This window comes from Amycolatopsis sp. NPDC098790, assembly GCF_044759945.1.
Classification (GTDB): domain Bacteria; phylum Actinomycetota; class Actinomycetes; order Mycobacteriales; family Pseudonocardiaceae; genus Amycolatopsis.
This window is the reverse complement of sequence record NZ_JBIWAI010000002.1, coordinates 2,151,165-2,263,957: the sequence shown is the minus strand read 5'-3', so window position 1 is coordinate 2,263,957 and position 112,793 is coordinate 2,151,165. Positions and strand designations below refer to the sequence as shown.

Annotated in this window: 104 protein-coding genes and 2 pseudogenes (2 of these 106 cut by a window edge); 56 read left to right on the top strand and 50 right to left on the bottom strand. The window is 71.5% G+C overall.

Annotation, left to right across the window (positions count from 1 at the left end; all coding sequences use genetic code 11):
* A protein-coding gene (locus ACIQWX_RS24135) for an ROK family protein (protein WP_400875891.1) crosses the window boundary here: on the bottom strand, positions 1-220 show its start. Its footprint begins 992 nt before the window's first position; the window shows 220 of its 1,212 coding nt (coding positions 1-220); its start codon is at positions 218-220; the stop codon falls past the left edge of the window.
* Positions 221-371: 151 nt separating this feature from the next.
* Here ACIQWX_RS24135 and ACIQWX_RS24130 point away from each other — a divergent pair, with 151 nt between their 5' ends.
* Positions 372-707 carry an ArsR/SmtB family transcription factor gene (locus ACIQWX_RS24130; protein ID WP_400875019.1) on the top strand — a complete coding sequence of 112 codons (336 nt, stop codon included), beginning with the start codon at positions 372-374 and terminating at the stop codon, positions 705-707.
* A 1-nt stretch (position 708) separates the two neighbouring features.
* Entirely contained in the window at positions 709-1,188 is a 480-nt protein-coding gene (locus tag ACIQWX_RS24125; RefSeq protein WP_400875016.1) for an SRPBCC family protein, read from the top strand.
* Here the strand turns inward: ACIQWX_RS24125 and ACIQWX_RS24120 are convergent.
* Positions 1,157-2,122: a helix-turn-helix transcriptional regulator gene (locus ACIQWX_RS24120; protein ID WP_400875013.1), complete on the bottom strand. Its 966-nt coding sequence runs from the start codon at positions 2,120-2,122 to the stop codon at positions 1,157-1,159. The genes ACIQWX_RS24125 and ACIQWX_RS24120 overlap by 32 nt on opposite strands.
* A 53-nt stretch (positions 2,123-2,175) precedes the next feature.
* On the opposite strand from ACIQWX_RS24120, the gene ACIQWX_RS24115 reads away from it, so the two are divergent.
* From ACIQWX_RS24115 to ACIQWX_RS24100, 4 genes and pseudogenes are all read left to right on the top strand, one after another.
* Complete coding sequence (locus ACIQWX_RS24115) at positions 2,176-3,300, top strand: epoxide hydrolase family protein (protein ID WP_400875889.1); 1,125 nt, start codon at positions 2,176-2,178, stop codon at positions 3,298-3,300.
* A 74-nt stretch (positions 3,301-3,374) separates the two neighbouring features.
* Positions 3,375-4,259, top strand: a pseudogene (locus tag ACIQWX_RS24110) (winged helix DNA-binding domain-containing protein); the annotation flags it as partial.
* An 86-nt stretch (positions 4,260-4,345) separates the two neighbouring features.
* Positions 4,346-7,342, top strand: coding sequence for an ATP-binding protein (locus ACIQWX_RS24105; RefSeq protein WP_400875010.1), 2,997 nt, complete (start codon positions 4,346-4,348; stop codon positions 7,340-7,342).
* Between the two features lie 31 nt (positions 7,343-7,373).
* Positions 7,374-8,600: an FAD-dependent monooxygenase gene (locus ACIQWX_RS24100; RefSeq protein ID WP_400875007.1), complete on the top strand. Its 1,227-nt coding sequence runs from the start codon at positions 7,374-7,376 to the stop codon at positions 8,598-8,600.
* Here the strand turns inward: ACIQWX_RS24100 and ACIQWX_RS24095 are convergent.
* The gene (locus ACIQWX_RS24095) at positions 8,566-8,892 is read right to left on the bottom strand and encodes a DUF3140 domain-containing protein (protein WP_400875004.1); all 327 of its coding nucleotides are present in this window, start codon (positions 8,890-8,892) and stop codon (positions 8,566-8,568) included. The genes ACIQWX_RS24100 and ACIQWX_RS24095 overlap by 35 nt on opposite strands.
* 55 nt (positions 8,893-8,947) lie before the next feature.
* On the opposite strand from ACIQWX_RS24095, the gene ACIQWX_RS24090 reads away from it, so the two are divergent.
* On the top strand, positions 8,948-9,157 hold the full coding sequence (locus ACIQWX_RS24090) for a DUF2945 domain-containing protein (protein WP_364526028.1): 210 nt from the start codon (positions 8,948-8,950) through the stop codon (positions 9,155-9,157).
* Here the strand turns inward: ACIQWX_RS24090 and ACIQWX_RS24085 are convergent.
* Positions 9,154-10,038 (bottom strand): NmrA/HSCARG family protein, encoded by an 885-nt coding sequence (locus ACIQWX_RS24085; protein ID WP_400875001.1) that lies wholly within the window; start codon positions 10,036-10,038, stop codon positions 9,154-9,156. The genes ACIQWX_RS24090 and ACIQWX_RS24085 overlap by 4 nt on opposite strands.
* Before the next feature lie 101 nt (positions 10,039-10,139).
* Here ACIQWX_RS24085 and ACIQWX_RS24080 point away from each other — a divergent pair, with 101 nt between their 5' ends.
* Positions 10,140-10,685, top strand: a complete 546-nt coding sequence (locus ACIQWX_RS24080; protein ID WP_400874998.1) for a TetR/AcrR family transcriptional regulator — start codon at positions 10,140-10,142, stop codon at positions 10,683-10,685.
* Positions 10,686-10,974: 289 nt separating this feature from the next.
* Here the strand turns inward: ACIQWX_RS24080 and ACIQWX_RS24075 are convergent, their stop codons facing one another.
* Entirely contained in the window at positions 10,975-12,099 is a 1,125-nt protein-coding gene (locus ACIQWX_RS24075) for a helix-turn-helix domain-containing protein (RefSeq protein ID WP_400874997.1), read from the bottom strand.
* A gap of 172 nt (positions 12,100-12,271) precedes the next feature.
* On the opposite strand from ACIQWX_RS24075, the gene ACIQWX_RS24070 reads away from it, so the two are divergent.
* On the top strand, positions 12,272-13,537 hold the full coding sequence (locus tag ACIQWX_RS24070) for a YncE family protein (RefSeq protein ID WP_400874994.1): 1,266 nt from the start codon (positions 12,272-12,274) through the stop codon (positions 13,535-13,537).
* 6 nt (positions 13,538-13,543) lie between these two features.
* On the opposite strand, the gene ACIQWX_RS24065 is transcribed toward ACIQWX_RS24070, so the two are convergent.
* Complete coding sequence (locus ACIQWX_RS24065; protein WP_400874991.1) at positions 13,544-13,957, bottom strand: DUF5655 domain-containing protein; 414 nt, start codon at positions 13,955-13,957, stop codon at positions 13,544-13,546.
* A 17-nt stretch (positions 13,958-13,974) separates the two neighbouring features.
* Positions 13,975-14,451, bottom strand: coding sequence for a MarR family transcriptional regulator (locus ACIQWX_RS24060; protein ID WP_400874988.1), 477 nt, complete (start codon positions 14,449-14,451; stop codon positions 13,975-13,977).
* A 186-nt stretch (positions 14,452-14,637) separates the two neighbouring features.
* Here ACIQWX_RS24060 and ACIQWX_RS24055 point away from each other — a divergent pair, with 186 nt between their 5' ends.
* Complete coding sequence (locus ACIQWX_RS24055) at positions 14,638-15,342, top strand: DUF4142 domain-containing protein (protein WP_400874985.1); 705 nt, start codon at positions 14,638-14,640, stop codon at positions 15,340-15,342.
* A 1-nt stretch (position 15,343) separates the two neighbouring features.
* Here the strand turns inward: ACIQWX_RS24055 and ACIQWX_RS24050 are convergent, their stop codons facing one another.
* Positions 15,344-16,264, bottom strand: a complete 921-nt coding sequence (locus ACIQWX_RS24050; protein WP_400874982.1) for a helix-turn-helix domain-containing protein — start codon at positions 16,262-16,264, stop codon at positions 15,344-15,346.
* Between the two features lie 71 nt (positions 16,265-16,335).
* Here ACIQWX_RS24050 and ACIQWX_RS24045 point away from each other — a divergent pair, with 71 nt between their 5' ends.
* A complete protein-coding gene (locus ACIQWX_RS24045) occupies positions 16,336-16,734 on the top strand; it encodes an ectoine synthase (RefSeq protein WP_400874979.1) in 399 nt (132 codons plus the stop codon).
* On the opposite strand, the gene ACIQWX_RS24040 is transcribed toward ACIQWX_RS24045, so the two are convergent.
* Positions 16,716-17,279, bottom strand: coding sequence for a TetR family transcriptional regulator (locus tag ACIQWX_RS24040; protein WP_400874977.1), 564 nt, complete (start codon positions 17,277-17,279; stop codon positions 16,716-16,718). The two genes, ACIQWX_RS24045 and ACIQWX_RS24040, sit on opposite strands and share 19 nt — an antisense overlap.
* A gap of 92 nt (positions 17,280-17,371) precedes the next feature.
* Between ACIQWX_RS24040 and ACIQWX_RS24035 the strand changes: the two genes are divergently transcribed.
* A complete protein-coding gene (locus ACIQWX_RS24035; RefSeq protein ID WP_400874975.1) occupies positions 17,372-18,526 on the top strand; it encodes an FAD-dependent monooxygenase in 1,155 nt (384 codons plus the stop codon).
* On the opposite strand, the gene ACIQWX_RS24030 is transcribed toward ACIQWX_RS24035, so the two are convergent.
* Both ACIQWX_RS24030 and ACIQWX_RS24025 read right to left on the bottom strand, forming a co-directional pair.
* Complete coding sequence (locus ACIQWX_RS24030; RefSeq protein ID WP_400874972.1) at positions 18,496-19,008, bottom strand: GNAT family N-acetyltransferase; 513 nt, start codon at positions 19,006-19,008, stop codon at positions 18,496-18,498. The genes ACIQWX_RS24035 and ACIQWX_RS24030 overlap by 31 nt on opposite strands.
* A 10-nt stretch (positions 19,009-19,018) precedes the next feature.
* Positions 19,019-20,815, bottom strand: coding sequence for a sigma-54-dependent Fis family transcriptional regulator (locus ACIQWX_RS24025; RefSeq protein WP_400874969.1), 1,797 nt, complete (start codon positions 20,813-20,815; stop codon positions 19,019-19,021).
* A gap of 167 nt (positions 20,816-20,982) precedes the next feature.
* Between ACIQWX_RS24025 and ACIQWX_RS24020 the strand changes: the two genes are divergently transcribed.
* The 9 genes from ACIQWX_RS24020 (at position 20,983) to groL (ending at position 30,082) form a co-directional block, all read left to right on the top strand.
* On the top strand, positions 20,983-21,231 hold the full coding sequence (locus ACIQWX_RS24020; protein WP_400874966.1) for a hypothetical protein: 249 nt from the start codon (positions 20,983-20,985) through the stop codon (positions 21,229-21,231).
* Positions 21,232-21,338: 107 nt separating this feature from the next.
* Positions 21,339-22,991: a methane monooxygenase gene (locus ACIQWX_RS24015; RefSeq protein ID WP_400874963.1), complete on the top strand. Its 1,653-nt coding sequence runs from the start codon at positions 21,339-21,341 to the stop codon at positions 22,989-22,991.
* A 20-nt stretch (positions 22,992-23,011) separates the two neighbouring features.
* Positions 23,012-24,040, top strand: a complete 1,029-nt coding sequence (locus tag ACIQWX_RS24010) for an NADH:ubiquinone reductase (Na(+)-transporting) subunit F (protein WP_400874960.1) — start codon at positions 23,012-23,014, stop codon at positions 24,038-24,040.
* A 6-nt stretch (positions 24,041-24,046) separates the two neighbouring features.
* Positions 24,047-25,216, top strand: a complete 1,170-nt coding sequence (locus ACIQWX_RS24005) for a toluene hydroxylase (protein WP_400874957.1) — start codon at positions 24,047-24,049, stop codon at positions 25,214-25,216.
* Positions 25,213-25,584, top strand: coding sequence for a propane 2-monooxygenase effector subunit MimD (gene mimD / locus ACIQWX_RS24000; RefSeq protein ID WP_400874954.1), 372 nt, complete (start codon positions 25,213-25,215; stop codon positions 25,582-25,584). The genes ACIQWX_RS24005 and mimD overlap by 4 nt, the downstream gene beginning before the upstream one ends.
* 40 nt (positions 25,585-25,624) lie before the next feature.
* A complete protein-coding gene (locus ACIQWX_RS23995) occupies positions 25,625-26,662 on the top strand; it encodes an amidohydrolase family protein (RefSeq protein ID WP_400874951.1) in 1,038 nt (345 codons plus the stop codon).
* The gene (locus ACIQWX_RS23990; protein ID WP_400874948.1) at positions 26,659-27,357 is read left to right on the top strand and encodes an iron-sulfur cluster assembly protein; all 699 of its coding nucleotides are present in this window, start codon (positions 26,659-26,661) and stop codon (positions 27,355-27,357) included. The genes ACIQWX_RS23995 and ACIQWX_RS23990 overlap by 4 nt, the downstream gene beginning before the upstream one ends.
* Positions 27,354-28,379, top strand: coding sequence for an NAD(P)-dependent alcohol dehydrogenase (locus ACIQWX_RS23985; protein ID WP_400874945.1), 1,026 nt, complete (start codon positions 27,354-27,356; stop codon positions 28,377-28,379). The genes ACIQWX_RS23990 and ACIQWX_RS23985 overlap by 4 nt, the downstream gene beginning before the upstream one ends.
* An 11-nt stretch (positions 28,380-28,390) precedes the next feature.
* Positions 28,391-30,082 (top strand): chaperonin GroEL, encoded by a 1,692-nt coding sequence (groL, locus tag ACIQWX_RS23980; protein ID WP_400874942.1) that lies wholly within the window; start codon positions 28,391-28,393, stop codon positions 30,080-30,082.
* A 146-nt stretch (positions 30,083-30,228) separates the two neighbouring features.
* On the opposite strand, the gene ACIQWX_RS23975 is transcribed toward groL, so the two are convergent.
* The 3 genes from ACIQWX_RS23975 to rox form a co-directional block, all read right to left on the bottom strand.
* Positions 30,229-30,828 (bottom strand): hypothetical protein, encoded by a 600-nt coding sequence (locus tag ACIQWX_RS23975; protein ID WP_400874939.1) that lies wholly within the window; start codon positions 30,826-30,828, stop codon positions 30,229-30,231.
* 71 nt (positions 30,829-30,899) lie between these two features.
* Entirely contained in the window at positions 30,900-33,056 is a 2,157-nt protein-coding gene (gene helR, locus ACIQWX_RS23970) for an RNA polymerase recycling motor ATPase HelR (RefSeq protein ID WP_400874936.1), read from the bottom strand.
* A gap of 29 nt (positions 33,057-33,085) precedes the next feature.
* Entirely contained in the window at positions 33,086-34,513 is a 1,428-nt protein-coding gene (gene rox, locus ACIQWX_RS23965) for a rifampin monooxygenase (RefSeq protein WP_400874933.1), read from the bottom strand.
* A gap of 255 nt (positions 34,514-34,768) precedes the next feature.
* On the opposite strand from rox, the gene ACIQWX_RS23960 reads away from it, so the two are divergent.
* Together ACIQWX_RS23960 and ACIQWX_RS23955 are read left to right on the top strand one after the other, a co-directional pair.
* On the top strand, positions 34,769-35,422 hold the full coding sequence (locus ACIQWX_RS23960; protein WP_400874931.1) for a GNAT family N-acetyltransferase: 654 nt from the start codon (positions 34,769-34,771) through the stop codon (positions 35,420-35,422).
* The gene (locus ACIQWX_RS23955) at positions 35,364-35,855 is read left to right on the top strand and encodes a TetR family transcriptional regulator C-terminal domain-containing protein (RefSeq protein WP_400875886.1); all 492 of its coding nucleotides are present in this window, start codon (positions 35,364-35,366) and stop codon (positions 35,853-35,855) included. The genes ACIQWX_RS23960 and ACIQWX_RS23955 overlap by 59 nt, the downstream gene beginning before the upstream one ends.
* Here ACIQWX_RS23955 and ACIQWX_RS23950 read toward each other — a convergent pair.
* Positions 35,852-36,982, bottom strand: coding sequence for an epoxide hydrolase family protein (locus tag ACIQWX_RS23950; RefSeq protein WP_400874927.1), 1,131 nt, complete (start codon positions 36,980-36,982; stop codon positions 35,852-35,854). The genes ACIQWX_RS23955 and ACIQWX_RS23950 overlap by 4 nt on opposite strands.
* A 63-nt stretch (positions 36,983-37,045) precedes the next feature.
* Between ACIQWX_RS23950 and ACIQWX_RS23945 the strand changes: the two genes are divergently transcribed.
* Positions 37,046-37,978, top strand: coding sequence for a helix-turn-helix transcriptional regulator (locus ACIQWX_RS23945; protein WP_400874924.1), 933 nt, complete (start codon positions 37,046-37,048; stop codon positions 37,976-37,978).
* On the opposite strand, the gene ACIQWX_RS23940 is transcribed toward ACIQWX_RS23945, so the two are convergent.
* From ACIQWX_RS23940 to ACIQWX_RS23925, 4 genes are all read right to left on the bottom strand, one after another.
* Positions 37,962-39,785: a DUF262 domain-containing protein gene (locus ACIQWX_RS23940; protein ID WP_400874921.1), complete on the bottom strand. Its 1,824-nt coding sequence runs from the start codon at positions 39,783-39,785 to the stop codon at positions 37,962-37,964. The two genes, ACIQWX_RS23945 and ACIQWX_RS23940, sit on opposite strands and share 17 nt — an antisense overlap.
* Before the next feature lie 96 nt (positions 39,786-39,881).
* Entirely contained in the window at positions 39,882-40,664 is a 783-nt protein-coding gene (locus ACIQWX_RS23935) for an SDR family NAD(P)-dependent oxidoreductase (protein WP_400874919.1), read from the bottom strand.
* 36 nt (positions 40,665-40,700) lie between these two features.
* Positions 40,701-41,684: a glutathione S-transferase family protein gene (locus tag ACIQWX_RS23930; protein ID WP_400874916.1), complete on the bottom strand. Its 984-nt coding sequence runs from the start codon at positions 41,682-41,684 to the stop codon at positions 40,701-40,703.
* An 8-nt stretch (positions 41,685-41,692) separates the two neighbouring features.
* Positions 41,693-42,169: a MarR family winged helix-turn-helix transcriptional regulator gene (locus ACIQWX_RS23925; RefSeq protein WP_400874913.1), complete on the bottom strand. Its 477-nt coding sequence runs from the start codon at positions 42,167-42,169 to the stop codon at positions 41,693-41,695.
* Positions 42,170-42,277: 108 nt separating this feature from the next.
* On the opposite strand from ACIQWX_RS23925, the gene ACIQWX_RS23920 reads away from it, so the two are divergent.
* The gene (locus tag ACIQWX_RS23920; protein WP_400874910.1) at positions 42,278-42,835 is read left to right on the top strand and encodes a YceI family protein; all 558 of its coding nucleotides are present in this window, start codon (positions 42,278-42,280) and stop codon (positions 42,833-42,835) included.
* Here the strand turns inward: ACIQWX_RS23920 and ACIQWX_RS23915 are convergent.
* Positions 42,822-43,463 (bottom strand): TetR/AcrR family transcriptional regulator, encoded by a 642-nt coding sequence (locus ACIQWX_RS23915; RefSeq protein WP_400874908.1) that lies wholly within the window; start codon positions 43,461-43,463, stop codon positions 42,822-42,824. The genes ACIQWX_RS23920 and ACIQWX_RS23915 overlap by 14 nt on opposite strands.
* Positions 43,464-43,517: 54 nt before the next feature.
* On the opposite strand from ACIQWX_RS23915, the gene ACIQWX_RS23910 reads away from it, so the two are divergent.
* Entirely contained in the window at positions 43,518-44,459 is a 942-nt protein-coding gene (locus ACIQWX_RS23910) for a pentapeptide repeat-containing protein (protein WP_400874905.1), read from the top strand.
* A 39-nt stretch (positions 44,460-44,498) separates the two neighbouring features.
* On the opposite strand, the gene ACIQWX_RS23905 is transcribed toward ACIQWX_RS23910, so the two are convergent.
* The 5 genes from ACIQWX_RS23905 to ACIQWX_RS23885 are packed head-to-tail and all read right to left on the bottom strand — an operon-like array spanning position 44,499 to position 50,536.
* Positions 44,499-46,502 carry a TIM-barrel domain-containing protein gene (locus ACIQWX_RS23905; RefSeq protein WP_400874902.1) on the bottom strand — a complete coding sequence of 668 codons (2,004 nt, stop codon included), beginning with the start codon at positions 46,500-46,502 and terminating at the stop codon, positions 44,499-44,501.
* A 9-nt stretch (positions 46,503-46,511) separates the two neighbouring features.
* Positions 46,512-47,327 carry a carbohydrate ABC transporter permease gene (locus ACIQWX_RS23900; RefSeq protein ID WP_400874899.1) on the bottom strand — a complete coding sequence of 272 codons (816 nt, stop codon included), beginning with the start codon at positions 47,325-47,327 and terminating at the stop codon, positions 46,512-46,514.
* A complete protein-coding gene (locus ACIQWX_RS23895; RefSeq protein ID WP_400875883.1) occupies positions 47,324-48,259 on the bottom strand; it encodes a carbohydrate ABC transporter permease in 936 nt (311 codons plus the stop codon). The genes ACIQWX_RS23900 and ACIQWX_RS23895 overlap by 4 nt, the downstream gene beginning before the upstream one ends.
* Positions 48,260-48,261: 2 nt before the next feature.
* On the bottom strand, positions 48,262-49,494 hold the full coding sequence (locus ACIQWX_RS23890) for an extracellular solute-binding protein (RefSeq protein WP_400874897.1): 1,233 nt from the start codon (positions 49,492-49,494) through the stop codon (positions 48,262-48,264).
* A 34-nt stretch (positions 49,495-49,528) separates the two neighbouring features.
* Positions 49,529-50,536 carry a LacI family DNA-binding transcriptional regulator gene (locus ACIQWX_RS23885; protein ID WP_400874894.1) on the bottom strand — a complete coding sequence of 336 codons (1,008 nt, stop codon included), beginning with the start codon at positions 50,534-50,536 and terminating at the stop codon, positions 49,529-49,531.
* 347 nt (positions 50,537-50,883) lie between these two features.
* Between ACIQWX_RS23885 and ACIQWX_RS23880 the strand changes: the two genes are divergently transcribed.
* Positions 50,884-53,802 carry a glycoside hydrolase family 3 C-terminal domain-containing protein gene (locus ACIQWX_RS23880; protein ID WP_400874891.1) on the top strand — a complete coding sequence of 973 codons (2,919 nt, stop codon included), beginning with the start codon at positions 50,884-50,886 and terminating at the stop codon, positions 53,800-53,802.
* Here ACIQWX_RS23880 and ACIQWX_RS23875 read toward each other — a convergent pair whose 3' ends face one another.
* The gene (locus ACIQWX_RS23875) at positions 53,803-54,618 is read right to left on the bottom strand and encodes an SAM-dependent methyltransferase (RefSeq protein ID WP_400874888.1); all 816 of its coding nucleotides are present in this window, start codon (positions 54,616-54,618) and stop codon (positions 53,803-53,805) included.
* 107 nt (positions 54,619-54,725) lie between these two features.
* On the opposite strand from ACIQWX_RS23875, the gene ACIQWX_RS23870 reads away from it, so the two are divergent.
* The 3 genes from ACIQWX_RS23870 (at position 54,726) to ACIQWX_RS23860 (ending at position 59,404) form a co-directional block, all read left to right on the top strand.
* A complete protein-coding gene (locus ACIQWX_RS23870) occupies positions 54,726-56,057 on the top strand; it encodes a cytochrome P450 (protein WP_400874885.1) in 1,332 nt (443 codons plus the stop codon).
* 67 nt (positions 56,058-56,124) lie between these two features.
* Entirely contained in the window at positions 56,125-57,216 is a 1,092-nt protein-coding gene (locus ACIQWX_RS23865; RefSeq protein ID WP_400874882.1) for an alpha/beta hydrolase, read from the top strand.
* Between the two features lie 88 nt (positions 57,217-57,304).
* Positions 57,305-59,404 carry a putative bifunctional diguanylate cyclase/phosphodiesterase gene (locus ACIQWX_RS23860; RefSeq protein WP_400874879.1) on the top strand — a complete coding sequence of 700 codons (2,100 nt, stop codon included), beginning with the start codon at positions 57,305-57,307 and terminating at the stop codon, positions 59,402-59,404.
* Between the two features lies 1 nt (position 59,405).
* Here the strand turns inward: ACIQWX_RS23860 and ACIQWX_RS23855 are convergent, their stop codons facing one another.
* Complete coding sequence (locus ACIQWX_RS23855) at positions 59,406-60,068, bottom strand: nitroreductase family protein (RefSeq protein WP_400874877.1); 663 nt, start codon at positions 60,066-60,068, stop codon at positions 59,406-59,408.
* Positions 60,069-60,290: 222 nt separating this feature from the next.
* On the opposite strand from ACIQWX_RS23855, the gene ACIQWX_RS23850 reads away from it, so the two are divergent.
* The 7 genes from ACIQWX_RS23850 (at position 60,291) to ACIQWX_RS23820 (ending at position 68,734) form a co-directional block, all read left to right on the top strand.
* A complete protein-coding gene (locus ACIQWX_RS23850; protein ID WP_400874874.1) occupies positions 60,291-60,710 on the top strand; it encodes a hypothetical protein in 420 nt (139 codons plus the stop codon).
* A gap of 31 nt (positions 60,711-60,741) precedes the next feature.
* Positions 60,742-62,841, top strand: coding sequence for a (Fe-S)-binding protein (locus tag ACIQWX_RS23845; RefSeq protein ID WP_400874871.1), 2,100 nt, complete (start codon positions 60,742-60,744; stop codon positions 62,839-62,841).
* Between the two features lie 425 nt (positions 62,842-63,266).
* Positions 63,267-64,571: a sugar ABC transporter substrate-binding protein gene (locus ACIQWX_RS23840; protein WP_400874867.1), complete on the top strand. Its 1,305-nt coding sequence runs from the start codon at positions 63,267-63,269 to the stop codon at positions 64,569-64,571.
* Positions 64,568-65,554: a carbohydrate ABC transporter permease gene (locus ACIQWX_RS23835; RefSeq protein WP_400874864.1), complete on the top strand. Its 987-nt coding sequence runs from the start codon at positions 64,568-64,570 to the stop codon at positions 65,552-65,554. The genes ACIQWX_RS23840 and ACIQWX_RS23835 overlap by 4 nt, the downstream gene beginning before the upstream one ends.
* Positions 65,551-66,381: a carbohydrate ABC transporter permease gene (locus ACIQWX_RS23830; protein ID WP_400874861.1), complete on the top strand. Its 831-nt coding sequence runs from the start codon at positions 65,551-65,553 to the stop codon at positions 66,379-66,381. Before ACIQWX_RS23835 ends, ACIQWX_RS23830 begins: the two co-directional genes overlap by 4 nt.
* A 3-nt stretch (positions 66,382-66,384) precedes the next feature.
* Positions 66,385-67,824, top strand: a complete 1,440-nt coding sequence (locus tag ACIQWX_RS23825; RefSeq protein ID WP_400874858.1) for a glycoside hydrolase family 3 protein — start codon at positions 66,385-66,387, stop codon at positions 67,822-67,824.
* Positions 67,825-67,963: 139 nt separating this feature from the next.
* Positions 67,964-68,734, top strand: a complete 771-nt coding sequence (locus ACIQWX_RS23820) for an SH3 domain-containing protein (protein ID WP_400874855.1) — start codon at positions 67,964-67,966, stop codon at positions 68,732-68,734.
* 132 nt (positions 68,735-68,866) lie between these two features.
* Here the strand turns inward: ACIQWX_RS23820 and ACIQWX_RS23815 are convergent, their stop codons facing one another.
* From ACIQWX_RS23815 to ACIQWX_RS23805, 3 genes are all read right to left on the bottom strand, one after another.
* Positions 68,867-69,532 carry a hypothetical protein gene (locus ACIQWX_RS23815; protein ID WP_400874852.1) on the bottom strand — a complete coding sequence of 222 codons (666 nt, stop codon included), beginning with the start codon at positions 69,530-69,532 and terminating at the stop codon, positions 68,867-68,869.
* Complete coding sequence (locus ACIQWX_RS23810; protein ID WP_400874848.1) at positions 69,529-70,788, bottom strand: hypothetical protein; 1,260 nt, start codon at positions 70,786-70,788, stop codon at positions 69,529-69,531. Before ACIQWX_RS23810 ends, ACIQWX_RS23815 begins: the two co-directional genes overlap by 4 nt.
* A gap of 110 nt (positions 70,789-70,898) precedes the next feature.
* On the bottom strand, positions 70,899-71,435 hold the full coding sequence (locus ACIQWX_RS23805; protein WP_400874845.1) for an ArsR/SmtB family transcription factor: 537 nt from the start codon (positions 71,433-71,435) through the stop codon (positions 70,899-70,901).
* A 75-nt stretch (positions 71,436-71,510) separates the two neighbouring features.
* On the opposite strand from ACIQWX_RS23805, the gene ACIQWX_RS23800 reads away from it, so the two are divergent.
* Positions 71,511-72,719, top strand: a complete 1,209-nt coding sequence (locus ACIQWX_RS23800; RefSeq protein WP_400874842.1) for an MFS transporter — start codon at positions 71,511-71,513, stop codon at positions 72,717-72,719.
* On the opposite strand, the gene ACIQWX_RS23795 is transcribed toward ACIQWX_RS23800, so the two are convergent.
* From ACIQWX_RS23795 to ACIQWX_RS23760, 8 genes are all read right to left on the bottom strand, one after another.
* Complete coding sequence (locus ACIQWX_RS23795) at positions 72,695-73,045, bottom strand: MmcQ/YjbR family DNA-binding protein (RefSeq protein WP_400874839.1); 351 nt, start codon at positions 73,043-73,045, stop codon at positions 72,695-72,697. The genes ACIQWX_RS23800 and ACIQWX_RS23795 overlap by 25 nt on opposite strands.
* Positions 73,046-73,063: 18 nt before the next feature.
* On the bottom strand, positions 73,064-73,570 hold the full coding sequence (locus ACIQWX_RS23790) for a GNAT family N-acetyltransferase (RefSeq protein WP_400874837.1): 507 nt from the start codon (positions 73,568-73,570) through the stop codon (positions 73,064-73,066).
* Positions 73,563-74,807: an MFS transporter gene (locus ACIQWX_RS23785; protein ID WP_400874834.1), complete on the bottom strand. Its 1,245-nt coding sequence runs from the start codon at positions 74,805-74,807 to the stop codon at positions 73,563-73,565. The genes ACIQWX_RS23790 and ACIQWX_RS23785 overlap by 8 nt, the downstream gene beginning before the upstream one ends.
* An 8-nt stretch (positions 74,808-74,815) precedes the next feature.
* Positions 74,816-76,993, bottom strand: a complete 2,178-nt coding sequence (locus ACIQWX_RS23780) for a YcaO-like family protein (protein WP_400874832.1) — start codon at positions 76,991-76,993, stop codon at positions 74,816-74,818.
* Between the two features lie 82 nt (positions 76,994-77,075).
* A complete protein-coding gene (locus ACIQWX_RS23775) occupies positions 77,076-77,210 on the bottom strand; it encodes a hypothetical protein (protein WP_400874830.1) in 135 nt (44 codons plus the stop codon).
* A 262-nt stretch (positions 77,211-77,472) separates the two neighbouring features.
* Positions 77,473-78,903, bottom strand: a complete 1,431-nt coding sequence (locus ACIQWX_RS23770; RefSeq protein ID WP_400874828.1) for a DUF1996 domain-containing protein — start codon at positions 78,901-78,903, stop codon at positions 77,473-77,475.
* Between the two features lie 541 nt (positions 78,904-79,444).
* A complete protein-coding gene (locus tag ACIQWX_RS23765; protein WP_400874826.1) occupies positions 79,445-80,344 on the bottom strand; it encodes a hydroxymethylglutaryl-CoA lyase in 900 nt (299 codons plus the stop codon).
* On the bottom strand, positions 80,344-81,552 hold the full coding sequence (locus ACIQWX_RS23760) for a CaiB/BaiF CoA transferase family protein (protein WP_400874825.1): 1,209 nt from the start codon (positions 81,550-81,552) through the stop codon (positions 80,344-80,346). The genes ACIQWX_RS23765 and ACIQWX_RS23760 overlap by 1 nt, the downstream gene beginning before the upstream one ends.
* Positions 81,553-81,667: 115 nt before the next feature.
* Between ACIQWX_RS23760 and ACIQWX_RS23755 the strand changes: the two genes are divergently transcribed.
* Positions 81,668-82,462, top strand: coding sequence for an IclR family transcriptional regulator (locus tag ACIQWX_RS23755; RefSeq protein WP_400874823.1), 795 nt, complete (start codon positions 81,668-81,670; stop codon positions 82,460-82,462).
* 148 nt (positions 82,463-82,610) lie between these two features.
* Complete coding sequence (locus ACIQWX_RS23750; RefSeq protein ID WP_400874821.1) at positions 82,611-84,005, top strand: MFS transporter; 1,395 nt, start codon at positions 82,611-82,613, stop codon at positions 84,003-84,005.
* Here the strand turns inward: ACIQWX_RS23750 and ACIQWX_RS23745 are convergent.
* Together ACIQWX_RS23745 and ACIQWX_RS23740 are read right to left on the bottom strand one after the other, a co-directional pair.
* Positions 83,974-84,489, bottom strand: coding sequence for an AAA family ATPase (locus ACIQWX_RS23745; protein ID WP_400874819.1), 516 nt, complete (start codon positions 84,487-84,489; stop codon positions 83,974-83,976). The genes ACIQWX_RS23750 and ACIQWX_RS23745 overlap by 32 nt on opposite strands.
* Before the next feature lie 88 nt (positions 84,490-84,577).
* A complete protein-coding gene (locus ACIQWX_RS23740) occupies positions 84,578-85,186 on the bottom strand; it encodes a sigma-70 family RNA polymerase sigma factor (RefSeq protein WP_400874817.1) in 609 nt (202 codons plus the stop codon).
* Positions 85,187-85,421: 235 nt separating this feature from the next.
* Here ACIQWX_RS23740 and ACIQWX_RS23735 point away from each other — a divergent pair, with 235 nt between their 5' ends.
* From ACIQWX_RS23735 to ACIQWX_RS23720, 4 genes are all read left to right on the top strand, one after another.
* On the top strand, positions 85,422-85,826 hold the full coding sequence (locus ACIQWX_RS23735) for a pyridoxamine 5'-phosphate oxidase family protein (RefSeq protein ID WP_400874814.1): 405 nt from the start codon (positions 85,422-85,424) through the stop codon (positions 85,824-85,826).
* A gap of 146 nt (positions 85,827-85,972) precedes the next feature.
* Complete coding sequence (locus ACIQWX_RS23730) at positions 85,973-87,481, top strand: GAF domain-containing sensor histidine kinase (RefSeq protein ID WP_400875880.1); 1,509 nt, start codon at positions 85,973-85,975, stop codon at positions 87,479-87,481.
* A complete protein-coding gene (locus tag ACIQWX_RS23725) occupies positions 87,478-88,137 on the top strand; it encodes a response regulator (RefSeq protein WP_400874811.1) in 660 nt (219 codons plus the stop codon). The genes ACIQWX_RS23730 and ACIQWX_RS23725 overlap by 4 nt, the downstream gene beginning before the upstream one ends.
* Positions 88,138-88,255: 118 nt before the next feature.
* Entirely contained in the window at positions 88,256-88,681 is a 426-nt protein-coding gene (locus ACIQWX_RS23720; RefSeq protein WP_400874808.1) for a hypothetical protein, read from the top strand.
* A gap of 64 nt (positions 88,682-88,745) precedes the next feature.
* On the opposite strand, the gene ACIQWX_RS23715 is transcribed toward ACIQWX_RS23720, so the two are convergent.
* Together ACIQWX_RS23715 and folE are read right to left on the bottom strand one after the other, a co-directional pair.
* Positions 88,746-89,951, bottom strand: a complete 1,206-nt coding sequence (locus ACIQWX_RS23715) for an NAD(P)/FAD-dependent oxidoreductase (protein ID WP_400874805.1) — start codon at positions 89,949-89,951, stop codon at positions 88,746-88,748.
* Complete coding sequence (folE, locus tag ACIQWX_RS23710; protein ID WP_400874802.1) at positions 89,951-90,571, bottom strand: GTP cyclohydrolase I FolE; 621 nt, start codon at positions 90,569-90,571, stop codon at positions 89,951-89,953. Before folE ends, ACIQWX_RS23715 begins: the two co-directional genes overlap by 1 nt.
* 87 nt (positions 90,572-90,658) lie before the next feature.
* Between folE and ACIQWX_RS23705 the strand changes: the two genes are divergently transcribed.
* Positions 90,659-91,309, top strand: a complete 651-nt coding sequence (locus ACIQWX_RS23705; RefSeq protein WP_400874799.1) for a helix-turn-helix transcriptional regulator — start codon at positions 90,659-90,661, stop codon at positions 91,307-91,309.
* Between the two features lie 2 nt (positions 91,310-91,311).
* On the opposite strand, the gene ACIQWX_RS23700 is transcribed toward ACIQWX_RS23705, so the two are convergent.
* From ACIQWX_RS23700 to ACIQWX_RS23690, 3 genes are read right to left on the bottom strand one after another with little or no spacing between them, the layout of a single operon-like run.
* The gene (locus ACIQWX_RS23700) at positions 91,312-92,037 is read right to left on the bottom strand and encodes a sulfite exporter TauE/SafE family protein (RefSeq protein WP_400874796.1); all 726 of its coding nucleotides are present in this window, start codon (positions 92,035-92,037) and stop codon (positions 91,312-91,314) included.
* Between the two features lie 22 nt (positions 92,038-92,059).
* A complete protein-coding gene (locus tag ACIQWX_RS23695) occupies positions 92,060-93,175 on the bottom strand; it encodes a CU044_5270 family protein (RefSeq protein WP_400874793.1) in 1,116 nt (371 codons plus the stop codon).
* Positions 93,168-93,740 carry an RNA polymerase sigma factor gene (locus tag ACIQWX_RS23690; protein ID WP_400874790.1) on the bottom strand — a complete coding sequence of 191 codons (573 nt, stop codon included), beginning with the start codon at positions 93,738-93,740 and terminating at the stop codon, positions 93,168-93,170. The genes ACIQWX_RS23695 and ACIQWX_RS23690 overlap by 8 nt, the downstream gene beginning before the upstream one ends.
* A 115-nt stretch (positions 93,741-93,855) precedes the next feature.
* Between ACIQWX_RS23690 and ACIQWX_RS23685 the strand changes: the two genes are divergently transcribed.
* Entirely contained in the window at positions 93,856-94,092 is a 237-nt protein-coding gene (locus ACIQWX_RS23685; protein WP_400874787.1) for a hypothetical protein, read from the top strand.
* A 203-nt stretch (positions 94,093-94,295) separates the two neighbouring features.
* Complete coding sequence (locus ACIQWX_RS23680) at positions 94,296-95,339, top strand: LacI family DNA-binding transcriptional regulator (protein WP_400875877.1); 1,044 nt, start codon at positions 94,296-94,298, stop codon at positions 95,337-95,339.
* 46 nt (positions 95,340-95,385) lie between these two features.
* On the opposite strand, the gene ACIQWX_RS23675 is transcribed toward ACIQWX_RS23680, so the two are convergent.
* Positions 95,386-96,384 carry a hypothetical protein gene (locus ACIQWX_RS23675; protein WP_400874784.1) on the bottom strand — a complete coding sequence of 333 codons (999 nt, stop codon included), beginning with the start codon at positions 96,382-96,384 and terminating at the stop codon, positions 95,386-95,388.
* A 337-nt stretch (positions 96,385-96,721) separates the two neighbouring features.
* Here ACIQWX_RS23675 and ACIQWX_RS23670 point away from each other — a divergent pair, with 337 nt between their 5' ends.
* Entirely contained in the window at positions 96,722-100,810 is a 4,089-nt protein-coding gene (locus ACIQWX_RS23670) for a beta-galactosidase (protein WP_400874782.1), read from the top strand.
* Here ACIQWX_RS23670 and ACIQWX_RS23665 read toward each other — a convergent pair.
* Positions 100,791-101,495: a DUF6008 family protein gene (locus ACIQWX_RS23665; protein ID WP_400874779.1), complete on the bottom strand. Its 705-nt coding sequence runs from the start codon at positions 101,493-101,495 to the stop codon at positions 100,791-100,793. The two genes, ACIQWX_RS23670 and ACIQWX_RS23665, sit on opposite strands and share 20 nt — an antisense overlap.
* Positions 101,496-101,606: 111 nt before the next feature.
* Entirely contained in the window at positions 101,607-102,224 is a 618-nt protein-coding gene (locus ACIQWX_RS23660; protein WP_400874776.1) for a LysE/ArgO family amino acid transporter, read from the bottom strand.
* 217 nt (positions 102,225-102,441) lie between these two features.
* Between ACIQWX_RS23660 and ACIQWX_RS23655 the strand changes: the two genes are divergently transcribed.
* Complete coding sequence (locus ACIQWX_RS23655) at positions 102,442-103,236, top strand: SDR family NAD(P)-dependent oxidoreductase (protein WP_086682798.1); 795 nt, start codon at positions 102,442-102,444, stop codon at positions 103,234-103,236.
* 302 nt (positions 103,237-103,538) lie between these two features.
* Entirely contained in the window at positions 103,539-103,664 is a 126-nt protein-coding gene (locus ACIQWX_RS23650; RefSeq protein ID WP_400874772.1) for a hypothetical protein, read from the top strand.
* A 1-nt stretch (position 103,665) separates the two neighbouring features.
* On the opposite strand, the gene ACIQWX_RS23645 is transcribed toward ACIQWX_RS23650, so the two are convergent.
* Together ACIQWX_RS23645 and ACIQWX_RS23640 are read right to left on the bottom strand one after the other, a co-directional pair.
* Positions 103,666-105,120: a cellulose binding domain-containing protein gene (locus tag ACIQWX_RS23645; protein ID WP_400874770.1), complete on the bottom strand. Its 1,455-nt coding sequence runs from the start codon at positions 105,118-105,120 to the stop codon at positions 103,666-103,668.
* A gap of 118 nt (positions 105,121-105,238) precedes the next feature.
* Entirely contained in the window at positions 105,239-107,278 is a 2,040-nt protein-coding gene (locus ACIQWX_RS23640; RefSeq protein ID WP_400874767.1) for a phosphocholine-specific phospholipase C, read from the bottom strand.
* Between the two features lie 231 nt (positions 107,279-107,509).
* Here ACIQWX_RS23640 and ACIQWX_RS23635 point away from each other — a divergent pair, with 231 nt between their 5' ends.
* The 6 genes and pseudogenes from ACIQWX_RS23635 to ACIQWX_RS23610 form a co-directional block, all read left to right on the top strand.
* Positions 107,510-107,764 carry a hypothetical protein gene (locus ACIQWX_RS23635; RefSeq protein WP_400874765.1) on the top strand — a complete coding sequence of 85 codons (255 nt, stop codon included), beginning with the start codon at positions 107,510-107,512 and terminating at the stop codon, positions 107,762-107,764.
* Between the two features lie 170 nt (positions 107,765-107,934).
* Positions 107,935-108,762, top strand: a pseudogene (locus ACIQWX_RS23630) (family 16 glycosylhydrolase); the annotation flags it as partial.
* 195 nt (positions 108,763-108,957) lie between these two features.
* Positions 108,958-109,878: a D-alanyl-D-alanine carboxypeptidase family protein gene (locus ACIQWX_RS23625; RefSeq protein ID WP_400874762.1), complete on the top strand. Its 921-nt coding sequence runs from the start codon at positions 108,958-108,960 to the stop codon at positions 109,876-109,878.
* Entirely contained in the window at positions 109,875-110,816 is a 942-nt protein-coding gene (locus ACIQWX_RS23620; protein WP_400874760.1) for an endonuclease/exonuclease/phosphatase family protein, read from the top strand. Before ACIQWX_RS23625 ends, ACIQWX_RS23620 begins: the two co-directional genes overlap by 4 nt.
* Before the next feature lie 293 nt (positions 110,817-111,109).
* On the top strand, positions 111,110-112,153 hold the full coding sequence (locus ACIQWX_RS23615) for a LacI family DNA-binding transcriptional regulator (RefSeq protein WP_400874756.1): 1,044 nt from the start codon (positions 111,110-111,112) through the stop codon (positions 112,151-112,153).
* Positions 112,154-112,191: 38 nt separating this feature from the next.
* Positions 112,192-112,793, top strand: the 5' portion of a protein-coding gene (locus ACIQWX_RS23610) for an ABC transporter substrate-binding protein (RefSeq protein ID WP_400874753.1). The gene runs 418 nt beyond the window's last position; the window shows 602 of its 1,020 coding nt (coding positions 1-602); it begins with the start codon at positions 112,192-112,194; the stop codon falls past the right edge of the window.

Sequence of the window (112,793 nt, the reverse complement as noted above, 5' to 3'; positions counted from 1 at the left end):
CGCGCTTTTCGGTTTCCGGGAGTTCGCGCAGCAGCCCGCGCCGGAGCAGTTCGGCGGTGTGCCCGGTGACGGCCGCGGCGGACAGGCCGGTCCGCCGCGCAATGGTGCTGCGCGCGACCGGCCCCCCATCGAGGACGGCACGCAGGACGGCACTCGCGCTGGCGCCACGCCGGGCGCCGCGCGCATCCGTCCTCTGTGGACCGTCGGCCGCCGCCGTCATGGCCCGATGGTGGCAGACGCCGGCGCGAGAGCCCAGGGTGCCCAGGATGCGGGCGCTGCCGCCGAGTGCACGCGCCGCCGCGGAGCGCATCTCGCGCAAGCTCTCGGCAGCGGCTCTTGACGCATACCCATATCGGCATATGATGGCTCCCGTGGCACGAGCAGCGACGACCGCCGACACCTTCAACGCCGTAGCCGAACCCCGGCGGCGCGAAATCCTCGACGTCCTGATGGGCGGCGAACGGTCCGTCGGCGACCTCGTCGACCTGCTCGGCCTCGCCCAGCCGCAGGTGTCGAAGCACCTGCGCGTCCTGCGGGAGGTGGGTGCCGTGGACGTGCGCGGCGACGGCAGGCAGCGGCTCTACCGGCTCAACGGCCCGGCGCTCAAACCCATCCACGACTGGGTCAAGCGCTACGAGCGGACGTGGTCGGAGCGGTTCGAGCTGATGGACGAAGTCCTCGAAGAACTCAAGGAACAGGAGAAGTGACGTGGAGATCACCACCCCCGCCGACGACCGGATCCTCATCACGCGCGAGTTCGACGCGCCCCGGCACCTCGTCTACCGCGTGTGGACCACGCCGGAGCTGGTGCGGCGCTGGTGGAGCGGGCACCGCGGGACCACCACCGAAGTCGAGCTGGACCTGCGGCCCGGCGGCCGCTGGCGGTACGTGCTCAAGACGAACGACGGCGCCGAGGTCGGCTTCCACGGCGAGTACCGCGAGATCGTGCCGGACGAGCGGATCGTCTACACCGAAGTGTTCGAGATGCCCGGCGTGGACCTCGACTCCGTGGACGGGCCGCTCAACACCGTCACCTTCACCGCGCTCGACGGCGACCGGACGCGGCTCGAGCTGCTGACCGTCACCGGCAGCCAAGAACTGCGCGACACGATCCTGCAGTCCGGCATGGAGGTCGGCGTCCGCGAGCAGATGGCGATCATCCAGGAGCTGGCGGACTCCCTGCGCTAGCCCGCAGGAACCGCGAACCCACCTTCGCCAGCTCGGCGGCCAGCTCCGGCGCGTCTAGCACCTCGAAGTCGACCTCGAGGAGCCCGAGGTACAGGCCGAGCATCGGCGCGTTGTCGGAGCCCACTTCCGCGACGCAGCGGTCCGGCCCCTCGGGCGTCACGTCGACCGCGAGCGGCAGCCGGGCCCGGACGTACGCCTCGGACGCGTGCAGGCGCACCTTCGCGTGGAACCGCCAGGTCGCCGCGCCGACGCTGCGCTGGACGAACTGCGCGACGTCGCCCTCGGGCGCCTCACGCGGGGTGAAGCGGGGCCCGTTCGGCACCTTCGGCGTCATCCGGTCGACGCGGAACGTGCGCCAGTCGTCCCGGGCGGTGTCCCACGCGACGAGGTACCAGCGCCGGCCCCAGCTGACCAGCCGGTGCGGCTCGACGTCGCGGCGGCTCGGCGCGCGCGCGTGGCTCGTGTAGTCGAACCGCAGCCGCTCGGCGGCCCGGATCGCTGCCGCGATCGCCGTCAGCACGTCCGCGTCGACGGCCGGGCCGCCGCCCGGCACCGCGACCGTCGCGGCCTGCAGCGCGTGCACCCGGTGCCGCAGCCGCGACGGCAGCACCTGCTCCAGCTTCGCCAGCGCCCGCACCGAGGTCTCGGCGATCCCGGCGACGCCGGTGGCCGTCCGCAGCCCGACCGCGACGGCCACCGCTTCGTCGTCGTCCAGCAGCAGCGGCGGCAGCTGCGCGCCCGCGCCGAGCCGGTAGCCGCCCTGGACGCCGGGGGAGGCCTCGACCGGGTAGCCGAGGTCGCGCAGCTTCCCGACGTCGCTGCGGACGGTGCGCGCGGTGACGCCCAGCCGCTCGGCGAGGTCGGCGCCGGTCCAGTCGCGCCGCGTCTCGAGCAGCGACAGCAACCGGAGCAGGCGGGCGGAGGTCTGCAGCATTTTCCAAGGATCGCACGAATCGCGGAAGGAAGTCTTCCGCAATGGTTCGTAGCGTGCTGCTCATGACGAACTCCTTCCGCATCGAGATCCCGCAGACCGAGCTGGACGACCTGCACCGCCGCCTCGCCGGCGCGAGGTTCGCCGACCCCGTGCCCGGCGACGAGCCGGACTGGTCGCGCGGCATCCCCACCGCCGCCGTGCGCGAGCTGGCCGAGTACTGGCGCGACGGCTTCGACTGGCGTGCGCAGGAGGCGGCGATCAACGCGTTCCCGCAGTTCACGACCGAGATCGACGGCCAGGTCGTCCACTACCTGCACGTCCGGTCGCCGCGGGCCGACGCGCTGCCGCTGCTGCTCACGCACGGCTACCCCAGCTCCTTCGCCGAGTTTCTCGACGTGCTCGGCCCGCTCACCGAGGACGGGCCGGACGCGTTCCACGTCGTCGTCCCGTCCGTGCCGGGGTTCGGCTTCTCGACGCCGCTGAGCGGGCCCGGCTGGGAGCTCGCCCGGACCACGGACGCGTTCGCCGAGCTGATGACGCGTCTCGGCTACGACCGCTTCGCCGCGCAGGGCGGCGACATCGGCGCCGGCGTCACCGGCCGGCTCGCCGCGCTGTACCCGGACCGCGTCATCGGCACGCACGTCACCAGCGACCGCGGGACGATCGCGCTGGCGGGGGAGCAGCTACCGCTGCCGGAGAACCTGTCCGCGGCCGAGCAGTCCGAACTGGACGCCGCCCGCGAGGCGTGGAAAGCCGGCCGCGGGTACCTGGACCTCCAGTCCCACAAGCCCGAGACGATCGCGGCCGCGCTCACCGACTCCCCGGTCGGCCAGCTGGCCTGGATCGCGGAGAAGTTCGAGGCGTGGACCGGCGCCGGCGTCGACCGCGACCGGCTGCTGACCACCGTCAGCCTCTACTGGTTCACCCGCAGCGGCGCGAGCGCGGCCCGGTTCCTGTACGAAGCCGCGCACGCGGCCCACGGCTGGCTGGCGCCCTCGGACGTCCCGGCCGGCTGGGCGGTCTTCAACAGCTCGCCCGTGGTGCGCCGGATCATGGACCCCGACGAGAAGATCGCGCACTGGTCGGACTTCGCCGAGGGCGGCCACTTCGCGGCGATGGAGGAGCCGGAGCTGCTCGTCGAAGACATCCGCGCGTTCTTCCGCGGGCTGCGGCCGTGAACGTCCGCGCGCTCAACCGGGCGCTCCTGGCCCGGCAGCACCTCCTGGCCCGCACGGCGCTGCCCGCGTCGGCGATGATCGAGCACTTGGTCGGGATGCAGGCGCAGGCGCCGCTCGCGCCGTACGTCGGGCTGTGGACGCGGCTTTCCGCGTTCCGGCCGGACGAACTGGCCACGCTGCTCACCCGCCGGGACGTCGTGCGCGGGCTGCTGATGCGCGGGACGGTCCACCTCGTCACCGCCGAGGACGCGCGGACGCTGCGGCCGCTCGTCCAGCGCGTCGTGGCGAACGGCTACACCGGGCACTTCGGCCGGCGGGTCGGTGGCGCGGACCTCGACGCCGTGGCGCGCTTCGGTCGTGAGCTGCTGGAGGAGTGCCCGCGCACCCGCCGGCAACTGCAGGACGCGCTGGCCGCTCGGTGGCCTCAGCACGACGCTGAAGCACTTTCTTACGCTGTAAGTTACCTGGTGCCGACCGCGCAGGTCACGCCCCGCGGCGTCTGGGGCTCGACCGGCCCGGCCGTCCTGACCACCTTGGACGGCTGGCTCGGCCGTCCACCGGCCTGCAATCCGTCGCTCGAAGCCGTGATCCGCCGGTACCTTACGGCGTATGGCCCGGCCTCGGTCGCCGACATCCAGGCGTGGTCGGGGCTGACGAAGCTGCGCGAAGTCGTGGAGCCGATGGGACTGCGCACGTTCCGCGCGGAGTCCGGCGCGCTGCTGTACGACGTCGAGGACGGCCTGCTGCCGGACCCGGACACGCCGGCACCGGTGCGGTTCCTGCCGGAGTACGACAACGTCCTGCTCTCGCACGCCGACCGCGCCCGGGTCCTCCCGCCCGGGCGGCGGGTCCCGTTGCCGCCGGGCAACGGCGCTTCGCGCGGGACGGTACTGGTGGACGGCTTCTACCGCGCGGACTGGCGGCTGCGCTCCGGCGTCCTGGAGTTCACCCCGCACGACCGCCTGGGGAAGGGCGAACTCGCGGAGATCACGGAAGAGGGGGAGCGGCTGCTGGAGTTCCTCGGCGCTGGGGCCAGAATCACCGCGTGCAGTTCGCCATCCTCGGGCCGGTCGAAGCCCGCCGTCCCGACGGGACCGCCGTCGCCCTCGGCGGGCCCCAGCTGCGGGGGTTGCTCGCGCTCCTCGCCCTCGACGCCGGCCGGGTCGTCGGTGCCGAGCGGCTGATCGACGGCCTGCACGGCGAGCACCCGCCCGAGGGCGCCGCCGAAGCGCTCCAGTCCCAGGTCTCGCGGCTGCGGCGGCGGCTGCGGGACGGCGGTGCGCCCGACGGGCTCGTCGAGTTCACGCCCGCCGGGTACCGGCTGGCCGTCGACCCCGAGGACGTCGACGTTCACCGCTTCGAACGCCTCACCGCGGAGGCGCGCGAAACGCCCGACCCGGCCGCGAAACGCAAGCTGTTCGCCGAAGCCCTCGCGCTGTGGCGAGGGCCGGCGCTCGACGGTCTCGCCGATCCGCCGCGCGCGGCCCGGCTGGCCGAACTGCGCCTGGCGGCGACCGAGGACCGCGTCGAGGCCGATCTGGTGCTCGGTCACCACGACCACGTCGTCGCCGAACTCCGCGAGCTGACCCGAGAACACCCGCTGCGCGAACGGCTCGCCGCCCAGCTCGTGCGCGCGTTGCACGGCAGTGGGCGCTCGACCGAGGCCCTCACCGTCTTCGCCGAGACGCGGGAGCGGCTCGCCGACGAGCTGGGCGCGGACCCGTCGCCGGAGCTGGCGGACGCGCACGCCGCCGTTCTGCGCGCCGCCGCGCCGACCTCGGCCCGGCGGGTTCCGGTGCCGCTCACCGGGTTCGTCGGCCGGACCGAACTCGACCGGCTGACGACGGCCCTGGGCACCGCCCGGCTCGTCACGCTCACCGGGCCCGGCGGCGCGGGCAAGACCCGCCTCGCCGTCGAAGCCGCGACCGGCGACGCCTGCTTCGTCGAGCTGGCGACGACGACCGACGTGCCGCGGGCCGTGCTCACCGCGCTCGGCCTGCGCGAACAGGGCGTGCTGGCCCCGGGCGCGGCCGAGGACCCCGCCGACCGCCTGGCCACCGCCCTCGCCGACCGGCCGCTGCTGCTCGTGCTCGACAACTGCGAACACGTCGTCGCGGCGGCCGCGCGGCTCGTCCGGCGGCTGCTCGCCGGCTGTCCCGGCCTGCGCGTGCTCGCCACCAGCCGTGAGCCCCTCGGCCTGACCGGCGAGACACTGGTGCCGGTCGGCGCCCTGCCCGCCGTCGCCGCGGCGCGGCTGTTCACCGACCGGGCGGCGGCCGTCGCACCCGGCGAACCCCTCGACCCGGCCGCGGTGACACGGATCTGCGCCGCCCTCGACGGCCTCCCGCTCGCGATCGAGCTCGCGGCCGCGCGCCTGCGGTCGTTGTCCGCGGACGACGTCGCCGCCCGGCTCGGCGACCGCTTCCGGCTGCTCTCGCGCGGCGACCGGACCGCCGAGCCGCGGCACCGGACGCTGCGTGGCGTCGTCGAGTGGAGCTGGGACCTCCTGGAGCCGGACGAGCGGCGGCTCGCGGGCCGGTTCGCGGTGTTCGCCGGCGGCGCGCGGCTCGACGCGGCCGAGCGCGTCTGCGCCGAACCCGACGCCGACGTCGTGTTGAGTGGTCTGGTCGAGAAGTCCTTCGTCGAGTTCGACGGCGGCCGGTACCGGATGCTGGAGACGATCCGGGCGTTCTGCGCCGAGCACGGCGACGACCGGCGCGCGGAGCACGCGAAGTACTTCCTCGACCTGGCTCGCGCGGCCGAGCCGAAGCTGCGTGGCGCGGACCAGCTGAGCGCCCTGGACGAACTGACCGCGGAGCACGCCGACCTGACCGCGGCACTGCGCTGGAGCACCGCCGAAGACCCGGAAACCGCGGTCCGGCTCATCGCCGCCCTGACCTGGTACTGGTGGCTGCGAGGCCGGCGCGGCGAGGCGACGCCGTTCGCGGACGCCGTCGTCGCCGCGTTCGGCGCCGAGCCACCACCCGGGCTGGCCGAGGAGTACGTCGTCTGCCTGATCCAGGCGTCCCGCACCGACGTCGAGCCCGAGCCGATCCTGCAGGGGCTCGACGGGCCGCTGCGCCACCCGTACCTCTTCCTGCTGTGGGCGTTTTCCCCGCGCACCAAGCTGCGGGACGGCGAACGGCTGGCCGCGCTGGTCGGCGACGACTCGTGGTCGCGGGCGTTCACGCGCATCGGCGACGGCCTCGGCGCTCAGTACCGCGGCCGGATCGAGGAAGCCGAGACGCACTTTTCGGCGGCGCTGCACGGGTTCCGCGCTCTCGGTGACCGCTGGGGTGAAGCGAGCGCGCTGGAGAAGCTGGCCGAGTTCGCGGACTGGCGCGGCGACCACGCGCGGTTCCGCGAGCTGATGGACGAGTCCGTCCGGCTGGCCGGCGAGCTGGGCTCCTTCGAAGACGCCGCCGAGCTGCTGTGCCGCCGCGCCGACGGCGTGCTCCGCGCCGGCGACGCCGAAACCGCCCGCGCCGGCTACGAAGCCGCCGCCGAGCAGGCCCGCGCGGCCGGCACGCCGGTGACGCTCGCGCGAGCCCGCGGCGGCCTCGGCGAGATCGCGCGGCGCGCGGGTGACCTGGCCGCGGCCCGGCGCTGGTACACCGCGGCCGTCGGCCTCGCCGCCGGCCCGGTGACCGGCGGCGAGACGCGGATCCGGCTCTACACGGGCTTCGGCTGGACCGCCGCCGCCGAGGGCAACCTCGACGAGGCGACCGAGCTGCACCAGGAGGCGCTGGCCACCGCCCTCGAACACGCGAACCTGCCGGGCGCGGCCCAGGCGGTCGAAGGCCTGGCCGGCGTCCTCGCCGCGCGGGAGGAGGACGAGCGGGCCGCGTTCCTGCTCGGCGTGGCGGTCGGGCTGCGCGGCGCGCCCGTCACCGGGGACGCGGATGTCGAGGGGGTCGCCGACCGGGTGCGCTCGCGCATCGGTGCCGACGCCTACTCACAAGCCTTCGACCGCGGTCGCGAAATGCCCCCTGAGCAGGCGTTGAGCGAGTTCGGTCAGCGGCGGTTCGCGCTCGGTTCGTGAGCGGTCAGCGGCCGCGCCCACAGTCCGGGGCATGACGAAGACGATCCTGATCTCCGGCGCGAGCGTCGCCGGCCCCGCCCTCGCCTGGTGGCTGCACCACCACGGCTTCCGCCCCACCGTCGTCGAGCGCGCCCCGAGCCTGCGCGAAGGCGGCTACAAGGTCGACATCCGCGGTGTCGCCGTCGACGTCGTCCGCCGGATGGGCCTGCTCGACGAGGTGCACGCGGCGAGCACCGACATGCGCGGCGCGGCGTTCGTCAACAAGCGCGGCAAGGAGATCGCCACGCTGGACGCCGACACGTTCGGCTTCCGCCACGGCGACGACACCGAGATCCTGCGCGGCGACCTCGCGAAGATCCTCTACGACGCGACCCGCGAGCACACCGAGTACGTCTTCGGCGACTGGATCACCGGCCTCGACGAGCGCGCCGACGGCGTCCACGTGACGTTCGCCAACGGTCAGCCGCGCCGGTTCGACCTGGTCGTGGGCGCCGACGGCCTGCACTCCGGCGTCCGCGCGCTGGCGTTCGGCCCGGAGGAGGAGTACCTGCGCCGGTTCGACGCCTACATCTCGATCTCGACCGTGCCCAACACGTTCGAGCTGGACCGCTGGGAGCTGCTGCACTCGGCGGCCGCGGGCAAGATGGTGAACGTCTACAGCACCGCCCGCGCCGACGACGCGAAGGCCGCGTTCTGGTTCAGCGCCCCGCCGCTGAGCTACGACCGCCGGGACGTCGACGGCCAGAAGGACCTGGTCGCCGGCCAGTTCGCCGGGCTCGGCTGGGAAACCGCCGCGTTGCTCGAGGCGATGCGCGAAGCCGGCGACTTCTACTTCGACCCGGTGTGCCAGATCGTCATGGACCGCCTGTCGGCCGGCCGCGTGACCCTGCTGGGCGACGCGGGGTACTGCCCTTCGCCGGCCTCGGGGCAGGGCACGAGCCTGGCCCTGGCCGGCGCGTACGTCCTGGCGGGCGAACTGGCGACGGCCGGCGACCACACGTCGGCGTTCGCCGCCTACGAGCGGGAGATGCGGCCGTACATCGAGAAGAACCAGGCCCTGGCGAAGACGGCGTTGCGCGGGATCATCCCGCAGTCGCGCGCGTTCGCGTGGTTCAACACCCGGATGATCAAGCTGATGCCGTACCTGCCGGGCCGCAACCGCGTCCTGGAGCAGATGGCCCGCCCGATCCGGGAGGCCGCGAACGCATTGGTGCTCAAGGACTTCACTTCTTCAGCGGATCGTGCCCCCAGTTCATGAGCGAGTACCGCCAGGTCGTCTCCTTCACGTCCCCGGACGGCCGCTGCGCGAGGTGGCGGTGGACGTAGCCGACGACCTTGCGCATGTGGGCGAGGTCGTCGGCGGAGACGTCGTCCTTCTTCTTGTTCAGGATGCCGATGATCCGCCGGCCGGACTCGTGCCCGACGGACTCCCCGCCACCTCTGTGCTGCCCGGAGTCCTTGGACTCGTCGGTCTTCAGCCAGTCTTCGAGCTGCTTGGCGGTCATGTTGACGTTCTTGCCGAACTCGCGGCGGGTCTCTTCGTCGTCCATTCGGGACGCATACCCGCTCCGATCACGGGTATGCGCACTTCAGGAGGTGGTTCTCATGAGCAAGGACTTCAAGAAGGGCGACCGCGTCCGGTGGGACGCGGGCAACCAGAGTTCCGTCGGGACGGTCGAGGAGAAGATCACCAAGGACACCCACGCGGGCAAGCGGGACGTCAAGGCGTCGCCGGAGGAGCCGCAGTACCTCGTGAAGAGCGAGAAGTCCGGGAAGACCGCGGTGCACCACCCGGACAAGCTGCACAAGGCCTAGCTTCGCGCGAGGTGCTTTTCCGTCCACTCGGCGAACGTCGTCAGCGGGATGCCGAGCGCCCGGGCGAATTCGGGGCGGGCGGGGTGGCCGACCTCGTTCTGCCACTCGTGCCGGACCGCGTACGACGGCGCCCCGGCGGCGATCGCCTCTTCGGCGGTCATGTCGGGCGCCGTCAGCTCGACGCCGAGCGCGCGCGAGAGGATCTCGGCGACCTGCGTCATCGTCATCAGCTCGCTCGCCAGTTCCAGCTCGACGCCGTCGAAGCGCGCCGGGTCCTGGAACGCGGCGGCGGCCGCGGCGCCGATGTCGTCCACCGCGACCAGGGCGAGTTCGGTGGCGGGCTTGATGGTCGTGACCAGCCGGCCGTGGGGCAGCAGGAACGACGGCGGCAGGAAGTTCTCCATGAAGAAGCCGGGCTTGAGCAGCGTCCAGTGCGCAAAACCGGCGTCGCGGACGCGGTCCTGGATCGCGGTCTTGGTCTCCATGTAGTGCTCCATCGACGTCCAGCGGCCCTCGGCCCAGCCGGGCACGGACCGGTGCTGCCCGGCGCCGGAGACCGAGGTGTGCACGAACTGCGGCACGCCTGCGTCGCGGGCCGCGTCGACCAGGTTGCGGCCCTGGACCCACTCGGAGTCGCCTTCGAGGTTCGTCAGGTCGGGCATCTGGACGGAGAACACGCCGCGGACGTCCTTCATGGCGGGGGCGAGGGAGGCCGGGTCGTAGAGGTCGCCTGGCACGACTTCCGCGCCTGCCGCACGGAGGTCCTGCGCTTTCTCGGGGTTCCGCACCAGCGCGCGGACGGGCACGCCGGCCTTCAGGAGCGCGCGGGCGGTGGCGCCGCCTTGCTTGCCGGTGGCGCCGGTGACCAGGACGGGGGACATGGGGACTCCTCGGGCCGTAAGTGGCGGGGCCCGCCACTTCGTGCTCGCTACACTAGCGACTAAGTGGCGGCCCCCGCCACTTCCTGTCCCGGAGGTGGTCCGTGCCGCGGTCCGACGCCCGCCGCAACTACGCGCGCATCCTCGCCGTCGCCGAGGAGGAGGTCGCGGCGCGCGGCGCCGACGCGTCCCTGGAACAGATCGCCCGGACGGCCGGCGTCGGCTCGGCGACTGTGCGCCGCCACTTCCCGAGCCGCCCGGCGCTGCTGGAGGCGGTGTTCCGGCGGCAGGTGGAGGCGCTGGCCTCGCAGGCCCGTTCGCTGGCGGCGGAGCCGGACGCCCGCACGGCGCTGCTGGACTGGCTGCGCGCGGTGACGACGTACGCGGCGACGGCCCGCGGCTTGGCGACGGCGCTGGTCCGCGACGAGCAGTCGATGGCCCACGCGTGCTCGACGACGATGACCGAAGCGGGCGAACCATTGGTACGCCGGGCGGCCGAGGCGGGCGCGGTCGGCCCGGACGTCACGGCGGCGGATTTGATTGCGGTGGTGACGGGGATCGTGCTGGCGACGGAGCACCACCGCGACCCGGCCGCCGAGGCGCGGCGGTTGCTGGAGCTGGCGGTGCGGGGGATCAGTCCGAGGTCGTGAGTCGGCGGTGCGGTGCCTGCCACGATCGCGCGGCGTCGAGCGCTTCGGTCGGTGGGGCGCGGTGGTTGTTGGGGCTAGCGTGTGGGGGATCAGCTTGAGGCGGTGAGCTAGTGGTGTAGTGCCCGCCGCGAGCGCGCGCGTCGGCGGGGCGCGGTGGTTGCTGGAGTTGGCGGTGTGGGGGATCAGTCCGAGGTTGTGAGCCAGTGGTGCGGTGCCTGCCACGATCGCGCGGCGTCGAGCGCTTCGGTCGGCGGGGCGCGGTGGTTGCTGGAGCTGGCGGTGCGGGGGATCAGTCCGAGGCCGTAAGCCACTCGTGCAGTGCCCACCACGACCGGACCGCGTCGAGCACCCGGCCGCCCGTGTTCTCCGCCAGTGGCAACGGTGTCAGCTCCGCCAGCCTGTCCAGGCGGTACCGGACCGTGTTCGGGTGCAGGTGCAGGGCCTCCGCCGTCGGGCGCAGGCGCTGGCCGTGGTCCAGGTACGCCAGCGCCGTCGCCGCCAGCTCGTGGTGGAACGGGTTCGCCGGGTCCAGTGCGCCGAGCAGGGCCGTCGTCAGCAGGCTCGCCAGCAGGGGCTGGGCCGTCAACGCGATCTCGCCCGCCAGCGCCGTCACGTCGTGGTAGCCGGGGCCGGCGATGCGCGCCGCCTCCGTGCAGAGCCGGTGCACCTCGCGCAACGCCGGCAAAGCGGCCGGGGGCGCCACCACCAGTGAAACACCTTCGAAGAGCGCGACCCCGGCCGGTGACCGCACGGCCAAGCCGGTCAGCCGGCCCTCGACCAGGCCGTACACCCCGCCGAACTCCAGCAGTGCCTGCTCCAGCGTTCGCGCCTGGGCCGGGTCGCTCACGTCCGACACCACGCAGAAGTACCGGACGTCCGGGTGCAACCCCGCCCGCCGCAACTCCTCGGGCGTCGGCGGGTGTCCCGACAGCAGCAGCGTCCGCAGCAGCTGCGTCCGGGCGTCGCGCACCGTGCGGGACAGCTGGAGCTCGGCCGCGTGGTAGCCCTTGACGATGTGGTGCTCCAGCGCGCCGGTGTAGCGGTCGGCGTCGAGGACCGTTTCGAGGATGAGGTCGTCGGGGACGCCGGCCGCCCGGGCGCGCTCGACGGCGACGCGCGCCGCGTGCGTGCGGCCTGCCTGGACCCCGCTCAGCAGTTCGGTGAGCGGGACACCCTGCGCCGCGCGGTCCGCGCCCAGTGCCTCGGCGGTGGTGTAGTCCTCGCGCGCGGGGCCGTCGGGGCTCGCCGTCGCGCGCAGCGCGGCCGAGAGCAACACCTGGATGTGCCGCCGGTTCTCGGCTTCCGGCAGCCGCGCGACCTCGGGCGACTCGCTGCGCGCCACCTTCACCAGCTCGTCCAGCACGGCTTCGTCCGCGGCCAGGTCGTCGAGGATCCGGCGGAGCAGCGGCGTCACCGGGCACCTCCCGAAACCGTTGTGGCACCGCCACAACCGGCACCGGCGACGTTGGGCGGCCGACCCTACCGGACGGGCTCCGGTGCCCGGTTATCGTGGCGGTACCGGACAGTAACCCCTGCCCGGGGCAAAACCACCGCCGCACCTCTTCAACGTCGAAAGGTGTCTTGTCGTGCGCACTTCCCCGGGAATCCGCCGACGGCGGTCCTACCTCTCGCGCCTGGCGTACCTCACCTCCGCCGTCGCCCTGCTGGCGACCGGCGCGGCGGTGCCCGCGACCGGCGCCCCCGCGGCGCTGCGGGAGGTGATGTTCGTCGGCAACAACTGGGAGGGGACGGCCGACGTCATCGCCTCGCGCGGTTCCTTCGCGAAGATCGGGCGCGTGAACATCATCCCGGACAAGGACGACCGGCTGCGCGAGATCTACCTGAACCCGATCAAGCTGGCGTTCTTCCTCGGCATCCGCAACGGGCCGGGGGAGGGGCACGACCAGTTCGTGGACGACATGTACACGACCCCGGACGGGGCCTCGGTGGTGGCGTCCCGGCCGAGCTTCGCCGACGTCGTCTCGATCAGCCTCAGCACCGGCCGGATCAACTGGCGCTTCCCGGTTTCCGGGTTCCGCGCCGACCACATGGCGGTCTCGCCGGACGGCCGCCGCGTCGCCGTCTCGGCTTCGACGTCGAACACCGTGCACGTGCTGGACATCGTGACCGGGCAGCAGGCCGGCTCGTTCGCGACCGGCGACAAGCCGCACGAGAACGTCTTCACCGGCGGCGGCCGGTACCTGTGGAACATGTCGATCGGCAACGTCGACACGAACCTCGACGACCCCGGCTGGGACTTCACCAAGGGGGACCGGCACATCACGGTCGTCGACGCCACGACCTTCCGGCAGGTCAAGGTGATCGACATGCGCGACCGGCTCGACGCCTTCGGGCGCCGCGATCTCTCGGACGCCGTGCGGCCGGTCGCGTTCACACCCGACGAGTCCAAACTGTACTTCCAGGTGTCGTTCTTCAACGGTTTCCTGGAGTACGACGTCGCGACGGACAAGATCACCCGGCTGAAGGAGCTGCCGAAGAACCCGGCCACGAGCGACGACCGCACGACGTTCGTCAACGACTCCCGCCACCACGGCATGTCGATGAACCCGGCGGGCACCAAGCTGTGCGTCGCCGGGACGATGGACGACTACGCGACGGTCGTCGACCGCGCGACCCTGCAGCAGGGCACGCTGGTGCCGGCGGTGAAGCCGTACTGGGCCACGGTGAGCGGCGACGGCAGCGCGTGCGTCATCTCCGAGGCGGGCGCGGACCAGGTGACGGCGATCGACTTCGCGAGCGGGCAGAAGCTGGTCTCGGTGCCGGTGGGCGACCACCCGCAGCGGGTGCGGATCGGTCACGTCCCCGAGGGGTGGACCGGACCCGCGAGCTGAACCGGCTCAGGCGAAGTCGTAGGCGATCGTGAACCAGCCGCGGACCTCATCGTCCACATCGGATACTTCGCGCAGCTTCAGCTGGTGGCCCACCCGCGGCCCCGACGCCCAGCGCGCCGGGGCGATGCGGGCCGTCTCGATCGGGCGCGGCAGGAACAGGTACACCAGGACGTCCCGCGAGCGGGGCCGGAGCTCGGCGAGCTTCCGGTCCCGCTTGAGGAACACCCCGACCTTGACGGCGTCCTCGTGGACGTCGCCCAGTGTTCGCAGGTGCTCGACGACGGCGTCGTAGATCGCGCGGAACTTCGGGTCGCGGCCGGCGAAAGTCTGCTCGACCGTGCAGCCCGGGACGCACGTGTGGCCCTGTCCGGTGCGCGCGAACTCGCGGTCGCAGCGCGGGCACGTCCAGCGGGTCGCCATGCCGTCCAGGATGGCACTCACAGCGGCGCCGGGCCGAGCGCGGGGACCGTCGCGGCCGCGTTGACCAGCCGGCGGGCCGCCGCGGCCGCGGACTTGCGCTGCGACGGCGGCAGCCGGTCCAGCAGCGCGCCCAGCGCCGCGTGGCGCTGTTCCAGGATCCGCGCCACCAGCTCGTGGCCCGGATCGGTGACCTCGAGGGTCACCACGCTCCGGTTGCGCGCGTCGCGCCCGCGCGCCACGTAGCCGAGGGACTCCAGCCGGTCGGCCAGCCGCGTCACCGACGACGCGTTCACGCCCATCGCCGCCGCCAGCCGCGAGCTCGGGACCCGGCCGAGGCGATCGAGGATGAGCAGCAGCCGCGTCTGCGGGAACGAGACCTCGGGCGGCGCCGCGTGCGCGCACTCCCACGCGATCCCGACCAGCACCAGGGTGAGGCCGTCCAGGGCCACCACGTCCGGGTCGGCGCCCGGGGCCGCGTCTTCGAGGGTTTGCATGGAGCAATACTTGCCAATCGCAAGAGCATCGGTCAAGATAGGTGCTCCGGCACTCGCCCGGCACTTCTTGGCGCGTCCACATGAGACGCCCGAAACTCCTTGCGGCACAAGCGAAATCGGTTTGAACCCCTTCGTGGCGGGAGCCGTAGTACCCCGTGCAGGCACTTGTCGCCAGAAGGAGGAACGATGCCGGATCACCGTGGCATGACGGCCAAGGCCAGGGCTCGGACCGTGCTGGTCGTCGTGGCCACGCTCGCCGTGGTCGCCGTGGGCTCGGTCCTGGTGCTGAAAGCGAGCGCCCAGACCGCACCCGGGTCGACGCAGGCGCAGGTCCCGGCGTACGGGCACGACATGGCGGGCATGCAGCTGGGCTCGGCCGCCCAGGCCGCGGCCGACATCGCCGGTGCCGGGCCGGTCACCGAGCTGGACAAGACGTTCCTGGTGAAGGTCCGCCAGGCCGGGCTGTGGGAGATGCCCGCGGGCACGCTCGCGCAGACGCACGCCAGCAGCGACGCCGTGAAGCGCGCCGGGCTGCACCTGCTGGACGGGCACTCGCACCTGGACCAGCTCGTCCGCGAGGACGCGAAGATGCTCGGCGTGACGCTGCCCGACCAGGCGAGCGCCGAGCAGCAGGGCTGGGTCCGCCAGCTGACCGCCGCGCAGGGGCTCGAGTTCGACAAGCTGTTCGTCAACCTGTTGCGCGCCTCGCACGGCAAGATCTTCGCGACCATCGCCGAAGTCCGCGCGGGCACGCAGAACGACGTCATCCGGCGGCACGCGACGCAGGCGAACCAGACGGTGCTCGACCACATGAACGTCCTGGAGGACACCGGTTTGGTGGATCCGGAGACGATCGCCGAGGTGGCCGCGGCGGTCAACCCGCCGAAGTGACTCAGGCGGTCGTGCGGAACGCGCGGCGGTACGCCGAGGGCGACGTTCCCACGACCCGGGTGAAGTGGTGCCGGAAGGTTGCGGGGCGGTCCAGGCCGACGGCCGCGCCGACCTGCTCGACCGACAGCGCGCCGCGCTCGAGCAGCGGCAGGCTGGCGGTGATCCGCTGCGCGACGACCCAGCGCAGCGGGCTGGTGCCGGTCCGCCGGTGGAAGTGCCGCAGGAAGGTGCGCGGCGCCAGGTGGGCCCGGGCCGCCAGTGCGGCGACGGTGATCGGCTCGGCGAGGTGCTCCAGAGCCCAGGCCATCGCGTGGGACACGCCGTCGCCGCCGGCCGGCTCGGCCACGGCGGCGGCCACGACCTGGGTCTGGTCGCCCTCCCGGTGCGGCGGGCCGACGAGGTGCCGGGCGACCGCGCCGGCGACCCGTGCGCCGTGGTCCCGGCGCACCAGGTGCAGGCACAGGTCGAGCGCGGCGGCGTTGCCCGCGCCGGTGAGGACGTCGCCGCCGTCGACGTACAGCACGCCGGGCCGGACGCGGATCCGCGGATGCCGCTCCCGCAAAAGGTCCGTGTACTGCCAGTGGGTCGTCGCTTCGCGGCCGTCGAGCAGCCCGGCCGCGGCGAGCGCGAAGACGCCCGAGCAGATCGACACGATCCGGGCGCCCCGCGCGTGCGCGTCCCGCAGCGCGGCCACGAGTCCGGGAGGCACCGCGGCCCGGACGTCCGGCACGGCGACGACGACCACGGTGCCGGCGGCCGCCAGGACGTCCACGTCCGTCGGCGAGCAGACCCGCAGGTCGTACCGGGGTGCGGCGGCCGGCGACTCGAACACTTCGACCACCGCGCCGAGCTCGAAGGAAGCGATCCCGTCGAACGCCGGCGCCGCGACGGTGTGGCGGCTGCCGGGGGACGCGGACGGCATGGCGCGATCTTAGCGGTCCGGGGCGGTCACGCCGCTTCCGCGGGCGCAGGCCGGCGGCGAGGATCGGATCCATGATCATCCATGCGCTGAACGACGTCATCGGCACCGGACGCGAGGTGACGGGACCGGAGTGGTCCAGCCGCCGCCTGGTGCTCGCGGCGGACCGGGCCGGCTTTTCGGTGACCGACACCGTCGTGCGGGCGGGTGCCGAGCTCGAGATGTGGTACGCCCACCACGTCGAAGCCGTCTACGTCCTCGAAGGCCGGGGCGAAGTGACCGACCACGAGACCGGCGAGGTGCACCGCCTCGAACCCGGCGTGCTGTACCTCGTCGACGCCCACCAGCGGCACACCCTGCGTACCCACACGGAGTTCCGCGCGGTCTGCGTGTTCGACCCGCCCCTCACCGGCCGGGAGGTGCACGACGAGCGCGGCGCCTTCCCACCGCCCGCTCAGGACCGCGCGAGGTAGCGCTGGACGGTTGGGCCGACCTCCTCGACGACCTCCGCCGGGGTCAGCGCGACCACCGGGGGCAGGCGCAGGACGTACCGCGTCAGCGCCAGTCCCAGCAGCTGGCTCACCACCAGCCCGGCGCGCCGGGGGGCGTCGGCCGGGTCGCCGAACCGCAGCACCGCGGGGGTGACCTGGCCGGCGAACACCTCGCGCATCTTCTCGACCACGGCGTCGTCGGCGACGGCCGTGCGCAGCAGCGTCAGCAGGATCTCGTCGGTCGGCGGGTGCTCCCACAGCGCGAGGAACTGCCTGGTCAGCAGCGCGCCGACGGTGCCGGGGTCGGCCGCGGCGAGGTCCGGCAGGTCCAGCTCGACGTCGACCGCCGCCGCGAACAGGCCGTCCTTGCTGCCGTAGTAGCGCATCACCATCGACGGGTCGATGTCCGCGTCGGCGGCGATCGAGCGGATCGTCGCGCGGCGGAAGCCGTCGGCGGCGAACCGGCGGCGCGCCGCGTCGAGGATGGCCGCCCGGGTGGCATCGGACCGGCGGGGTGGTTCAGTCATGCCAACAAGTGTAGGCCAACACTTGTTGACAAGCCAGTGCGGGCGTGCCTACCGTGAATGCCAACAGTTGTTGGCAAAACTCGGAGGTCGTCGTGAACCTGCCTGCCCGTACCGATGTCCTGATCGCCGGCGCCGGCCCCGCCGGCCTGGCCGCGGCGATCGTCCTCGCCGAAGCCGGCGTCGATTTCCTGCTGCTCGACCGCCAGGCCGAGGGCGCGAACACCTCCCGGGCCTGCGTGGTGCACGCCCGCACGCTGGAGGTGCTGGCCGAGCTCGGCGTCACCGAGCGGCTGAAGGAGCTGGGCGTCGTCGTCCCGACGTTCACCGTCCGCGACGGCGCCGCGGTGCTGGCCAAGGTGCCCTTCGGCGGGCTGCCGACCGCCTACCCGTACACGCTGATGGTGCCGCAGGACCGGACCGAAGCCGTGCTGCTGGCGCGGCTGCGCGAAGCCGGCGGCGACGTGCACCGGCCGTACGAGGTCACGTCGGTCGCCGGCGACGACACCGGCGTCACGGTCGAGACGACCGGCGGCACCGTGCGCGCGAAGTACGTGGTCGGTGCCGACGGCATGCACAGCACCGTGCGGGAGCAGGCGGGCATCGGCTTCACCGGCGCCACCTACGCCGAGTCGTTCGTGCTGGCCGACGTCCGGATGAGCTGGCCGCTGGCGCGCGAAGAGGTCAGCCTCCACCTGTCGCCGGAGGGTGTGACGGTCGTGGCGCCGCTGCCCGACGGCGACGACCACTACCGCGTCGTCGCGACGGTCGCCGAGGCACCCGAGCACCCGGGCGTCGCGGACATCCAGTCCATTGTGGACGCGCGGGGTCCGGAGGGTGCGCGGTCGCGGGTCACCGAAGTGGTGTGGAGCTCACGGTTCCGCGTCCACCACCGGGTGGCCGACCACTACCGGGCGGGCCGGGTGCTCATCGCCGGCGACGCGGCGCACGTGCACAGCCCGGCCGGCGGGCAGGGCATGAACACGGGCATCCAGGACGCGGTCGCGCTCGGCAGGCTGCTGGTCCGCGTGGCCGCGGGCGAGCCGGACGCGCTGCTGGACACGTACGAGACGACGCGGCGCCCGGTGGCGACGGAGGTGGTGGCGTTCACCGACCGGATGACCCGGATGGCCACGCTGCGGCCCCGCCCGGCGCGGCTGCTGCGCAACACGGTGCTGAAGACGGTCTTTTCGCTCCCGCCGATGCGGGCGAAGCTGGCTTACCAGCTGGCGGAGCTGGCGGCGCGCTGATCCCCGGGGTACCACCGGCCGAGCCACTGCTCGGCGCCGTAGTCCTCGTACCGCTTGACCTCCACGAACCCCAGCTTCGCCGCGAGCCGCATCGAAGCGGCGTTCGCCGTCTGGGTGCGCAGCGCCACCGGCTCACCCGGCCGCGCCGAAGCGAACCACTCCAGCGCCGCCGCACACGCCTCCGCCGCGTACCCGTGCCCCCACGCCGACGGCAGGAACAGGTAACCGATCTCCGTCTCGCCGTCCTCGCGCGAGTCGAGAGTGACCATGCCGATCATCGTGCCGTGGAGGTCCACCACGAACGACCCGAACCGGCGTCCCGGCAGCTCGGGCACCGCGCTCTCGACCTCGGCGCGCGGCCGGGACCCGCCGATGTACCTGCCCACCTCCGGCGAAGCGAACAATTCGACGTACGCCGGCCGGTCGCGGGCCTCGGACTCCCGGAGCACGAGCCGCTCGGTCCGCAAAGGTGGTTCACTCACGCCCGCCAACCTAGCGGGCCGGCGGCACGATCCCGTACTCGTGGATCTTGCGGTAGATCGTCGCCCGGGAGATGCCCAGCAGCTTCGCCGCCCGTACCTTGTTGCCGTCCGCGTCTTCCAGGCACTTCACGATCGCGTCACGCTCGATCGACTCGAACCGGTTCAGCGGCCGCCGCCCCACCGTGTGGAACTCCGCCGGGAGGTCGCCCGGGCGGATGGTGCCCGCGCGGCGGCGCTGGGCCACCGCCCGCAGCACCTGGTAGAGCTGCCCGGTGTTGCCCGGCCACTCCGCCCGCATCAGCAGGTGCAGCGCCGCGGCCGAACACGTCAGCCGCCCGCCGTAGCCGAGCTTGCTCAGCACCAGCGGGACCAGCTCCGCCAGGTCCTCGACGTGGTGGCGCAGCGGTGGCACCCGCACCGTCCGCGGGAACGACTTCAGCAGCTCGGCCAGCGCCGGTTTCGTCTCCGCCTCCGGCACGAGCGTGAGCACCACCCACGGCGCGTCGGCCAGCTCACGCAGCTCGCGCAACGCCGTGGCGAGCGCGTTCGCCGCCGGTGCCGGCAGCCGGTCGGCGTGGCGGACGACCAGCGTCCGGATCGGGGCCTCGGCGTGCTCGCGCAGCAGCGCGGCCCAATCCGTGCCCGCCGCCGCGTCCACGGTCAGCAGCCGCGCCGCCGGGTGGTGGCGCTGGTGCAGGCCCTTCGCCAAGGTCAGCTTGCCCGTCCCGGCCTCACCTTCCAGCGCGACCCACTCGCCGCGCTGGTGGCCCGTGTCGAGGTCGTGCCCGCAGCGCAGCCACAGCGGCGCCGAGCCGACCACGCCCGGCAGGTACATCGGCAGCATCGGCGTCGACGGCACCGCGAGGGTTTCTTCGGCCTCGATCAGCTTCACCGAAAGGACGCCGCCCGCGGTGTCGGTCTCCCGCTGGCCCGGGACGCGGCGGCAGAACACGCGCACGCGCAGGCCGCTGGACAGCGCCAGCGTCGCCGACGTCCGGCGGCCGTCGGTGAGCGCCGCGGTGCCGTGACCCAGCAGCACCGACTGGTCGGCCGGGTCGAGCAGCTGCCGCGCCCGGTCGTTCATCATCACGATGTCCTCGTTGAACGCCAGCACGATGCCCGTCCACCGGCGGCAGGTCTGCAGGTAGGCCTGGAAGAGGATCATCTCCCGCAGGTCGCTGTGGCGCAGCAGCGCCTGCCGGATCTGCTCGGCCGTCGAGCGGGCGAGCGCGATCAGCAGGCCGCCGGCGTCCTTGTACCAGCAGGTGAGGTCGACGGCGCCGATCTTCTTGCCGGAGATCGGGTGGTGGATCGGCACGCCCGCGCAGGCCAGGTTCTCCAGGTGCTCGGCGTAGTGCTCGTGCCCGAACACCGTGGTCGCGCGGCCGTCCTCGAGCGCCGTGCCGATGCCGTTGGTCCCGACGGACTGCTCGCCGTAGCTGAACCCGGGCACCAGCTCGACGCGTTCGAGGTGCCGCTTCAGGTCGGCGTCGCCGGTCCGCTGGGTGAGCACGACGCCGCTGGCGTCGGTGAGGATCAGGCTGATCGGCTGGCCGTCGAACTGCTCGCTCAGCTTGTGCAGCACCGGTTCGGCGCCGCGCATGAGCGGGATGTCGAGGTTCTGGTCGCCGAAGTAGCGGGGATCGATCCGGTCGGCCTCCACCCGGAACTCCTGCGAACGCCGCCAGGAGGCCAGGATCGTCTGCCGGACCGTGCCCGGCGGCACCGGTTCGGCCGTCAGGAAACGCACCCGGGTGCGGGCGAGCTCGTCGTCGGCGAGCAGGGTTCCGGGCGCCATCTCGTCCACGTGACCTCCAGCTTCCCGCGGCCCACGTGGGTGCGGGCACACCCGTTGTGCCGCCCGTTCAGCCTAGATCCGGCGTGCGGCGCGCGGTGTCTCAAATTGAGACGCCCGGGTCCCGCGCCCGGCGGTCCGATGGAGGGCCAACCCACCGCTGACCAGGAGGAGTGCCCATGCCCGCCGAGGCCGCGGAGACGTACAACCCGTGGACGATCGTCAACCTGGTTTTCACGCATCTGGCCGAACAGGGTCTGCACCCGACGTTCGGCGGAGAGGGCCATCCCGGCGAACCGGCGGCCGCGCTGCTGCGCGCGCTCGGGATCACCCCGACCGTCGAGGGCGACGCGCGGGTGCGCACCGGCGTCCACAGCGAGCTCGCCGAGCTGCGCGCCCGGATGCTCGGCGCGGACGAAACGCCCTGAGCAGCGGTTCTGTCTCAGATTGAGACCCGCGTCACCCGGCTACGCCCCTTCAATGGTCAACGCAGGACGTCCGCCCCGACGGCGAGCGACCGACAAGGAGTTGATCCATGAGTCGCCAGAGTGTGGCGAAAGCCCACCAGAAGATCCAGGAACTGTCGTGGGAGCCGGCGTACCACACCCCGGTTTCGCACTACGGGACCGACTACACGTTCCAGAAGGCCAAGAAGAAGGACCCGTTGAAGCAGGTCCTCCGCTCGTACTTCCCGATGCAGGAGGAGAAGGACCACCGGGTCTACGGCGCCGAGGACGGCGCGATCCGCGGCAACATGTTCCGCCAGGTGCAGGAACGCTGGCTGGAGTGGCAGAAGCTGTTCCTCTCGATCATCCCGCTGCCCGAGATCTCCGCGGCGCGGGCGATGCCGCTGCTGTTCCGCACGGTCCCGAACCCGGAACTGCACAACGGCCAGGCGATCCAGATGATCGACGAGGTCCGCCACTCGACGATCCAGCAGAACCTCAAGCGCCTGTACATGCAGAACTACATCGACCCGGCGGGCTTCAACTCGAGCCTGCGCAACTTCCAGAACGACTACTGCGGCACCATCGGCCGCCAGTTCGCCGAAGGCTTCATCACCGGTGACGCCATCACCGCGGCGAGCATCTACCTCACGATCGTCGCCGAAACGGCGTTCACGAACACGCTGTTCGTCGCCATGCCGGCCGAAGCCGCCGCGAACGGCGACTACCTGCTGCCCACGGTGTTCCACTCGGTGCAGTCCGACGAGTCACGCCACATCAGCAACGGCTACGCGACGCTGCTGATGGCGCTGTCGGACGAAAGCAACCACCAGCTGCTCGAACGCGACCTGCGGTACGCGTGGTGGAACAACCACGCCGTCGTCGACGCCGCGATCGGCACGTTCATCGAGTACGGCACCAAGGACCGCCGCAAGGACCGCGAGAGCTACGCGGAGATGTGGCGCCGCTGGATCTACGACGACTACTACCGCTCGTACCTGGTCCCGCTCGAGAAGTACGGGCTCGTCATCCCGCACGACCTCATCGAGGAAGCCTGGAACCGGATCTGGAACAAGGGGTACGTCCACGAGGTCGCGCAGTTCTTCGCCACCGGGTGGCTCGCCAACTACTGGCGCATCGACCCGATGACCGACGAAGACTTCGAGTGGTTCGAGTACAAGTACCCGGGCTGGTACGACAAGTACGGCAAGTGGTGGGAGAACTACGCCCGCCTCGCGACGCCGAACGGGCACCACCCGATCGTCGCCGAAGACGTCGACTACGTGTACCCGCACCGCTGCTGGACCTGCATGGTGCCGTGCCTCATCCGCGAGGACATGGTGGTCGACGAGGTCGACGGCCAGCACCGGACGTACTGCTCGGAGACGTGCCGCTGGACCGACGCCGAGGCGTTCCGGCCCACCTACCAGGGCCGCAACACCCCGAACATGGGCCAGCTGGTCGGCGCCCGCGAGTGGGAGACGCTCTACCACGGCTGGAACTGGGCCGACGTCGTCTCCGACATGGGCTTCGTCCGCGACGACGGCAAGACCATGGTCGCGCAGCCGCACCTGAACCTGGACCCGAAGAAGATGTGGACGCTCGACCACCTGCGCCGGATGCCCGAGGTGCAGTCGCCGAACGTGCTGCTGAACCAGATGACCGACGAGCAGCGCGCCACCTTCGTGGCCGACTACAACCGCCAGGGCCCGGCCGGGCGCCCGGCGCCGCAGACGGCCTGACGAGACGGGAAGGGCCTGGCATGGCGGAAAAGCACCGCGTCCGGTTCGAGCCGGTCGGGATCGAAATCGACGTCGACGAGGACACCACGATCCTGCGCGCCGCCGCCGAGCAGGGCGTCATGCTCATGCACGGCTGCAAGGAAGGGCAGTGCGCGGCGTGCAAGTCGTTCATCCTCGACGGCGACGACGTCGAACACGACCGGTACTCGACCTTCGCGCTCCCCGACTACGAAAAGGAGGAAGGCTTCACGCTGCTGTGCCGGGCCCACGCCTACGAAGACCTGACCATCGAGCTGCTCAACTACGACGAGGAGATGATCCAGTCCGGGCTGCCGATCCAGGAGGCGACCGTCGAGGTCGTCTCGAACGAGAACGTCACGCACGATCTGCGGCACCTGGTGGTGCGCCTCGACGAGGAACTGAAGTTCTTCCCCGGGCAGTACCTGGACTTCGCGATCCCGGGCACCGAGGAGACGCGCTCGTTCTCGATGGCCAACACCTCCGCGCGCGACGGGCTGCTCGAGTTCGTCATCAAGATCTACCCCGACGGGTTGTTCTCCCGGTTCCTCGACGCCGAAGTCGCGGTCGGCGACCGGCTCCGGGTGACCGGCCCGTTCGGGGTGTTCACCCTCCGGGACAACCCGGGGGCCGACCTGGTCTTCGTCGGCGGCGGGGCCGGGATGGCGCCCATCCTGGCGCTGCTGCGGGCCATGGCCGAGCGCGGCCTCGACCGGAAGGCGGTCTTCTACTACGGCGCCCGCCGCCGGCAGGATCTCTGCTTCGAGGACGAGCTGCGGGCGCTCGAGGAGAAGCTGCCGGGCTTCCGTTATGTACCAGCGCTTTCCGAGCCGGGTGACGACGGCTGGGACGGCGAGACCGGCCTGATCACCGACGTCCTGCGCCGGGCCGGTCTCGATCTCAAAGGCGCCGACGCCTACGTCTGCGGGCCGCCGCCGATGGTGGAAGCCGCGCTGGAACTGCTGCCCGCGCTCGGCGTCGCCGACAAGCGCGTCTTCTACGACAAGTTCACCACCACGGGCGAAGGGTAAAAACCCATGACAGCCACTTCCGAACGCAGCGTGCCGAAGCCGGCGTTCACCGACGCCGAAGCGGGCGCGAAGGTCTTCCCGGACTCGAATGCCCGCCAGTACAACTACTTCACCCCGGCCAAGCGCAAGCAGAGCCACTACGAAGACGTCACCGTCGAGGTCCAGCCCGACCCGCGCCACTACCTGTCCCAGGGCTGGCTCTACGCCTTCGCCGACGGCAAGGGCGGCTACCCGCTGGAGTGGACCGCGCTGAAAGCGTGGGGCTCGGACCGGCCGCTGCCCGAGCGCGGCCCGGGCTCCGGCGGCAAGGGCTACGACTGGCCGGCCCACGGCTGGCACGAGTTCCGCGACCCCAACGAGGAGTGGGAGCTCACCCTCTACCGGTACAACGCGAACGTCGTGCGCCAGCTCAACCAGAACATCGACGCCGCGCGCCAGGCCAAGGCGTTCGAGCAGTGGAACCGCAACTGGGTCGACTTCGTCGCCAAGCACGTCGGCGCCTGGATGCACGTCGACCACGGTCTCGGCCTGTACTTGTTCGCCAACGCCAACCGCCGCGCGCCGACGAACATGCACAACAACGCGATTTCGGTGAACAGCATGCACCGGATCCGCGCGGCACAGGACCTGGCGCTGTACAACCTCACGCTGACCGAGGAGATCGAGGGCTTCGACGGCACGGCCCACCTGTCCACCTGGAACGAGGACCCGGCCTGGCAGGGCGTGCGGGAGACCGCCGAGCAGCTGACCGGGATCTGGGACTGGGGCGAGGCGATCTTCGCCGCGAACATCGTCTTCGAGCCCCTCGTCGGCGAGCTGTTCCGCAGCAACCTGGTGCAGCAGGCCGCGCCGGCCAACGGCGACTTCGTCACCCCGACGCTGATCGGGGCCGAGGAGTTCGACTTCTCCGAACGCGACCTGCGCTACACGAAGCCGTTGTTCGACCTGCTGGTCAACGACAAGGAGTTCGCCGACCACAACCGCGCGCTGCTGCAGAAGTGGCTCGAGGACTGGGTGCCGAAGAGCATCGCCGCCGCCCGGGCGCTGCAGCCGCTGTGGTCGCAGCCCGACGCCAAGCCGATCCGGTTCGAGGACGGACTCGACCGCGTGAAGAGCCGGTTCGCCGGAATCCTGTCCGAATTGGGCCTCAAGGCACCCGAGGAGCTGGGCCAGTGACTGTCTTCAAGACCGCGGAAAGCCCGTACAAGGTCAACAACACCGCGTCCAACATGTGCGGTTTCACCCTGATGAACAACCAGGTCGGCGCGATCATCGCGGAAGTGATGGGGACGAAGGACAACGTCACCATCACGCCGCTGCCGTCGATGATCCGGGTCGACGCGGTCGGCCGCATGGACGTCGTCTACGCCGAGGTCGACGAGGCCGCCGGCGAGGAGGAGGGCTGGTTCAACGCGGCCGAGTTCGAGGAAAGCATGTCCACCCACTACGGGCGGATGATCCACGAAGACGACCGCACGATCATGTTCGCCAACCCGGAGGACGCGGCCGAGTACCTCGACTTCGACCTCAAGCCCCTCAAGTAATCCCTTAGGAAGCACTCGATCCCGCTCAGGAGGATCAACCATGTACGAAAAAGACGGCGAAAAGTATTTCGTGGTGGACGCCCACACCCACTTCTGGGACGCCAGCCCGGACAACTGGGTCAAGGGCCAGGAGGAATACGCCAAGGGCTGGATCGAGTGCTTCCACGCCTACCAGGGGCTCGGCCCGCAGGAGACCCACTGGCCGATCGACCGGTTCCAGAAGTACTCCGAGGAACTGATGATGCACGACCTGTTCGAGGTCGGGCACGTCGACACGGCCATCTTCCAGCCGACCAACCTGCGGCAGTGGTACAAGAACGGGTTCAACACGACCGAGGCCGACGCGGCGCTCGCCGAGAAGCACCCCGGCAAGTTCCTCGTCAACACGACCTTCGATCCGCGTGAAGGCGACGAAGGCCTGAAGGCACTGGAAGAACGCGTCAAGCGGTACGGCTGCAAGGGCGTCAAGCTCTACACGGCCGAGTGGCGCGGGGACTCCCGCGGCTGGAGCCTCAAGGACGCGGAAGCGGCGCGCTTCTTCGAGAAGTGCGAGGAGCTCGGCGTCAAGAACATCCACGTCCACAAGGGACCGACGATCTGGCCGCTCGACAAGGACGCCTTCGACGTGTCCGATGTGGACCACGTGGCGACGAACTTCCAGGGTCTCAACTTCATCGTCGAGCACGTCGGCCTGCCGCGCATCGAGGACTTCTGCTTCATGGCCACCCAGGAGCGCAACGTCTACGCGGGATTGGCCGTCGTCGTCGGCGGCCTGATGCACGCCCGGCCGAAGTTCTTCGCGAAGGTGATGGGCGAGCTGATGTTCTGGCTCGGCGAAGACAAGCTGATCTTCGGTGCGGACTACGCCATCTGGGAACCCAAGTGGCAGGTCGAGGGCTTCGTCGACTGGAACATGCCGGGTGACGAGGAGCTGTCGGACTTCGCGCCGCTGACGGTCGACCAGAAGAAGAAGATCCTCGGGCTGAACGCCGCGCGCCTGTACGACATCGACGTCCCCGAGGAGCTGAAGCTCGCGAACCCGGAGAACGTCGAGCCCGTCGGCGTGCCGAACTCATGACGACCCTGGTGCTCGGGGCCCGCGCCGCCGTGTGGGCGGCGCTGGGCACCGTCCGCGACCCCGAGCTGGACGAGCCCCTCACCGACCTCGGGTTCGTCGCCCGCTGCGAGGTGAGCGACGCGGGCGACGCCGTCGTCCGGCTGCGGCTGCCGACGTACTTCTGCGCGCCCAACTTCGCGTTCCTGATGGTGGCGGACGCCTACGACGCCGTGGCCGGCGTGCCGGGCCTGACCTCGCTCGACATCCGGCTCGACGACCACTTCGCCTCCGACGTCATCAACCGCGGCGTGGCGGCGCGGCAGGGGTTCGTCGCGTCGTTCGAGGGCGAGGCCGCCGACGAGCTGGACACGCTGCGGTACGACTTCGTCCGCAAAGCCGTGCTCGCCGGCACCGACCGCGTCTGCCGGTCCCTGGCCGGGCGTGATCCGACGTCGTTGACCCTCGGCGAAGTCCCGCCGAGCCCGGACCTCGACCGGCTGCGCGCCCGGCGCCGTGAGCTGGGCCTGCCCGCCGAAGACGGCGACCCGCTGCTGCTCGACCCGGCCACCGGGGCGGCGGTGGCTCCCGCCGACGCGAAGCGGCACCTGGCCTTCGCGCGGCTGACCCGCACGAGCATGGAGGCCAACTCCGGTGTGTGCCGCGGCATGCTGCGCGCGCGGTACTCGCTGACCGAAGACGAGGAGGGCACGGGATGAAGGCCGTGCGGCTGCAGAAGTACCACCAACACCCGGTGATCGAAGACGTCCCGGAGCCGCGCGCGACCGGACCCTTCGACGTCGTGGTCAAGATCGGCGGCGCCGGCGTGTGCCGCACCGACCTGCACATCATCGAAGAGCAGTGGGCCGAGAAGTCCGGCGTCGCGCTGCCGTACACGATCGGCCACGAGAACGCGGGCTGGGTGCACGAGGTCGGCCCGGCGGTGTCCAATGTGGAGGTCGGCGACACGGTCATCCTGCACCCGACGCCGACGTGCGGGCTGTGCCACGCCTGCCGCGCGGGCGACGACATGCACTGCCCGAACGGGAGCTTCCCGGGCATCGACAGCGACGGCGGCATGGCGGAGTACCTGCTGACGTCGGCGCGGGCGTGCATCAAGCTCGACCCGTCGACCCAGCCGGAAGACGTCGCCGCGCTGGCGGACGCGGGCATCACCGCCTACCACGCGGTGCGCAAGGCGGTCCCGCTGCTGTACCCGGGCACCACCTGCGTCGTCAACGGCGCCGGCGGTCTCGGGCACATCGGCATCCAGTCGCTTCGCGCGTTGACGGCCGCCCGCGTGATCGTGGTGGACCGCAACGCCGACGCGCTGAAGCTGGCGGCCGAGCTGGGCGCGGACGAAACCGTGCTGGGCGACGGCAAGCAGGTCGACGCGGTGCTCGACCTGACCGGCGGCAACGGCGCCGAAGTCGTCCTCGACTTCGTCGCCGAGCAGGGCGCCCAGCAGGACGCGTTCGCGATGACCCGGCGCGCCGGCTCGCACTTCGTGATCGGCTACGGCAGCAACATCGACATCCCGACCATCGACATCATCTCCACCGAGCGCAACGTCATCGGCAACCTGGTCGGCACGTACAACGACCTGGTGGAGCTGATGGTGCTCGCCCAGGCCGGGAAGGTCACGCTCCACACGAAGAAGTACCCGCTGGACGCGGCTCTCGACGCACTGGCCGACCTCGACGCCGGTCGCGTGCGCGGTCGGGCCATCCTCACCCCCTAGGAGCAGGAAACATGGCGAAGGAACTGCGGTTCGGCTCGGACGCCCGCGACCTGCTGCTGGCGGGCGTGGACAAGCTGGCCGAAGCGGTCAAGTCCACGTTGGGGCCCAAGGGCCGCAACGTGATCATCGAGAAGATCACCGGCTCGCCGGTGGTCACCAACGACGGCGTCACCATCGCGCGCGAGATCCACCTGAAGAACCAGTTCGAGAACATGGGCGCGCAGCTGGTCAAGGAAGCGGCGATCAAGACCAACGACGTCGTCGGCGACGGCACCACCACGGCCACGGTGCTCGCCCAGGCGATCGTCCACGAAGGGATGCGGGCGATCGCGGGCGGCGGCAACCCGGTGCTCGTCAAGCGCGGGATCGACCACGCCGTCGGGCTGCTGGTGGCACACCTGGAAAAGCAGGCGCACCCGGTGGTGTCCGAACAGGACTACGCGCGGGTCGCGGCGATCTCGGCCAACGACGACGACACGGTCGGCGCCGTCATCGCCAAGGCCCTGCACACCGTCGGCGACGGCGGCGTCGTGACGGTCGAGGAGTCGCCGTCGATCGGGATGAGCGTCGACTTCGTGGAGGGCTTCGAGTTCGACAACGGCTACCTCTCGCCGTACCTGGTCACCGACCCGGGGCGGCTGGAGGCGGTGCTCGACGACCCGTACATCCTGATGTGCGCGGAGAAGATCACCAAGGTGCAGCAGCTGATGCCGTTGCTGGACAAGGTGATGCGGGCACCGCGGCCGCTGGTGGTGATCGGCGAGACGGTCGAGGGCACGGCGCTGTCCATGCTGGTGCACAACCACATGAACGGCACGTTCCAGTCGGTCGCGATCCGCGCGCCCGGCTTCGGCGACCGGCGGCTGCACAAGCTGGAGGACCTCGCCGCGATCGTCGGCGGCGCGGTGCTGTCGCGGCAGTCCGGGTTCACGATGGAGACGATGACGCTGGAGCACCTCGGCCGGGCCAAGCAGGTCCGGGTGACCGAGAACCGCACGACGATCGTCGGCGGCGCCGGGTCGTCCGACGCGGTCGAGTTCCGGGTCGGGCAGCTGCGCGCGGAGCTGGAGCGCGCGCAGTTCGGCGTCGACGAGGACGTCCTGACCGAGCGGATCGGCGCGCTGACCGGCAAGGTCGCGGTGGTGCGCGTCGGCGCGGCGACGCCGGCCGAGCTGAAGGAACTGCAGCACCGGGTCGAAGACGCGTTGTCGGCGACCCGGGCGGCGATGGCCGAGGGGATCGTGGCCGGCGGGGGAGCGGCGCTCCTGCACGCGGAGAAGGCCCTGGAAGGCCTGGGGCTGGAAGGCGACCAGGCGATCGGCGTCGAGATCGTCCGGCGCGCGCTGGCCGAACCGGCGTTCCTGATCGCGCACAACGCGGGCCACCCGGCGCACGAGATCGTCGCGCGCACCCGGGAGCTGGGCGACGACGAGGGCTTCGACGCCCTGCACGACCGCTACGGCGACATGATCGCGCTCGGCGTGGTCGACCCGCTGCGGGTGTGCCGGTCGGCGGTGCAGAACGGGGCATCGGTGGCGGGCCTGCTGCTGACGACGAACTCGCTGATCGCCGAGGAGCAGACCCCGTGGGGCGGCAGCGCGGCGCTGATGACGGAGTTCGGGCCGCTGGACGAAGGGCTGCACCAGCCTTCGCCCGACGCGAGCACGCCGCAGTCCCTCGGGATGGGCCCCTCCGTGGGCTGAGCCTTCGTCCGTGGCTCACGGGGATCGGAGGTCCCCTCACCGGTGTCCTGAGCTCCGGTGGGGGGACCTTCGCCGTGGCCCATGACGTGAATGACTCATTCCTGTCGCCAGGCGACGTGAATGAGTCATTCACGTCGTTTCGGCGGTCAGGGCACCAGGCCGTGGCGGGCCAGCTCCCGCCCCGCCAGCTCCTCGATGACGTCCCGGTCCCGCTCCCGCCACCCGGTCGCGACCTCGCCGGCCGACGTCAGTCGCCGCAAGGGCTGGGTCGTCAACGCCCGCAGTGCCAGCACGTCCATGCCCTCGTCGCCGAGCGCGCGCAACCCCGCGGCCGCCGACGCGCGGCGCGTGAACCGCCAGCGCAGCGGCAGCCACGTCGCCACCAGCGTCACCACCGGCAGCGCGATGATGATCGCCGCCATCCACCAAGCGAGGCTCTGCACCGCCTCGATCTGCCAGTGGCCCGCGTCGGCCAGCTTGGTGCCGGCGTCCGAACCGCCGTGCAGGGCCTTCGCCAGCGCGTCGCCGACGAGCGGGATCCCGTCCGCCGAGTTCGCCGCCGAGTCGAACGTCCCCCGCAGCCCCGTGCCCGCGTCGACGAGCCCGTCGCCCGGCGCGCGCAGCTTCATCACCTCGTCGTACACCGAGGTCCCCAGCCAGACCGCGAAGATCACGAGCAGCAGGGCGAGCAGATCGCTGACGAGCTGGGCGGTGCGGCGGATCGGCCGTTCGGCGTAGAACTGCATCGGAACGCCTTTCGCGGTGGGGGAGCGCGGGCGCCGGCAACGTACCCGCGCTCCCCGCCGGCGAACCGCGGTCAGGTCCGGACGACCTCCGCGAGCCCGCCCAACGCGGCGGGCAGCGGACCTTCGTGCAGCACCCCCAGCCGCTGCGTCGCGCGAGTGAGCGCGACGTAGAGGTCCGCCGCGCTGTCGGCGAGGATCGCCGCCGGGTCCACCACCAGCACCGCGTCGAACTCCAGCCCCTTCGTCTCCGACGCGAGCACCGCGCCCGGCACCCCCGGCGGCCCGATCACCACGCTCGTCCCGGGCCGCCCGGCCTCCTCGCGGACGAACTCCTCGATCGCCGACGCCAGTTCGTCCCCGGTCACCTGCCGGGACCACGGCGGGACCCCGCACGCCCGCACGGACTCCGGCGGCACGACGTCCGGCGCGAAGTCCGCCAGCACCGCCGCCGCGACCGCCATGATCTCCGCCGGCGTGCGGTAGTTGACCGTCAGCGACCGGTAGACCCAGCGCTCGGCCACGTACGGCGCCAGCATCGCACCCCACGACCGCGCGCCGGCCGCCGAGCGGCGCTGGGCCAGGTCGCCCACCACCGTGAACGACCGGCCCGGGCAGCGCCGCATCAGCACCCGCCAGTCCATTTCGGACAGTTCCTGCGCTTCGTCGACGACGACGTGCCGGTAGGTCCAGTCGCGGTCCGCCGACGCCCGCTCGACCAGCGTGCGCGTGTCGGCCTCGACGAACCGGTCGGCCAGGTCCTCGGCGTAGAGCAGGTTCTCCGCCGAGAGCATGACGTCCTCGTCCATCTCCTCCCGGTCCAGCTTCATCGTCTGGAAGACGCCCTCGGCGTACTCGGCCTCGGCCTTGCGCGCCCGCTCGGCCGCCGCGTCGGCCGCCTTCTCCGCGGTCTTGTCGTGACCCAGCAGGTCGACCAGCTCGTCGAGCAGCGGCACGTCCGGCACCGTCCACGAGGAACCCTCGGCCCGGAACAGCGGTGAGTCCGCGGGAACCGAGGTGTACAACGAGGACAGCAGCTCCTCCGGCGTCAGGATCGGCCACAGCGCGTCGATCGCCGCGACGAACTTCGCGTCGCCGGCGAGGTCGGCCAGCAGCCCCTTCCGCATGCTCTCCCACTCGTCCTTGTCGTCGCGGCTGAGCCAGCCGCGGCCGATCCGGCCGATCGCGCGTTCGGTGAGCACGTACGTGACGATGTCGGTGAACACCGCCCGGGCCTCGTTGTGCGGCAGGCCGCTGTCGCGCGCCTCCTGCCGCGCCCACTCCGCGGTCTCGGCGTCGATCCGCACGGTGACGTCCTTGAGCACGATCGGCACCGGTTCCGCGGGCAGCCGCTGCCGGTCGGCGACCGCCGCCTGCAGCACGTCGAGGATCTTCAGCGACCCCTTGAGCCGAGCGGCTTCCGGGGTGTCCTCGGCCGTGACGTGCAGGCCGGGGACGAGGTCGCCGGTGGTCGTGAACACGACGTCGGTCTCGCCCAGCGACGGCAGGACGCGGCCGATGTGGTTCAGGAACGCCGGGTTCGGCCCGACGACCAGCGCGCCGTGGCGTTCCATCCGCTCCCGCTGCGTGTACAGCAGGTAGGCGACGCGGTGCAGCGCCACGACCGTCTTGCCGGTGCCCGGCCCGCCCTCGATCACCAGCACGCCCGGGTGGTCGAGCCGGATGATCTCGTCCTGCTCGGCCTGGATCGTCGCGACGATGTCGCGCATGCCCTCGCCGCGCGGCGCGTTGACCGCCGCGAGCAAGGCCGCGTCGCCCTGCGCGTCCCCGCCGGGCCGCCCGAGGTCCTCGTCGGTGAACCCGAGGACGCGCCGCCCACGCGTGTGGAACTGGCGGCGCCGGCGCATGTCCTCCGGGCTCGCGCCGGTGGCCGTGTAGAACGGCCGCGCCGCGGGTGCCCGCCAGTCGAGCAGCACCGGCCGGTACTCGTCGTCCTCGTCGAACAGGCCGACGCGCCCGATGTAGGTCCGCTCGCCCGAGACGGCGTCCAGCCGCCCGAAGCACAGCCCGTTGTCGACGACGTCCAGCCGCTTCACCTGCCGGCCGAGCGCGCGCACGCTGACGTCGCGTTCCATGGCGCCGACGCCGGTGCCGCCCAGCGCGGCCTCGTACTCGGCCTTGACCCGCGCGCGCTCGGCGTCGAGCCGCGCGTACAGCCCGGCGACGTGGTCGCGTTCGGACCGCAGTTCTTCTTCGTACCCCTGTGTCACATTCCCTCTTCGTTGTCCCGCAACAGCTTTCAGGCGGTGGGCGTGCCGAACCACTTCCGCAGTGCGGCGGGCAGCCCGTCCTCGTCCTCGCCGGCCCACACGACGTGGCCGTCGGGCCGCAGCAGCACCGCCGGCACGTCCAGTTCTTCGCTGACGTCGACGACGTGGTCGACCCGGTCTTCCCAGCCAGCCGCCGAAAGCCGGCCGGTCTGGTCGAGCAGCAGTCCGCGGCCCGCGTGCAGCAGCCCGTAGAGCCGGCCCTGCTTCAGCTCGACGTCCCGCAGCCGCCGGCCCAGCAGCGCCGGTCCTTCGCCGAAGTCGTAGCGGATGCCGATCGCGATGATCTTCTCGGTGAGGTACCGGTTGACCTCGTCGAAGTCCATCAGCTCGGCCAGCAGCCGCCGCGCGGCCTGCGGGCCGGGCTCGAGCAGCATCAGCTCCATCTGCGCCCGGGTGTTGTTCAGCACCTCCTCGGCCACCGGGTGCCGCTCGGCTTCGTAGCTGTCCAGCAGGCCCTCCGGCGCCCAGCCGTCGACCTCGGCGGCCAGCTTCCAGCCCAGGTTGAACGCGTCCTGGACGCCGAGGTTGAGCCCCTGCCCGCCGACCGGCGGGTGGACGTGCGCCGCGTCGCCCGCCAGCAGCACCCGGCCGACGCGGTAGCGCTCGGCCTGGCGGGTCGCGTCGCCGAAGCGCGAGAGCCAGCGCGGCGAGTGGACCCCGAAGTCGGTTCCGGCCGTCTTGACCAGCTGCTCCTTCAGCTCGTCCAGCGTCGGCGGGGTCCGGCGGTCCTCGGCGACGCCCTCGGCGGGGACGCCGACCCGGTACGTGCCGCCTTCCACCGGCATGAACCCGAACCGCTTCTGGGTCTTGCGGACCTCGACGTTCGCGGTGTCGATCTTCTCCCGTGAGACGCCCACCTCCACCTCGCCCAGCAGCGTCTCGACCCGGCTGGGCTCGCCGGGGAAGCCGACGCCGAGCAGCTTGCGCACGGTGCTGCGCCCGCCGTCGCAGCCGACCAGGAACCGCGCGCGTTCCCGGGTGCCGCCGGCCAGCTCGACCGTCACGCCGTCGTCGTCCTGGCTCAGCCCGGTCACCTCGTGGCCGCGCCGGATCTCGGCGCCGAGCTCGAGCGCGTGCTCGGTCAGCAGGCGGTCGATGACCGGCTGGTGGATGCCGAGCGTGTACCCGTGCGCGGTGTCCAGCTTCTCCGGCGACGGCTTCGGGATGCCGGCGAAGAAACCCCCGACCGGGTACTTCGTGCCCAGCTCCAGGAACCGCTCCAGCAGCCCCCGCTGGTCCATCACCTCGATGCTGCGCGCGTGCAGGCCGAGCGAGCGGACGACCTTCGTCGGCTCGGCGTCCCGCTCGAGCACCAGCACGCCGACGCCGTGCAGCCGCAGCTCCGCCGCCAGCATGACGCCGGTCGGACCGCCGCCGGCGATGATCACGTCGAACAAGAAAACCCCCTTGGATCACCCGCGTTTCCGCAGGTTGTGGCTACGGCCGAGAATTGTGCGGCACAACGGGGGTCTTGCCGCAAGCCCGGGGGTGCGCTATACGTTAGACATGGAGGGGAGTGGTTTTCCTCCCTCCGGTCTCCGGGACGTCGTCCCAGCTCCCGCTCTTCGTACCACTTTCCGGCTGCTGCCGCGCCGGTGATCTATGACGGCGGTCATAGTGTGCTTCCGGTCGCATCGTGGTGTCATGGAGTCATGACGGCTGTCATAGAAGTCCGGGAGCTGGGTGACTGCCCGGCGGACCGGGACCGCGTCGCCGCGCTCGTGGCGGCCTGCTCGCCGGAGAGCCTCCGGCGGCGGTTCCTGATGGGCGGCCCGGCGGTGCCGGCCGAGGTCTTCCGGCGCTACCGGCGCTTCCTCTTCGCCGGGACGCCCGCACTGCTGGCCCTGCGCGACGGCGTGCCCGTGGGGCTGCTCAACTTCGTCGCGGAGACCCCGGGCGAGGCCGAAATCGGGATCCTCGTCGCCGACGCGTGGCAGCGGCGGGGGATCGGCAGCGCACTCGCCCGGTGGCTGTGGACGTCCGGGAGGTGGCCGGGCTGGACCGTGCGGGCGACCGCGCGCGCCGGCAACACCGGCGCCGAGGCTTTGCTGCTGCGGCAAGGGTTCCGCCCGGTGCCGTCCTACGAACGCGGCGAACGGGACTTCGCGCTCGTCGTCCCGGACTGGGCTACCATGACGGACGTCATGAAGGAGGCGGCGGATGACGCGGACACCCCGCGAACGGATGGTGCTGAGCGCCGCTCAGCTGGTGCGGATCCACGGGGTCGGGGCGACCGGCATGCGGGACGTGGTCGCGCACGCCGAGGCGCCGCGGGGGTCCCTGCAGCACTACTTCCCGGGCGGTAAGGACCAGCTGATCGCCGAAGCGGTCGCGTGGGCGGGGGACTACGCGGCCCGGCGCGTCGCGCGCGTCGCGTCGAAGATCGCGGACCCGACGCCGGGCAAGCTCTTCGAGGCGATGGCCGCGCAGTGGCGCGACGAGTTCACGGCGCAGGGGTTCGACGCGGGCTGCCCGCTGGTCGCGACGGTCGCCGACACGGTGGCCACCAGCGACAACCTGCGCGAAGCGGTCGGCAAGGCGTTCGAGGGCTGGCAGCGCCCCGTGGCGGCGACGCTTTCGGAGCTGGGCGTGCCCGCGGCGCGCAGTGCGTCGCTGGCGGTGCTGATGCTTTCGGCTTTGGAGGGCGCGATCGTCCTGGCCCGGGCACACCAGGACGTCGCGCCGCTCGACACGGTGGTCGCCGAGCTGCGGCCGCTGCTCGACGGCGCTGTCGCCTAAAGGCTGCGGAAGAACTCCCGGATGTCCTCGACCAGGACTTCGGGTGCCTGCAGGGACGCGAAGTGGCCGCCGGTGTCGTACTCGGTCCAGCGCGTGATCGTGTTCGACAGCGCGGCGAGCCCGCGGATCGCGTGGTCACCGCGGAAGTTCGCCACCGCCGTCGGCACGCCGGACGGGGCCGGCCGCTCCCCCCAGCCGTCCTGGCCGGCCTCCAAGTAGAGGCGCGCGGCCGAGCCCGCGGTGCCGGTCAGCCAGAAGATCGTGACGTTCGTGAGGAGGGCGTCGCGGTCCACCGGCGTCTGGGTGGTCGTCGTGGGGTCCCAGTCGACGAACCACTCGAGGTTCCAGGCGAGCTGGCCGGCGGGGGAGTCGTTGAGGGCGTAGGCGAGCGTCTGCGGCCGGGTGGCCATCTGGGTGGCGTAGCCGGAATGGCCGTACCACCAGACCTGGTTCTCCCCGGCTCGCTTCCGGTCCTCTTCGGACAGTTGCTCGAGGTCATCGGGCGCGGTCGGCACGCCGGCGTTGGCGACGGCGTTGACGTGCACGCCGAGCACCGCCTCCGGCGCGGTCCGGCCCAGCTCGGGCGAGACGATGCTGCCGAAGTCGCCGCCTTGGGCGCCGTAGCGCTCGTAGCCGAGCCGCCGCATCAGCTCGGCCCACGCCCGGGCCGTCCGGCGGGTGTTCCAGCCGCGGTCGTTCGTCGGGCCGGAGAAGGCGAAACCGGGCACGGACGGCGCGACGACGTGGAAGGCGTCGGCGGGGTCGCCGCCGTGGGCGCGCGGGTCGGTGAGCGGGCCGAGGACGTCGAGGAAGTCGGCGACGGTGCTCGGCCAGCCGTGGGTGAGGATCAGCGGCGTGGCGTCCGGTTCGGGGGAGCGGACGTGCAGGAAGTGCACGCGCTGGCCGTCGATGGTGGTGGTGGACTGCGGGAAGGCGTTGAGCCGGGCTTCGTGGGCGCGCCAGTCGTAGCCGGTCTGCCAGTACTCGACGAGTTCGGCGAGGTAGGGCTCGCTGACGCCGTAGTCCCAGCCGGCGCCGGGGAGTTCGCCCGGCCAGCGGGTGCGGGCGAGCCGGTGGTGCAGTTCGTCGAGGTCGGCTTGGGGGATGTCGATGCGGAAGGGATCCATGGGGTTCACCGTTCCGCCCGTGTAGGACAGGTTCGGTCCTAGACGTCTGGCAAGCTTTGGTTCATGCGCGAAACCTCCGGCCGGCTGCTGCGGCTGCTGGCGCTTCTGCAGTTGCCGCGCGAGTGGTCCGGGACGGAGCTGGCCTCGCGGCTGGACGTGACGACGCGGACCGTCCGCCGCGACGTCGATCGCCTGCGAGAGCTGGGCTACCCGGTGGAGGCGGCGATGGGCCCGGTCGGCGGCTACCGCCTCGGCGCGGGCGCGGAGCTGCCGCCGCTGCTGCTGGACGACGAGGAAGCGGTCGCGGTCACGCTCAGCTTGCGCACGGCGGGCTCGGAGGCGGCGCAACGGGCGTTGAGCAAGCTTTCGCGAGTGCTGCCGTCGCGGCTGCGCCACCGGGTGGCGGCGTTGGAGGCGAGCACCCTGGCGCTCCCGGTGCGGGGGTCCTCGGCGGACCCGTCGGTGCTGACGGCGGTGTCGGCGGCGATCCGGGACGCTTCGACGGTGCGTTTCGACTACGTGGACCACTTCGGCGGTTCGTCCCGCCGCTCGGTGGAGCCCCACCGGCTGGTTTCGTGGGGGCGCCGCTGGTACGTGGTCGGCTGGGACGTGTCGCGCGAGGACTGGCGGACGTTCCGCGCGGACCGGGTGTCGTTGCGGACCCCGAACGGACCGCGGTTCACGCACCGCCCGCCTCCGGACGGCGACTTGACCGCGTACCTGACCCGCACGATGGGCCGGGAGATGTGGCCGTTGCGGGCGGTGCTGAGGGTTTCCGCGCCGGCGTCGTCTGTCGAAGGACGGGTGGAGGGGGAGGTGACGCCGATCGACTCCGCTACCTGCCGGCTGGAGCTGGCGTCGGATTCGTGGGACGTCGTGGCGTTCGTGGTGGGGATGTTGGATGTGGGGTTCGAGGTGGAGTCTCCGCCGGAACTGGCCGAGCGGCTGCGGATCCTCTCCGCCCGGTACGCCGCCGCTGTCACAGACCGCCGCTGAACACCCCTCGCAGATCGTTGTCCACCGGCGCGTCGGTCTGCACCGCCTTGCCCATGACCCGGCTGATCAGCGACACCAGCGCACGCTCCCGCCCGCTCATGAAGGCTTCGAAGTCGTCGTTCCGCAGATCGGCCGCGGAGACCTGGTGGGAATGCACGTTCTGGTCGATGGTTTCCGGCGTCGTTTCGGCGCTCTTCGCGAGCCCGCGCAGGTAGACGGACGGCGGCCGGCCACCGATGATCCGGTTGGTGCGCGCGGTCAGCGGGGTCTTGTTGATGATGGAGTTGTAGCGGTTGGCGTCGATGCCGGCTTTCTCGCACCACACCTTCGGGAAGATGTGGTGGATGTCCACGGCGTTGTCGAAGTAGTTCTCGTCGGACATGTCCGAGCCGGTGCACCAGTCACGCGGGCCTTCGCGCAGGAGCAGGGCGTAGAGCCCCTTGTAGGCGGCGGATCCGCGAGTCCGGAGGGACCACAGCCGGCTGGAGACGAACTGGGCTTCCTGCACGGTCCGCGGTTCGGTGTCCGCCCCGCGGACCCAGTCGACGAGATCCGGGACGTCGCGGGCGAACCGCGTTTCCGTCGTGCCGCCGTAGAGCTCGCCGAAGACCCCGCACCAGTACCAGCGGGAGATCTTCTGCCGCGCACCGACGGTCTCGGCCTGCTGCTGCAGCAGCGCGAACACGGCGGCCATCGGGATCAGCTGGCTGCCGTAGGGGAGGAACCGGGTGTCGAAGATGCGCTGCGCGTGGAGGAACTGCGCCGTGGCCTTGAGACCCTCGGTCACGTCCGGAGCCCACTTGAGGTACTCGGGCAGGGTCAGGTTGAGCATGTCCGCCCGGCGGCAGCCGATCCGGGGAGCACTGGCTTCGTCACGCCCGGCTTCGATGGCGGCCTGCCGCCGCTCGATGGTGGCCAGCAGCGCCACAGCCTGGAGGAAGTCGGTGTTGGCGACGTTGGCCAGGATGTCGTACTTCCCGGTGTTCCACGCCGCCCTGCGGTCGTCCCAATCCTGGCGCAGATCGAAGTCGTCGGCCGCGAACGTGGCGGTGAGCAGCTCGAAGACCGTGAGCGTGACGCCGCCGGTGTTGACCTTCTCGAAGACCTGGCAGACGGCTTGGCGCGGCGTGCTGCGGCCCAGCTCGATGACGGGCAGCTGGTACTGGAGGAAACGCTGGACGACCGCTTCCTGGAACTTGCCCCACAGCTTGAAGTTTTCGCTCTGCAGCTCGGGGGAGTACTGGCAGAAGCCCATCATCCACGGCATGGAATCGAACAACGCGGTGCAGGGGAACATCCTCGCCGCGTATTCCTTCTCCGGCGTGGAGAGGTCGAGGACCGTGCGGCCGCGGAAGTCGAGGCGGGTCTTGGTTTCCGGCACGAACACGATGGCTTCCTCGCGGTCACCGTCGTCGAGGACAGCCCGTTCCATGTCGAGGTAGAACCAGCCCTTGACGTCCTTGCCCCGGACGTCCTGGGTCTCGACGGGGGCGTTGCGGAAGATCGACTGGTAGAGGGAGGTCAGCCGTTGCTGACCGTCGAGGATCAGCCGGTCGGGCGTGGTTCTCGGCGACGGCCGGGCGCCTTCGACGGCGCGGGTCTTGAAGCGGGTTTCCCCACCCTGCCTCAGCATCATGACCGTGCCCGCCGGGTAGCCGAGCGAGATGGAGGCGATCAGGCTCGCGATGTTCCGGTCGGGCCAGACCCACCCGCGCTGGAACTCGGGCAACTGCGTCTCGCCCTGATCGACCTGCGAAAGCAGGTCCTTGAGGAACTCCTTCTCGATACCGAAGGCCTCAACACCCACATCTGCTCCTGTCCTCTGCGCCGTCCGCCCTATGTCGCTGCGGGACGGCGAAAGGTTTCAGCGTGAAGGTCAAGGTGCGATATCGATCGGGCTGTCTCAGGTGTGCGTGCCGCCGTCGATGCGGATTTCCGTTCCCGTGATGAACTTTCCGTCCTCCGACACCAGCATCGCCACCACCCCCGCCACCGTCTCCGGGCCCGCCACCGCGTTGCCCACCTCCGTCGTGTGGTCCGTGGGCAAGATCGGCAACAACCGCCCGAACAGCGAGAAATCGACGTCCGACGGCAGCCAGGATGCCGCCGAGTCCGTGATGCCGCTCTTCACGCTCCCCGGCGCGATGCTGACCGCCCGCAGCCCCTGCTTCCCGTACTCCAGCGCCAGCGAGTGCGTGAATGCCTGGATCCCGCCCTTGCTCGCGCAGTACGCCGCCATGTACGGGTGTGCGAACGTCGCCGATGTCGAGCTGAAGTTCACCACCACGCCCGCGTTCGACGAAAGCAGCGCCGGCAGTGCCGCGCGCGTCACCAGGAACGTGCCCGTCAGGTTCACCGCCAGCACTCGGTTCCACAGGTCGAGGGACGTCTCGTGCGTGTGGGACGCGAGCAGGATTCCCGCCGCGTTGACCACCACGTCGAGCCCGCCGAGCGCGTTCACGGCTGACGTCACGCCGAACTCCACCGATGCCTCGTCGGCCACGTCCATGACGTACGTCGTCAGGCCGCCGAGGGGCGCGGCCTCCTGCGTCCCGATGAGGCCCTCTTCGGAGACGTCGGTGCCGATGACCCGGGCGCCCTCCTCCATCAGGCGGAACGTGGTGGCCCGGCCGATGCCGGAGCCGGCACCGGTGACGAGGATTCGGCGATCGCGCAGGCGTTCCATGGCGATCACCGTAGCCAAGGAACCGCAGCCGAGGAACTACAGCGCGGGCACCCTTTCGGACGCGGGAGGCGGCCCCGGCGGGGTCCCGTCGCCGAACGGGCGGCCGCCCAGCTCCTCGCGGCCGTGCGGGGTCAGCCAGCCCGACACGTCCGGTCCGAGCGGCACGATCCCCGTCGGGTTCACGTTCTTGTGCACCACGTAGTAGTGCTCCTTGATCTGGGGGAAGTCGATCGTGTCGCCGAAGCCGGGCGTCTGGAACAGGTCGCGCGTGTACGCCCACAGCACCGGCAGCTCGGTCAGCTTCTGGCGGTTGCACTTGAAGTGGCCGTGGTAGACCGCGTCGAACCGGACGAGCGTCGTGAACAGCCGGACGTCGGCCTCGGTGATCGTGTCGCCGACCAGGTACCGCTGGTCCGCGAGCCGCTCGGACAGCCAGTCCAGCCGGGCGAACAGCTTGCGGTAGGAGTGCTCGTACGCCTCCTGGGACCGCGCGAAGCCGCACTGGTAGACCGCGTTGTTGACGTCGGTGAACACCTTCTGGGCGACGTCGTCGATCTCGTCGCGCAGCTTTTCCGGGTACAGCTCGGGTGCGCCGGGCCGGTGGTGCGCGGTCCACTCGGTGGACATGTCCAAGGTCATCTGCGCGAAGTCGTTGGTGACGACCTTCCCGCTGGGGACGTCGACGAACGCGGGCACCGTGATGCCGCGCGGGTAGTCCGGGTCGCGCTTGAAGAACGCCTCCTGCAGGCGCTCGATGCCGAGGACCGGGTCGCGGCCGTCCGGGTCCAGGTCGAAGCTCCAGCTCCGCTCGTCGTGGACCGGCCCGGCGATGCCCATCGACAGCACCGGCTCCAGGCCGAGCAGCCGCCGCACGATCACCGCGCGGTTGGCCCACGGGCAGGCGCGGGCGACGACCAGCCGGTAGCGGCCGGGTTCGACCGGCCAGCCGTCGCGGCCGTCTGCGGTGATGCGGTCCGGGAGGTAGTTCAGGTCCCGCTTGTACTCGCCCTGGTCGGTCATCGGCGTCCTCAGCAGTCGTCGGTCGGGGGAGCGGTGTCCAGTGCCGCGGCCAGCCGGGCCAGCACCGGCCCGGCGGTACGGATGTCCTCGGCGCTCAGGTGGTCGAACACCGACGTCCGCACGCGGGCGAGGTGGCTCGGGTAGGCCGCCTCCAGTTTGGCCAATCCCGCGCCGGTCAGCACGGCGTTGGACGCGCGGCCGTCCTCGGCGCACTTGCGCTTCTCGACCAGGCCGCGGCGGGTGAGGTCGTCGACGACCCGGCTGATCCGGCTCAGCGACAGCCCGGTGGTCGTCGCCAGCGCCGAGATGCGAAGCAGGTGGTCCGGCGCCTCCGAGAGCGCGACGAGCACCCCGTAGTCGGTGATCGCGAGGCCGGTCTCGGGCAGGAACTGGTCTTCGAGCGCTCGCGGCAGCGCGGTCGTGATGCGCATCAAGGCTCGCCAGAACGGGGCTTCGTCGAGGTCGAGCGCGGACTGTTCACCCATACCGGCGAGTCTAGCCAATGCTTGCTTGCGCAACCAGTAAAAGTGAGTACAGTGTCGTTGAACCCTCAATCACCTGGGGGCGCCACCACGAGGAGATGACGTAGAGCCATGACCAGCGCGACCACCTACCCCCAGCTGACCGGCGAGTACACCCTGGACGCCGCCCACTCGCGGATCGGGTTCGTCGCCCGGCACGCCATGGTGACCAAGGTCCGCGGCAGCTTCAACGAGTTCACCGGCGCGGCCACGGTCGACGGGGACGCCCCGGAGAAGTCGTCGGTCCAGGTGACGATCCAGGCCCACAGCATCGACACGCGCAACGCCGACCGCGACGGTCACCTGAAGAGCAACGACTTCCTGTCGATGGACGAGTACCCGCAGATCACCTTCACCTCGACCGAGGTCAAGCAGACCGGCGAGACCAGCTTCGACGTGACCGGCGACCTGACCATCAAGGACGTCACCCGTTCGGTCACCGTCCCCTTCGAGTTCGAGGGCTCGGCCAAGGACCCGTTCGGCAACGACCGGATCGGCTTCGAGGGCTCGACCACGATCAGCCGCAAGGACTACGGCATCACCTGGAACGCCGCCCTCGAGACCGGCGGTGTCCTGGTGAGCGACAAGGTCACCCTCGAGTTCGAGATCTCCGCGATCAAGAACGCCTGACTTCTGGAGCGGGAACCGGTGTCGGGGGCCGGTTCCCGCTCGCCCGCAGGTTTTCGATCCCGACGTCGAGCGCCGCTTCCAGGTGGTCGATGCGGCCGGTCGACAGCATCACCACCACGCCGCCCTGCAGGCCCGCCAGCAGGGCGGCCGCGGTGCGTTCGGCGTCCAGGTCCGGGCTGACCTCGCCGGCGTCCCGCAGCCTGCGGATGCCCGCTTCGAGCTCGTTCTGCCAGCTGCGCAGCAGCTCGGTCACCACGGCCTGCGCGCCCGGCGTCGCGCGGCCCAGCTGGGAGATCAGCACGTTGAGCGGGCAGTACTGCCCGCGTTCCCGGTAGTGCGAGACGACCGTGTCCCGCCAGCGCCGCCAGGCCGCCCACGAGTCCAGCTCGCCCAGCTGCGGCTGCTGGGCCGCCATCACCTGGGTCGCCTCGAACCGCGCGACCGCCAGCAGCAGCTCTTCCTTGCCCTCGGGGAAGTAGTGGAAGAGCTGGCTCTTGCTGGTGGCCGTCCGCGCGCGGATGTCGTCGAGCGTCGTGACGGCGACCCCGCGTTCGCGGATCTCCGCCGCGGCGCCCTCGACGATCCGCTGCCGCGTCGCGGCGCCCTTCCGGGTCAGCGTTGGACTCACGGGTCCACTTTAAACCGGTGTCGCCGGGGCCTGCCACCACGCGACAATCCGGGCATGTCCACGGTCACGCCGTTCGCGGTCCTGGCGCTCATCGGTGCCGGGTCCGGCGCGGTCACGGCGTGGGCGCTCCTCCTCCGCGACCGGCCCGCGCAGGTGCTCACCCCGACGGCCCCGCCGGAGCGCCTCGACCCCGCGACCGAGCGGAAGATCTTCGCCGACGAACGCGAGGTCCGCCTGGCCGGCGTCCACGAGTTCGCCGAGCTGGCGGACCGCGACCCCGCACTGCGGCAGGACTTCGTCGACCACTTCGTGGCCCAGCTCGGCTACGGGTGGCACGAGCGCGCCGCCTGGCAAGCCCGGCTGTGGCCGGTGCTGCTGGCGCGCCTGCGTCGCGGTTCGCGGCTGTTCTGGCCGGGGATGGACCTGCACGTGCCGCCGATGGTGCTCCACGACGTGGACCTGCGGGGCTGCCAACTCCGGGACGCGACCTTTCGCGAAGTCCGGTTCGCGGGCACCGCCCGGTTCGGCGGCGCGGTCTTCGCCCGCTTGGTCAGCTTCGAAGGGGCGTGCTTCGCGCGGCACGCGTTGTTCCGTGGTACCGCCTTCAAGGCGGGCGCCGACTTCGAGAACGTGACCTTCACCGGCACGGCCTTGTTCGCTGACGTCACCGCCGGCGGCGAGGTGTGGTTCGACAGGTCCCGGTTCTCGGCGCACACCGACTTTGCCGAGAGTGCCTTCGCGGACACGTCGTTCGCGGACGTGGGCTTCGCGGGCCGGACGTCCTTTCGCGACGCCCGGTTCGGCGACGCCTTCTTCGGCGGAGCGCGGTTCAGCGGGCACGTCGACTTCACCGGGGCGACGGCCGAGCGGTTCCGCTTCCCGCGGGCGCGCGCCCGCACGGATGTGTACGCGCGCCGCAGCTGGCCGCCGGGCTGGGTGCTCGGCACGCCGTCTCCGCGCAAGCCGGGCCACTGGGCCGAGGTCCACGTGACGTGAATGACTCATTCCTGTCGCCTGACGACAGTAATGAGTCATTCACGTCGTTTCACGGACCGGCACGTCCGCGCCGTCGCGCAGGAACACCGGGATGCGGTCCGCCGGTGCCGCCGCCTCGACCCAGCCGCCGCCGTCGTGGCGGGAGCCGGTGACCGCGTCCGTCCACGACGCTCCGGCGGGCAGGTACACCCGGCGGGACGTGACTCCCGGCCCGAGGACCGGCGCCACCAGCACGTCCGGTCCGAACAGGAACTCGTCGGAAACGTCCCACGCGGCCGGGTCCGCCGGGAAGTCGACGAACAGCGGCCGCATCGGGGGGATGCCCTGCTCGTGCGCCACCCGCATCTGCTCCATCAGGTACGGCCGCAGCCGCTCCCGCAGCCGCAGCGACGTCACGATCGACGAGTAGGCCGAGTCGCCGTAGGACCACACCTCGTTGGGGCCGCCGGTCATCGCCGGCCCGAACGGCGGCCGCGGGTCGCGGAAGCCGTGCAGGCGGAACAGCGGGCAGAACACGCCGTACTGGAACCACCGGACCAGCAGCTCCCGATAGGACTCCGACGCCGGGTCGCCGCCGTGGAAGCCGCCGATGTCCGTGGTCCACCAGGGGATCCCGGCCAGAGCCACGTTCAGCCCCGCGCGCACCTGCGCCCGCAGCGACTCCCACGTCGCCCCGACGTCGCCCGACCACAGCGCCGCCCCGAACCGCTGGCTGCCCGCCCACGCCGACCGGGACAGCAGCACGACCTCGTCGTCGCCCTCGGCGCGGATGCCGTCGTGGAACGCCTGCGCGTTCGCCTGCGGGTAGAGGTTGAACACCTCCGACCCGGGGCCGGCGTGGAAGCCGAGGTTGTGCGGGTGGCCGGGCTGGATCTCGGGCTCGTCGCCGTCCAGCCACCACGCGCGCACGCCCAGGTCATAGTAGTTCTCCTTGACCTTGGTCCAGACGAACTGCCGGGCCGCCGGGTTGGTCGCGTCGTAGAACGCCACCGGCATCTCGACGTCGAACCCCTTGTCCTTCCACGGCGCGTGCGCCGGGACGCCGTTCTCGGCGGCGACCAGGAGACCCTGTTCGTGCAGGGCGCGGTAGTTCGAAGACAAGGGGCTCACCGACGGCCAGACCGACACCATCAGCTTGGTGCCGAAGGAGGACAGCTCCCGCACCATCCCGGCCGGGTCCGGCCACTCGGCCGGGTCGAACCGCCAGTCGCCGAGGTGCGTCCAGTGGAAGAAGTCCGCGACGATCACCGACAGCGGCAGCCCGCGCGCGTGGTACTCGCGGGCGACCGAAAGCAGTTCCTCCTGCGTGCGGTAGCGCAGTTTCGACTGCCAGAACCCGGCCGCCCACTCGGGCAGCATCGGCGCGTACCCGGTCGCGTCGGCGTAGTGGCCGAGGATCTCGCGCGGGCCGTCGCCGGTCGTGACCCAGTAGTCGAGCTGGCGGGCGTCGTCGGCGACCCAGCGGGTGCCGTTGGCGGCCAGCTCGACCCGCCCGACCGCCGGGTTGTTCCACAGGAACCCGTAGCCGCGGCTGGAGAGCAGGAACGGCACCGACACCTCGGCGTTGCGCTGCACCAGGTCGAGGACCAGGCCCTTCTGGTCGAGCCGGCCGTGCGTGTGCTGGCCGAGGCCGTAGAGCCGCTCGTCGTCGTAAGCGGTGAAGCGCTGCTCGAGACGGCCGTACCCGTTGCGCGACGGCATGAACAGCCGCGCGCCGGGCCACCAGAAGTGCGCGCGCTGCTCGGCCAGCAGCTCCTCGCCGGTGTCGGTGCGGACGAACTTCAGCTGCGCGTCGATCCCGGTGTCGGTGTCGGCGATCTCGACGATCGCGGTGAGCCCGCCGTTGACGACCCGGCCGCAGCGCTCCTCCGCCGTCGCGGTCGCGGCGGACGGCTTCGCGGGCAGCAGCGCGCCCGGGACGTCGTCGACGATGCGGTGCCGCCCGGCGCGCACGCGCAGGCTGCCGTCGCCCCACGGTTCGATCCGCAGGACCTCGTGCCGCACGGTGACTTCGAGCGAGCGGCCGTCTTCGGACGTGATCACGCGGTCTCCTTAGTCTTTGACGGCGCCGCTGGTCAGCCCGGCGACGACGTACCGCTGGGCGACGACGAGCAGGACGGCCGCGGGGACCGCGGCGAGGACGGCGGTGGCCATGATCCCGTTCCAGTCGGCGGACTGGTTGCCGACGAACCGGTAGATGCCCACGGTGATCGGCTCGAACGACTGGCCGGTGGTGAGCGTGACGGCGAAGAGGAAGTCCGCCCACGCGAACAGAAACGAGAACAACCCGGCGGTGACCAGCGCGTTGCGGCTGACCGGCAGGATGATCGAGACGAACGTCCGCCAGTACCCCGCACCGTCCACTCGGGACGCTTCGGTGAGCTCCCTCGGCACGGAGATCATGAACGCCCGCAACAGGAGCACGGCGAACGGGATGGTCGCGGTCGAGTCCGCGAGCACCAGCCCGAGGTAGTCGTCGATCAGCCCGAGGTTGCTGAACACGGTGTACAGCGCGTTCGCCATCACGATGCCGGGGATCATCTGCACGATGAGCAGCACGAACACCAGCACCGGCCCGCCGCGGACCTTGAGCTGCGCGAGCGCGTACGACGCGGGCGCGGCGATCGCGAGCGAGACGAGCACCGTGCCGAGCGCGACGACGACGCTGGAGAGCAGGTGCGGTCCCTGGGAGGACAACGCCTTGCGATACCCGTCCAAGGTGCCGCCGACCGGGAAGAACGCGGGGTCCGGGCGCAGCAGCGCGCCGCTGGGCTGGAAGGAGGCGTTGACCATCCAGTACAGCGGGAACAGCAGTACCGCGACGACCAGGACGCCGAACACCGTGCGCGGCCACGACGAGGTCTTCATGCCGCCGCCTCGGCCAGGGTCGCCTTCGCCGAGCGCAGGTACAGCAGCCCGAACACCGTCGCCACCAGAATGAGGACGTTGCCGACCGCGGCGCCCTGCCCGAACGCGAAGTCCTGGAACGACAGCCGGTAGGACCACGTCGTGAGCGTCTGGGTCGCGTTGGCCGGGCCGCCGCCGGTGACGACCATGATCACGTCGAACACCTTGATCGTGTAGACCAGCCCGAGCATGAGCACGATCCCGGTGACCGGCCGCAGCAGCGGCCAGGTGACGTGCCGGAAGCGCTGCCACGCACCGGCGCCGTCCAGCGCGGCGGCTTCGTAGAGCGACGCCGGGATCGCGCGCAGGCCGCCGTGCAGGATCACCAGGTTGAACGGGATGCCGATCCAGATGTTGGTCAGGATGACCGCCGGCAGCGCCCAGCCCGTGCTGCTCAGCCACGGCACGGAGTCGAGGCCCACGAACCGCAGTGCGGCGTTGAGCACGCCGTGGTCCTGGTCGAACATCCACCGCCAGACCGCGCCGCTGACGACCAGCGGCAGCAGCCACGGCAGCAGGAGCAGCGACCGCAGCAGCGCGCTGCCGAGGAAGCGGCCGGTGAAGAACACCGCGAGCGCGAGGCCGATCCCGAACTGGAAGACGAGCGAGCCGGCGGTGAACAGGACCGTGTTGAGCGCCGCCGTGCCGAACAGCGGGTTGTCGAACACGGCCGCGTAGTTGCCGAAGCCGACGAACGGTGCTTCGCCGGTGTAGAAGGACTTCACCGTGTAGTTCTGCGTGCTCATCACGACGTTCGCGGCCAGGGGGTAGCCGAAGAACACCACGATGTAGGCCAGCGCGGGCAGCAGGAACGCCCACGCGGCGAACCGGTTAGCGCGCCGGGGTTTCCGGTCGGTGCCGGGGTTTCCGGCCGCGACGGCCGGGGCGACCAGCGTCACGAACCGCTCGCCTGCTGGGCGGCCTTCAGGGCCTGGTCGGCGGGCTGTTTGCCGGTGAGCGCCGCCTGGATCGCGTCGGCGAGCGCCTGCGAGACCTTCGGGTACTTCTCGCCGAGTTCGGCGGTGCGGGAGCGCGCGGTGCCGACCTCGTCGACGAACGCCTGCATCGCCGGCTGGTCCGCGCCGAACTTCGCGGCGGTGGCCGTCTTCGACGGGATGTAGGCGTGGGCCTTGCTCCACTCGAGCATGGTGGGCTCGGCGAGGATGCAGGACAGGACCTTGCCCGCGGCCTGCTGGGCCGGCCCGCTGGTGACCGGCACGGTGCCGACCTCGCCGCCGAGCGCGACGACGGGCTTCGCGCCCGCCTGCGGCACCGGGATCGGCACGACGCCGTAGTGCAGCGACTTCTCCTCGTCGAGCCGGGCCAGGTTCCACGACCCGTTGACCATCATCGCCGCGTTGCCCGCGACGAACTGGTCGGCGACGTCGTTCTGGTTCCACGTCACCACGGACTTCGACGCCGAGCCGGAGGTCACAAGGTCCGTCACGAACTGAAGCGCCTTGACCGACTGCGGCGAGTCCAATTGGGACAGTTCCGCCCCGTTGCTCCAGAAGAACGGGAGGAACTGCCAGGTGCCTTCTTCGGACGGGATCGCGGAGAAGGCGAGGCCGTACTTGCCGTCCTTGGTGAGCTTGGCCGCGGCGGCCTTCAGCTCGTCCCAGGTCTTCGGCGGTTCGACGCCGGCCGCGGTGAGGAGGTCCTTGTTGTAGATCAGCGCGAGGCCGTTGACGCCGGGGGCGACGCCGTAGACCTTGCCCTGGTACGTCCCGGCCTTGATGATGCTGTCGTAGTAGCCGTCGGTCGTGATGCCGTAGCCGTCCAGCGGCGTCAACGCGCCGGTCGCGGCGACCTGCTGCAGCGTCGGGTTGTCGGTGAAGAGCAGGTTCGGCAGCGTCTTCGAGCTCGCGCCCTGCAGCACCTTCGGCAGCATCTGGTCGGTCGGCACCTTCTGCCGCTCGATCTTGATCCCGGTCTGCGTCGCGCAGGCGTCGAGGATCTTCTGCCACGCCGCGGAACCCTGCTCGTCGGCGTAGTAGTCGAGCTCGGTGATGGAGGTGGCGGCCGGGGCGTTCGCGTCGCTCGAGGCCGGGGGAGTGGGGCTGGGGCTGCAGGCGGCCAGCAAAGCGGCGCTCGCGGCCAGGACGAGGGCGCGACGGGGTAGGGACATGGTGATCCTCCTACGACGCTGGAGCAGAATCTTGCTAGGCGCGGGGCGCGGCGGTGCTGTCGCGCCGGGTGAGCCGGGGCCCGAGCAGCCGGACCTCGGGAGTGGTGTGGCCGGCGAGCCGGCGCATGGTCATCTCGACGGCCTGGGCCCCGACCTCCTCGGCCGGGATGGCGACCGTGGTCAGCGCGACCGCGTGGTGCTCGGCCATGCTGTCCGGGCAGACCGCGACGACGGAGATGTCTTCGGGCACCCGCAGCCCGCGGTGGCGCAGGTCCGAAAGCAGCCCCGGCAGCACGGCCTCGTTGTGCACGACCAGGCCGGTCAGGTCCGGGTCGGCGGCGAGCAGCTCGTCGAGGCAGGCGCTCACCGCTTCGTAGGAGTGGGCGCACGGCCGGTTCGTCGCGCGCACGTCGCGGCTCTTCGCGGCGTCGTCGAACCCGCGCAGGAACCGCGTCGCGTAGCTCGTGCCGCGCCGGTAGACGGCGGGGGAGGGGCCGATCAGCGCGACCGAGCGGTGGCCGAGGTCGGCCAGGTGCGCGACGCACGCCGAACCGGCGGCGGTGAAGTCCAGGTCCACGCAGCTCAGCCCGGCCGGGTGGTCGGGCACGCCGATGAGCACCACCGGCAGGTCGAGTGCGATGAGCATCGGCACCCGCGGGTCCGCGGCTTCGACGTCCATCACCATCAGCGCGTCGGCGATCGCCGAAGACGCCACCCGCTGCAGCGCCGCGGGACCTTCGTCTTTTGTGAGCAGCAACAGGTCGTGGTCGTGCGCGCGGGCCGCGGTGACCGCCGAGGCGACGAACTCCATCACCACGGCGACGTTGAGGTCCGTGCGCAGCGGGACGACCAGGGCGAGCACGTTCGTCTTGCTGCTGGCGAGCGCGCGGGCCCCGGCGTGCGGGTGGTAGCCGAGCTTGCGGATACTCTCCTCGACCAGACGCCGGGTCTTCGGCGAGATCGACCGCTTGCCGCTGATCACGTACGACACCGTGCTGGGTGCCACGCCCGCCGCCGTGGCGACGTCGTTGATCGTGACCACGGGCGGCCTCCTGGGGACGGGCGGGGCGGGGGAGCGTCGAAGCGCATCGACGATGGCACGAAGGTAGAAGAAGCCGGTCCGAAACACAAGGAGCATTTGCCGTCCGCCGATATTCGATTCGCATTCGACGGTCACAGCGTCCGTCGAATTCGTCGAACGCCCCTGATGGCGGATTTTCTCGCAGCTCGAAGGCCGGTTTCGACCACCGGCCCGGCTTCCTGGGAGCGTACCCAGAAAGTCTTGACCCCGTGCTCACACGACTGCAATAGTCGTCCCCATCCTCACCTTCGGCGCGAATGTTCCGCGCCGCACTGTCGAAACGATTCGACGATTCGGGAGGCCCGTCCGTGCGCCAGTCCCCGCTCCGCCGCGTCCTCGTCCCCGTGGTGGCCGCCATCCTGCTGCTGGCCCCCGCGCCGGCGCTCGCGGCACCGCCACCGCCGTTCCGCGACCCCGCGCTGCCCCTCGCGACGCGGATCGACGACCTGCTGTCCCGGCTGACCGCGGACGAGAAGATCTCGCTGCTGCACCAGTACGAGCCGGCCATCCCGCGGCTGGGCATCGGGGTGTTCAAGACCGGCACCGAAGCCCTGCACGGCGTTGCCTGGTCCACCGACTACGACGACAACGGTGCGGTCGTCAAAGCCGACGGCACCGTGTTCCCCCAGGCCATCGGGCTGGCCTCGACGTGGGATCCCGCGCTGGTGAAACAGGTCGGCGCGGCCGTCGGGCAGGAAGCGCGCGGCTTCAACGCGCGCAACCCGACGCTGTGGGGCCTCAACCTGTGGGCGCCGGTGGTCAACCTGCTGCGAGACCCGCGGTGGGGCCGCAACGAGGAGGGCTACTCCGAGGACCCTTACCTCACCGGTGAGCTCGCGACCGCCTACGGCCACGGCATCCAGGGCGACGACCCGCGCTACCTGCAGGCGGCCCCGACGCTGAAGCACTACCTCGCCTACAACAACGAAGTCAGCCGCGACACCAGCAACTCCTCGGTACCGCCGAAGATCCTGCACGACTACGACGAACAGGCGTTCAAGATCCCGCTGCGGGCCGGCGCGGCCAACGCCGTCATGCCGTCGTACAACCTGGTCAACGGGCGGCCCAACACCGTGAGCCCCGACCTCGGCGGCCTGCTGCGGAAGTGGGCGCCGCAGGACATCGCCGTCGTCAGTGACGCCGGCGCGCCGTCCAACCTGGTCAACTCCGAGAAGTACTACGCCACCAAGGCGGAAGCCGACGCGGCGGCGATCAAGGCCGGGCTCGACAGCTTCACCGACAACGACACCAACGGCTCGATCACCGTCGAGGCGGTCAAGGAAGCGCTGTCCCGCGGGTTGCTGACCATGGCCGACGTCGAGAAGGCCGACCGGCACCTGCTGTCGCTGCGGTTCCGGCTCGGCGAGTTCGACCCGCCGGGGCGCAACCCGTACGCGAAGATCACGCCCGCGGTCATCAATTCGCCCGAGCACCAGGCACTCGCCCGCAAGACGGCGGACGAGCAGGTCGTGCTGCTGCGCAACAACGCGAACGCGCTTCCCCTCGACGCGGCGAAGAAGAAGGTCGCCGTCGTCGGTCCGTTGTCCGACACGCTGTACGAAGACTGGTACAGCGGCGCGATGCAGTACCGCGTCACGCCGAAGCAGGGCATCGCGGAACGGCTCGGCGCCCCGGTTGCCTCGTCCGAAGGCGTCGACCGGATCGCGTTGAAGGACCTCGCCACCGGTCGTTACCTGACGGCGCCGGCGACACCGGGCAAGGTCACCGCGAGCGGGACCAGCGCGGGGACGGCGGAGTCCTTCGACGTCTTCGACTGGGGCGCGGGCAAGAACACGTTGCGCGCGGCCGCGAACGGCAAGTTCCTCAGCTACTCCGGCGGCGCTTTTGTGAACGACGTCGACCAGCCGGCCGGCTGGTTCGTGCAGCAGCAGCTCAAGCTGGACGCGCAGCCCGACGGCAGCTACGTGCTCGAGTACGCGGGCAACGAGGTCACCGAGCCGTGGTTCGGCCCGAACCGCTTCGCCGTCGTCGGCGCCGACGGGGTCCTGACGATCTCGTCGCCGGACGCGGCGCACGCGACGAAGTTCGGCCGCGAGGTGCTCACCAGCGGCGTCGCATCGGCGGTCGCGGCCGCTCAGGGTGCCGACACGGCGGTCGTCGTGGTCGGCAGCATGCCGTTCATCAACGGCCGCGAAGCGAACGACCGGACGAGCACCGCGTTGGCGCCGGCGCAACGCGCGTTGATCGAGGCCGTGCAGAAGGCGAACCCGCACACGGTGGTCGTGGTGGAGAACAGCTACCCGACGACCGGCTGGGACACGCTGTCCGTGCCGGGGATCGTCTGGACGAGCCACGCGGGCCAGGAGACCGGCCACGCGGTCGCGGACGTGCTGTTCGGCGACGTGAACCCGAGCGGACGGCTGACCCAGACCTGGTACGCCTCCGACGCGGGGCTGCCGAGCATCCTCGACTACGACATCGCGAAGACCGGGATGACGTACCAGTACTACCGGGGCAAGCCGTTGTACCCCTTCGGGTACGGGCTCAGCTACACGAGCTTCCGGTACGGCTCGGTGCACGCGGCGCGGTCCGGTTCGTCCGTGCGGGTCAGCGTCGACGTGACGAACACCGGCAGCCGCGCCGGGACCGACGTCGTCCAGCTGTACTCGAAGGCGTCCGGGGTGCAGCGGTTGCGCGACTTCTCCCGCGTGACGCTGTCGCCGCACGAGACCCGGACGGTCCGGTTCGACGTGCCGGTGTCCGACCTGGCTGCCTGGGACGTCGCGCGTGACCGATCGGTGGTGGCGCAGGGGGTCTACGAGTTCTCCGTGGGCCGCAACGCATCGGAGGTGTCGGCGGCACAGCCGGTCTTCGTGCCGGGGGAGCGGGCCGAGCCCCGCGACCTGCGCCGGCCGACGCAGGCGCAGAACTTCGACGACTACTCCGGGACGACGTTGACGGACACGTCGAAGACGTCCGGCACTTCGGTGGCGGCGTCGTCCGGCAGCTGGCTGGTGTACCGCGACGTCGCGTTGAACGGCCCCGCGCGGTTCACGGCGTCGGTGTCCACAGTGGAGTCGTCCCGGGTGACGGTGCGGTCGGACTCGCCGACCGGCCGCGTCCTGGGTACGGCGGCGGTGCCGTCCACCGGGGACCGGTACGCGTACACGACGGTGACGGCCGCGCTGGCGAAGGCGACCGGCCGCCACGACGTCTACCTCACGTTCGACGGACCGGTGAACCTGGCGACGTTCTCGCTGCGGTGACTAGGGTTTCCGGCCGACCCCGGCGTACGGCAGGGAGTTGATGGCGGGGTCGTCGGACATGTCGCCGGCGCCCTCGGGCTTCCACATCGCGCAGCCGACCACGCCGGGGTCGACCACCTCGAAGCCGTCGAAGAAGGCCAGCACCTCGTCGTGCGTGCGGGGGACCGGCTGGTTCTGCTGGTCCTGGTTGTTCTTGTAGACCTCGACGGCTTCGTCGAGCCGCTTCGACTCCGAGTCCGCCGCGACGTGCGTGACCGCCAGGAAGCTGCCCGGCGCCAGGCGGTCGCGGTAGCGGGCCACGATGCCCACCGGGTCCCACGAGTCCGGGACGAAGTGCAGCAGCAGCAACATGAACACGCCGACCGGCTGGTCGAGGTCGAGCAGCTCGGCCGCGCCCTCGAAGACGTCGTTGGCGTCGCGCAGGTCGGCCTGCAGCACCGTGCAGCGGTCGTTGTCCTGCAGCAGCAGCCTGCTGTGCGCGACGGCCACCGACTCGCGGTCGACGTACACCACCCGGCACGCCGGGTCGGCCTGCTGGACGATCTCGTGCAGGTTGCCCGCGGTCGGGATGCCGGAGCCGATGTCGAGGAACTGGCGGACACCGTTGTCGACCATGAACTTCGCCGCGCGGCGAAGGAACGCGCGGTTGAGGCGGGCCGCGTCGCGCACGCCCGGCATGATCTTGAGGATCTGCTCCCCGAGCGCGCGGTCGGCGGCGAAGTTGTGGTCGCCGTCGAGCCAGAAGTCGTACACCCGCGCCGGGTTCGGCACCGTGGTGTCGATCTCCGGCGGTACCCAGCTCGGTTCCCCGGTCACGGGACCTCCCACCCTCGCGCTCCCTTGGAGTGCCGGAGTGTAGCGCCATCCCCCGTTCGTGTGGACTCGCGCACGGCGCGCACACCACCCCGTTAGGGTGACGCGACATGACCGACGCGCGTCCCGTGCCCGGCCGCCTGCCCGTGCTCGGGCACACGGTGTCCCTCCTGCGTGACCCGCTGAAGCTCTTCACTTCCCTTCCGGCGCACGGAGATGTCGTCGAACTCCGCCTCGGTCCGCTGCCGGTGCACGTGGTCACGACCCCCGAGCTGGCCTGGCGGGTGCTGGCCACCGACGCCGACAAGTTCGACAAGGGCCTGGTCTTCGACAAGATGCGCCCGCTCTTCGGCGACGGGCTGGCCACCTCGAACGGCGAGCTCAACCGCCGTCAGCGCCGCCTGGTGATGCCCGCGTTCGGCCGGACGCGCATCGCCGGCTACGCCGAGAACACGATCACGAAACTGGCGGACGAGCTGACGAACTCCTGGCAGCCCGGCGAAGTCGTCCAGTTCGACAAGCGGATGCAGGACCTCGTGCTCACCATCGCCGGCCAGACGCTCTTCTCGACCGCGCTCGGCGAAGAAGCTCTGGCGGAAATTCAGCGATCGATCCCGATCATGCTGAAATACGTGCTGATCCGCGCGTTTTCTCCGAAATTCGTGGAAAAGCTGCCGATCCCCGCGAATCGGCAGTTCGACGCGGCGGCCGCGCGCCTGCGCGAGGTGATCGGCGAAACCGTGATCACCGCCCGGGAAGACGGCGCCAACCACGGCGACCTGCTCTCGATGCTGCTGCTGGCCCGCGACGAGGACACCGGCGAAGGCATGTCCGACCGGCAGGTCCACGACGAAGTCATCACCATCCTCACCACCGGCGCCGAGACCACCGCCGTCGCGCTGGCCTGGTTCTTCCACGAACTGGGGCAGCACCCGGACGTCGAACGGCGCTTCCACGCCGAGGTCGACGACGTCCTCGGCGGGCGGCCCGCACGGTTCGAGGACCTCCCGGATCTGGTGTACACGCACCAGATCGTCAACGAGATCGTCCGCCGCACACCGCCGCTGATCCTGATGCGCCGTGCCCGCGAGGACGTCGAGCTGGGCGGTGTCACCATCCGCGCCGGCAGTGAGGTCGCCGTCAGCCAGCACACGCTGCACCGGGACCCGCGCTGGTTCCCGGACCCGGACCGGTTCGACCCGGACCGCTGGGCCCCCGGAGAGACCGCGGAACTGCCGAAAGGCGCGTACATCCCGTTCGGCGCGGGCGCACGGCTGTGCCCGGGCCACGTGTTCGCGCCGACGGAGATCGGCATCGTCGCCGCCACGATCGGGGCGCGCTGGCGGCTGGTCCCGGTGCCGGGCAAGAAGGTCCGCGCCCAGCTCAAGGCGACCATGCAGCCGAACCGGCTGCCGATGACCGTGGTGCCGCGCGGGACCTGACGGTACGCGTTCGGCTACCGGGTGTAGTGTTCTCGAGTTCCTTCACCTGTCCGAGAGGGAGAACAGCGTGAAGCTGCCCGTCAAAGTGACGTCGGCCTTGTTCGCTTGTGGTGTCCTGCTCGCCTCGCTGACCGCCGCGATGCCGGCCGAAGCCGCCGCGATCTCCTGCACCGACACGGATCTGCCGGTCACCGGCCCCGGCCTGCCCCCGCTGGTGCCGGGTGCGCCGGCGACCGTGCACGGCCGGCTGTGCCTGCCGGCGGGCGACGCCCCGGACGCCGTCCAGCTGCTCGTGCACGGCGGGACGTACAACAGCGCGTACTGGGACCTGCCGTACGAGCCCGCGCGGTACTCCTACCAGCGCGACATGGCCACGCACGGCTACGCGACCTTCGCCGCCGACCAGCTCGGCGCCGGCGGCAGCAGCCACCCGCTCAGCCTGCCGCTGTCGGTCTGGGCGGCGGCCGAGTCGATGCACGAAGTCGTCGGCCACCTGCGTGCCGGGCGCGTCGGCGGGGTGCCGTTCGCGAAGGTCGTCATCGTCGGGCACTCGGTCGGGTCCGGGGTGGTCGCGGTCGAGGCGTCGACCTACCACGACGTCGACGGCGTCGTCCTCACCGGCATCACGCACCTGCCCGCGCTGCCGGTGCTGGCGCTCGGCGCGGCCCTCGGCCTGCAGCCGGCGCTGCTCGACGGTCAGCTCGGCCGGCTGGGCAGCGACCCGCTGTACTTCACGACGAGGCCGGGCGCGCGGGCCGGGTTGTTCTACGCGGCGGGCGACGCCGACCCGGCCGTGATCGCCGCCGACGAGGCGACCAAGGACCAGGTCTCGGTGCCCGGGATGGGCACGGTCGCGCTGTTCGGGATCGTCCTCCCGGCGACGAAGGGAATTACCGCACCGGTTTTCCAGGTGGTGGGAGAAAAGGACGTCCTTTTCTGCGGCCTGCTCGCCCTGCGTGACTGTTCGAACGCCGGCGTGCTGCGCGCGCAGGAGGCGCCGTATTACGCCGATCCGTCGAAACTGTCGACGTTCGTCCTCCCGGGTGCCGGTCATTCCGTTGCGTTGCACGAAAACGCGGCGGACTACCGCGACGCCACCCGGTCGTGGCTGAGGGACCGCCTCGCGATCGCTCCGCAGGGTTATCACTCGATTGGATGAATGCTGTTTCGTGCGTCGGACACCATTTCGCGCCAAGATATATCGGCTACCCGAACCGGAGTTTCACTGAACCCCAGGACAGGCTGAGGTGACTGCTCCTCATCCCCGCGGTGACACCCCGCGGAAGAAGCCGTCCGCCGAACGCGCGGCGAGACGGCTCGGCACGCTCGCGCGCAAGTGGGGCTACTTGATCAGCACCACCGCGTACCTGCCGCACACCCCCGAGGAGATCGAGCGCGATCTCGCGGTACTGGTCGGCAGGCTGTTCGAAGCGGTCGCGAGCGAGCCGCCGGACCTCGGCGAAGCCGCCGCCGCGGGCGCGCGGCTCGTCGAACTGCGCTGCGTGGGCGCGGACAGCCTGCGCCGCACCCTCGAGGTGCTCGGCAAGGCGCTGCTGCGCGAGCCGGAGCTGCGCCACGTCGACGGGCTGGCCGAGCGGGTGGTGCTGGTGCTCGGCGCGCTCAGCTCGGGCTACGGCGAGATGCTGCGCGAGGACATCCAGAAGCGCCAGGAAGGCCTGAGCCGGGCGCTGCTGAAGGTCGAGCAGGAGACGCGGCAGAAGCAGGTCATCACGCGGGCGCAGTTCGAGGAGGTGTTCGCCGGCTCCGCCAGCGGCGTCGCGCTGACCGAGCTGGACGGCCGGGTGCTGCGGGCCAACGCGGCGCTCGCCAGGACGCTCAACCGCACCCCGGCCGAGATCGCGTCGATGACGCTGTTCGACCTCGTGCACCCGGACGAGGTCGAGCAGCTGCGGGAGTCCTACGGCGAGCTGGTGGCCGGCCGGCTGCACCGGCTGCGCGTCGGACGCCGGCTCGTCGGCAAGGACGGCGAGCCGATGTGGGCGACCTTCGCCGCGTCGGTCGTCCGCGACGCGGTCGGCGCGCCCCGGCAGCTGATCACGATCGTCGACGACGACACCGAGGTGTCGCTGCTGCAGCGGCGGCTGTCCCACCAGGCCCTGCACGACGTGCTGACCGGGCTGCCGAACCGCCAGTTCTTCAGCACCCGCCTGGAAACCCTGCTGCGCGACGCCGACGCGTCCCGCGGGGTCACGCTGTTCCACCTCGACCTCGACGGCTTCTCGCAGATCACCGGCGGGCTCGGCCAGGACCTCGGCGACCGGGTGCTGCGCGGCGTCGCGGCGAAGCTCAAGGCGGTGTTCGACGGCGAAAAGGCGCTCGTGGCGCGCCTCGGCGGCGACGAGTTCGCCGTGCTGGTGCAGAACGCGGCCGAGACGCCCGGCGTGGTCACGCTCGTCCGGAAGATCACCCACGAGCTCGCGGAGCCGGAGTACGTGGACGGGCACCGCGGGGTCGCGGTGTCGGCCAGCATCGGCGTCGTCCACCGGCCGCCGCGCGACGTCACGCCGGCCGAGCTGCTGCGCGCGTCGGACCTGACGCTGCGCCGGGTCCAGCGGACCGGCAACCAGTGGGGCCTGTTCGACCGCGAGCTGGACCGCCGCGACCGCCACGACTTCGGCCTCGCCGCGGCGATGGCGGGCGCGTGGGAGAACGGTGAGATCGAGGTCGCCTACCGCCCGCTGGTGGACGCGCGCGACGGCGAAGTCCGTGGTGTCGAGGCGCGCCTGCGCTGGAACCACCCGGCCGAAGGCGTCCTGTCGCACGAGACGTGCGTGCGGCTCGCGGCGGAGACGGGACTGGCGTTGCCGCTGAGCACGTGGCTCCTGCGCGCGGCGGCCGAGCGCGTCGTCGCGGCCGGCGTCACCGTGCCGCTCACCGTCGGACTGGCCGCGCACCAGGCGGCCGATCCCGAGCTGGTCGGCGAGATCCGCGGAGTGCTCGAGTCCACCGGCCTCGAACCCGACCGCCTGCGGCCCGGCTTCCCGATGACGTCCCTGTCGGCGGCCACCGGCGACGCGGCCGACAACCTCAAGGTGCTGGCCGAAATCGGCGTGGGCGCGGAAATCCACGAGTTCGGCGACGTGACGTGCCTGACGGAGTTCCCGGCCCGGGCGGTCCGCGTGGCGGCGCACGTCGTGGAGCGGCGCGAGCACCCGCTGGTGGAGCACGCGCTGACGGCGTTGATCGAGGCAGCCCACCTGGCCGGTGCCGAAGTCGCCGTGACCGGGATCGCGACCGAGGACCAGGCCGAGTGGTGGCGTGACCGCGGTGCGGACCGGCTGTCCGGGCCCTTGTTCGCCGATCTGCCGGACGGGCTGCCGTCCTGACTCAGATCCGGACCAGCACCTCGTCGAGGGATTTGCGGTGCAGGTCGGGGACGACGCAGTCGTCGGCCGGGTAGCCGACGGGGATGACCGCGAACGCTTTTTCGTTGCGGGGCCTGCCGAGCAGGTCGCCGAGGAACCGCATCGGTGACGGCGTGTGCGTCAACGCCGCCAGGCCGGCCACCTGCAACGCCGTCAGCAGCATGCCGACCGCGATGCCGACCGACTCGTCGACGTAGTAGTGCTTGCGGACGCCGCCGTCGCGGTCGAAGGCGAACCGTTGCTGGAACACGACGATCAGGTACGGCGCGTCCGTCAGGTGCGGTTTGACCGCATCGGTTCCCAACGGCCGCAGCGCGTCGAGCCACGCCTCGCCGAGCCGGCCGTCGTAGGAGATCCGTTCCTCCGCTTCGGCGGCCTCGCGCAGGCGCCGGCGGACGTCGGGGTCGGTGACGAGGACGAACGTCCACGGCTGCTGGTGCGCGCCGCTGGGGGCCGTCGACGCCACCGCGATCGCGTCGAGCACCGCGCGTTCGGGGACCGGGTCGGACGAGAACATCCGGACCGACCGCCGCGCCTCCATCCGCTGCCGCAGGGCGGCGACTTGGGAGAGGGCTTCGTCGTCGGGCAGCCGGGCGGGGCGGTACGGCACCGGGTGGAAGGTCATGGTCGGATTGTGGCGGGGAACACGGCCGGGCCCCAGACGCCGAACGTACGATCCGCGTACACCGGACGTCCGGTATACGGACAGTAAGGTCTGCCTTGCCTCGGTTTTTGAGCCGAACGGCGCAAGGCAACTAGGCCGTACGGTCCTGTCGCGTGAAGTGACCTCCTCATTACCCTCCAGTAGCAGACAGTGGTGCCGATCACAGTCGTTCCGGGAGGCTCTATGGCGTCGCGCGTCCGAGGACCCGGCTCCGAAGACCGGCGCGAACTGCGGCTCAGGCACATCGCCGGCTGCCTGTCCTGCACCCTCAAGTGCGGGTACTGCGGGCTGCCGGTGCGGCTCACCGGCCCGGGTGCGCACCCGGGTTACGGCGTCGTCGAAGAAGTCGGGGCGGAGCTGGTGCTGCTGCACCGCTTCTGCCGCGGCGCGCTCGGCCGGTGCGGGACGCGGGGGTGCGTGCTGCGGCGCGCCCACCTCGGCCGCGCGACCGAGCAGTACGAAACCGGCCGCCGCCGTCCCGGGCGCTACCAGCGCCTCGGCGTCCGCCGGTCGGCCGACCTCGATCTGTACCGGAAACACTGGCGGGTCGCGAAGATGCGGTACGCGTGCAAGGCGTGCCGGTACTACACCGGCTCGCACTGAGCCGTTCCGTCCAGCACGTCACGGAGGACTCGTGCTCGTTCGTCTCATCCTCGGCCTGCTCATGACCGTCGTCGGCCTCGCCGTCGCCGGCAAGCGGGTGGCGTTCCTGCACCGGCTGATCAAGGCAGGCCAGCCCGACACCAAACGGTCCGACGACCTGGGCGCGCGCGTGTTCGCCCAGGTGCGCGAGGTGTTCGGCCAGCGCAAGCTGCTGAAGTGGTCGGTACCCGGCCTGGCGCACTTCTTCACGTTCTGGGGCTTCGTGATCCTCGCTTCGGTGTACCTCGAGGCGTACGGCGCGCTGTTCGACGAGAAGTTCGCCATCCCGTGGATCGGCCACTGGGCGGTGCTCGGCTTCCTGCAGGACTTCATCGCCGTGATGGTGGCCGTGTCGCTGGGCGTGTTCGCGGTGATCCGGATCCGCCAGGCGCCGGAGCGCCGCGACCGCGCGTCCCGCTTCTACGGCTCGCACACCGGCGGCGCTTGGCTGATCCTGGTCATGATCTTCAACGTCGTCTGGACGATGTTCTTCTTCCGCGGCGCGTCTTCGGCGTCCGGCAACTTCCCGTACGACTCGGGCGCGTACGTCTCGCTCGGCGTCGGGAACCTCCTGGAACCGCTCGGGCACTCGACGACCGAGGTGCTCGAGACGGTCGGCCTGCTGCTGCACATCGGCGTCATGCTGGTGTTCCTGTCGATCGTGCTGTACTCCAAGCACCTGCACATCTTCGTCGCGCCGATCAACGTCTCGGCGAAGCGGCTGCCGGACGCGCTCGGCCCGCTGCTGCCGATGGAGTCCGGCGGCAAGCCGATCGACTTCGAGGACCCGGGCGAGGACGACACGTTCGGCCGCGGCAAGATCGGCGACTTCACGTGGAAGGGCATGCTCGACTTCGCGACGTGCACCGAGTGCGGCCGCTGCCAGTCGCAGTGCCCGGCGTGGAACACCGGGAAGCCGTTGTCGCCCAAGCTCGTCATCATGAACCTGCGTGACAACCTCTTCGAGGAGGCGCCCTACATCCTCGCGGGCACCGAGCACGAGGGCGCGCGCCCGCTGGTCGGCCCGGAGGACGACGGCGGCGTCATCGACCCGGACGTGCTGTGGTCGTGCACCACGTGCGGGGCGTGCGTGGAGCAGTGCCCGGTGGACATCGAGCACGTCGACCACATCGTCGACATGCGCCGCTACCAGGTGATGATCGAGTCGGCGTTCCCGACCGAGCTGGGCGGGCTGTTCAAGAACCTGGAGACCAAGGGCAACCCGTGGGGCCAGAACAACTCCGAGCGGCTGGCCTGGACGAAGGACCTCGGCTTCGACGTCCCGGTGTTCGACGGCGAGCTCGCGGAGGACGTGGAGTACGTCTACTGGGTCGGCTGCGCGGGAGCGTTCGACGACCAGGCCCGCAAGACGGTCCGCGCGACGGCGGAGCTGCTGCACATAGCCGGCGTCAAGTACACGGTGCTGGGCAAGGAGGAGTCCTGCACCGGCGACCCGGCGCGCCGGGCGGGCAACGAGTTCCTCTTCCAGATGATGGCCCAGCAGACGGCGGAGACGTTGAACGCGGTGTTCGAGGGCCGTGAGCCGCGGCTGCGCAAGATCGTCACGACGTGCCCGCACTGCCTCAACACGCTGAGCCGCGAGTACCCGGACCTGGACGGGCACTACGAGGTGGTGCACCACACGCAGCTGCTGAACCGCCTGGTCCGCGGCGGTCAGCTGACCCCGGTGGCGCCGGTGGACGCCGGCCCGCGCGTGACCTACCACGACCCGTGCTACCTGGGCCGCCACAACAAGGTGTACACCCCGCCCCGCGAGCTGGTGGGCGCGACGGGGGCGACGTTGGAGGAGATGCCCCGCCACGCGGACCGCGCGCTGTGCTGCGGCGCCGGGGGCGCGCGCATGTGGATGGAGGAGCAGATCGGCAAGCGCATCAACCTGGAGCGCGTGGACGAGGCGATCGCGACGGACGCTTCGACCATCGTGACGGGGTGCCCGTTCTGCCGGGTGATGCTGACGGACGGGCTGGTGCAGCGCCAGAGCGAGCAGAAGGCGGAGAACGTCGACGTCCGCGATGTGGCGCAGTTGCTGCTGGAGCGGGTGAAGGCCCCGGAGGCGGCTCCCAAGCCGTAGGAGTCCTCCTGTCCACCCCGGGCCGGCTCCGCACGGAGCCGGCCCGGGTGTGTCCGGGGCCCCCGTCAATCCGTCCTGTCACCAGCGAAAACCCGGACGTTGTCGACCTGTGCCAGGCCTCAACGCGGGCAAGAATCCTTTCCGGGCACGGTTTTCACCGGACCGGCGCGCAACAGGGAACCGGATTTCGCGGCCCTGTCGTGAAAAAAGTCCCGGACACCTTCCTATCAGGACGACTTCCGTCGCTCGCTCGTCAATCCCCGGTAACCGCCCGGCTACGCGGCGTACAACTCCCCGGTGGGTTTACAACGTTCCGGCAACCGCCTTGACACCGCCTGTGGTACGTACCACTCTAACCCCAACATTGGTCTACACCATTTGGGGCGCTCGGCCGCGGTGGCCGGGCATGGAAAGGACGGCATCGAGTGAAACGCTGGCTCAAGCTGGCGGCGGGCGCCGCCGCACTCACCCTCGCGACCGCGGGCTGCGCGGGCTCCAGCGGCACGGACACCGCCGCTTCGCCGAGCGGTGCTCCCGCGCAGATCACCGGCGACGTCACGGTCTGGCTGATGACGGGCTCGGCGCCCACCACGCTGACCGACGCGCTCAACAAGGAGTTCGAGGCCGCGCACCCCGGTGCCAAGGTCAAGTACGAGATCCAGCAGTGGGACGGCATCCAGCAGAAGCTGACCACCGCGCTGGCCAGCGGCGCGCCGCCGGACGTCATCGAGATCGGCAACACGCAGACCGCGGCGTTCGCCGCGCAGGAAGGCGTGCTGACCGACCTGACCGGGGACAAGGACAGCTTCAACGGCGCGCAGTGGCTCAAGGGCCTCGCCGACTCGGGCACCTACGACGGCAAGGTCTACGGCGTCCCGTTCTACGCGGCCAACCGCGAGGTCATCTACCGCAAGGACATGTTCGAGCAGGCCGGCATCGCCAAGCCGCCGACGTCGAACGACGAGTGGGTCGACGCGATCACCAAGCTGAAGACGAAGTTCGGCTCGGACCCCGACTTCCAGGCGCTGTACATGCCGGGCCAGAACTGGTACGCGCTGCTGTCGTTCATCTGGGACAACGGCGGTGACATCGCCCAGGCCGACGGCAAGAACTACAAGGCGACGCTGGACGGCGCGGGCGCCAAGGCGGGTCTCGACTTCTACAAGAAGCTCGTCGACACCTCCGGCACCAAGGCCCCGAAGGACGCCGACGAGGCCAAGCCGCAGCAGGCGACCGTCTACGGCGCCGGCAAGGTGGCCATGATGATCGGTCTCCCGTGGGAGCTGGCGACGGCGGCGAAGACCGACCCGAGCCTGACCGCCAAGACCGGCGCCTTCGCCATCCCCAGCAAGAACGCCGGCCAGAGCGCCCCGGTCTTCCTGGGCGGCTCCAACCTGGCGATCCCGGCCAACAGCAAGAACGTGGCCGCGGCGAAGGAGTACATCAAGCTGCTCTCCAGCCCGAAGTACCAGAGCCAGCTCGCCGCCGCCGGCGTCGTGCCCGGCACGTCGACCGACCTCACCGGCCTGGACAAGGACCCGCTGGGCGGCGTGATGGCGAAGGCTTCGGCCAACGGCAAGGCCGTGCCGGCCAGCCCCAAGTGGGGTGACGTGGAGTCCGGCCAGAACCCGGTCAAGGACATGCTGACCGCGTACCTGACCGGCAAGAAGACGCTCGACCAGGCGACCGCCGACGCCAACGCAGCGCTGAACAAGCTCATCGGCGGATGACGGCGACCGCGAATGTGACGATGCCGGCGGGGGCGACCCCGCCGGCATCGCCGCGCGACGCGGGGACCAGGAAGCGCAGGCGGGGCCGGTTCGGCGACCGGGTGCTCCCGTACCTGCTGCTCCTCCCCGCCCTCGCGGCGATCCTCGTGCTGCTCGCCTGGCCTCTGGTCCAGGTGCTCGCGATCAGTTTCCGCAAGCTCGACATCGGCCAGCTGATCTCCGGCAAGACGGTCTGGATCGGCTTCGACAACTACACGAACACCCTGTCGGACCCGGAGTTCTGGACGATCACCGTCCGGACCCTGGTCTTCACCGCCGCCGTCGTGGCCGCCACCATCCTCGGCGGCCTGCTGCTGGCGGTGCTCATGCGCCACCTCGACCCGGTCGTGCGGATCATCGTGCAGGTCACGCTGGTACTCGCGTGGGCGACGCCGGTGATCGCGACGACCACGGTGTTCCAGTGGATCTTCGACGAGCAGTACGGCATCCTCAACAAGACCCTGGACCGGCTGGGCTTCCACGGCTTCATCGGCTTCTCGTGGTTCTCCAGCGGCGCCAGCACGCTGTCGGTGATCGGGCTGCTCATCGTGTGGCAGGCCGTGCCGTTCGTGACGTTCTCGCTGTACGCGGGCATCATCGGCGTCCCGCGTGAGCAGTACGAGGCCGCCGGCATCGACGGCGCCGGGCCGTGGCAGACGTTCCGCGCGGTCACCTGGCCCGCCATCCGGCCGATCACCACGATGGTGACCTTCCTGTCGGTCCTCTGGGACTTCAACGCGTTCGCCCAGATCTGGGCGATCCGCGAAGGCGGCCCGGACGGCGGGAGCACCACGCTGGCCGTGGTCCTGTACCTCAAGGGCATCGCGGGCAACCACTTCGGCGCGGCGGGCGCGATCGCGACCCTCATGCTGATCGTGCTCGCGCTCATCACCGGGCGGTACATCCAGCTGCTGGTCCGGACCCCGGAAGGTGATCTCAAGTGAGGAAATCGCTGCCGCAGCGGGTCGCGCTGTCGGTCGTCGGGGTGGTCGTCGCGCTGCTGATCGTCTTCCCGACGTACTGGATGTTCGTCACGTCGCTGCGCACGCCGGGTGAGATCCTGTCGCCGAAGTACGACCTGATCCCGACGTCGTTCTCGTTCGGCAACTTCGCCACGGCGCTGGGCAAGGACAACTTCCCGGTCTACCTGATGAACAGCCTGATCGTCACGGTCGGGTCGGTGCTGTGCGCGCTGGTCGCCGGGACCCTGGCCGCGATCCCGCTGTCGCGGCTGCGGTTCACCGGCCGCCGGGGCTTCCTGGTGCTGGTCATGGTGGCGCAGCTGGCCCCGGTGTCGGCGCTGTTCATCCCGCTGTTCCTGCTGATGCGGGACGCCGGGCTGCTCAACACGCTGCCGTCGCTGCTGCTGATCTACTTCGCGACCACGCTGCCGTTCACGGTCTGGATGCTCTACGGGTTCGTCAACGGGATCCCGTACGAGCTGGAGGAGGCCGCGATGATCGACGGCTGCAGCCAGACCGGCGCGTTCCGCCGGGTGACGCTGCCGCTGCTCGGGCCGGGCCTGGTCACGACGTCGGTGTTCAGCTTCATCACGGCGTGGAACGAGTACCTGTTCGCGCTGGTGTTCATCCGGGACAAGCCGAAGGAGACGCTGCCGGTGTGGCTGGCGTCGTTCCGCACGGCGTTCGCCACCGACTGGGGCGGGGTGATGGCCGCGTCGGTCATCTACGCGATCCCGGCGCTGGTCTTCTTCCTGCTCGTGCAACGCAAGCTGGTGTCCGGCGCGACCGCCGGCGCGGTGAAGGGGTAGCCGGTGTCGTCTCCCGAGAAGCTCGCCGAGGCCGTCCTCCTGCCGGGGTTCGCCGGGACCACGGCGCCGGACTGGCTCCGCCGCCGGGTCGCCGAGGGGCTGGGCGGGGTGGTGCTGTTCGGCCGCAACGTCGTCGACGACGAGCAGGTCGCGGCGCTCACCGCGCAGCTGCGGGGTGAACGCGACGGCGTCGTCGTCGGCATCGACGAAGAGGGCGGCGACGTCACCCGCCTCGACGTGAACACCGGCTCGTTCGTGCCGGGCCCGCTGGCGCTCGGCGCGGCCGACGACCCGGAGCTGACCACGGCGGTCGCCGCCGCGCTCGGCGAACGGCTCGCGGCCTGCGGCGTCACGGTGAACCTGGCGCCGTGCGCGGACCTGACCCTGGCGGCCGAGGATCCGATCATCGGCGTCCGGGCGTTCGGGTCCGACCCGGCGAAGGCGTCGCCGCACGTCGCGGCGTACGTGACGGGCCTGCAGAAGTACGGCGTCGCGGCCTGCGCGAAGCACTTCCCGGGCCACGGCGCCGCGACCGAGGACTCGCACGTGGCCCTGCCGGTGCTGCCGCGGACCGTCGAGGAGCTGCGGGAGATCGAGCTGGTGCCGTTCGCCGCGGCGATCCGGGCCGGCGTCCGCTCGGTGATGTCGGGCCACCTGGTCGTCCGCGCGTGGGGCGACGAGCCGGCGACGCTCAACCGGGTCGCGCTCACCGACGTCCTGCGCGGCGAGCTCGGCTTCACGGGCGCGGTCATCACCGACGCGCTCGAGATGGGCGCGGTGTCGGGGGCGTACGGGCGGCACGACGGCCTCGGCCGCTCCGCCATCCGGGCCCTGGCGGCGGGCGCGGACGCGCTGTGCCTCGGCGGTGCGGCGTTCGAGGCTCCCGCGTTGGACGCGTGCGTGTCGGCGATCGTGGCCGCGGTCGCGGCGGGGGAGCTGCCGCTGGAGCGGCTGGCGGAGGCGGCCGAGCGGACGGCGGCGCTGGGCACGGACCCGGCGCCGGCTTCGGTGGGCCCGGTCGATCGCCGGCTGGGGCTCGAGGCGGCCCGCAAGGCGCTGCGCGTCCAGGGCTCGCCGAAGCTGGCCGGCCCGCCGCTGGTGGTCGACGTCCAGACCGAGCCGACCATCGCGGCCGGCCCGATGCCGTGGGGCCTCGGCGCGCACCTGGCCGAGCTGGTGCCGGGCACGCGGACGCTGACCGCGACGCCGGACGACGCGGCCGCGGTGCTGGAAGCGGCGCGGGACGTCCGCAGCGTCGTCGTGGTCACCCGGGAGGCCCACCGGCACCCGCGGGTGCGCGAGCTGCTGGCCGCGTTGTCCACTGTGGACTTCATCAGGGTGGAGACCGGGGTACCGGGGCCACCGGACGGCGACGGGCCGCGGATCGACACGTTCAGCGGCTCGTACGTCAGCCTGCGCGCGGCGGCCGAGTACCTGGCCTGACTTCTCTCGTGACGAAGCCCCGCTTCCCGGCGGGGCTTCGTCCTTTTTGCCGCATCTCCAGACGTCGCCCCGGCTTTTGTACGGAGCTTGTATCGCCGGGCGCCATTCTGTCCGCACACCACGACTGGAGGACGGACAAATGAGAATTCGGATCGGGAAGCGTGCGGCGGGCGTCGTCGGCATCGCCGCGTCGATCGTGCTGGTCGGCGCCACCCCGGCCCTGGCCGCGACGGGCACCGTGCACACCGACTCGGGTGCGCCGCTGACCGTGCGTTCGGCGCCCAGCACGAGCGCGGGCTCGGCGGGCACGGTCGCCGACGGCACCGCCGTGGACATCGACTGCCAGACCACCGGCGAGACCGTCACCGGCAAGTACGGCACCAGCAACATCTGGGACCACGTGCCGGGCGGCTACATCACCGACACCTACGTCTACACCGGCTCCGACGGCCGGATCGCGCCGGACTGCACCGACGTGCCGACCGTCCCCGCCGACGTGTGTTCGACCTCCGGGCTGGGCGACCCGAACACGTGCGCCCAGGCGGTCACGAAGGCGAAGTCGCGGGTCCACACGAGCTACGACTCGTCCTACGACGGCTGGTGCGACCGCATCAACGCCCAGAACTACGGCTTCACCGCGAGCGGCTCGACCACGGCGTACGTGCACTGGACGCAGATCCCCAGCCAGTACAAGCACCCGAACAGCACGGACGTCCCGGCGGGCGGCCTGGCGTTCTTCTCCAACGGCGGCGCGGGCCACACGATGATCTCCATCGGCGGCGGCAAGTTCCTGTCGAACGACATCAACGGCGCGGGCACGTACACGGAGACGACGATCGCGCAGATCAAGAGCAAGTGGGGCCAGACGTACCTCGGCTGGTCGCAGCCGTGGTTCAAGGTGAACCACTGACCCGCTGAAGCGGGAGCGGGTCTCGCCGGCTCTAGGGGCGGCGAGACCCGCCTGGTCGCCCGGCCACCGACTCCGACGCGCGGCCCCTGCCCACCTCCCTCGGGCAGGGGCGGCGTCGGGTGACCGTCGCCGCTAGGTGACCACGCCCTCGATGTCGCCGTCCGGGGTGCGGCACACGCAGGACACGCCGACCGGCAGGGACTGCACCATCGGGCACGTGCCGAGCTGGGTGACGCACTGCGTGCCGGTCGTCGGCGGTGGCGTGCTTCCGCCGTCGACGATGAGCACGACCACCACCACGACCACGGCCGCCACCAGGAACGCGGCCAGGCAGCCGAGCGGCTTGGCCAAGCCGGAAGTCTTCGCCGGTGTGCCGGCGGCGGGGCCCGGGCGCCAACCCGGCGGGTAAGGCCCCGGCTGCGGCCGGGCCGACGGCGTGCCGGGCTGGGCCGAGGGCAGGCCAGGCGCAGCCCCATACGGCGCCTGCCCCGGCTCGGCCGGCGGCGCGCCGAACTGTCCTGGATGCGGCGCCTGCCCCGGCTCGGCCGAGCGTGCGCCGAACTGTCCCGGATACGGCGCCTGCCCCGGCTCGGCCGGCGGCGCGCCGGACCATCCTGGGTGTGGCGGCTGCCCGGGCGTGCCCGGCGGAGGCGTCGATCCGGCGGACCCCCGCCACTTCTCCGCGTACCGCCGACCCAGCTCGGCCTCGACCGCCTGCCGGCGAGCCGGCGAGAGATCCCCGCTGCGCACCAACGCCTCCAGCTCCGGCAGCGGCATCCCGGCGTAGTCCTCGGTCACGGCTCGTTCGCCTCCATACCCAGCAGGCGGTGCACCCGGGTCGGCGACAGCGGGGCGAGCCGGAACCCCTGCAAAGTGTCCACCGTGCTCCGCAACGACGCCGAATTCTGCTTCAGCACCCGCAGCATCGCCACCAGCTGCAGCGTCATGATCTGAATGCGCGCGTTGTCGCGGAAGATCTCCAATGCGGGCAGGATCGCCCGCGTTCCTTCGGCCTTCTCCCGCATTTCCCGCACTTCTCCGAGGTACTTGTCCCATTCGCGATCGATTTCGCGAAACGCGGCTTCGCGGTTGCGGATGTCGTCCAGGACCTGTTCGCGCATCGCGGCCGGGACGTTTTCGCCGCGCAATCGTTCTTCGAGCGCCCGCTGCTCCGCCCGGGTCTGGTCGACCCGGTCCCGTGCCTCGCGGTGCAGCTGGTCGAGGTCGCCGCTCAAGGCGAAGCCGGCGACGTAGCCGATCACGAAGTCCGTCAGCTCGTAGATGACGATCGCGTTGCCGAACATCATGTCCGACAGCCGCTGCGCCGACTGCTCCCGCTCGATCCGGCTCAGGATGCTCTGGTTGAGCGCGCTCAAGAACTCCACCGTCAGCCGCAGCGACTCGTACGAGACGTGCATCCGCTTCTCCGTCTGCACGAGCCGGTACGCCCATTCGCGCTCGGCGTAGCCCGCCGGGAGGACCCGGACCGCGGCCTCGACGTCCTGGTAGCGCTGGTTTTCGATGTGCTCGGCGACCTGCTCGATGACGGTCCGGATCCGCGCGTGCAGCCCGGCGACGTCGGCGCGCACCTGCTGGTCGATCGCCGGGTTGCGGCCGATGTTCGCGCTCAGCAGGTCGGTCACCTCGACGCTGTGCCGGGCCCGGACCGCGAGCACCTGGGTGATGTGCCCGTCGAGCATCTGCCGGATCGCGCCCAGCGCGCTCGACCGCTGCACCCGCTCGACCGGGTCTTCGGCGAGCGCTCGGTCCGGCGCTTCGACGAGGGCGTGCAACCGCTCGGCCAGCGCGAGGAGCCGGGGATCGTTGTCCGCGCCCGCGTTCCGCAGCTCCCGGGCGACGGCTTCGCGGCACTGCGCCGATTCCGGGTGCTGTTCCAGCAGTTCCACGCTGCGCGCGACCTGGCCGCCGTACCGGCGGGTGATCGATTCCCGCAATGCGCGGGCGCCGTCGGTCACGGCTTCGCGCGCCGAATCCTTGACGCCTTCCAGCAGGCCTTGCACGAGCACGCCCACGATCAGGCTGATCGGGTCCATCCGGACCACCTCCGAGCGGATTGTCCTGCTCGATCCATCGGAGGTAAGGGCGTTCCCGTAACGATTCCGCCGTCGTCAATCGGAATCGGAAAACGGCGCGACGCGGAAATTCATCGACGTTCCGGGTCGACCAGGTGGTGCAGCACGAAGATCCCGCCGATCGCCGGCCGGTCACGGCGTTCGTGGTCGGTGGCCACGTACTCGTCCAGCACCGCCAGGATGCGGCGGTCCAGCTCCTCGATCTCGTCGGGGGAGAGGTGCAGCAGGAACTTCTCGTGCACCGCCACCGACTCCGGCCCCGCCGCCCGGATCTCCTCCTGGAAGATCTCGATCGGCGCGAACCGCGTCTCCGCGTCGGCTTCGGCCAGCGGCCCGTCCAGCCACCACGTCTCGCCGTTCGACCGGTACGGCTTCTCCAGCGCTCCGCTCGCCCCCGTGCGAACCGGGGCCGGCTCCAGCAGGCCCGCCGCCACCAGCTGGCGGACGTGGTGCAGGACCGTGCCCGGGTCGCGGTCGAGGCGGTCGGCCAGCTGCTTGTTCGTCAGCTCCTCGACCAGGCACAACCGCATGATGCGCAGCCGCAGCGGGTGGCCGAGGGCCTTGGCCTCCTCCGGCGTCGCCGGGCGCCGCCGGCGGGGTTCCGTCATGAGCGGAGCGTAGTCCATCGATGGAATAGCGTCACATCGATGGAGAAAACTCCATCGATGTGCGATCCTCCATCCATGACCACCGCGTTTTGGCGGCTGTGGACGGCCGCCGGCTTGTCGAGCCTCGCCGACGGCGTCCTGAAGGTCGCCCTGCCGCTCATCGCGGTCGGCTACACCCGCGAGCCCGCCCTCGTCGCCGGGCTCGCCTTCGCCTTCAGCCTGCCGTGGCTGCTCCTCGCGCTGCCCGCCGGCGCGCTGGTCGACCGGCTCGACCGCCGCCGGGCGATGCTCGCCGCCAACCTCGTCCGGGGCGGGCTCCTCGCCGTCGTGACGCTGCTGACCGCCTTCGGCGCGGGCTCGATTTGGGCGCTCTACGTCGCCGCCATCGGGGTCGGCTGCGCGGAGACCGTCTACGACACCGCGGCGCAGTCGATCGTCCCGCAGGTCGTCGGACGCGCGGAGCTGCCCCGCGCCAACGGCCGGATGTTCGCCGCCGAGCAGACCGCCAACGAGTTCGCCGGGCCGCCGCTCGCCGGCGTGCTGGCCGCGGCCGGGGTCGTCGCCGCGCTCGTGACACCGGTGGCGCTGTGGGCCGTCGCCGTCGCGGCCCTGCTGCTCGTGCGCGGCGAGTACCGGATCCCGCGCGAGAAGCGCACCAGCCTGCGCGCGGACATCGCCGAAGGACTGCGTTTCCTGGTGCAGCACAAGGTTTTGCGGACCTTCTCGGTCATGGTCGGCACGTTCAACTTCGCCACCGGGGCGACCTTCGCCGTCCTCGTCCTCTACGCGGTCGGCCCCGGCTCGGCGATGGGCCTGTCCGCGCCGGCGTTCGGCCTGCTGATGGCCACGAGCGCCGCGGGCGGGCTGACCGGGTCGCTGCTCGCCGAAGCGGTCGAACGCCGCCTGGGCCGCATCCGCGCGTTGTGGATCTCCTGGCTCGCGGGCGGGCTCTCGGTCGGCACGCTCGCGGTGACCGCGAACCCGTACGCCGTCGGCGCGGGCTTCTTCCTCGGCGGCGTGGGCATCATGGTGTCCAACGTGGTCATGGTGTCGCTGCGCCAGCGCCTCACGCCGGACCGGCTCCTGGGCCGGCTCAACAGCAGCCACCGCCTGGTCGCGTGGGGCACGAAGTCCCTCGGCGCGCTCGCGGGCGGCGCGATCGCCCAGGTTTCGGGGCTGCGCACGGTGTTCGTGGTGATGGCCGTGCTGGCCTTCGCCGTCGTGGCCGGGCTGCGGGTGGTGACCGAGGAGACGCTCGCTCAGAGCGAGTGCGCCTCCGCGTAGGCGTTCCAGACCTTCTTCGGCACGCACATCCGCCACGCGTCGAGGACGAGTTCGCGCATCTCTTCGACGTCGATCGCCGCGAGCCGGCATTGGACCCACTGGTAGCGCAGGTCGGACGGCTCGGGCATCAGGAACTTCTCCGGTTCGCCGGCGACCAGGGCGTCCCGCTGGTCGCGCGGGTAGCCGAAGCCCATCACGGTCTCGTCCCGCGACAGCGCCACGAACACGATCTGCCCGACCCGGAACTTGGGCCGGTCCCGCACGACGGCTTCGTAGGCGCGGGGGAGCGTCAATGCGAACGCGCGGACCTCGTCACCGGTGACCATGCCGGTCAGTAAACCGCGTCACGCCCGGCAAGTCTCGCCACGAGACCGAACGGGCAGTGACAAAGCGAGCAAGTCGACCGAACCCGGCGTGAGCGCCCCCACCCGTTCCCAGCCCCACCGCCGGTACATCTCGTACGCCGGCGCCGCGGTCGCCGCCGCCAGGACCGCGACCGGCTCGGAACGGCCGGCGAGCAGGTCGCGCAGCAGCCCACCGCCGTGTCCCCGGCCGCGCAAGCCGGGCAGCACGGCGAGTTCGTAGACGTAGAACAGCGGCGTGCCGGCCAGTGACCGCGGTGCCGGCGACGCGGCAGCCGGGTGCCACCAGCCGGCTTCGCGACCGACTCCGTAGGCGAACCCGCCGAGTTCGTCACCGACGCGCACGGTCGTCACGGCGAACTCCGGCAGCCGCGAGTGCCGGGCCATGGTTTCGCGGAAGCGGGCGGCGTCCGCGGCGTCCTCCCGGTACGGCGGTTCGCGGTAGACCGAGAGGTAGGCGCCTTCGAACTCCGCCAGCGGGTCACGCATTCGCCGCCTCCTCGGCCCGGGCCGCCCGCGCCGCGACCGGCTCCAATCCTTTCAGGACGGTGAACGCCAGTGCGCAGCACCCGGCGAGCACGAGCCACGGCAGCCACGCGCTCCCGGCGAGCAAAGCGGTGAACGTGACCGGGGCGACCACCCTCGCGGCGCCCCACAGCAGCTCTTCCAGGCCGAAGTAGCGCCCCCGCAGGTGGGCCGGTGCCAGCGCGACGGTGAGCGCGCTGCTCGTCGGCGCCTGCAGCAGCTCGGCGGCGGTGAACACCGCGGTCGCCACCGTGAGCACGACGAGGGCAGCACCGGGCACGACCTGGGGCACCACCGCGAACAGCGCGAACGACAGGACCCACACCGCGGCCGCGACCTGCAGCACCCGCGGCTTGCGGTGCCCCTCCAGCCGGCTCGCCACCACCGTCTGGCCGACCACCACCAGCACGGTGTTGAGGGCGAACAGGACTCCGGGCTGCCACGAAGGCAGGCCGAGGGTGTCGATCACGTAGGCGCTGAGCAGCACGGTCAGCGCCAGGTCGCAGAGGGCGAACACGAAGACGGTCACCAGCACGCGCCGGAAGGCCCGGTCGGCGAGCACGGCGCGGTAACCCCCGCGGGCCGCCCGTTCGAGGGGTGGTGGCGCGGGAGCGGCGGCGGGTCCCCGCCACGACGCGACCAGCCCGGCCGCGACCAGGAACGTCGCCGCGTTCGCCAGGACGATCGCGGTGTAGCCGCCGGTTCCGCCCCAGGCGACGAGCAGGCCGCCCGCCAGGCCACCCGCGCCGATGCCGACGTTGCGCAGCGCGCGGTCCATCGCGTACCAGCGGGCGCGCTGGCCGTCGTCGGCCACCTGCGCCACGAGCGCGCCCGACGCGGGCCAGAACAACCCCTCGCCCCAGAAGGTCAGAGCGGCGAGGACGATCAGCTGCCACAGGGATCCCGCGACGACGTAGCCGGCGAAGGTGAACACCCGCAGCAGGTTCGCGATGACGACGACCCGCCGGGCACCGAGCCGGTCGACGAGCGGGCCGGCGAGCGGCCCCGCGGGCAGTGCCAGCAGGGCGGCGGCCGACAGTGCACCACCGACCGCCGGCAGCGGGAGGTCCTTCGCCGCGTGGAAGTACACGACCGCGAACGGGAGGAACAAGCCGGTGCCCAGCGCGTCGACGGCCTGCGCGGCGACCAGGGGCAGCCGGCCGCGGGTACGCGGCAGGCCGAGCAGTTCGGTGACGGCCATCGCGACCCTCACGCGTGCGGGAGCGGGAAGGTGTTCAGCCGCTCTTCGGTCAGGGGCCGGGTCCGCCAGCCGAGGTCGACGGCCGCGCGGCGGATCCGGCCGTCGCCCCAGTACGGCAGCCCGGCGGGGAAGTTGGAGACCAGCCCCGGCACGATCGTGTGCGCCGCGTGGAACCCGGCGGCCGCGACGTCCCGGGTGGTGAGGTCGACGCTGATCACTTCGAACCCGCGCTCTTCCACGCGTTCCCGGTAGGCCTTGAGCCGTCGTTCGCCCAGGGCCGGCAGACCCTCCCACGGGCGGACCGGCAGGTCGCGCACCCACGGAGCCACGCGCGTCGCGGCCCGCGGGTCGAGGTAGACCTGCTGCTGGCACAGCAGGTCCACGACGTCGCGGAAGTCTTCGCGGTAGGAGTCGAGGTAGCGCCGGTCGGCGCGGTGCGGCTTCAGGTTGGCCAGGTGCGGCAGGTCCGCCTGCATCCCGGCGAGCTCGCGCTCGTCGTCGAGGGCGAGGCAGGTGTGCTGCAGGGTGAACCCTTCGGCGAGGGCCTTCTTCGCCGCTTCGAACGCGTCGGGACGGGTGGCGAAGCCGATGGACAGCCAGCGCCGGACGCGGTCGAGCACGGCCGCGGCGACGATCGGGACGCCGAACTCGTTGTCCAGCGGGATCAGCGTGACGTCGTAGGTGTCGGCGGTGTCGGCGATCAGCGCCCGGATTTCGGCCGGGACAGCAAGCCGGGGCAGCCGCGGGGTGTTGGCCCACCACAGCATCGTCGTGTCGCGTTCGAGCACCTCTTCCAGCCCGGACGTCACGGCGTGTTCCGCGCTGGTGCCGCCGGCCAGCCCGGCGATCAGGGGATCGGTGAACCGGCCGCCGTCGGCCTCTTGCGAGACGAGGCAGGCCGGGATCCAGACGACTTCCCCCGTGGTGTGCGAGAACGCTTCGATCCACGCGCATTCCGTTCCGGGCGTCAGGGGCGCGAAGGGGAACCCCGGCGAGGCGTACTGCCTCGGCGAGTACAGGTTCAGGCGGCGCGGGTCGAGTGCCGGGACGCCTTCGCGGCACAACTGCAGGTAGCTGGCGCGCCGGATCTCGCGTTCCGGGGCCAGCCAGCTGCCGCAGTAGCGTTCGATGGCCTCTCCGATCGCCGAGTCGCGGGCGGCGTCGAAGTCGTGCCAGGACGTGCCGAACGCCTGGCGGTCGTTGGGCCAGTCCACGACGCGGCGCATGTCCGCGACGTCCACGGCGCACACCCGCAGGCGCGCGGGCATGCCGGGGGCCGGCGGGAGTTCGTGGACCGCGGTCACGATGCCGGTCCGGTCGTCGACGAGCAGGTCCGGCCGCGGGCCGCGGGGTTCGACCGGGCGGGGGCGGTCCGGCACCGGCAACACGGGCCGGGGGAGCACGTTCAGCCGGACGGGGTCGATCTCGAGCTCGCCGGCGGTCGTCTCGGTGGGCTCGCCGGCGAGCCAGCGTTCGAGCTGGACGGCGAGCACGGTCAGCATCCATCGGGCGTCGCCGGGCCGGAACCGCCGGCCGGACGGCGGGTCCGCGGTGGCGAAGGCGTCGAGCACGCGCGGATCGAGCGCCGCGGACCGGCGCCGGGCGAGGACGTCGGTGAAGTCGGGTCCGGTGCCGCCGGGCGTGATCGCGGGGCCGGCGATGCCCTGACCGCGTTCGCAGCGGAACGGCAGCAGGCGCAGGCCGCGGTCCGCGCAATACGCGTCGAGGGCGGTGAGTTCGGAATACGCCGGATGGGTGAACGCGGCGACGACGACGGTGTCGGCCGGATCGATGGGGAAGGGGCCGTCGAAGCCGGAAAGGGTCTCGACGCGGGCGTACCCCGCCGGCGCGAGGATCCGCGCGAGCGGCGCGGTGAGCTCGGGTGTGCCGGCGATGAGAACGGTGGTCGAGGCGGCGCGCCGGGCGCCGCCGGCGGCGGTGACGGGGCGGAGGCTGCCGTCCTCCTCGAGGACGTCCAGCACTTCCGCGTACTCGGGGGCCATCCCGGCGAGCAGCTCGGCGCGGGTGCGGGTGCCGTCGCAGCGCGCGATCCACGCGCGGAACTCCGCGGTCGGTGCCGCGATCGAGTACTGGCCGCCGTTCGGCGTGATGAGCAGGCACAGTGCCGGCTCGAGGTCGTGGAGCTCGACCCCGGTCAGTTCCAGGCGGACGTCGTCGGAAGGCATGGCGGACCCCTTGTCGGATACGGCCGTGCCGCGGCCCCGGGGGTGGGGCCGCGGCACGTTTGCGGCAGGACGGGCGATTCGGCTACTTCGCGGAAGCGCGGTTGTGGACGACGGCGCGGTTGTGGACCACGGCGCGGTTGTGGACGACCGCGCGGTTGTGGACCACGGCGCGGTTGTGGACGACGACGGCGGCGGGGCGCTCGAAGGTCGAGATCAAGGTTTCCTCCTGTGTGTTGTGGAGTGTCGCCGGTGTGGATTCCGGGACGGGGTGACGTGAAGAAGTCTGCGGTCCGGGCGTGCACCGTGACGTCTTCTGGAATGCGGTCCGCACGACCGCGGCCCGCGTGCCTCACGGACGGGGCGTGCGGAATGCACGGGTCCGGACGTGACGACCACCCGCGCCCGCGCGCGAGAGCGCCCCGCCACCCGCAAGGGGTGACGGGGCGCTCGGCGTTCGTGTCCTGGTTTGTCCTTTGTGGTCAGGCCCGGCAGGTCCTGCCGCGGTTCACGCAGTTGACCAGCCCGTTCATGATCCGCTGCGACATCACGTTGGCGAAGTCGTCGTGGTCGGAGAACGGGTTGTGCTTCTCCTGCGGGAAAGCGTCCACTTTGTACTGCTTCTTGACCTGGATGTCGTGCGGGATGTCGTAGGTCAGCGAGATCTGCAGCTGCGGCACGGCCTTGAACCCCTTGGCGCACCGGCCGAACTGGTCCGGGAACACGATGTGCGTGCGGTGGTTGGCGCTGTCGGTGTTCTTGCCGTCCCAGCAGCTCGGGAACGTGTGGACCCGCTTGACCTTGCTGTTCTGCGGGCAGATCGGGTACTTGTCCGTGACGCGGTTCTCGAACCCGGTGCACGTCCAGCTCGCCCGGGCGTTGGCAGGCCCGTTGGTCGAGACCTTCGCGTCGCCGTAGAGCACGCGCAGGAACTTCGGCATCGCCACGACCTTGCCGACTGGGCTGCCGCGGAAGGTGATCTGGACCTTCTGCGGGCGCAGGATCTTGCCGTCGTTGCCCGGCAGCTCGTTGTTCTCGTCCTGCTCGGGCAGCGCGCCGCCCGCCGTCGTGCTCGGCGGCGGGGTGGGCGTGCCGGTGTCCTTGCCCGGCTTCGGCGCGCACGGCGCGAGGCCGCCGAGGTCCTGCGGCTTCGGCGCGAACCGGCCGATGATCGTGGCGATCCGCTCGAGGATCGCGGCGCGCCGGTCCTTGAGCGGGTTCAGGATCGCGTTCTGGACGAAGTTCGCGCCGCCCTGGCCCTGCGTCTGCGCGACGCGCTGGTTGGCCTCGTCGGTCTGCGTGTCGAGCTGGTCGAGGTTGCTGTCCACCTCGGCCATCGCCTGGTCGGGAACGTCGGCGAGCTTGCTGGCGACGTCCGGGCAGGCGACCTGGACGGTCTTGGCCTCCTGGTCGGCCTGCGCGCGGTCGCCGTCGGGCTTCTTCGCGGGCTCGTTCTTCTCCTCTTCGCCGGTGTCGATGCGCACGACCGGCCAGAAGTAGGCGGACTTGTCGCCGTTGCGGCACGTGGTGCCGGCCCGGGCGAGGCTCTTGTTGTTCGAGTCGGCGTTCGTCGAGAGGTTGCCGACGTAGTCGTGCAGGTGCTGCGCGCCGTTGCGGACGCCGGGCTGGGCGATGAAGTTGTCGGGGTTGAAGTGGCCGTTTTCGTTGCGGCCGCAGTCGACGGTGAAGGTGCCGGTCGACGCGCCGTAGACCGGGCGCGGGTCGAACTGGTTCGGCTGGACCTTGAGGATGTCGACGAAGAACGCGGGGTTCGCCTCGTCGGCGCTCGCTTCACCGGTGTTGCCGGTGGTCGTCGCGACGACGATGCCGCCGACCGCGATCGCGAGGGCGAGGCCGCCGGTCGCGATCTTGGTTCTGCGGGAAATGCGATGGCGCCCTTGGGTGCGGGACATGGATCCTCCGGGGTGTCGGGCTGGCGGGAACGCGCGACACTGGCGGTGCGAGCCCAGGCTCGTACCCACCAGGTACTGCGTCGGCGGGGACGGAACGATCCCCACACCGGCCACCGACCCGACATCGGTGGGTGCGCGGCCACCTGCCCGTGGCCACGCCGTCAACCGGCTGGTTATCGTTCCGTGATGGAAGCTACACCGGGGTTTGACACCGGGCAAGAAGAGATTTCCGGCAATTACGAGCCGTCATTCCGGGTTCTCGTCTGCGTAGTCGTGTGCAGTCGCGAAAACGTGGGAGAAATCGACGAAGAATGGCGGACGCCGAAAAAGCGGGCGCGACGGCCCGCGACTGGATCACGCTGGATCGCCGCGCGTGTCCCTCTCCGGCTTGCTCGGGTGTGCGGCCATCCTGGGCCCCTGACCGGGGCTTTGTCCAGCTCCCGGGACTGTGGTGAAAAACTTTGAACCGACCTGAACCCCCGTACGTATCCCTGGGTGAGACCTCGAGAATGCCCATCGATCGAATGCCGCGGCGGACTTGTCAGCGCAGCGCCGCCGGCACCGCGGGAATCGCCGCGAGTGCCGAATCCAACCGGTGGCCGACCGCGATACCCACCTGGTCGCGCAGCGCCGCCAGTTTGTCCACGTCGATGCCCGTCGCGATGCCTTCGCGGTGGAAGAAGTCGACCAGGTCGTCCGTCGCCACGTTGCCCGACGCCCCCGGTGCGAACGGGCAGCCGCCGAGGCCGCCCAGCGCCGCGTCGAAGCGGCGGATGCCGAGCGTCAGCCCTTCCCACGCGTTGGCCGCCGCGCGGCCGTACGTGTTGTGCAGGTGCAGGCCCAGCGGGACGTCCGGCAGCTCGTCGCGCACCGCGGCGACGGTCGCGCGCAGCTGGCCCGGCCGGGCCGCGCCGATCGTGTCGGCGAGGTGGACGACCCGCGCGCCCAGCTCGCCCAGGCGGGCGGCCACGTCGGCGGTGCGGTCGGGGTCGGTGTCGCCGTCGAACGGGCACACGAACGCCGTCGCCACCGAAGCTTCGACGGCCACGCCGGCTTCCGTGAGCAGTGCGGCGCACGCGGCCAGGCGGTCGAGTGCCGCGTCCGTCGGGACGCCCGCGTTGGCGACGCTGTGCCCGTCGCTGGCCGAGACGACCAGCCGCACCGAGCGGGCGCCGGCCTCGATGGCCTGGCGCGCGCCGCGTTCGGTGAAGACGAGGGTGTGCAGGACGGCCGGGGCGTCCAGCAGCGTCTTCAGCACTTCGCCGGTGTCGGCCATCTGCGGCACCCGGCGCGCGGAGACGAACGACCCGACCTCGAGCGACCGCACGCCGGCGTCGACGAGCCCGCGCGCGAGCCGCACCTTTTCGTGCGACGGCACGGTGATCGGCTCGTCCTGCAGGCCGTCGCGCAGCACGACCTCGGTGAGGAGGACTTCGGTCATCAGATCACTCCAGACTCGCGGAGACGGGTGACCGCCTCGCCGGTGACGCCGAGCTCGGCGAGCACGGCCTCGGTGTGTTCGCCCAGCTCCGGCCCGAGGGCGCGGGTCCGGCCGGGCCGCTCGGTCAGCGCCGGCACGATGCCGGGGAAGGTGACTTCGCCCTCGTGGCCGGGCACCCGGTGCCGCTCGTGCATGCCGCGCGCCTCGAAGTGCGGGTCCTTCGCGATGTCGGCGGCGGTCAGGATCGGTCCACACGGGACGGACGCCGCGCGCAGCACCGCCTCGGCGGCCTCCTGGGTCAGCGTCGCCGTCCACGCGCCGATGGCGTCGTCGAGCAGAGCGGCGTGGGCGACCCGGCCGGCGTTGTCCGCGAACCGCGGGTCGCCGGCCAGGTCGGCGCGACCGACGGCGTGCATGAGGCGGCGGAAGATCGCGTCGCCGTTGCCGCTGACCACGATGTACTTGCCGTCGGCGCACCGGTAGGTGTTGGACGGCGCCACCCCGGGCAGCGCGGAGCCGGCCGGCTCGCGCGTGACGCCGAACGCGTCGTAGTCCGGGAGCAGCGACTCCATCAGCGAATAGACGGCTTCGTACAGCGCGACGTCGACCACTTCGCCGGGGTTCGCGCCCGGCTCGCGCTCGCGGCGGAGCAGGCCCATCAGCGCGCCGATCACCGCGTAGAGCCCGGCGACGGAGTCGGCGAGGCTGACCCCGACCCGCGTCGGCGGCCGGTCGGGGTAGCCGGTGAGCGCGCGCAGGCCGCCGATCGCCTCGGCGACGCCGCCGAAGCCGGGCCGGTCGCGGTAGGGGCCGGTTTGGCCGTAGCCGGAGACGCGCACGACGACCAGCCGCGGGTTGAGCGCCCGCAGCTCGTCCGGGCCGAGGCCCCAGCGTTCGAGGGTGCCGGGCCGGAAGTTCTCCAGGAGGACGTCGCTGCGCGCGGCGAGCGCGCGGACGAGGTCCTGGCCTTCGGGACGGCGCAGGTCGACGGTCACCGAGCGCTTGTTGCGGCCGAGCGCGCGGAACAGCAGAGATGTGTCGCCGTCGTGCAGCCGCCAGCGCCGGAGCTCGTCACCGGTGCCGGGGCGCTCGACCTTGACGACGTCGGCGCCGAAGTCCGCCAGCAGCCGGCCGGCGGTCGGCGCGGCGATGAAGCCGCCCAGTTCGACCACCCGGATGCCGGCGAGAGGACCGGTTTGCTCACTCATGCCCGACTCCAAACCACTATGTGAGTTGCAAACCCAGAATACGGGCGAGTGTCAAAGAGTCAACAGCGCGGAGGCTGGATAGACTGTGCGGCACACCACGGCACGGGGCGGGGCGATGGCAGAGGAAGAACGCAGCGGCACGACGCCGGTGCTGGTGCTGAGCAAGTTCAAGCAGATCCTCGAGTCGTTCACGATCGACAACCCCGAGCTGACGCTGCAGCAGATCACCCGGTCGACCGGCCTGCCGGCGAGCACCTGCCAGCGGCTGGTGCACAACCTGGTGCGCGAAGGGTTCCTCGACCGCTACGACGACACCTACCGCGTCGGGCTCGGCCTGGTCCGGTGGGCGGCGCCGGGGACGTTCGGCCTCGACCTGGTCCGGCTGACCCGGCCGGTGCTGCAGCAGCTGCGCGACGAAACGGGCGAGACGGCCTGCCTGTACGTCCGCGACGGCGCGTACCGCACGGTCATTTCACTGGCGGAGTCCCGGCACCCGGTGGTTCGGCTGTTCGTCGTCGGCATGGTGATGCCGCTGCACGCCGGTTCGGCCGGGAAGGTGTTCCTGGCCTGGGACAAGCTGGCGGTCAAGGACGCGATCGGCCACGGCCTGGCCCGGTTCACCCCGCGCACGGTCGTCGACATCGACCTGCTGTCGGAGCAGCTCGGGCAGATCCGCGAGGCCGGCTACGCGGTGAGCTTCGAGGAACGCGACCTCGGCGCGGCGTCGCTGAGCGCGCCGGTGTTCGGGCTGAACGGCGAGGTCAGCGCGGTGATCGGGGTCGGCGCGCCGACCCAGCGGTTCACCCCGGCCGACGTGCCGAGGCTGGCTCCGATCGTCGTCGAAGCCGGGCGCCGCGCCTCGGAGCGGCTCGGGTACCGGCCCGGCGTGGAGCGCGTCGCCGCTCTCTGATCCGGCCGGCTGTCCGGTTCGTGCCCGACACTGCCTTGTTGCCCGTTGACGCGTCCGGACCCGGGTGTGTCCGTCCTTGACTCCGCGCGGCTGCCGTCACATTATGAGTCGGCCAACCACATAGTGGAGAAGTCAAAGGAGACGACGGATGGCGAACATCCCCGACGCCGCCGTGCCGGACACCGGCACGATCGCGGGCCGGCTCGACCGGCTGCCCATCACCCGCACGCACCGCCGGGCCACCGTCGCCGTCGGGCTCGGCCTCTTCTTCGACTTCTACGAGGTCTTCCTGACCGGCGTGCTCAGCTCGGTGCTGGTGAAGGAGTTCTCGCTCACCAAGGCGGAGCTGCCGCCGCTGCTGGCGTCGACGTTCGTCGGCATGTTCTTCGGCGCCCTGCTGCTCGGCCGCCTCGCCGACCGGTTCGGCCGCCGCGGCGCGTTCCTGCTCAACCTCGGGCTCTACTCGCTCTTCTCGCTGCTCGGCGCGTTCAGCGGCAGCGCGCTGATGCTGCTGGTGACGCGGTTCTTCGCGGGCATCGGCCTGGGTGCCGAGCCGCCGCTGGCCGACACCTACCTCACCGACCTGCTGCCGGCCCGCAAGCGCGGCCGGTTCATCGCCTGGGCGTACACGCTCGCGTTCTGCGGCTTCCCGGTCGTCGGCTTCCTCGCCCGCGGCCTGACCGAGCACGAGGTCCTCGGCATCGCCGGCTGGCGCTGGCTGTTCGTGATCGGCGCGCTCGGCGCGGGCGCGGTGTTCCTGCTGCGGCGCGGTCTGCCCGAGTCGCCGCGGTGGCTGGAGTCCGTCGGCCGCACCGAGGAGGCCGAGCACCTGGTGGCGGGCATGGAAGCCGAAGCCCGCGGGACCGTCGACGCAACGCCGGCCCCGCCGCGCGGCACCACCCGCAAGCGTGCCGGCGCGCCGGTGCGCGAGCTGTTCGGCGCCGCTCTGCGCCGCCGCACCGGGATGATGGTCGTCTTCCACGTGCTGCAGACGCTCGGCTACTACGGCTTCGGCACGCTCGTGCCGCTGGTGCTGGCCGCCAAGGGGTACGCCGTCTCGCAGTCGCTGCTGTTCGCCGCGCTGACCTACCTCGGCTACCCGGTCGGGTCGGCGCTGTCGCTGCCGATCGTGGAACGCGTCGAACGGAAGTACCTCGTCGTCGGCTCGGTGCTGGCGATGGCGGTGTTCGGCATCGCCTTCGGCTACGCGGATTCGATGGCGCTGATCCTCGTGTTCGGCTTCCTCTACACCGCGACCAGCAACGTGTTCTCGAACGCCTACCACATCTACCAGGCCGAGATCTTCCCGACGGCCCTGCGCTCGACGGCGTCCAGCGGTACCTATTCGCTTTCGCGGCTGGCCAGCGGCGCGATGCCGTTCGTGCTGGTGCCGCTGCTGAACGCGCACGGACCGACGACGCTGTTCGCGGTCGTCGCGGGGGCGCTGGTGGTGGTCGCGCTGGACGTGGCGGTGCTCGGCCCGCGCACGACCGGCCTGCGGCTGGAGAGCGTCAACGACGAACCCGCGCCGCTGCCACGATGACCGCCGCCGCCTCGCCGGCCGGCAGCCGGGCGGTGTCGACGACGAGGCGGTCGCGAGTCCACGGCTCGTACTCACGGCCGGCGATCTCCGCCCAGGTCGGCGGGACCAGCCCGGGGATGCCGACGTCGCGGGTTTCCGCGCGGCGCCGGTGTTCCGCGGGGTCGGAACAGACGATCTCGGTTTCCAGCACGTGCGCGCCCTGGCGAAGCCCGGTGTCCCGCCAGGCGTCGCGCGTGACGGCGAGCGGGTTCACGCATTCGGCGATCACGCTCACGCCGGTGCGCAGCAGGTCGGCGGCGACGTCCTGGGCGACGACGTACCCGACCGGCCCGAGCGGCTGCGCCAGCGAAGTCGTGCGGACGATGGCCTGCTCCACCGTGTCGACCCGCAGGAACGAGAACCCGGTGCGGCGGGCGGCTTCCGCGGCGACGGTGGTCTTGCCGGTGGCGGGCAGCCCGCCGACGACGATCAGCAGTGGCGGCACCGGGGCATGGTCGCACGGCCACCCCGTCGGGAACGCCGGATCGGAGAAGGCCAAGTCCCTCGATCCGGCGGCCCGGACCCACCCGTTCTCAGGACGCTTCGTGCTTTTGGGCCAGCAGCCCGCGCCGCAGCGTCGTGAGCGCGCGGTGCTGGGCCACCCGGACCGCGCCCGCGCTGCTCAGCCCGACCGCCGCCGCCGTCTCCTCGGCCGAGAGGCCCAGGATGATGCGCAGCACCAGGATTTCCCGCTGCCGCGGCGGAAGCGTGTCGAGCAGCCCCTCCGACCAGTCCAGGCCGGCGGCGCGCTCGACCTCGTCGCCCGTGGGGTCCGGGCCGGTCCAGCGGTCGGCGGGCAGCTCGGCCACCGGGCTGGTGCGGTCGCGCGCCCGGCGGCGGTGGAAGTCGGACACCTTGTGCGCGGCGATGCCGAACACGAACGGCAGGAAGCCGTCGGCCTCGTAGCGGTACCCGGGCAGCGCGCCGACCACCGCCAGCAGGACGTCCTGCGCGCAGTCCTCGGCGTCGGACGACCCGTCCTGCCACGTGCCGAGCCGGCCCAGGCAGTAGCGGAACACCATCGGCCGCAGCGCGCGCAGCACCCCGGCGACCGCGGCGCGGTTGCCGGCCATCGCGGACCGGACCAGCGCCGGGTCGAGGCCGAACGTCGCGGGTTCGCCCGCGGCGGACTGCGGCGGCATCGATCTCACCTCTCGTCGGCGACGGACCGTCACGACGCTAGGTCACCCCGCGTGGTCGCGACACCGGCCGGGCGACCGCCGCGACCCGGGTCTTCCGGCCCTGGTGCCCGGCCGTCCGCCGTGCGTGCCGGGCCGGCGCGGCGGTGGCCGGGCCGAACGGCCCTATCGGCGTTCCCGGCTCGACGATCACGCTGGTGGCCGGGGATTTTCCACAGGGAGAAACACAGGGAACGCGATGGTGGACGACGTGGGCTTCGGACTGCTGCTCGACCGGCAGCAGTGCCTCGCCTTGCTTCGGACGGCCAGCCTCGGCCGGGTGATCTTCACCCACCGGGCCATGCCGGCGGTCCGCCCGGTGCGGTTCTCGGTCGTCGACGACGCCGTCGTGTTCGCCGTCCCGACCGGCAGTCCCCTCTACGCGGGCGCGCGCGACGCCGTCGTGGCCTTCGAAGCCGACGACTTCGCCGCCGACTTCGGCGCCGGGTGGTACGTCAGCCTGCTGGGGCGCGCCACCGAGTCGACGGCGGGCGACGCCGGCCTCGCCTGCCTGTGCCCGTGCCCGGCCTTGACCGGCCGCCGGTTCCTGCGGATCCCCGTCGAGGCCATCTCCGGTCACCGCATCAGCTGCCACGCCGAGTAACAAAGCCACTCCGCCGATCGACCCACCGGATGGACGAACCGGATTGGGCCGGCGCGGGCAGTCGCCTGTGGGACCCTTGACGGCCCGAGGACACCCTCGGGATCGGACGGACACGGGGTCGGCGGGTAGTGGCGGACGAAATCGGCATGCCGGCGATCCTGGCCGCGGTGGCCGGGATCGCGCGGGAGCTGGCGGTGCCGGCGGTGCTGGACACCGCCGTGGCGGTCGTCTGCGATCTGGTCGGCGCCCGGCACGGCCGCGTCGAGCTGACCGGTCCCGAAGGCGGGGTCGCCGAGTACGGCCGGGCGGGCGGCACCGGCGCGGTCGAGCTGCCGGTGCGCGCCGGGCCGAAGACCTTCGGCACGTTCGTGGTCGAACCGGCCGCCGGCCGCGAATTCGGTCCCCGCGAACGGGAAGTGCTGGGCGCGCTCGCCGCGGCGACCGCGATGGCTGTCGACAAGGCCGTCCTCGTCGACCAGATGCGCCGCCGCGAACGCTGGCTCGAGGCCTCCTACGACGTCACGCGGGCGCTGCTCGCCACGAAGGACCTGCACGCGACGCTGCAGCTGATCGCCGAACGCGCACGCGTCGTGGCCGGCGGCACCGCCGGCGCGATCGCGCTGCCGGACGGGCCGGGGCAGCTCGTCTTCGACGTCGTCGAACCGCCGGGTGAGGACGCCGACCGGCTGACCGGGCTGACCGTGCCGACCGAGGGCACCGCCACCGGGGTCGCGTTCACCACCCGCCGTCCGGTCGTCGTGCGCGACTACGGCGACCGCGTGCAGGAGCAGCAGCGCGACCGCGCCGGGCCGATGCCGGCCGTGGTCAAGGACCTGGACTCGGCGATCTCGGTGCCGCTGATCGTCGGCGAGGAGACGCTGGGTGTGCTGGTGGTCGCGAAGTTCCGCGACAAGACGCCGTTCACCGAAGCCGAGGTCCAGCTCGCCGAAACCTTCGCCGGCCACGCCGCGCTCGCGGTCGAATTCTCCCGGGCCCAGGACGCGCGCCAGCAGCTGGCGGTGTTCGAGGACCGCGACCGGATCGCCCGCGACCTGCACGACCTGGTCATCCAGCGGCTGTTCGCCACCGGGCTCGGGCTGGAAGGCGTCAGCAGGCTGATCGCGGAGCCGGCGGTCGCCGGGCGCGTCGCCGGGTTCGCCCAGGACCTCGACGGCACGATCCGCGAGATCCGCAACAGCATCTTTTCGCTGCAGGCGCCCACCCAGGCGCAGGGCAGCCTGCGCGCGGAGCTGCTGCGGGTGGCCGTCGACGCGCGCGACACGCTGGGCTTCGAGCCGCGCGTCGGCTTCGACGGGCCGCTCGACGCGGCGGTGCCGGACGCCGTCCGGTCCGACCTGATCGCGTCGCTGCGCGAAGCGCTGACGAACGTGGCGCGGCACGCCGCGGCGAAGTCGTGTTCGGTCGAGGTGACCGTGGACACCGCCGGCCGGCGGCTGACCCTGGCCGTGCGCGACGACGGGACGGGCCCGCCACCGCCGGGGCCGGGCCGGGTGAGCGGGCTGGGCAACCTGGCCGCCCGCGCGGCACGGTGGGGCGGGACCTGCGGGCTGACGGCCGCCGAGGGCGGCGGCTCGCGTTTGGAATGGACCGCGGAGCTGCCGGCGCGCGCCGGCGAGCAGGGGAGTGGGCGATGACGATCTCGGTGTTCCTCCTGGACGACCACGAGCTGGTCCGCACCGGGCTGAAGACCGTCTTCGAGTCCGAGGTGGACATCGAAGTGGTCGGCGAAGCGGCGACCGCTGCCGAGGCGCTGGTCCGGATCCCGCAGTCCCGCCCGGACGTGGCGATCCTCGACGTCCGGCTGCCCGACGGCCAGGGCGTCGAGGTGTGCCGCGAGATCCGCTCGACGGTCGCGCCGCCGCCCGCGTGCCTGATGCTGACGTCCTATTCGGACGACGACGCGCTCTTCGGCGCGATCATGGCGGGCGCGGCCGGGTACATGCTGAAGCAGGTGTCGGGCCGGTCGCTCGTGGACGCCGTCCGGACGGTCGCCGTCGGCGGCTCGCTGCTGGACGCGACGCTGACCGCGTCGGTCATGAACAAGCTGCGCGGCGCGGACGTGGCGGCGCCGGACCCGCGGTACGAGCAGCTCAGCCCGCAGGAACGGCGGGTGCTGGACCTGGTCGCGGAAGGACTGACCAACCGGCAGATCGCCGAGCGGCTGTTCCTCGCGGAGAAGACGGTGAAGAACTACGTGTCGTCGGTGCTGCACAAGCTCGGGGTCGAGCGGCGCACCTCGGCGGCGGTGTACCTGTCGCAGCGACACGCCGACGGCGGCCGTTCAAGCTGATCGCACGCCCACTCGGCGCAAACCCGTGGGGCATCCGACGTATCTGGCCGCCGATGCGATACACCTGACGGGTGACGCACGAATTGTCGTGCGCGACAGAGGGGACAGCATGTCGGGGATGTCGAGCGGGGACTACGTCACGCAGCAGATCCGGGCACTGGCGAGAGCCGTGCGCAGCGAAGGGGCCGGCGGCGTCGGCACGCGCAGCTTCCAGCTCGCGGAGCACCTGGCGGCGGAGGGAGGCGTCCACCGCGGCGACATCCTGACGGCGACGGCGACGCTCCTGGCCATGACGGCGTGGTGCGACGGCGAAGCCGAAGCGGCCCGCCGGTTCGCCGAGCTGGCGGGCGAAAACGACGTCGAGTCGCGCGAGCTGGTGGGGCACCTGCTGTGCCTCGAAGTCGGGGCCGAGGAGGGGTGGCTGCCGGAGGAGCAGGCGGAGGCGTTGCTGGAGTACGCCCGCCGCTCGCGCCGGGGCGACCTGGCCCTGCGGGTCCGGGCGATCGCCGGCTCCCGAGGCGGACGCCACCGCCGCGACAACTGACGGTCGTGAGTGAGAAACAGTGTTGGAACACTGTTTCTCACTCACGACCTCGTAGCCGGCGCGGCTAGCTCGGGAGGGGACGGGCGGGGTCGGCGAGGGCGTCCGGGTCGACCGTCCGGCCACTGCGGATCAGCTCGCGGACCGCGTCGAGGCCTTCGTCCCACTGGTTGACGTGCAGGCCGGCGACCACCCGGCCGCCCGCGAGCCAGAACGCGTGGAACGCCTCGTCCGACCCGCGGGTCACCACGCGGTCGTACCCGCCGGGCGGGAACCAGCCGGTGAACTCCATGCCGGCGTCGTACTGGTCGGAGAAGAAGTACGGCAGGTCGTCGTAGACCACTTCGCGCCCCAGCATCGACAGTGCCGCCGCCGGGCCGCCGTTCGTGGCCGCCGCCCAGTGCTCCACGCGGATACGGCGGTCGTAGCCCGGGTGCCAGGCACTCGCGACGTCGCCCGCGGCGAACACGTCCGGGTCTTCGGTGCGCAGGGAGGCGTCGACGCAGACGCCGTCGTCGACCGCCAGCCCGGCTTCCTCGGCCAGCCGCGTCTCGGGCCGCGCGCCGATGCCGACGATCACCACGTCGGCCGGGATCTCGCCGGCTTCGGTCTGCACCGCGGTCACCGAGGTGTCGCCCGCGAAGCCCGTCACGCCGGTGCCGAGCCGCAGGTCGACGCCGTGGCGGCGGTGCAGGTCGGCGAAGAACCCGCCCAGCTCCGGCCCGAGCGTCGCGTGCAGCGGCGAGGGGCTGGGCTCGACGATCGTCACTTCGCAGCCGTAGGTCCGGGCCGCCGCCGCGGTTTCCAGGCCGATCCAGCCCGCGCCCGCCACGACGACCCGGCCGCCCGCGGCCAGCGCGTCGCGCAGCCGGTCGGCGTGGGCGAGCCGGCGCAGGTAGTGGACGCCCTCGAGGTCGTTGCCCGGCACCCGCAGCCGCCGCGGCGACGCCCCGGTCGCCAGCAGCAGCTTCGTGTAGCCGAGGCGTTCGCCGCCCGCCAGCTCGATCTCGTGGGCCGCGCGGTCCAGGACCGTGACGCGCCGGCCGGTCAGCACCTCGATGCCTTGGCCCGCGTACCACTTCTCGTCGTGCACGAAGACCGACGCGCGGTCGTCCTGGCCGAGCAGGTACCCCTTGGACAGCGGCGGGCGTTCGTAGGGCAGGTCCGGCTCCGCGCCGACGAGTACGACGCGCCCGGCGAACCCTTCCGCTCGCAGCGTTTCCGCGGCCTTCGCGCCGGCCAACCCGGCGCCGACGATGACGAACGCGTCCATCAGGCACTCACCCCGGTCAGCGCGAAGAACTCCTGCCGCGTCTTGGGTTCCTCGCGCAGCAGGCCGTGCAGCGACGACGTCACGGTGAGCGCGCCGGCGGCCCGCACGCCGCGCAGCGACATGCACAGGTGCTCGGCTTCGATCACGACGCCGACGCCCTTGGGCGCGAGGTGCTCCTGCAGCCAGTCGGCGACCTGCTTGGTCAGCCGCTCCTGCACCTGCAGGTCCCGCGCGAACATCTCGACGACGCGGGCGAGCTTCGACAGCCCGAGGATCCGCTCGCCGGGGAGGTACCCGACGTGCGCGACGCCGCGGAAGGGCAGCAGGTGGTGCTCGCACAGCGACTGCACCGGGATGCTCTTCGCGAGCACGAGCTCGTCGTAGCCCTCGTCGTTCGGGAACGTCGTGAGCTGGAAGTCGCGCGGCTTCAGCATTTCCGCATACGCGTTGGCCACCCGCCGCGGCGTGTCGCCCAGGTGCACGGACGACGGGTCCTTGCCCAGGGCGCGCAGCAGGTCGGCGACCGCGCGTTCCGCCGCGGGCAGGTCCATCGCGTCGCGGTCGTGGACGACGCCCAGGTGCCGCAGCGGCACCGGTTCGCTGACGGGTTCGACGGTCACGGGAGGCCTCCTTCTAAAACCAAGACGAGCCGACGTTAGAAGCCCGCGGGGGTTTTCGTCAACGATTGTTTGTTTTAGAGTGCTCGGATGCACAAGTCCCAGGCCGGCGCGCTGGCCGCGGTGGCGGCGCTCGACGAGCCGACGCGCCGCCGGCTGTACGAGTACGTCGTCCGGCGCCCGGAGCCGGTCAGCCGCGACGACGTCGCCGCGGCGCTCGCCGTGCCCCGCGCGACGGTCGCCTTCCACCTGGACCGCCTGGTGGAGGAGCAGCTGCTGGTCGTCGAGTACGAGCGCCGCAGCGGCCGCACCGGACCGGGCGCGGGCCGGCCCGCCAAGCTCTACCGCCGGTCGGACCGCCAGGTGAGCGTCTCGGTGCCGGAGCGGCACTACGAGCTGGCCGGCGAGCTCCTCGCGTCGGCGATCGAGGAAGCCGACGAGACGGGTGGTCCGGCGCGCGACATCCTGACGCGCCGCGCCCGCGAGCACGGTGCCGGACTGGCCACTTCGGACATCGTCGCCGCGCTGGAGGAGCACGGGTTCGAGCCGCGCGTCGAGGGTGACGGGGTGCTGCTCGGCAACTGCCCGTTCCAGCGGCTGGCCCGGACGCACACGCGGCTCGTCTGCGAGATGAACCTGGGGTTGGTCGAGGGCCTGCTCGACGGGGCGGGGGACCGGCGGCTGCGGGCCCGGCTGGATCCACGGCCGGGTTACTGCTGCGTGCGTCTCGCGCCGGCCTGAGGTCAGCCGCGGACGGCGAGGACGAGCAGGAACGCGCCGAAGCCGACCAGGGCCGCCGAGGCGACGCGGTGGAGGCTCCGGCCGCGCAGTCTCCTCGCCAGCCGCGTCCCGAGCAGGGTGCCCGCGCCCGCCAGCACACCCAGGACGCTGCCGAGTCCGAAGTGGACGGACCCGTGCGCCGCGTAGCCGAGCGTCGCGAAGCCCACCAGCGGGAGCTGGATCAGCTGCCCGGCGGCGATCGTCGTCAACGCGGGGACGCCGAGGGCCAGCAGCGCCGGGACGAGCAGGACGGGTCCGCCCGTGCCGGTCAGCGCCGACCCGAACCCGACGGCCGCGCCGACCGCGACGGCCGCCGGGGCGGGTAGTTCACGGGATTCCCGCGGGCGCCCCCACAGGTTGAACGCGCCGGAACCGGCGGTCACCAGGGCGAGGAACAGCCAGAGCGCCGTCGCCGGGACGACGCCGTTCACCAGGGCGCCGGCCGCCGCGGCGGGGGCCGCGCCGAGCGTGAGCCACCCGCCGAAGCGCCACGGCATCGCCTGGTGCCGGGCGTACGCCGCGGTGCCGACGACGCCGGTGAACAGGAAGGCCCAGCTGCTGGTGCCGGCCGCCGCGTGGACGTCGAGCCCGGCGAGCCAGGTCAGCGCGGGCGGCAGGAGAACGCCGCCGATGCCGATCGCGCCGATGAAGACGCCGACCGGCACCGCCAGCAGCAGGACTGCCACCACCACCCGACGCTAACACGGCCCGCTACTTGGCAGGCTCCGCGCCGAGCCGGGTGGCGACGCCGGTCGTGATCGCGCTCGCGCCGATCTCCGTGCCCGGCTTGATCCACGCCTCGTCCGGCTCCGCGCCCGCGACCTGGCGCTCGCCGATGAACTGCCCGGTCACCGGGTCGACGATCAGCTGGCGGATCTCGTGGCGGTCGTCGAGGCCGAGAGCGACGCCGGTGCGGCCGTCGAGGTTCGCCTCCGCCGCCAGCACGGTCATGCCGGGGATCTTCGCCAGCGCGCGGTACCACTGCGCGCGCAGCTCGGCCGGCATCATCCCGGCGCGGAGGATCTCGATGCCGTAGTGGAACATCACCCGGGGCGTCGAGCCGCGGTTCGACGTCAGCGCCTGCAGCTTCGCGTACAGCGCCGCCGGGTCGCGCGGCAGCTTCGCGTAGAACGCCGGGCTGTCCCAGTCGGCCGGGTCGTCGCACTTCTTGGCCGACTTGGACTTCGGGAAGAAGTCGCCGCAGCGGCCCTGCCACTGGCCCTGGTCGGTGTCCGTCACCTCGGGCACCGGCGCCTGGGACTGCGGCACCGAGCCGCCCAGGAACCTCCCGGTGTTCAGGATCTTGCGGTTCTCCTGCCAGACGTCGTGCGGGTCGGCCGGGATCCAGCGATCGACCTGCTGCTCCCACAGGTACGTGTACCCGGTCGCGTCGCCGGTCTGGACGCCGCGCTGCACCCACGTGTGCTCGGCGACGAAGCGGAACTGGCCGGGGCCGACGGGCTGGTCGGTGGCGCCGACGCTGAGGTCGGCGGCCCGGTTGAGCACCTGCGCCGCCGACATCAGCTTGATGTCGGGCCAGTTCGCGGTCGGGTTCACGGTCGATTCGGTGGTGGGCGGCGCGGCCCGCGGGACGTCCGGCGCCGGCGCCGAGCCGGTCTGGACGACGACGGCCACCGTGACGACCCCGGCCACGGCCGCGGCGACGGGCACGGCGATCCAGCGGCGGGACCGCTTCGGCCGCAGCGGGACGACGGTGGGTGCGGCATCCAGCTCGGCCATCAGCCGCGCCCGGGCGGCGGACAGGTCGGCCGGCGCGGTGCGGGCGTCGCGGTGGAGCAGCTCGAGGGTTTCGTCGAGCTCACGCATGGGGGTTCTCCTCGGTGGGGACGAGCAGGGCCTGGAGGCGGTGGCGGACGCGGTGCAGGCGCGACCGCACGGTGCTGGCGGGTACGCCGAGCGCTTCGGCGACTTCGGCGGGTTCGAGGCCGGCCCAGGACGTCAGCAGCAGGACGTCACGGTCCTGTTCGGACAACGCGGCGAGCTGCCCGGCCAGGACGCGCAGGCGCGCGGCGGCGTCGACCCGGCCGGCCACCGCCGTGTCGTGGTTCTCTTCCGGACGCTCTTCGGCGCCGGCCTTCGCCGTCAGCTGGAAGCCGCGCACCTCTTGACGCAGGTGGTTGCGCAGCAGGTTGGTGGCGATCCCGTAGAGCCAGCCGCGAATGGGCGCTTTCTCCGGGTCGTAGCTGGCGCGTCTGCGCAGCGCGACGACGAAGGTTTCGGCCACGAGGTCGTCGGCGGCGTGCACGCCCACCCGGCCCGCGAGGTACCCGCGCAGGGGATGGGCGTACTCGTCGAAGAGCCGCGAGAAGACCTCTTTCGGATCCCTGGCGGCGAGGTCGGGCCGGTCGAGCCGTTCCACGATTCTGGTCACGCTACTGGTTGTCGCGACCCGCCGCCCGCGTCCCCGGGCGCCCGTGCGGATGAGACGCAGGCCACATCCGGCTCTCCGGGGCGAACAGCGGCGGTGGGTGCGGACAACAGGGGATATGGAGTCGCGAGGCGCGCTGCTGCTGGCCGGGACGTGCGCGGGTGTGGTGGTGGCGATGCTGGTCGTGGCCGCGGCGGTCCGGCCGCCGGCGCCGGCCGCGCCGCCGGTGGCGCCGGTGTTGACGACGAGCGTCGCGACGACGGCCACCTCCGCGCCGCCGGAGACGACTTCGAAGCGCCGGACCGCGCAGCCGAGCGCCGCGTCGGCGACCCGGGCGCGGCTCGGCCGGTCCTGACGCGCCGCGCGGTGGTGTCTTGAATGAGTCATTCAGGTCTTCGGAGGTCCTGAATGACTCGTTCAAGACGTTGCCCGGCCGCTCGCGCGCGGGTCGTGGTGGCGGCTCGGCCGGTCCTGACGCGCCCGGCGTCCGTCGTGGACGCCCGCTTCGGCGGTACGGTCTTCCCGGTGGTGAAGCGGCGCGAGGTGAAGGGGGCCAGGGTGGTGGACCGGGCGAAGCCGGGGGAACAGGTCAGGACGACGGCCCCGGGGCCGCGGCAGCCCAGCCTGGCCGACGTCGCCGGCATGGCCGGGGTCTCGCACATGACCGTCTCGCGGGTGGTCAACGAGAGCGGGCCCGTGCGCCCCGAAACCCGTGAACGGGTGCTCGCCGCCGTGCACAAGCTCGGGTACCGGCCCAACACCGCCGCGCGGACGCTGGTCACCGGGCGGTCGGGCACCCTCGGCGTCGTCGCGCTGGAGTCGAACCTCTACGGGCCGGCGAGCACCCTGTACGGCATCGAAAACGCCGCGCGCGAGGCCGGGTACGGCGTCGCGATCTGCAGCGTCACGCGGCCGGGCCGGACCTCCATCGGCGACGCCGTGGAAAGCCTGCGGCGCCAGGCGGTCGAGGGGATCGTCGTGATCGCGCCGCACGTGACGGCCGGGCGCGCGCTGGCGGCGGTGCCGGGCGACATCCCGGTGGTCGCGGTCGGCGGCGGCGAGTCGGCGCCGGTGCCGGTGATCTCGGTCGACCAGTACGACGGCGCCCGCCGCGCCACCGAGCACCTGCTCGCCCTGGGGCACAAGACCGTCTGGCACCTCGCCGGCCCGGAAGACTGGCTGGAGGCCCGCGACCGCGAACGCGGCTGGCGCGAAACCCTGGAGCGACGCGGCCTGCGGGTCCCGGCGGTCGTGCGCGGCGACTGGAGCCCGCGGTCGGGCTACGAAGCCGGCCGCGCGCTCGTCGGCAAGCGCGGGCTCAAGGCGGTGTTCTCGGCCAACGACCAGATGGCGCTGGGCCTGCTGCGCGCGTTCACGGAGGCCGGCATCCGCGTCCCGGAGGACGTCCAGGTGGCGGGCTTCGACGACGTCCCCGAGGCGGCGTACTTCACCCCGCCGCTGACGACGGTCCGCCAGGACTTCATCGAGGTCGGCCGCAGGACGTTCGGGCTCCTGGAGAACCGCATGGCGGGCGGCGACACCGGCGCGCGCCACCTGGTGCCGGCCGAGCTGATCGTCCGGGAGAGCACCGGCCCCCGCTGACCCGCCCCCTTTCCGGCGTGGCGAAACGCTGGATGAGTTCGTCCTGTCACATCGACGGACCGGGCACCAGCCGACCACGACCATGGTGACCCTTGCCCGCGAAATCGGCCGTGATGTCATCGATGGCCAAGAGGGCCAGCTCTCTCATCGCCGTCTCATAGAGCGCTCGCCGAGACCCGCGTGCGGCGGTACGTGGCGGAGGTACTACGACGTCGACCACTCGAGCTGCGAGGGCGATCTGCGGGAGGTGGAGCGGCGCCAAGAAGACTCGCGAGAGAAGATCACCGATGAGGTCGGACCAGAACGGACTGATCCCGAAGAACGTGTTCAACGCCCACGACATCCCGTCGGCCCAGCCCGGCTGAAGGGAACTCAAACCATCGGCGAATGTGGCACAGCGGCTGCGTTTTACGCCAGCTTGTCCGGTACTGTTACCTGGCAGTAGTGCAGTCGCTTGTTGTGCGGTCACTGTTGCCCAGGCCGGGTCGAGTCCACTATATACAACATTGGACAGGAAAGTGGCATTGTCCTTCACGTGATGTCGCCTGGTGGACGTCACCGAACGAGATTCCGGTCCCATCGACGCCGACGGCAAAGTCCATGGTGGGCGATACTCGGACCTCGATTCTTCGATCAACACGAGCACGTCGTCGTTCGGCGTGGCACTTTTCCTCTGTCGCCGTATCGCGGGTTCCGGGGCGCGCTGTGTCGATCTGGTCGAAGACTCGTCGGGTTTGCTGCCAGCTTGAGTTGCCGGGGTCAAGCGCAGGCAGAACGCAGAAACTTCTCGGTCTTTCGATGCAGGTTTGCAAGATCCAGGCCGCATCCGGGTGACTTCGGTCAGCCACGTGGATGCTCCGGTCTCGCTGACTTTGCCGCTCGATTGATCGTCCTCGTCCAAGAGCAGAATCAGCCTCGCGATTCGCTTCATCAGGTGGTGAAGCTCGCTTTGCGCCCGGTCGTCCTCGAGCTGGTCCCGAAGAAACCACAAGCTGGTCAGCAAGGAAAATAGATATTGACGCAACCCTGGAACGTCGATGCGCACACATTTGACTCTGGCCGTGACCTCCATGTGGAACCATGATACTCCGGAGAGGCTCGAAAGAAAGGCGCGCGGATTCGCCATTGCGTCGATCTTGGACGGCAGCCGAGAGGGCGATCGACGGGCGCGGAGTGTTCCTGATTGGCGTCGGCCGGGCGGGGAGGCTGCGACGGTCGGCTTCGTGGGTCGAGGCAGCTGCTCCATCGGGGGCGGGAGGCCGGGGTTGTGTTAGCGCTAACACGACCGAGGCACTGATCCATCCCGGTGTTGTATCTTGACCGCTTCTGTGTGATCGGCAAAGGATCGTGTTCGGTTCAGTGTCGTTCCTGGAGGTCCCCGCATGCGTGCCGCCGTCCGGACCCTGCTCGTCGCCGTGCTCGCCTTCGTCGGGGTCACCGTCCCGCAAGCCACCGCCGCGCCGCCGCCGAAACCGGCCGCCCACACCGTCACCTACGACGGCTACTCCTTCCTCGTCGACGGCAACCGCACCTACCTCTGGTCCGGCGAGTTCCACTCCTACCGCCTGCCCAGCCCCGACCTCTGGCTCGACATCTTCCAGAAGATGAAGGCCGCCGGCTTCAACGCGACCTCCCTCTACTTCGACTGGGGCTACCACTCGCCGCGCCAGGGCGTCTACGATTTCACCGGCGTCCGCGACCTCGACAAGCTCCTCGACATGGCCGAGCGGGCCGGGCTCTACGTCATCGCGCGGCCCGGGCCCTACATCAACGCCGAGGTCGACGGCGGCGGTTTCCCGACCTGGCTCTCCACGACCCCCGGCCACACCCGCAGCGCCGACCCCGTCTACCTGAAGTACTCCGACGAGTGGCAGACGCAGATCGACCGCATCATCGCCCGCCACCAGCTCACCAACGGCACCGGCAGCGTCCTGGCCTACCAGGTCGAAAACGAGTACTACAACGGCAACGCCGACGGCCGCGCCTACATGAAGCACCTCGAGGACAAAGCCCGCGCCGACGGCATCACGGTTCCCTTGGTGGGCAACAACAACGGCACCTTCAACGCCGGCGAAGCCGCGCTCGACGTCGACGCCGCCGACTCCTACCCGCAGGGCTTCGACTGCTCCAACCCCACCCACTGGAACGGCGTCCCCGACATCAGCTACGACCACGTCCCCGGCAAGCCGCTGATCACCGCGGAGTTCCAGGGCGGCGCCTTCGACCCGTGGGGCGGTCCCGGCTACGAGAAGTGCGCGCAGCTGATCAACGACCAGTTCGCGAACGTCTTCTACAAGCAGAACATCGCGGTCGGCGCCACCGGCCAGAGTTTCTACATGCTGCACGGCGGCACGTCCTGGGGCTGGAGCGCCATCCCGCAGAACTACACTTCCTACGACTACGGCGCCGCGATCACCGAAGGCCGCCAGTTCGACCCGAAGTACGACGAAGACAAGCTGATCGGCTACTTCACCCAGGCCGTCACGCCGTTGACCAAGACCGACGGGCTCGCCCAAGCGCCGCTGACCGACCCGGCGCTCACCGATACCGCCCGGATCAACCCCGACACCCGCACGCAGTTCCACACCCTGCGCCACACCGACTCGACGTCGACCGCCACGAACACCACGACGCTGGCGCTCGACCTCGCCGCGCACGCCGGCTACACCTACGACGACCGCGCCGCCGAGGTCGGCTACACCGGGACGTGGAGCCACGTCGGGCCCGAGGTGAACTACACCGGCGGCGACTACCAGCACACCGAGTCGTTCTCCGAGGCCACCGGCGACAGCGTCAGCATCCCCTTCACCGGCACCGGCATCCGTTGGGTGACGTCGAAGGACGGCAACCACGGCATCGCCGACGTCTACCTCGACGACGCGAAGGTCAGCACCGTCGACCTCTACGCTGCCAGCAAGCAGAACCAGGTCACCGGCTACGAGGTCCGCGGCCTGCCCGCCGGCGCGCACACGCTCAAGATCGTCGTCACCGGGCAGCAGAACACGAACGCGACCGGCCCGTTCGTCGTCGTGGACGCCGTCGACCTCCTGACCGGCAGCGGCGACTACTACCCGGTCGTCCCGCAGCAGCCCGGCACCGGGATCACCCTGAACGGCCGCCAGTCGAAGATCGTCGTCGCCGGGTACGACCTCGGACAGACGCGGATGCAGTACTCGACGTCGGAAATCATGACGAACGCGACGATCGGCGGCCGCGACCTCGCCGTCCTCTACGGAGACAAGGGCGGTCCGGGCGAGACCGTCCTGCGGTTCGCGAAGCAGCCGACCGTGCAGGTCCTCGGTGGTGCCGCAACGTCGACATGGGACGCGAGCCGCGGTGACCTGCGGCTGAACTACACCCACGACGGCCTGACGCGCTTGCTCGTCACCGCTCCCGGCGCGCGGCCGCTGCTCCTGCTGCTCGCGGACAAGGCGACGGCGGCGACCTTCTGGCGCCAGGACACCGCGGCGGGCCCGGTGCTGGTCCGCGGCACGCACCTGGTGCGCACCGCGGCCGACGACCACGGCACCCTGAACCTGACCGGCGACACCGGCGCCGACGGTGCGTTCGAGGTCTTCGCGGCCGAGAAGTCATTGTCGTGGAACGGTTCCCGTGTCCAGACCTGGCCGACGTCGAGCGGCAGCCTGACCGCCACCGCGCCGACCGCGAAACCGGTGACGCTGCCCGCGTTGACCGGCTGGAAGCACCAGCAGGAGTCGCCGGAAAGCCAGCCCGGCTTCGACGACTCGGCGTGGCCGGTGGCCGACAAGGACACCACCAACAGCTCGACGGCGCTCGGCACGAAACCCGTGCTCTTCGCCGACGACTACGGCTTCCACACGGGCAACACCTGGTACCGCGGCCGGTTCACCGCCGACGGCAAGCAGACCGGGATCACGCTGTCGAGCCAGAGCGGCGGCCCGGCCGGCGCGTTTTCGGCGTGGCTCAACGGTATCTTCCTCGGCAGCTCGACGGACCCTCAGCACACCTTCCCGTTCCCGGCGGGTTCGCTGAAGCCGGGCGAGAACCAGGTCTCCGTGCTGACCGTGAACATGGGCCACGAAGAAGACTACGGCGCGAACAACGGCAACAAAGCCGCGCGCGGGCTGACCTCCGCGCGGCTGACCGGAGCGCCGCTGACGTCGGTGACCTGGCGGCTGCAGGGCGTCCGCGGCGGCGGCGAGACCGGGCTCGACCCGGTCCGCGGCCCGCTCAACACCGGCGGCCTGTACGGCGAGCGCGCGGGCTGGTCGCTGCCCGGCTTCCCCGACCGGAACTGGGCTTCGACGTCGTTGCCGGCGAAGGACACGACACCGGGCGTCTCGTGGTACCGCACCACGGCGGACCTCGACCTGCCGCGCGGCCAGGACACCTCGCTCGGCCTGACCATCACCGACGACCCCGCGCGGCAGTACCGTGCGCTCATCTTCGTCAACGGCTGGCAGCTCGGGCAGTACGTCAACTACCTCGGGCCGCAGCACAGCTTCCCGATCCCGAACGGTGTCCTGAACCCGAACGGCCACAACACGATCGCCGTCGCGGTGTGGAACCTGGACGGCAGCACCGGCGGCCTCGGCAAGATCGCGTGGACGAACTACGGCAGCTACCGTTCGCCGCTCACCGTGCGGCAGAACGCCTCGCCGGGCTTCGACCCCGCGCGGTACGCGATGCCGGCCGCACCGGCGACGACCGTGGCGCTGACCGCGCCGGACACCGCGTCGGGCGGGCAGCGGTTCACCGCCTCGGCGACGGTCCGGGTGGCCGCGGGCGCGCCGCCGGCGTTCGACGTCAAGCCGGTGCTCACCGCGCCGGCCGGGTGGAGCGTCGGACCGGCGTCCCCGCCTTCGGTGGCGAAGGTCGACGGCGGCCGGGCGGCGACCTTCACCTGGCCCGTCACCGCTCCCTCCACTGTGGACACCGCCGCGCTGAAGCTCACGGTGGCCTACCGGCAGACCGGACGGCCGGGGTCGGCCTCGGACGAGCGGATCGTCGGCGCGGTGCCGCCGGCGCCACCCGCGGGCGAGGTGGCGGTGAGCACCCTGCCGTTCCTGACGGCGACCAACGGCTGGGGTCCCGTCGAGCGGGACACGAGCAACGGCGAGGCGAACGCGGGCGACGGAAAGCCGATGACGATCGGCGGAGTGGCGTACGCGAAGGGCCTCGGTGCCCACGCGGCGAGCGACGTCCAGCTCTACCTGGCGGGCGCCTGCACCCGCCTGACGGCGTCGGTCGGCGTGGACGGCGAAACGGGCACCGGCGGCAGCGTCGGCTTCAGCGTCTCGGTGGACGGGACCACGAAGGTGACGACACCGGTGGTCCGCGGTGGCCAGGCGGCGGTGCCGATCGACGTCGACGTCACCGGGGCCCAGGTCCTGGACCTGCTGGTGGCCGACGGCGGCGACGGCAACGGCAACGACCACGCGGACTGGGCGCTGCCGACGCTGACGTGCACTACGCCGCCCGCTCGGTGACGACGGGCACCGGACGGAGGAAGAAGGTGGCGCGGACCTCGCGGCGTTCGCGCCACAGGTGGTACAGCGCGAGCCCGAAGACGACCGAGCCCACGACGTTCGCGACGAAGTGCCACCACACGCGGTAGGTGGTCAGGCCGGGACCCGGGTCCACCAGGCCGAAGAACGTCGAGAGGCCGATCGCGCGCGACCCGAACGCCACGGACACCGTGAGGACCAGGTGCTCGAGCCCGTGCAGGCCCTGCATCCACACGCCCATCTTCGCCCAGCGGCGGGCGCGGGTCGTCGGCGCCCGCCGCGTGATCACCACGACCCCGGCGAGCCCGGCGAGGAAGATGAAGTTGCCGGTCAGGTGCAGCAGCTCCATCCCGAACGTCTTGCGGCCGGGGAGCAGCATCTGCAGGCCGTCCGCGAGCCCGGTGCCCCACGGCGTCATCCACGCCGGCGCGTCCGGGTGGCCGAGCCAGTAGCCGACCTGGGCGACGTGCTCCTGGACGTGCCCGAGCTGGCCGAGCACGCCGACGCCGATCACCGCGACCGAGCCGCGGTACACCCACGGCCGCACCGGCCCGCGGTTCGCGTACGCCAGCACCCCGACCGCGCCCCCCATGGCCAGCGCCCAGAGCACGAGCAGCGTCGCCCCCGCGACGTCCCAGCCGGACATCGTCCCCATCGGCATGGTCATGGCCGCCTCCCGTCCGCGTCCCTCCCACGCTAGCCGCGGAACCGGCCGCCGAACGTCTTCGTCCGTGCGGCCGTGAACCGGGCAAACCGTTACACCGCAACGGTTTTCCACTCAAGACAGGACAAGCCGGACGGCCAGCGCGGTGATCACCGCACTGGAGGCGAGCGCCGTCACCAGCCGGCCCCGCGGTCCGGTGAGGACGCGCCCGAGCAACGCTCCGCCGCCGGCCAGCAGTGCTTGCCAGCTCGCCGAGGCGGCGAACGCCGCGAGCACGAACACGACCTGTTCGAGCACCGAGACCGCGTCCCCGGCGCGATCACCGACGACCAGAGCGGCGAAGTAGACGACCGTCGTCGGGTTCACCAGCGTGATGCCGAGCAGGCTGACGTAGGCGCGGCCGGGCGCGAGCGGGGTCACGGGCCGGGTGGTCGGGGCGCGGTGCGAGCGCAGCGCGGACACGGCGCCGCGGACCGCCAGCACGACCAGGATCGCGGCCGACACCAGCCGCAACGGCTCCGCGATCGGCGCGATCACCCCCGCGATGGCGGCGCCGCCGAGCACCGCGACCAGCGCGTACACGCCGTCGGCCGTCGCGACGCCGAGCGCCGCGGCTAACCCGGTCCGCAGCGACGTGCGGGCGGTGAGGGCGACGAGGTAGGTGGCGACGGCGCCGACCGGGATCGCGATGCCGTAGCCGGCCAGCAGGCCGGCGAGCAGCGCGCCCGTCACGGCGCTGGGGTGATCGACCTCCGGCGGCGGCCCGGCTGCTGCTGGACCGGCGCGGTGGTCGCGGCGACGGTCGGCAGGAGCGGCGTGCGGTAAGAGGTCATGCGCAGATGGTGTAGCCGCGGGCCCGGCGGGGCAACCGGATTTCCAGCCGGTGCGCACCGGGCGCCTGTGCTTGAATCGGCCGGGGGAACGGCCGACGCGAGAAAGGGTTTTCACGATGCGGGTCGACCTCAGCGGGAAGACGGCCCTGGTCACCGGGTCCACCCAGGGCATCGGCTCGGCGATCGCGGCGGGCCTCGCCGCCGCGGGCGCGCGGGTCGCGATCAACGGCCGGAGCGAGACGGGGGTCGCGAAGGCCATCGCGCGCCTGAAGGAGGACCAGCCGGACGCCGACCTGGTGCCGGCCCCGGGCGACGTCTCGGACGAGGCCGGCGCGGCCCAGGTCGTCGAAGAGGTGCCGGACGCCGACATCCTGGTCAACAACCTCGGCATCTTCGGCGCCCAGGAGCCCCTCGACATCACCGACGCCGACTGGCGGCGCTACTTCGAGGTCAACGTCCTGGCCGCGGTGCGGCTCACCCGCGCCTACCTGCCCGGGATGACCGGGCGCGGCTGGGGCCGGATCCAGTACATCGCCAGCGATTCCGCGGTCGTGATCCCGGCCGAGATGATCCACTACGGCGTGTCGAAGACGGCGCTGCTCGGGGTGTCGCGCGGGTTCGCCAAGCACGCGGCCGGCACCGGCGTCACGGTCAACGCCGTGATCGCGGGGCCGACGCACACGGGCGGCGTCGAGGACTTCGTCTACGAGCTGGTCGACAAGGACCTGCCGTGGGAAGAGGCCCAGCGCGAGTTCATGAAGGAGCACCGGCCGCAGTCGTTGCTGCAGCGGCTGATCGAGCCCGAGGAGATCGCGAACCTGGTGGTGTACCTGAGTTCCCCGTTCGCCTCGGCGACCACCGGCGCGGCGGTGCGGGTCGACGGCGGGTACGTCGACTCGATCGTGCCGTAGGTCCGCTCCCGCCCGGGCGCACGGGGGAGGCCCGGGAGGGAGCGGGGGTTTTGGGGCCGGTACGGGGGCCGCCTCGCGGCGGAAGGCACGACACGGCTCCTGCGTTACCGGTATTCCGTGAAGGCAAGGGGTGAGGCCCGGGGGCACCGCCGTACCGACACCCAGTACAACGCTCCGGCCGGTTCGGTGTTCCGCGGCGGGGGGTGACGTGCGTCGCCGCCGTTCGGGGTACCCCGCGCAGGGGTCGCCCGGACGAGCGCGCCGGCTGTCGGGTTCGGCGTGCGTGGGTCATGATCGTTTTCATGGACCACACCGAGACACCCGCCCCACCCGCCCGCGGCCTGCGCCGGGTACTCCTCGCCGCGGCGGCGGGCGCGGTGCTCGCCGCCGCGGCTTGGGTGGCGCTCTGGCTCGCCATGCACCTGTGACCTACGGCGTGACCGGGATGTTCGTCAGGCCCGACTTGGCGTTCGTCACGGTGTTGGACGCGTACACGACGTTCGGGTTCGCCGCGCACTTGGACACCGAGCTGATCTTGATCGCGTAGGCGCCGACGCCGCCGAGGTCGGACTTGTTGTTCCGCCACACGTTCCCGCAGCCGTTGCCGAACGACGGGGACGTGCTCGTGTTGTGGTTCTCGTAGCCGTTGGCGAACGTGCCCGGCGTCGCGAACGTGCCGGTGTTGTCCTCGATCGTGTAGCCGATGCCCTTGACGTCGATCCAGGAGTCGGCCGAGTTCTCGCCCGAGATGCCGCGGCCGTCGAAGGTGTTGCCGCGGATCAGTCCGTCGAACGTGCCTTCCTTGACGTCGATGGGTTCCGCCGCGATGAACGGGCCGATGTGGTTGTCCAGCACCTGGATCCGGTCGCCGCGGTCGACGCCGCCGGAGTTGCCGTGGCACGCCCAGTTCGAGTTGGCCGAGCCGAGGTAGACGCCTTCGCCGTAGCCCGGCTGCACGAGCCCGGTGTACGTGATCGTCGAGTTCTTCAAGACGCTGTCGGCCGAGGAGCGGCGGAAGTGGATCGCCTCCTCGTCGACGTGGTTGACGTTGACGCCGTCGATCGTGGTGTGCGGCGAGTTGTCGGCGACGATGCCCTTTTTGGACTCCTGCACGGTGAAACCGACGAGGTTCCAGTACGGCGCGCCGGAGAGCCAGAGGCCGTAGCCGGAGTCCCAGCCCGCGGTCGGCGTGGGGCAGTCCGGCGCGTCGCCGCTCGGGCCGTCGTTGATCAGGACCGCGTTCGCCGGGCCGGACAGCGTGATCGGCTTGGCCGCGGTGCCCGCCTTCGTCGTGACGAACGAGCCGCGGTAGGTCCCGGCCGCGAGCCTGATCGCCTGGCCCGGCGCCGCGTTCGCGAGCGCGGCCTGCAGCTGGGCGGCGGTCGAGACGTTGACGGTGTCCCCGGCGGGCGGGGGAGTCGTCGTGGTCGTGGGCGGCTTCGGCGTGGTGGTGGTCGTCGCCGGGGTCGTCGTGACCTGGCCGCCCGCGCACGGGAGGCCGTTCACCGTGCAGCCCGCCGGGAGCCCGGAGCCGGCGACGTTGAAGCCGAAGTTCACACTGGCGCCGGGGCCGACCGTGCCGTTGAAGCCGGCGTTCGTGAACTCGTAGTGCTGCCCGGTCTGGGTTTTGACCGAGCTCCACGAGCTGCTCACCGCCGTGCCCGCGGGCAGGTCGAACTCGACGGTCCAGCCGGTGGCGGGTGCGTCGCCGCGGTTGGCGATCGTGTAGCCGGCGCCGTAGCCGCCGGTCCAGACCGACGTCTGCGCGAAGGTGGCGGAGAGGTTCGCCGCGGCGGCTTGAGCGGTGACGCCGCCGGTCAGGGCGACGGCGACCGCGGCGACGGCGGTGCCGAGCAAGACGGCGTGGCGGGTTCGTGGGGACACCAAGGGCCTCCGGAGGGGGAACAGCGGAGGTGTGCGGCGTACACCCGGACCTCCCTTTTATAGGTCCCGGATGTGACGTGCGTCAATGAGCTGAACGACCGTCATGGATGTGAACGCGCTAGCCGGTGACGCTCGGCGCGCCCGTCTCCAGGTGCCCGCTGAACCGGCGGAGGAACTTCGGGTCGGCGTCGAGCGTCGCGGACAGGTCGTACCAGCCGTTCCCGTACGCGACCGGGTTCCAGTCGTCGGTCACGGTCCGGCCCGCGGCCAGCGAGTACGTCCACGGGCCGTCGGTGCGGTAGTGGTTCGCCGTGATCGTGAGCTTGACGGCCGTCGTGCCGCCGTTGCGCATGGTCAGCCGCAGCTTGTTCTCGGCGGTGTAGCCGCCCAGGACGTCGACGCCCGCGCCGGCGCTGTTCGCGTCGCCGGCGAGGACCCAGCGGAAGCGGTTGGGTCCGTGCACCGCGACGCCGTACTCGCCGCCGCCGTAGAGCTGGATCCGCCAGGTGTCGCTGACCTGGGCTCCCGGGGCCAGGTCGTACGGCCACGGGCCGTCGGTTTGGCCGTCGTTGCGGTAGGCCATCAGCTGCACCGCCGCGGTGCCCTGGTTGGCGAACGTCGTCGTGAGGATCTTGCGGTCGGCGCTCAGCGACGTCGTGACCAGCGGCCGGTAGGGGAGCGCGCGGGCCGGCCGGGTGCCTGCCTCCTGCACCGGGACCTGCTGCTTCCCGGTGGCGGGCGGGGCCGGCTTCGGCAGCTTCTTCTGCGTGTCGTCGGCCTGCTTGCGCAGCGCCGCGGTGTCCGGCAGCAGCGGGATCCGCACGTTCGCGGCGCCGAAGTCGAAGCACGTCATGAGGTCGCCGCAGATCGCCCGCCGCCACGCGCTGATGTTCGGCTCGGCGACGCCGGTCCAACGCTCGAGGAACCGGATGACCGAGGTGTGGTCGGTGACCTCCGAGCTGACCCAGCCGCCGCGGCTCCACGGCGAGATCACCGTCATCGGCACGCGCGCGCCGAGCCCGATCGGCTTGCCGGCGACGTACTCGCCGGCGGTGCCGGACGGCGCGATCGGCGGGGCGACGTGGTCGAAGAAGCCGTCGTTCTCGTCGTAGTTGATGAGGACCACGGTGGACTCCCACAGCTTCGGGTTGGCCCACAGGGCGTTGAGCACGGTCTGGGTGTACGCGGCGCCGTCGACCGGGCGGGCTTCGGGGTGCTCGCAGTAGCCGTAGGGGGCGACGACCCAGGACACCTTCGGCAGGGAGCCGCTCGCGCAGTCGGCCTTGAACTCGGCCAGGACGTGGTCGACGTCCTTGCCCTGTCCCGAATCCGGGCCCCAGGTCTTGAACACACTGGCCCGTCGGGACAGATCGCTCGCGTAGTCCTGGTGGTAGGCCTTGAACAGCCACAGCGGGTTGTCGCCGTAGTCGCCGACGAACGAGCCGCTCGCGTCGCCGACCTCCTTGTTGGCGTACACCTTCCACGAGATCCCGTGCTGCTGCAGGCGTTCCGGGTAAGTCGACCAATCGAAGACGGGCTTGTAGTCGGCGGGGTTGTAGTTCGCCGGGCCGCCGGCCTTGCCGTCGGCGTCGATCGTGCCGGTGAAGAGGTAGAGCCGGTTGGGCGTGGTCGGGCCCTGCACCGAGCAGAAGTAGTGGTCGCACACGGTGAACGCGTCGGCCAGCGCGCGGTGGAACGGGATGTCGCCGGAGTCGAAGTAGCCCATGGTCATCTCGCCCTTGGCCGCGACCCACGCGTTGTTCGCACCGCCGGCGATCGCCTGGTGCTGGTCGGCCCAGCCGTGGCCGAGGTCGCCGAGGTCCTGACCGTCCACTTTGGTCGTGTCCACCCGGAACGGCAGCAGGTACTTCCCGTCACCGCGCCCGGAATCGGGCTGGTGGAAGACGTCCTGGCCGTTCGGTTGCACGATCGCCGAGCGGTCGCCGAAGCCGCGGACGCCCTTCATCGTGCCGTAGTAGTGGTCGAAGGACCGGTTCTCCTGCATGAGGACCACGACGTGCTCGACATCGGTGAGGCTGCCGGAAACGCGGGGTTCGGTCAGGGCTTCGGCCATGCCGGGGGCCAGGGCGCCGAGGGCGGCGACCCCGCCGACTCCGCCGAGGAAGGTGCGTCGGGTGAGCTCGTGCGGGTCGGCCATCAGGGAGCCTCCAGGGGACCTCGGCAGGGCAGCGCCAGCGTAGGTACTCGAAGCCGTCCGGTGACACCGACGAAGGTACGTAATCACACAGCGTGAAGTTCACGAGCTGTTCGGTTGGGGGGCAGTCGAGGTGACACTTTCCGGTGACCCCGAGGTGAACGCGGTCCCGGCGGGGAATCTTGATCATGACGAACCCCTGACACGCAGGGGAAAGTGCGGAAGGAAAGCACGATGAAGATCCGGATCGCTTCCTGGGCGACGGCCGCTGCGCTCACGGTTTCCGCGGTGGTCGCCGCGGCGGCTCCGGCGTCGGCGGACCCGGTGCCGGGCAGCTCGACCCAGTTCTACGCGTACTGCTCGGTCGACCTGCTCGGGGTGCCGGTCGCCTGCACGCAGACCGACCAGGCGCACGCGTCGCACATCTGCCAGTACGTCCTCACCGGCGTTGGGCTCGGCCTCGACTGCATCCAGCGCTCGGCCGCGTGAGTTGCCCGAAAGTACCCGGTGGTCCGGACCATCGGGTACTCGTCGGAAAATGTCCGACCGGATAGCCTTGTTCTTCGCCACCGGCCCGTTCATACTTTGTTGCGTCCGACAACAAATAGGGTGCCGGTGAGCCGCCAGCCGTCGCCCGCGGAACGGAAGGGGCGACGACGATGTCGACCAGGAACTCCGCCCGATGGCGTCTGCTGGTGGCGCCCGCGGCACTGCTGGTGGCCGGCGCCTTGGTGACCGCGCCGCAGAGCCAGGCCGCGCCGGCCCAGGCCCTTGCGAGCTTCAACGACGACTTCGACGGCCCGGCGGGCAGCGGCGTCGACGGCTCGAAGTGGGTCCACGAGACCGGCGACAACGTGAACAACCACGAGCGCCAGTGGTACACCGACGGCACGGCCAACGCGGCCCTCGACGGCCAGGGCCACCTCGTGATCACCGCGAAGAAGGAGAACAGCGGCAACAACTGCTGGTACGGCGCCTGCGAGTACACGTCGGCGCGGCTCAACACGTCCGGCAAGTTCACCGCGTCGTCCGGGCACATCGAGGCCCGGATGAAGCTGCCGCGCGGGCAGGGCATGTGGCCCGCGTTCTGGATGCTGGGTTCGGACATCGGCAACGTCGGCTGGCCCCAGTGCGGCGAGATCGACATCATGGAGAACGTCGGCTTCGAGCCGAACACGGTCCACGGCACGATCCACGGCCCGGGCTACTCGGGTTCGGCCGGCATCGGCGCGGCCTACAACGGCCCGAACTTCTCCGACGACTTCCACACGTACGCGATCGACTGGTCGGCCGATCGGATCGTCTGGTCGGTGGACGGAAACGCTTACCAGACGCGCACCCCGGCCGACGTGGGTGGCAACCAGTGGGTGTTCAACCACGACTTCTTCGTGATCCTGAACCTGGCGGTCGGGGGTTACTGGCCCGGTGACCCCGACGGCAGTACTCAGTTCCCGCAGCAGCTCGTGGTCGACTACGTCCACGTGAGCTGAGGGGTCCAGACCAGCGGGACCGGCTTTCCCCTGTGCGCGGCGGAGGGGGGCCGGTCCCGCGCCACGTCCGCTGATGCACAACCCGGACATTTCTGGGTCAGACCTGTCGAACAACCCCGACGGCCCGGCGATCTTCCCCGGACAAAGTGGCGGTGCGCGCTCACGAAGCGCCCCGGCACCCGGAGGAAAACCATGGCCCGTACCCGCATCCCACCCCTCGCCGGCGGGATCGCCGCCGCCTTGGCGGTGGCTCTCGCCGTGGCGGCCTGGGTGCTCTTCCCGCCCACCGTCGACGGGCGCGCGAGCGCCGCCCGGCCCGTTGTCGACCTGCCGTTGCCGTGGCCCGCCGAGGGGCAAGCCAGTGCCGAGGTCCAAGGGCTGGGCTCGCTCGGCAGCCGCGGGGAGCAACGGCCCGTGCCGATCGCCAGCGTCACCAAGGTCATGACCGCCTACGTCGTGCTCAAGGACCACCCGCTCGCCGCCGGCGACACCGGCCCCATGATCACCGTCGACGAGCAGGCGGAGGCCGAATCGACCTCGCGTGAAGAGTCGACCGTGTCCCTGCGGGCCGGGCGGCAGATCAGTGAGCGGGACCTCCTTTCCCTCATGCTCGTCCCGTCCGGCAACAACGCCGCCCGGCTGCTCGCCCGGTGGGACGCCGGCAGCCAAGCGGACTTCGTCGGGAAGATGAACCGCGAGGCCGCCGCGCTCGGCATGACCGACACCACCTACACCGGCGCCAGCGGGGTCGAAGACTCGACCACCAGCACCGCCGGCGACCAGCTGCGCCTGGCCCGCGAGGTGATGCGCAACGCCGTCATCCGCGAGATCGTGGCCACGACGAGCCTCCGCGTCGACGGCGTGCCCGGCGTCGTCAACACCAACACCCTCCTCGGCCGCGACGGCGTGATCGGGCTGAAGACCGGTTCGTCGACCGCCGCCGGCGGGGCGCTGATGTGGGCGGCGAACGGTCCCGGCGGCGCGCTCATCCTCGGTGTCGTCCTGCACCAAAACCCCGGTGGGAGCCCGGCGCAGGGACTGCGGGCCGCGCTCGAGAACAGCCGGACCCTCATCGCCGCCATCCAGCGGGAACTGCCGGCGGCCACGCGATGACCGCGGTGGCCGAGGCGCCGCCGACCCGGCGGCGCGGGCGCGTGATCGCGGTGTTTTCCGCGCTGACCGCGCTCCTGCTGCTCGCGCATGCGCTGGTCCCCAACTGGGTGGGCAACGCGGGCAGCCTGCTGGAGACGTTCCTGCCGTGGACCGGCCTGCTCGTGCTCCCGCTCCTCGTGGCGGCGCTGGTCCGGCGGTCGGCGCTCGCGCTCGTGTCGCTTCTACTGCCCGCGCTGGTGTGGGGCGGGTTCTTCGGCGGCAGGCTCTTCGACAAGACCGAAGCCGGCGGCGACCTCACGATCGTTTCGCACAACGTCAACGACGAGAACCCGGACCCGGCGGGCACCGCGCGGGCGCTGGCCGCGTCCGGCGCGCAGGTGATCGCCCTGGAGGAGCTGAAGAAGTCCGAAATCCCGAAGTACGAAGACGCGCTCGCCGCGGCGTACCCGCACCACTCGGTGCAGGGCACGGTCGGCATCTGGAGCACGTTCCCGCTCGGTGACACGGAACCGGTCGCGATCATGCCGTGGACCCGCGCGCTGCGGACCACAGTGGACACTCCGAAGGGCCCGGTCGCCGTGTTCGTCGCGCACCTGCCGTCGGTGCGCGTCCGGCTCGACTCGGGCTTCACGGCGTACGGCCGCGACGAAGCGATCGGGCTGCTCGCCGCCGCGCTGGCGGGGGAGCCGTCGTCGCACACCGTGCTGGTCGGCGACTTCAACGGCACCGCCGACGACCGCGCCCTGGACCCGATCACCACGCGGATGCGGTCCGCGCAGGAGGAAGCCGGCGACGGCTTCGGGTTCAGCTGGCCGGCCGGGCTCCCGCTGGCGCGGATCGACCAGGTCTTCGTCGCGGGGCTGCGGCCGGTGGCGGCGTGGACGTTGCCCGCGACGGGCAGCGACCACCTCCCGGTGGCGGCTTCGGTGGCGTTCTGACGGCGGCGGACGTCATGAACGACTCGTTCAGGGCGCCGGACGCGGTGAAAGACTCGTTCATGACGTCCGGAAACGCGCGAGTGTGCGACCTGAACACCGCGCTCGGGACGCTTCCGGTGAATTGTCCACGGCGCCTTCCCCTGGTCGGCGGCGTCGCCGGGCGGTGAACGCACGTGACTAGACCGTTACGCGACCCAGGCTTGACCCCGCCGGTGTTATCGCTAACACTGACTCCTCGCCGCCGCCCGAACGGGTGACGGGCGCCACGTCGAAGTGCCTGAAAGGGGATGCCGGTGGCCGAACGACCCCGCTCCGGCGGCCCCGTCAGGGTGACCGCCGCCGGCACGCGGCAGCCCAGCCTGACCGACGTCGCGGGCGTGGCCGGCGTGTCGCACATGACCGTCTCGCGGGTCATCAACGGGACCGGCCCGGTGCGGCCCGAGACCCGCGCCCGGGTGCTCGCCGCCATCGAGGAACTGGGCTACCGCCCGAACTCCGCGGCCCGCGCGCTCGTCACCGGGCGCACCGGGACACTCGGCGTCGTCGCGCTCGAGTCCAATCTGTACGGTCCGGCCAGCACGCTCTACGGCATCGAGAACGCCGCCCGCGAAGCCGGGTACGCGATCACGATCTCCAGTGTCAGCCGCCCGGGCCGGTCGTCGATCGCCGACGCGGTGGAGAACCTCCGCCGCCAGGCCGTCGAAGGCATCATCGTCATCGCCCCGCACGTCACCGCCGGCCGGGCACTGGAAGCCGCGCCCGCGGACTTCCCGGTCGTCGCGGTCGGCGGCGGGGAGGCGGCACCGGTTCCGGTCATCTCCGTCGACCAGCGCGACGGTGCCCGCCGCGCCACCGAGCACCTGCTGGCCCTCGGGCACCGGACCGTGTGGCACGTCGCCGGTCCTGAGGACTGGCTGGAAGCCCGCGACCGCGAGGCCGGCTGGCGGGAAACCCTCGAACGCCACGGCGCGAACGTGCCGCAGGTGATCCAGGGCGACTGGAGCTCGCGCTCCGGCTACGAGGCGGGGCGATCCCTCGCCAAGGAACGCGACCTCGACGCCGTCTTCGCCGGCAACGACCAGATGGCGCTCGGCCTGCTGCGCGCCTTCGCCGAAGCCGGCATCTCGGTGCCGCGGGACGTGCGCGTCGCGGGCTTCGACGACGTGCCCGAGGCGGCGTACTTCACGCCGCCGCTCACCACGGTGCGCCAGGACTTCATCGAAGTCGGCCGGCGCACGTTCGGCCTGCTCACCCAGCGGATGGACGGGGGCGACCGGCACGCGCGCGCCCTGGTCGTGCCCGAGCTGATCGTCCGCGAGAGCACCGGGCCGCGTTAGCGCGGCGAACACGCCCGGCAGAAGAACACCAGCTCCGAATGTTAACGTTAACAAATTTGATCACCGTCGATCGAGGAGTGAACGTGCTGAAGAAGCGATGGGCCGCCGCGGCGGCCGCGGCGGCCGGACTCGTGCTGCTCACCGCCTGCGGGAGTGGTGGCTCTTCCGGTGGCTCCGGCGGGGCGATCACGCTCGGCTTCGCCCAGGTGGGCGCCGAGAGCGGGTGGCGGACGGCCAACACCAAGTCGATCCAGGAGTCGGCGAAGACCGCCGGCATCGAGCTCAAGTTCTCCGACGCGCAGCAGAAGCAGGAGAACCAGATCTCCGCGATCCGCTCCTACATCCAGCAGAAGGTGAAGGTCATCGCCTTCTCCCCGGTGGTGGAGTCCGGCTGGGAGACCGTTCTCAAGGAAGCCAAGACGGCCAACATCCCGGTCATCCTCACCGACCGCGCGATCGACTCGCCGGACAAGTCGCTCTACAAGACCTTCCTCGGCTCCGACTTCATCGCCGAGGGCAAGAAGGCGGGGGAGTGGCTGACCAAGGAGTTCGGCAGCGCGACCGGCCAGGTCAACATCGTCGAGCTGCAGGGCACCACGGGCTCGGCGCCGGCCAACGACCGGAAGAAGGGCTTCGCGGA

What these genes read in the sequence shown, in the direction of transcription:
- ACIQWX_RS23720 (WP_400874808.1), top strand. Translation starts at nt 88,256, where the DNA reads ATGTCGAGCGGGGACTACGTCACGCAGCAGATCCGGGCACTGGCGAGA.
- ACIQWX_RS23765 (WP_400874826.1), bottom strand. Translation starts at nt 80,344, where the DNA reads ATGACCGAAGTCCTCCTCACCGAGGTCGTGCTGCGCGACGGCCTGCAG.
- ACIQWX_RS23760 (WP_400874825.1), bottom strand. Translation starts at nt 81,552, where the DNA reads ATGAGTGAGCAAACCGGTCCTCTCGCCGGCATCCGGGTGGTCGAACTG.
- ACIQWX_RS24045 (WP_400874979.1), top strand. Translation starts at nt 16,336, where the DNA reads ATGATCATCCATGCGCTGAACGACGTCATCGGCACCGGACGCGAGGTG.
- ACIQWX_RS23975 (WP_400874939.1), bottom strand. Translation starts at nt 30,828, where the DNA reads ATGCAGTTCTACGCCGAACGGCCGATCCGCCGCACCGCCCAGCTCGTC.
- ACIQWX_RS23990 (WP_400874948.1), top strand. Translation starts at nt 26,659, where the DNA reads ATGACGACCCTGGTGCTCGGGGCCCGCGCCGCCGTGTGGGCGGCGCTG.
- ACIQWX_RS24055 (WP_400874985.1), top strand. Translation starts at nt 14,638, where the DNA reads ATGCCGGATCACCGTGGCATGACGGCCAAGGCCAGGGCTCGGACCGTG.
- ACIQWX_RS23670 (WP_400874782.1), top strand. Translation starts at nt 96,722, where the DNA reads ATGCGTGCCGCCGTCCGGACCCTGCTCGTCGCCGTGCTCGCCTTCGTC.
- ACIQWX_RS23900 (WP_400874899.1), bottom strand. Translation starts at nt 47,327, where the DNA reads ATGAAGACCTCGTCGTGGCCGCGCACGGTGTTCGGCGTCCTGGTCGTC.
- ACIQWX_RS23705 (WP_400874799.1), top strand. Translation starts at nt 90,659, where the DNA reads ATGCACAAGTCCCAGGCCGGCGCGCTGGCCGCGGTGGCGGCGCTCGAC.
- ACIQWX_RS23855 (WP_400874877.1), bottom strand. Translation starts at nt 60,068, where the DNA reads ATGACCTTCCACCCGGTGCCGTACCGCCCCGCCCGGCTGCCCGACGAC.
- ACIQWX_RS23740 (WP_400874817.1), bottom strand. Translation starts at nt 85,186, where the DNA reads ATGCCGCCGCAGTCCGCCGCGGGCGAACCCGCGACGTTCGGCCTCGAC.
- ACIQWX_RS23795 (WP_400874839.1), bottom strand. Translation starts at nt 73,045, where the DNA reads ATGGTCACCGGTGACGAGGTCCGCGCGTTCGCATTGACGCTCCCCCGC.
- ACIQWX_RS24020 (WP_400874966.1), top strand. Translation starts at nt 20,983, where the DNA reads ATGCCCGCCGAGGCCGCGGAGACGTACAACCCGTGGACGATCGTCAAC.
- ACIQWX_RS23945 (WP_400874924.1), top strand. Translation starts at nt 37,046, where the DNA reads ATGCGCGAAACCTCCGGCCGGCTGCTGCGGCTGCTGGCGCTTCTGCAG.
- ACIQWX_RS23985 (WP_400874945.1), top strand. Translation starts at nt 27,354, where the DNA reads ATGAAGGCCGTGCGGCTGCAGAAGTACCACCAACACCCGGTGATCGAA.
- ACIQWX_RS23890 (WP_400874897.1), bottom strand. Translation starts at nt 49,494, where the DNA reads ATGTCCCTACCCCGTCGCGCCCTCGTCCTGGCCGCGAGCGCCGCTTTG.
- ACIQWX_RS23650 (WP_400874772.1), top strand. Translation starts at nt 103,539, where the DNA reads ATGGACCACACCGAGACACCCGCCCCACCCGCCCGCGGCCTGCGCCGG.
- ACIQWX_RS23730 (WP_400875880.1), top strand. Translation starts at nt 85,973, where the DNA reads ATGCCGGCGATCCTGGCCGCGGTGGCCGGGATCGCGCGGGAGCTGGCG.
- ACIQWX_RS23695 (WP_400874793.1), bottom strand. Translation starts at nt 93,175, where the DNA reads ATGCGTGAGCTCGACGAAACCCTCGAGCTGCTCCACCGCGACGCCCGC.
- ACIQWX_RS23935 (WP_400874919.1), bottom strand. Translation starts at nt 40,664, where the DNA reads ATGGAACGCCTGCGCGATCGCCGAATCCTCGTCACCGGTGCCGGCTCC.
- ACIQWX_RS23800 (WP_400874842.1), top strand. Translation starts at nt 71,511, where the DNA reads ATGACCACCGCGTTTTGGCGGCTGTGGACGGCCGCCGGCTTGTCGAGC.
- ACIQWX_RS23920 (WP_400874910.1), top strand. Translation starts at nt 42,278, where the DNA reads ATGACCAGCGCGACCACCTACCCCCAGCTGACCGGCGAGTACACCCTG.
- ACIQWX_RS23655 (WP_086682798.1), top strand. Translation starts at nt 102,442, where the DNA reads ATGCGGGTCGACCTCAGCGGGAAGACGGCCCTGGTCACCGGGTCCACC.
- ACIQWX_RS23960 (WP_400874931.1), top strand. Translation starts at nt 34,769, where the DNA reads ATGACGGCTGTCATAGAAGTCCGGGAGCTGGGTGACTGCCCGGCGGAC.
- ACIQWX_RS24005 (WP_400874957.1), top strand. Translation starts at nt 24,047, where the DNA reads ATGACAGCCACTTCCGAACGCAGCGTGCCGAAGCCGGCGTTCACCGAC.
- ACIQWX_RS24010 (WP_400874960.1), top strand. Translation starts at nt 23,012, where the DNA reads ATGGCGGAAAAGCACCGCGTCCGGTTCGAGCCGGTCGGGATCGAAATC.
- ACIQWX_RS23950 (WP_400874927.1), bottom strand. Translation starts at nt 36,982, where the DNA reads ATGGATCCCTTCCGCATCGACATCCCCCAAGCCGACCTCGACGAACTG.
- ACIQWX_RS24065 (WP_400874991.1), bottom strand. Translation starts at nt 13,957, where the DNA reads ATGGCGACCCGCTGGACGTGCCCGCGCTGCGACCGCGAGTTCGCGCGC.
- groL (WP_400874942.1), top strand. Translation starts at nt 28,391, where the DNA reads ATGGCGAAGGAACTGCGGTTCGGCTCGGACGCCCGCGACCTGCTGCTG.
- ACIQWX_RS23665 (WP_400874779.1), bottom strand. Translation starts at nt 101,495, where the DNA reads ATGACCATGCCGATGGGGACGATGTCCGGCTGGGACGTCGCGGGGGCG.
- ACIQWX_RS23995 (WP_400874951.1), top strand. Translation starts at nt 25,625, where the DNA reads ATGTACGAAAAAGACGGCGAAAAGTATTTCGTGGTGGACGCCCACACC.
- ACIQWX_RS23770 (WP_400874828.1), bottom strand. Translation starts at nt 78,903, where the DNA reads ATGTCCCGCACCCAAGGGCGCCATCGCATTTCCCGCAGAACCAAGATC.
- ACIQWX_RS24050 (WP_400874982.1), bottom strand. Translation starts at nt 16,264, where the DNA reads ATGCCGTCCGCGTCCCCCGGCAGCCGCCACACCGTCGCGGCGCCGGCG.
- ACIQWX_RS23850 (WP_400874874.1), top strand. Translation starts at nt 60,291, where the DNA reads ATGGCGTCGCGCGTCCGAGGACCCGGCTCCGAAGACCGGCGCGAACTG.
- ACIQWX_RS23620 (WP_400874760.1), top strand. Translation starts at nt 109,875, where the DNA reads ATGACCGCGGTGGCCGAGGCGCCGCCGACCCGGCGGCGCGGGCGCGTG.
- ACIQWX_RS24060 (WP_400874988.1), bottom strand. Translation starts at nt 14,451, where the DNA reads ATGCAAACCCTCGAAGACGCGGCCCCGGGCGCCGACCCGGACGTGGTG.
- ACIQWX_RS23805 (WP_400874845.1), bottom strand. Translation starts at nt 71,435, where the DNA reads ATGACGGAACCCCGCCGGCGGCGCCCGGCGACGCCGGAGGAGGCCAAG.
- ACIQWX_RS24015 (WP_400874963.1), top strand. Translation starts at nt 21,339, where the DNA reads ATGAGTCGCCAGAGTGTGGCGAAAGCCCACCAGAAGATCCAGGAACTG.
- ACIQWX_RS23635 (WP_400874765.1), top strand. Translation starts at nt 107,510, where the DNA reads ATGAAGATCCGGATCGCTTCCTGGGCGACGGCCGCTGCGCTCACGGTT.
- ACIQWX_RS23835 (WP_400874864.1), top strand. Translation starts at nt 64,568, where the DNA reads ATGACGGCGACCGCGAATGTGACGATGCCGGCGGGGGCGACCCCGCCG.
- ACIQWX_RS23790 (WP_400874837.1), bottom strand. Translation starts at nt 73,570, where the DNA reads ATGCGTGACCCGCTGGCGGAGTTCGAAGGCGCCTACCTCTCGGTCTAC.
- ACIQWX_RS24100 (WP_400875007.1), top strand. Translation starts at nt 7,374, where the DNA reads ATGACGAAGACGATCCTGATCTCCGGCGCGAGCGTCGCCGGCCCCGCC.
- ACIQWX_RS24085 (WP_400875001.1), bottom strand. Translation starts at nt 10,038, where the DNA reads ATGTCCCCCGTCCTGGTCACCGGCGCCACCGGCAAGCAAGGCGGCGCC.
- ACIQWX_RS23725 (WP_400874811.1), top strand. Translation starts at nt 87,478, where the DNA reads ATGACGATCTCGGTGTTCCTCCTGGACGACCACGAGCTGGTCCGCACC.
- ACIQWX_RS23870 (WP_400874885.1), top strand. Translation starts at nt 54,726, where the DNA reads ATGACCGACGCGCGTCCCGTGCCCGGCCGCCTGCCCGTGCTCGGGCAC.
- ACIQWX_RS23755 (WP_400874823.1), top strand. Translation starts at nt 81,668, where the DNA reads ATGGCAGAGGAAGAACGCAGCGGCACGACGCCGGTGCTGGTGCTGAGC.
- ACIQWX_RS23925 (WP_400874913.1), bottom strand. Translation starts at nt 42,169, where the DNA reads ATGGGTGAACAGTCCGCGCTCGACCTCGACGAAGCCCCGTTCTGGCGA.
- ACIQWX_RS24090 (WP_364526028.1), top strand. Translation starts at nt 8,948, where the DNA reads ATGAGCAAGGACTTCAAGAAGGGCGACCGCGTCCGGTGGGACGCGGGC.
- ACIQWX_RS24040 (WP_400874977.1), bottom strand. Translation starts at nt 17,279, where the DNA reads ATGACTGAACCACCCCGCCGGTCCGATGCCACCCGGGCGGCCATCCTC.
- ACIQWX_RS23625 (WP_400874762.1), top strand. Translation starts at nt 108,958, where the DNA reads ATGGCCCGTACCCGCATCCCACCCCTCGCCGGCGGGATCGCCGCCGCC.
- ACIQWX_RS23820 (WP_400874855.1), top strand. Translation starts at nt 67,964, where the DNA reads ATGAGAATTCGGATCGGGAAGCGTGCGGCGGGCGTCGTCGGCATCGCC.
- ACIQWX_RS23930 (WP_400874916.1), bottom strand. Translation starts at nt 41,684, where the DNA reads ATGACCGACCAGGGCGAGTACAAGCGGGACCTGAACTACCTCCCGGAC.
- ACIQWX_RS24120 (WP_400875013.1), bottom strand. Translation starts at nt 2,122, where the DNA reads ATGCTGCAGACCTCCGCCCGCCTGCTCCGGTTGCTGTCGCTGCTCGAG.
- ACIQWX_RS23910 (WP_400874905.1), top strand. Translation starts at nt 43,518, where the DNA reads ATGTCCACGGTCACGCCGTTCGCGGTCCTGGCGCTCATCGGTGCCGGG.
- ACIQWX_RS23735 (WP_400874814.1), top strand. Translation starts at nt 85,422, where the DNA reads ATGGTGGACGACGTGGGCTTCGGACTGCTGCTCGACCGGCAGCAGTGC.
- ACIQWX_RS23640 (WP_400874767.1), bottom strand. Translation starts at nt 107,278, where the DNA reads ATGGCCGACCCGCACGAGCTCACCCGACGCACCTTCCTCGGCGGAGTC.
- ACIQWX_RS23810 (WP_400874848.1), bottom strand. Translation starts at nt 70,788, where the DNA reads ATGGACCCGATCAGCCTGATCGTGGGCGTGCTCGTGCAAGGCCTGCTG.
- ACIQWX_RS23715 (WP_400874805.1), bottom strand. Translation starts at nt 89,951, where the DNA reads ATGGACGCGTTCGTCATCGTCGGCGCCGGGTTGGCCGGCGCGAAGGCC.
- ACIQWX_RS23750 (WP_400874821.1), top strand. Translation starts at nt 82,611, where the DNA reads ATGGCGAACATCCCCGACGCCGCCGTGCCGGACACCGGCACGATCGCG.
- ACIQWX_RS23785 (WP_400874834.1), bottom strand. Translation starts at nt 74,807, where the DNA reads ATGGCCGTCACCGAACTGCTCGGCCTGCCGCGTACCCGCGGCCGGCTG.
- ACIQWX_RS23685 (WP_400874787.1), top strand. Translation starts at nt 93,856, where the DNA reads ATGGAGTCGCGAGGCGCGCTGCTGCTGGCCGGGACGTGCGCGGGTGTG.
- ACIQWX_RS24095 (WP_400875004.1), bottom strand. Translation starts at nt 8,892, where the DNA reads ATGGACGACGAAGAGACCCGCCGCGAGTTCGGCAAGAACGTCAACATG.
- ACIQWX_RS23780 (WP_400874832.1), bottom strand. Translation starts at nt 76,993, where the DNA reads ATGCCTTCCGACGACGTCCGCCTGGAACTGACCGGGGTCGAGCTCCAC.